Raw genomic sequence first — 113,574 nt, forward strand, 5'->3', positions numbered from 1 at the left:
GCCAGGCAAATCCAGCCATCAAAAAAATGGCGTCGATCAAACATGGCACGCTATTGAGTTCTCAAACAACAGGCCCCCCGAGTACATCCACCAGGCCGATCGGCTTGGTCTATCTCCTCGAAGCAACTTCTCAACCTTACCAGCTCTTCGCTTCGGGCTCAAATTCCCTTTTCGGAATTCATATGCCTGGCAATTCACTGTCACCCTCCGCAGAGCGCGCAGCATGGCTGCGATTCTGGTTCACGAGGTGGGGTTGGCCGCCGCGGTTCTCGCGCTGTCCGCGCTCTCCGCTGGCGACTCGGAATACATTACCGGCACAGGCTGGCACCGGCAAATCCGCGGGGTGTGGGCTCCACCACAGCGAAAGGCGAGCCGCGCCGTCGTCGCTCGTTGCATGGGGGCGATGCGCGGCGCATACCCCCCAGGGGTACTTGACGCATACCCTGCGGGGGTATAGGTTCGACGCATGGAAACGGCCGAAGCACTCCCCACCACCGACGCAACGGTCCACGGCTACACCTCGAACAAGGCCGCCTACCTGCGTCGGCTCAAGCGCATCGAAGGCCAGGTCCGCGGGATCGCGCGCATGGTCGATGACGACAAGTACTGCATCGACATCCTGACGCAGGTCTCCGCGGTCACGAAGGCCCTGCACGCCGTGAGCCTCGGGCTGCTCGAAGAGCACATCGGGCACTGCGTCGTCGGCGCAGCAAACGAACCTGATCCCGCGCTGCGGGCCGAAGGGATCGACGCGAAGGTCAAGGAAGCGTCCGACGCGATCGGGCGCCTCCTGCGCTGACCGCGCCGCGAGCCATCCGACCCACCCCCACGCACCACCTCACGAAGGAGCCATCATGACGAACTTCAGCACGACCGTTCACGTCGACGGCATGACCTGCAATCACTGCGTCTCGTCCGTCACCGAAGAGCTCGAAGCGCTCGAAGGCGTCGACGGCGTCGCGGTGGACCTCAACGCGGGCGGAATCTCGGAGGTCACGATCACGTCGAACCGCCGCCTCAAGCACGAGGCGATCAGCGAGGCCATCGCCGAGGCCGGTTACCTCGTCGTCGACAACAACGCGTAGCGGGCCCTGTGGGCCGAGACCCGCGGGGCGGGTCCGAAGATCGAAAAGGGGGAGCCCATGACCGCACCGTCCCACGACGTCGCGCGCGTCGTCGAGCTCGACATCCAGGGCATGACGTGCGCCTCATGCGTCAGCCGTGTCGAGCGCAAGCTCGGCGCGATCGACGGCGTCCACGCCACCGTGAACCTCCCCCTCGAATCCGCGCGCGTCCTCGCACCCGCGGGAGTCACCGACCAGGACCTCCTCGACCGCGTCGCCGCGGCCGGCTACAGCGCGACCCTCAAGGGGCACGGCGCAGCCGAGCGCGCCGAGGACGGCCAGCGCGAGCCAGGAGGGGAACTCCTCCCCCGCCTCGTCGTCGCCGCAGCGCTCACCGTGCCCGTGTTCGTCATCTCGATGGTGCCGCAGCTCCAGTTCGCGAACTGGGGCTGGTGGGTCGCGGCCCTCGCGTTTCCCGTCGTCACGTGGTCGGCGTGGCCGTTCCACCGTGCGGCGGCCATCAACGCGCGGCACGGGTCGTCGACGATGGACACGCTCGTCTCGCTCGGCATCATCGCCGCGTACGCCTACTCTGCGGCCCAGCTGCTCGCGCATCCGGAGATGACCGCGCGCGGCACGGAGATGGGCGAGGGCGGGCTCTACTTCGAGGTCGCGGCCGTCGTCGCGACGTTCCTGCTCCTCGGCCGCTTCCTCGAAGCACGGGCCAAGTCGCGCGCCGGAAGCGCCCTGCGAGCGCTCCTCGACCTCGGCGCGAAGGACGCGACGCTCCTCAAGGACGGCGTCGAGTACCGCATCCCCGCAGACCGCCTCGAACGCGGCGACGTCTTCCTCGTGCGCCCCGGCGAGAAGATCGCGGCAGACGGCGTCGTCGTCGAGGGCCTCTCCGCCGTCGACACATCCCTGCTCACCGGCGAATCCGCGCCCGTCGAAGTCGGGCCCGGAGACAAGGTGACCGGCGCCACCGTCAATGCGTCGGGCCGGCTCATCGTCAAGGCCACGCGCGTCGGCGCCGAGACGACACTCGCCGCGATGGGGCGCCTCGTCTCCGAGGCCCAGACCGCCAAGGCGCCGATTGCGCGCCTCGCGGACCGCATCAGCGCCGTCTTCGTCCCCGTGGTCCTCGGAGTCGCCGTCGTCACTTTCGGGGTGTGGCTCGCGCTCGGCGGCGGCCTCGAGGCCGCGGTCGCCGCCGCGGTCTCGGTTCTCGTCATCGCCTGCCCGTGCGCGCTCGGGCTCGCGACGCCGGTCGGGCTCCTCGCCGGCACGGGCCGGGGCGCGCAGCTCGGCATCCTCATCCGCGGCCCGCAGGCACTCGAGGACACGCGCGCCGTCACCGCGATAGTGCTCGACAAGACCGGCACCGTGACGACGGGCCGGCTCTCACTCGACGCCGTCGACCCGGCCCCGGGTCGCCACGCGGGCGACCTCCTGCGGCTCGCGGGCGCCGTCGAGGCGGCGAGCGAACACCCCCTCGCCCGCGCGATCGCCGCGGCCGCCCTCGAGAAAGCAACAGCGGACGACGGCGGGCGCCTCCCGAGCGTCGACGCGTTCCGTTCCGCCCCGGGCGGCGGGGTCGTGGGTCGCGTCGAGGGCCGAACGGTCGCCGTGGGGCGGGAAGCGTGGCTGCACGAGAACGGGATCGACGTGCCGCCGGAGCTGCGCGGCCAGTTCGAGGCGCGCGAGGAGGCAGGGGCGACGGCAGTTTGGGTCGCCGTCGACGGTTCAGCGGCCGGATCCATCAGCCTGAGGGACGCCGTGAAGCCAGGCTCACGCGCCGCCGTCGAACGCCTCCGCGCCCTCGGCCTCATGCCGCTCCTCGTCACGGGGGACAATGCGGCCGTCGCGGCGCGGGTGGCCGCGGAGGTGGGGATCGCGCCGTCGGACGTCTTCGCCGGCGTGACCCCCGAGGGGAAGGTCGACGCCGTGCGGCGGCTTCAGGCCGAAGGCGCGACCGTCGCGATGGCGGGCGACGGCGTCAACGACGCCGCGGCGCTCGCGCAGGCAGATCTCGGCGTCGCGATGGGCTCGGGCACGGATGTCGCGAGGGAGGCCGCGGATCTCACGGTCATGGGCGACGACCTCGCGCACGTCGCCCAGGCCATCGAGCTCTCGCGTGCGACGCTCCGCACCATCAAGGCGAACCTGTTCTGGGCGTTCGCCTACAACGCGATCGGCATCCCGATCGCAGCGCTCGGGCTGCTCAATCCCATGATCGGTGGCGCGGCGATGGCCGCGAGCTCCGTGCTCGTGGTTGCGAACTCGCTGCGGCTCACGCGCTTCGGCCGCTGAGCCCGCTCCCCAGTGCATGGGGGTTAGGACGCCGGGAGGGGCTCCGGCGAAGCCTCTTCGACGGCCTTCTCGGGAACCGGCGAGCGCAGCTCGTCGATCCGGACCAGCACCACTCCTCCGACGATGAGCACGCCGCCCAGGGCCTGGATCGGCGCGGGCACGTCCCCGATCATGAGCCACGACGCGAGCACCGAGAACAGGACCTCCGTGAGCGAGACGAAGCTCGCGACCTTCGAGCCGAGCCGCTGCGTGCCGATGATGCCGAGCAAGTAAGCGACGACCGCGGCGACGAGCGTGATGCCGAGAACCGGCACGATCCAGCTGAGTTCGAGCCCCGCGAGGTGGACCGTGCCGAACGTCGCGGCGAGGGGCAGGACGCCGACGAGGGCGAGAGCGCCGATGGCCACCGCGCCGAACACCATGCCGCCGCCCACGACGGCGAAGGGCGGCAGGACGCCGTCGGCCTTGACCGAGAGCACGAAATACACGGCGAGGCACGCCGCAGCGCCGAGGCCCCACAGGACGCCGATCGGATCGACGCGCGTTGCGCTGAAGAGATTGAGGACGAGCACGAGGCCGGCCATCGCGACGACGGTTCCGCCGATCGTGAGGAGCCCGGGGCGGCGCCGCGTGCGGAGCCACAGCCAGCCGACGATGATGATGGGCGCGAGGTATTCGAGCATGAGCGCGACCGGCGGGCTCATGCGCGCGACCGCGTTGAAGTAGCAGAACTGGCACAGGGCGACGGCGACGACGCCGTACCCGGCCATGATCCCGATGCCGCCGCGGAGCCTGGCCCAGTGGCCGCGCATCACGAGGATCGTCGGAACGAGCATGACGAGGGCCGCCAGGCCGATACGCGTGCCGACCGCGGCCCCCGGGCTCCACCCGGCCTCGAGGAGGGACTTCCCCAGCGGGCCGCTGATGCCGAAGGTCGCGGCGGAGAGCAGCGCGTAGACGAGGCCGGACGTCGAGCCGTTCGCGGGCGGCAAGGGACACCTCCTCGGGAGAATGGCCTGAGGAACCAGCAGCGGATCGAATGTCAGGACCAAAACGAGTGTATGGTGATGACAGTAGACCCTCGGAGAGTCAGGAGTCAAAGTGTTGTTCGCCTATGACACGGAAGTCGCGCTGCGCACGGCCGTGAACCTCGTCAACACCGTCGACTCAGAGGGCGTCGAGGGCCTGCGGACCACGGGCGATCTGGACCGCTTCCTTGAACAAGAGGAGTTTTCCGGCTCGAGGACGCACGACGACGACGAACTCGCCTCGGTGCGCACCCTGCGGTCCCGGCTGCGGACACTGTGGGACGCCTCGGAGGATGACGCGGTCGCGCTCGTCAACGGCCTCCTGCGCGAGTCGCAGGCGCTGCCGCAGCTCGTCAAGCACGACCACTGGGACTGGCATCTCCACGCGACGACCCCCGAGGCCCCCCTCGCCGAACGCATGGGCACCGAGGCAGCGATGGCGTTCGTCGACGTCATCCGGTCGAAGGAGCTCGACCGGCTTCGGATCTGCGCCGCTGAGGACTGCGACGCCGTCCTCATCGACCTCTCGAAGAACCGCTCGAAGCGCTACTGCGACACCGGCAACTGCGCCAATCGCGCCCACGTGCGCGCCTACCGCGAGCGGAAGGCCGCGAGCTAGAGGGCGCCCCCGCTCACTCCCCGTCACAACCGGTGCTCGAAGCTCGCCCCATTGTGACCTCCTGCTTGGTACTCTTCGGGAAGGTCCGCGGATTCGCTGGGGTTGACGCGGGACTGGCAGGCCCGCCGTCGTCGGACGAAGCGGTCGGCTGGACAGCCAACCCCGACGTTCTCACCATGGGGGTGATACGCGTGCCGATCGCGTCAACTCTGCGGGCCCGTTCCTTCGACGAGCTCAAGGCCAAGGCCGAGGGCTACGGGCCGAGCGCGTGGCTCGTGAGCGCGCGGAAGATCGGCTCACGCAACCTGTGGGCACTCATCCGCGGAGATCGCTACGAAGGGCTCGTCGTCGTGCCGGACCCGAGCGAACCCGGGGAATGGTCGCTCAGAATCGCGCAGGAGATGGGACTCGAGACAATCTTCCAGACTGCCGAGGCCGAGGACGCGCTGGATACCCTGCCCGAGCTCGGGCCCCGAGTGGCCGCCGAGGACTTCGCCGCGATGCTGCAGCATCTGGGCGCCCCCGTCGTCATGGAGGACCGGGGCGAGCCCGCCCCCCTCGCCGCGCCCGGAACGCTCATCCTCGTGGCCGCCCCGCACGACGCGGCGCTCGGCCCGGCGATGGCCCTCGCCGAGGCGATCCACGGCGAGCTGCGCACCGCGGGGCTCCTCGAGGCGTACGGCGTTGCGTCGATCGGGAATCGCCGGCAGGCCGCGGCGGCCCGGGAAGAGGGCGCCGTCAACGGCAGGCCGATCGTCGTGGCCTTCGGGCTCGGGCGGCCCGGCTCGACGGCCGCCAACGCGTCCGCCGCCGAGCGGCTCGGGGCAGACCAGGTGTGGCTCGTCGTCGACGCGCGCACGAAGCACTCCGACACCGCGTCCTGGGTCGCCGCCGCGCAGACGCACCTCGTCGTCAACGCCCTCGCCGTCGTCGGGACCGCGGAGACTTCGACGCCGCGCACGGTCGAGAGGCTCGGGATTCCCGTTGGCTGGACTGACCAGAATCCGCTCTGGCGCTGACGGCGGGCGCCCGACGCGCGGTCAGCGCAGTTCGCGGCCGGCTGCGTCCGTGCGGAAAGGCTGCGCGCCGAGCACGATGAGGATGCCCTCGATCATGCCCCACAGGAAAATCGCCCCGTAGGTCGTCTTCGCGAGCGCGATCGCGGTGATCACCTGGATCACGCCGATCGCCGTGTAGCCGAGATAGAACCGATGCACGCCGAAGGCACCCAGATAGATGCCAAGCAGGCCAGCGATCGCGCGACGGCGCGGCGACAGGCCTGGCGATTCGAGATACATGGTCACGCGACGCTCACTGGGGACTCGGAAGGGACTCTCAGACTACCCGAACGCGGGCGCGGGACCGGACGGTCGATCGGCTCTACGAGAACTTGACCATCCTGGCCTTGACCTGCGCGAGATACGCCTTCGTGTCCGAATACATTCCGTAGGCCTCCACCCCGTAGAGGCCCTGGTAGTACCCCGCGATGGCGATGTCCTGCGTCGGTGCGTGGCGCAAGAGCCACTTGAGCATGGCGACGCCGGCCGTGATGTTGTCCTGCGTCTTGCGCAGATCGAGCTGCCGGCCCGCAAGGCCCGAGACCCAGCTCGCGTTCGCGGGCATGATCTGCATGACGCCGATGGCCCCTGCGGGCGAGGTCACGTTCTGCCGGAAGCCGGATTCCTGCTCGGCGATCGCCAGGGCCAGGGGCACGGGCACGCCCATGCTCGCCGCCGTCGACCGCACCATGGACTGGATCTGCGCCGGAGTCTCGGTCGCGGTGGGCGCGGGGGCAGGTGCCGGTGCGGGCTGAGCCATGGGCGCCACGGCTGGCGCGGGCTTCGCGGCCGGCGCAGGAGCGGGGGCAGGCGCGGCAGCAGGCTTCGCAGCCGACGCCGCGGCAGGAGCCGGAGCGGGTGCAGGGGCAGGAGCCGGCGCGGGGGCAGGGGCAGGAGCAGGTGCGGGTGCCGGTGCCGAGAGGCGCAGAACCTGGCCCGGATGGATGATCGACGACGGCCCGAGCCCGTTGAGCGAGAACAGCGTGGCGAGCGGAACCCTCGTGCGCTGGGCGATGGCCCAGAGGGAGTCGCCGGACCGGATCGTGTACGTTGGGCCAGACGCAGAGGGGCTCGGCGCGGGGGCTGCGGCGACGGGCAGACTCACCGAGCGCGGCGCCGTCGGCGTGGGTGCTGGCGCTCCGGTCACGCGGATCTGCTGGCCGGGGTAGATGATCGAGGTCCAGCCAAGGCCATTGAGTCGGAACAGCTCGCTCAGCGAAACTCCGTGGCGGGCCGCGATTCCGCTGAGGGTGTCGCCGGGGCGGACGGTGTACGTATCGGCAGCGGCGGCGGCCGGGGAGGCGATGGCCGCAGTGAGGGCCGCAGCGGATGCCGCAACCGTCGCGGCGCGATGGCGGTTCTTGTTGTGGCTCATACCGCCACTCTAAGCGGTCGGGAGCCCATTCATGGACATGTCCAATGGACGTGCCGCGCAGGCGTCAGGCGCGGCTCTCGCCGTCGTCCGTCTCTTCGCCCCCCGCATCGCCGGGTGCAGCGCCGGCGCCGCCATCCGCGCGCGCACCCTCGTGCCCCGCACCGTGGCCCTTGCGATCGGCCGAACGGAGGTTGACTCCCGAGCCCTTCCCGAGGTGCTCGGCGTTTTCCTTGTATGTCATCGACAGCATCGCCGCGACGACGAGGCACACGATGAACGCGATCCCGCCCGCGGTGAACGCAAGGTCGAAGCGAAGGCCATGGCCCGTTCCGCCCGACGCGAAGATGAGGACGCCGAAGAACGCGACCACGCCGAAGAAGGCCGAGAACGTGAGGGGACCCTTGATGCCGACGCGCGGTCCGCGCGGGGATTCTTCAGTCATGGGCCCTCCTTGCGCGGCCCGCGATGGCGCGGCGCCGCGATGGATCTTCGGTGCAGGTGGAACGTTCGCGTGGGAGTGTTCTACGTGAAGTAGAACGAGTCAATTCTAGGCCACTCGGGCGGACGCAGCGGCATCGTGCCTGAGGCTCAGCCCTGCGATCACGAACAGGACCCCCGCGATGACAGCCGCGCCGCCCGCGACTCCGAGCAGTGCATGCGGCCCGAGGCCTGCGAAGAACGGCAGCAGGACCCCCGCGCCGGCCGTCACGATCCCCACGATGAGCAGGTCCCGCGCGAGCGGGGCGACTCCCGACGACGGGGCACGCCGGGCGATGATGCCGCGGGCGACGTCGGAGGCCCCCACGAGCACGAGCGCCGCCGCACCAGCTCCGCCCAGCACCCCGTCTGTGGGGGCGACAAGAGGCACGACGGCGGCGAGCGCCCCGAGCGCGAAGGCGACCAGCCCCGCGAGGGCGGACACGCGCGACGGCGCAGGGCGTTCCGAGCGCACGAGCCACACCTCGGCGGCGAGCAGAAGCCAGACGTAGGCGGCGAAGACCCACGCGGCCCCCGCCGTCGTCGGCTGACCCCAGAAGACCGTGGCGCCGCCGAAGGCCAGCGCGACCGCGGCGCGCAGCAGCACGGGCCGCGAGAGTCGGGCGCGATCGGGCTGGGGGGATTCGGAGGGCACGCAGACAGTGTAGTCGCGGCGCCCGAGGGCGCCGCCCGCGGACCCATCAGGTCAGCCTTCGGCCGCGAAGGCCCGGCGACACGTGCTCCGCAAGGGGATCCCTAACGGGGAACTGGCCAGAACCAAGCCGAGTGAGGCACCGGATGCCGGTTCAAGAATGGCTCTGGCAGTTGACAAGTCCTGCACCCGGCCTTACTAATAAAGCAATCACTTAATTAAGGACATGCCGAAATGACTGCATCGGATCCACTGAGCCTCGTGTTCGCGGCCCTCGCCGATCCGACGCGACGCGAGATCCTGTCCCGCCTTTCCCGAGGGTCTGCGACGGTCGGCGAGGTCGCCGCACCTTTAGCGATGAGCGCCCCTGCAGTCTCCCAGCACCTGAAGGTACTCGAACGCGCGGGACTCATAACCCGGACGGCGCACGCGCAATGGCGCACCCTGTCGATGCAGGCGGAACCCCTCGACCAGGCTTCGGCCTGGGTTGAGAAGCATCGCCGCGAGTGGAACCTGCGCCTCGACGCCCTCGAAGACCACCTCAGAACCATGAGAACAACACACAGAACTCAGGAGGCAGAATCATGAACGTGCCAGACGCAACACCCCAAGAAGGTCCCCAGTTCACGATCACCCGAACCTTCGATGCACCTCGAGAACTCGTGTGGCGGGCCTGGACCGAGGAAACCGAGTTCGCGCAGTGGTTACGCCAGTTCGGAGTCTCCACAGACAGCGTTTCCCTCGACGTCCGTGTGGGTGGCCGATACCGATACACGATGACAAACAATGAAACAGGGGAGGAGTTCCCGACCGGAGGCGAGTACCTCGAAGTGAAGCCGATCGAACGGCTCGTCTTCACCTGGGGCGAACCCGACGCGCCCGTCGACGGGACTCCGGTCATAACGCTGACCCTCATCTCACGAGGAGAGCAGACAGAACTCGTATTCCATATGCTCGGATACGAAGGCGCACCCGGAGACGGTTTCGTCTACGACGGCTGGGATGAGGCACTCCTAAACTTTGGGCGCCATCTTGCCCGTGAACTGCAGGGCTGAGCACATGACCATCAAGATGGACAACATGGGCATCGTCGTCGAGGACCTCACCGCGGTGGTTGAGTTCTTCACGGAACTCGGGCTCGAGCTTGAGGGCCGAGCCATGGCAGAGGGTGAATGGGCAGGACGCGTCACGGGCCTCGGCGATCAGCGCGTCGAAGTCGCCATGATGCGAACGCCAGACGGCCACGGCCGCCTTGAGCTCTCACGCTTCCTGACACCGGACGTCATCGCCGACAACCGGAGGGCTCCGGTGAACTCACTGGGATACCTCCGCGTCATGTTCGAGGTGGACGACCTCGATGACACACTCAGCCGGCTCTTACGGCGCGGCGCAGAGCTCGTCAGCGACGAGGTGGTTCAGTACCAGGATATATACCGGCTCTGCTACATCCGCGGCCCCGAGGGGATACTCATCGGACTCGCACAAAGCCTGCGCTGACCGCGACCAAAGAGATCAGCATGATGAGCTCACGACGTTTTGGCGCATGACGCGTGCCCGTAAGCCGGCCGCTGACCGGACGCCCAGTCGCTGGCCCGTAGCGCTCTCCGAATGTCAGTTTCCGAAGTCAACCGCACAGATGATCGAAGTCAGCATCACAGACGCCCGCCAACCGACGGGGCACCGGCTTTGCTCGGACAGTGACGTCATGCCGGTCTGGCACGTCCTCAGGGGATCTCGAGCTCCATGATCGGTGTGAAGCGCACACCAGGGTCAGGCTTTCCAAGCCTTCCCCCGCCAAGACCGAGCACAACCTTCTGCGGGACGGGCCTGGCGAACGACGAGGACAACGCACTAGAACGTTCCGCGCCGCCACTGTTGCCCTGTACCAGACGAGCGTACGTTCCGCTTGCGGGCGGCCAGGAAGCTACCGCCTGCGCCGAACGATGATGAAGACCACCACCAGGACAACGAACAGAGTAGTGAGGACCCCCACTAAGGCTCCGGTACTGATCCCCATCCAGTCCTCCTCGCGGAATGTCGTGACACGACCGTATCAGCGTTCATACGTCAGCGGGGGCTGCACGATGGCGATCGGCTCAGCGGATAAGGCCCTCGATCGAGTAGCGTCGTTCGACGCCAGCCGTGGCCCGGCCCCACTCACTGCTCGCGACTCGTTGCTGATGAGAGTCGAACACGTCCTGATCTTCAAACCGCTCCTCGACTGACCAGACCATTGGATCGTCGGTTGGGATGACCTCGAAGGAGGTGCAGCCGACTTCGGCCCGCGTGAGCCTGACATGATCCGGCAGGTGAAGGCGCACGACTCGTGCCTCTTCCTCCGTCGAGCATACGAGCTGGCCAGTGATGTGAATCTCGGTCATGCACCCACGGTACGGTGAGGTTCGCGGTCCGATAGCCGATCCTTCACCGAGACATGCCCCCAACGGAGCGACGATCCTCGATTGGACTTAGCGGAGGGACGGATCCGTTTGCCGCTAGAAGTTGATGGCTAGCTCGCAGGCCCACAGGTTCTTGGTCGCGAGCTCGAGCTCGTTGGGCCAATCGGCGTGGCAAGATCGCGCAAGCTGGTATGCCCTCCTGAGGTAGTCTGCGACGATCGCTTTCTGCGCCTGGAGCAAGGATGCATCGCTAACCCCGATGGCGGGCAGGGAGCGAAGACAGTCCTTCTGTTCGGCGTTCAAATGCCTGGTGGTCCTCTTGGCTCCAGCCTCGGCCTCGATCCCGTTCTCTGCAAGCATCAACTGAATCAGGAGTCGATCTCGCATCATCGCAGTTACATGCAGGAGGGCGATCAGGTCGCCGCGGTGGTGGGCGGCGACGGCCGTCCCCATGAAGTACAGGAATATCCGCACTTGCTGATCGGGGAAGTAGGGCTGGCCTGGTCTGGGTGGGTTGACGATTGTGCTCGCTACCCGGCCGTCCCGGTCCAAGAGCACCTCACGCTGGCTATCTGGCAGGCTCTCGGCGGTCGAGTGCAGCACAAGGTCAATGTGGATCCAGTCGGGCGTGAGGTATATCAGCGCTCCGGGCACTCCGGGGATCGAGTCGGCGAGCACGAGCGGAACGATGGCGCATATCCAGCCATGTGCATCGAACTCTTCCGGCGACTCAACCAGCAGGTGCAGGTCAATGTCGCTCCACTCATCGGCCACACCTTGGGCAATCGAGCCCTCGAGCCATGCCGAGCGCACCCTATTGTCGTCCCGGCACGCGGATGCCAAGGCAGCAAGCGTCGGTCGGAGCCGGGCAGGAATCGTATCACCAGGCTTTGTCATGGTCGAATTCTTCCATTCGAACCGACAAGGTTCTGCGTCCGCAAGCCGGCCGCTGACCGGACGCCGCCCGCTGGCTCAGCGGCAGGGTCAGACGCCCACCAGTGCCGCGACCTGCGGATTCGCAGATACCCCGCCCGCAAGAATGCCCGGTGAAGGTACGACAACTGCGACACCCAAGATCTCCGATGCAGTCCCGCCCCGGAGTCAGTCCGTCATCTCTTGCACTGGCCAGCCGGATCTCTTGCACTGGCCAGCCGGCTGAGTTGCGCGCGTCCAACCGCGGCGACGAAATCATGGTTTCGAGGTTGGACCGACTCGGGCGCAACACCCGCAACCCTAGTGCGCGCCGAGGACCATCCACGCACCAGTGCGGGCGCGCAGCCCCAGAGTCAGGGCGCGCGCGAGCATGTAGCCCCCGGCGAAGGCCGCCCACAGCCACGCGAGGCCCGCGGGCCCGCCGAGCCCTGAGAGCCCGACCCAGACGAGGAGCGGCGCGTAGACAACGAGATTCAGGACGCCCGCGAGGGCGAGGTAGCGGGCGTCGCCTGCGCCGATGAGCACTCCGTCGAGCACGAAGACGAAGCCGCACACCGGCTGGCTCGCGGCGAGGACCAGGAGCGCGGGGGTAAGGGCCGCGTGGACGGCGGGATCGCTCGTGAAGAGCCATCCGACCCACGGGGCACATGCGGCAAGGACGGCGCCCGCCACGAGGCCAAAGCCGAGCGACCACCGGACCATAGTGCCCGTGAGCTCCCGAGCCCGCGCAGCGTTCGAGGCACCGAGCTCCTTGCCGATGAGCGATTGCGCCGCGATGGCGAGCGCGTCGAGCGCGAAGGCGAGGAAGCTGAACATCGTCATGGCGAGCTGGTGGGCAGCGAGGTTCCCGGCGCCCTGGGCCGTCGCGACGACGACGGTCGCGAAGATCGCCGCGCGCAGCGTGAGCGTGCGGAGCATGAGCCACGAGCCGACATGTGCTGCGCCGAGGATTCCTCGCCATTCGGGGGCCAGACGGACCCCCTCCCGCCGCATGCGCGGGACCACCATCGCGAGGTAGACCCCGGCCATCCCGAGCTGCGCGATGCTCGTGCCGATGGCCGAGCCCGCGATCCCCCACCGGAATCCGTACACGAAGACGAAGTTGAGGGCCGCGTTGACGGCGAAGCCGACGGTCGCGACGACCAGAGGGGTACGCGTGTCCTGGAGCCCGCGCAGGACGCCCGTTCCGGCGAAGACCAGCAGCATGCCGACGAGGCCCGGCATGGACCACGCGAGGTAGTCGACCGCGTATCCCTGGACGGCGGGCAGCCCGCCCACGGCCCGGATCACAGCGGGAGCGGAGGCCCAGCCGGCCACCGCGAGCAGCAGGCCGAGCAGGAGTGCGAGCCAGACGCCGTCGCGCGCCGCCGCCATGGCCCGCTGCGCGTGCCCCGCGCCGAGGAAGCGGGCCACAGCCGGTCCCGTGCCATAGGCGAGGAAGACCATGAGCCCCACGACCGTGCCGAGCACCGTCGTCGCGAGGCCGAGCCCCGCGAGCTCGTCCACTCCGAGGTGGCCCACGATCGCCGAGTCCGCGAGGAGGAACAGCGGCTCGGCAATGAGCGAGCCGAGTGCTGGGAGCGCCAGGCGCAGGACCTCACGTCCCGTCGACCGTGATCCGCCCCGCCCGGCCGCGCCCACGCCAACATCGGCCTGTCCGGCTCCCGCTTGCTCCATGGCTCCCACTCTAGGACGGGCCACCGACAGTTTTGATTCTGGAATGGCCAACCTCTTGACGGCCACACATATCTGAGAGCTACTCTCAATTCATGGCAACTTCCAAGATCCCGTCTGTCGGGACGTCTTCGACGGCGTCCGCTGAGGCCGAGGCGGGGCACCCCCGCCGGTGGTGGATCCTCGCGGCGCTCGCCCTCTCGCTGCTCGTCGTCGGCCTCGACGCGACGGTGCTCAACGTCGCCCTGAGCGACATCTCGCGCGCCCTCGGCGCGAGCACCACGGAACTCCAGTGGATCGTCAACGGCTACGGGCTCACCTCCGCCGTCCTGCTCATCCCTGCGGGCCTGCTCGGGGACAGGATCGGTCGACGGCGCGTCCTCGCGGTCGGCCTCGCGATCTTCGTCGTCGCGAGCGCAGTGGGATCGCTCGCGCAGAATCCCGCGGAACTCATCGCAGCGCGGACTGTCATGGGGGTCGGGGCCGCAGCCGTCTTCCCGCTCGCGCTCTCGATCATCCCGACCGTGTTCGCCCCTCGCGAGCGGCCCAAGGCCGTCGCCGTCATGACGGCCGCGATGGGGCTCGGCATGCCGCTCGGGCCGCTCGTGGGAGGCTGGCTGCTCGACAACTTCTGGTGGGGCGCGACGCTCCTGTTCAACGTCCCGACGGTCGCGGTCGCGCTCGGCGCCGGTCTGGCCTTCATCCCGAACACGCGGGATCCCCGCCCGCGGCGCGTGAACCCGCTCGGCCTCCTGCTGACCGTCGCAGGCCTCACCGGGATCGTCTACGGGATCACGCAAGTGCCGATCGACGGGTGGGGCGCCGGGTCCACGCTCGTTCCGCTCGTCGGCGGATTCGCCCTGCTCGTCGCGTTCGGCTTCCTTGAATCGCGCACCTCCGCGCCGCTTCTCGATCGACGGCTCATCCGCTCAAGGCTCTTCGTGTGGCCGACGGCTGCGACCGCGCTGACCTCGTTCGTCATGATGGGCCTCCTCTTCGCGATCCCGCTGTACCTCCAGGCGTACCTCGGCGATTCGGCGCTCACCACCGGCCTCAAGCTCATGCCCATGATGCTCACGCTCGTCCTCGGCTCGGGGCTCTCCTCGCGACTCGGGCCGCGCCTCGGGCTCAAGGTGATCGTCCCGGCCGGCCTCCTCGTCTCCTCGGCGGGGTTCCTCGCACTCCTGGGGATCACGCCGTCGTCCGACTACTGGCCGCTCCTCGCGACGCTCGCCATCACCGGCCTCGGGTTCGGCCTCGCGATGCCTCCCGCCATGGCGGCCATGCTCGACTCCCTCCCGGATGGCGTCCAGAGCACCGGCACCGGACTCAACCTCTCGGTCCGGCAGACGGTCGGCGCACTCGGCGTCGCCGTGCTCGGAAGCATCCTGGCGGCCGCCTATCGGGCTGGCATGGACGCTCCGACAGCGCACCTTCCGGGAGCAGCCGCAAGCGCGGCGCGGGACTCGCTCGGCGGGGCCGTCGCCGTCGCTGGCCGCCTCGGGCCGGCGGGCGCCGCGCTCCGGAACGCGGCCGGATCTGCTTACCTCGACGGGCTCCACAGCGTGGGCCTCGTATGCTTCGGGGCCGCGCTCGTCATCGCGGCAGCGATGGCGATCGTGCTCCCCCGCCACGCGCAGACCCCGCGGACGACGGCGGCTGGCAAGATGGGTTCATGACGGAACCAGGGCTGCGCGAACGCAAGAAGGCGAAGACGCGGCGCCTCCTCCAAGACGTCGCGCTTCGCCTCTTTGCCGAACAGGGCTACGACGAGACGACGGTCGACCAGATCGCGGCCGAGGCCGAGGTCTCGCCGAGCACGTTCTTCCGGTATTACCCGACGAAGGAGGACGTGGTCCTCCAGGACGAGTACGATCCGTTCCTGCTCGAGGCCCTCGAAAGCGTTCCTCCCGGAACCCCCCTCGTCGAAGCGTTCCGTCTCGCCGTGCACACGGCGTTCGAGGAGTTCTACGCGAGCGAGCGGGACCGCATCTACGAGCGCATGCGGTTGACGTTCACGACGCCGGCGCTCCGGATCCGGGCTCTCGCCGCGAACCACGACGTGGGCAGGATGTATTCGGGAATCGTGGCCAAGACCCTCGGGGTCCCCCCGGACGATCCGCGGATCTCACTCGCGGCCGGAGCCCTCACTGGGGTCCTCATCGTCGTCTTCGAGCGGTGGATCGAGGACGAGGGCCGCAGCGATCTGCCGACGATGATGGACGATGCGCTCAGGCTGCTCGGCTCAGGATTCCGGCTCGAGGGCTAACCGGGCCGTCCGGGTTCGGAACGACACAACTCAGGCCCGATCCGCGCCTGAAGCGGCCGAATCGGGCCTGAGTTGTGGCGAATTTGACTTTGGCACTCAGTGCACCGACTGCTGGAAGCACGCGACGTCGTACTGGGACATCTCGTTGTAGTTCTGGCCGCCGATACCGCCGGGGCTCGTAGAGGTCGGCTCGTTGAACGGCGAGCCGGGGCTGCCCGCGGCGTTGCCCGGCGTCGTCAGCCCGAGGTCCTGACACGATTGGCTGGGCGGGCCGGGAGGCCCCGGAGGGTTGTCCGCCGCGGCGGGTGCCGCGAAGGCGAGCCCCAGGAGCGCAGTCAGCCCGAGGATACGCAGGATCCTTCTCATGGCAATCTCCTCTTCCGACAGGGCCGTGCAGCCTACAGCACGGCTGTACGTACCTAAGACGACATCGGGGCGCAGGCGGTTCAGCCGTCACACCCTGACGAGCGACTGTGCCGCGAGGAACTCCTCCCACGTCCGACGCCCGACCGCGCGGTCCGGGGCGAGGTTTGCCCCGCCGCGGATGGCCCGGGCGGCGCGCCCGGCCATGGGCACCGGGAGGAGCGCGCGGCGCAGCCCCGCCGCTGCGAGATAGGAACGGATGAGGTCCCCCATCGGGTACACCGTCGGTCCCGCGAGGTCCGGCACGAGGCCCTGCGGGGCGCCGAGCGCGAGCTCCACGAGCCGGTCCGCGACCTCGCCCGAATCGACCGGCTGGAACCGGAAGCCGGACGGCGCGGGGATGACGGGCAGCTTGGCCATGGCCTTCGCGGTCATCAAGGTCAGCTCGTGGAACTGGGTTGCGCGGAGGGTCGTCCACGGGATGCCGGACGTCTCGATGACCTGCTCGGCGTCGCGCTTCGACGCGAAGTAGGCGAACGCGGCGCGATCGATGCCGCTCACCACGGGGATTGTGTCCGCGCCGACCACCGAGATGAAGACGATGTGCCCCACCCCAGCACGCTGGGCCGCATCGACAAGATGCCGCGCCTTGTCGCCGTCGCCCTTCTGGGTTCCCGCGCAGTGCACGATCGTCCCAATACCGGCGACCGCGGTCTCGATCCCCTCGCCCGTGGCGAGATCGCCCGCGACGTACTCCACGCCGTGGTCCGCTGCGCCGCCGTGCCGGCTCAGAACCCGCACAGACCGGCCGGCGTCGCGCAGCCGCGTCACGACCTGCCGTCCGAGGGTTCCGGTACCGCCCGTGACCAGGATTGTCGCTGTCATCTCTTCTCCCTTGTCGCGGGGCCCTCGCGGCCCCTTCACTTGCATGACACGCGAGCGTGCTGGAGTGTGACAGCGTGGATGCCGACGAACTCCTGACCACCCGATTCGAGTCCGAGCGCGGGCGCCTCCGCGCGGTCGCGTACCGCATGCTCGGGTCGCTTCCCGAGGCGGACGACGCCGTGCAGGAGGCGTGGCTGCGGCTCGCCCGGACCGAGGCGGGCGCGATCGAGAACCTCGGCGCGTGGCTCACCACGGTCGTCGCGCGGATCTGCCTCAACGCCCTCCGGGCCCGCGGCACGCGCCGAGAGGAACCGCTCGAGGGGCTCGACGGCGAATTCGCGGCCCCCGCGGGCGGCCCCGAGGAGGAGGCCGTCATGGCGGATGAGGTCGGGCTCGCGCTCCTCGTCGTGCTCGATGCGCTGCAGCCCGCGGAACGGCTCGCGTTCGTGCTCCACGACATGTTCGACGTTCCGTTCGACCGCATCGCCCCGGTCCTCGGCAAGTCCTCAGACGCGACACGCCAGCTCGCGAGCCGCGCGCGGCGGCGGGTCCGCGGCTCCGAGACGCCGGATCCCGACCGGCCCCGCCAGCGCCGCGCCGTCGAGGCCTACCTCGCGGCCGTCCGCACGGGAGACTTCGCCGCGCTCGTCGCTCTGCTTGCCCCGGACGTGCTGATCGAGGCGGATGCAGCGTCGACGCCGTCGCACGTCGCCGTTTCGTTCCGGGGCGCCGAGCAGGTTGCGCACGCGGCCGTCGCGTCGGCTGCGCGGGCGCCGTTCGCTCGCCTCGCCGTCGTCAATGGCGCGGTGGCCGTCGTCGTGGCGCCCAAGGGGCGCGTGCGCATCGCGCTCACGTTTGCGGTCGACGGCGAGCGCATCACGCATATCGACGTCATCGCCGACCCGGCGCGGCTGCGCACGCTCGACGTCGCGGTGCTCGACTGAGCGAGCGCACGACGGCGGGCCGTCCAGACACGCGGCCGGGCGAGTTCGCGGGCCTATTCCGGAATGAGCCCGCGGCGGCGCAGCTCTCCCCACAGCTCGTGGGGCACCGTCTGCCGCATGCGGGCCACGTTCTGCTCGATCTGGTCCGCGTTCGAGGCTCCGACGACGACGGTGCGCACGGCCGGGTGGCGCAGGCTGAAGTGGAGCGCCGCCGTCGGCAGCTTGACGCCGAATTCCGCGCAGCAGCGTGCGAGCCGACGGGCGCGGTCGAGGATGTCGGGGGGCGCGGGGGCGTAGTTGTAGTTCGCGCCATCAGGCACCGTCGCGCGGGCGAGCAGGCCTGAGTTGTAGACCCCGACGTTCACGACCCCGACGCCGCGTTCGAGGCACGCGGGCAGGAGGTCATGGAGCGCGGGCTGCTCGAGGAGCGTGTAGCGGCCGGCCAGCATGACGACGTCGAGCTCGGATCGATCGACGCACTCGGCCAGCGCCTTGCTCGAGTTCGCGCCGACTCCGACGGCGCGCACGAGGCCTTCGTCGCGGAGCCTCAGCATGGCAGGGAGGGCCTGCGTGATGCCGGCCTCGAGGTCGAAGACGTCCGGGTCATGCAGATAGAGGATGTCGACGTGGTCAAGGCCAAGCCTCGCGAGCGAGTCCTCGAGACTGCGCCGGATGCCGGACTCGGACGGATCCCACACGCGGCGAAAGGCCGCGGGGACGTCGAAGCCCTCGTCGTCCCGCGCGTCGTCCGGGTTCGCCCTCGGAACAAGGAGTCGCCCGACCTTCGTCGAGACGAGGAACTCGCCGCGCGGCTTGCCCCGCAGGAACGCGCCGAGACGCCGCTCCGAGAGGCCAAGGCCGTAGTGCGGGGCCGTGTCGAAGTACCGGATGCCGCCCTGCCACGCGGCGTCGATCGTCGCGGCCGCCGCGTCGTCGTCGACCGCCCTATAGAGGTTGCCGATGCCCGCGGCGCCGAAGCCCAGCGAGCCGAAATCCAGTGCGGGAGCACTCACGGGAGCCTCCAGACCTGCTCGATCCCGCGATCGTTCCCGGAGTAGTCGTCCTCGACGGCGAGGAGCGCCGACATGCGCTCCTGCCAGACGACGTTGACGGGGTCGTCCGCGAGGGCGTGGCGCATGGTCTGATAGTCCTCGACCTCGACGAGGTGGAACAGTTCGTCGCCGCTGCGCCAGATGCGCCAATCCGACACCCCGGCGGCCCGCAGGGCGGCCACCAGCTCAGTGGGGATGTTGGCGTGCGCCTCGGCGTACTCGGCGGCCGCGCCTGGCTTGAGACGCGTGTGGAGGGCGATCGTCTCCGTCACCTATACCCCCGCCTTGAGGAAGAGTTCGACGACGGGCACCGCGACATCCGGCCGTTGGACCGGGAGCTTGAGCGTGAGCGTCCCCTCGGGCTGTGCGCCCTGAGCCGTGGTCACCGCCTGCCGGTTCCCGGTGAGCTCGAGGACGGCCACCTCGGATGCGTCGTTGAGCAGCTGGGCGTACTCGACCTTCCCCGCGAGCTCGGGCAGATGGACGTATTCGAACGGCCACGCAAACAAGTGCAGGTAGAGGCGGTCGCCGCGGCGCGTGTAGCGGGCGTCGGCCGGCGGGGTCCACGGCGCCTCGCCAGCCCCGTAGATCGACCGCGAGTGCAGCTTCATCCAGTCGCCGATCCCGCGAAGGGACTCAACGGCGCGCGGATCGAAGTTCCCGCGCCCCGTCGGCCCGACGTTCAGGAGCAGGTTACCGCCCTTGGCCACGCCGTCGACGAGCATCCGCACGAGAAGGTCCACCGACTTGTAGTCGAGGTTGTCGCGGTCGTAGCCCCAGCTCCCATTGAGCGTCTGGCACGCCTCCCACGGCACCTCGACCCCGTCGACCACCATGGGACCCGAAGGCTGGTACTGCTCAGGCGTCGCGAAGTCCCCGGGGATGTCGAGCCGGTCATTGACCGCGATCCCGGGCTGGAGCTCGCGAACCATCGCGAGGAGCTCCTCGGATCCCCACGCCTCCCGGCCCTTCGCGCCCCAGATGCCCTTGTGGTTTTCACTGCCGTCCGCATAGGAGAAGTCGAAGAAGAGGTAGTCGATCGTGCCGTAGTTCGTGAGGAGCTCGCGGACCTGGCCGTGCAGGTACTCGCGGTAGCGGGCCATGTCGCGGCCCTCGTTGAGCCGCTGAGCCTCGGGGTTGTCCCGTTCAGGGTGGAAGCCGTCGATCGTGAAGTCTGGGTGATGCCAGTCGATGAGCGAGTGGTAGAACCCGACCTTGAGCCCCTCTTCGCGCAGGGCCTCGACGTACGCGGCGACGAGGTCTTGACCGCACGGGGTCTTCGTGGACTTGTAGTCGGTCAGCGCCGAGTCCCAGAGGCAGAAGCCCTCATGGTGCTTCGTCGTCAGCACGACGTATTTCATCCCCGCGCCCTTCGCGGCGCGGGCCCATTCGCGGGGATCGTAGAGGTCGGGGTCGAAGTACTCGAAGTACTTCTCGTACTCGGGCGCGCTGATGCGCTCACGGTTCATGACCCATTCGTGGCGGGCGGGCAGGGCGTAGAGCCCCCAGTGGACGAACATGCCGAAGCGGGACTCGGTGAACCACGGTGCGTGCGGGATCATGCGGAACTCCTTGCGGGTGGTGGATGGCGTGAAGGTGAACGAACGAGGGCTAGCGGCCGCCGAGGCCGCTCGTGACGATGCCCTTGATGAGGTGGCGCTGGAGGAGGATGAGCAGGACGAGGGTCGGCACCATCGAGATGACCGAGGCGGCCATGACGAGATGCCACTGCTCTCCCTGCTGCCCGAAGAACATCCCGAGTCCGAGCGGGATGGTGCCGAGGGTGCTGACGTCGTTGATCACGACGAGCGGCCAGAGGAACGAATTCCAGTAGCTGATGAAGCTGAACACGGCCAGGACCGCGAGCGTGGGCCTCGCGAGCGGGAGCATGACGAGCAGGAACGTGCGCACGGTTCCTGCGCCGTCCACGCGGGCGGCGTCGTCGAGCTCCTGGGGCACACCGAGGAAGAACTGCCGCAGCATGAACGCCCCGAACGCCGTGAAGGCCCACGGAACGATGAGCGCCTGAAAGGTATTGACCCATTTCACCTGCTGCATCATGACGAACATCGGCACGATGAGGACTTCCTGCGGGATCATGAGCGTGGCGAGGAACACCATGAACGTGAGGTTCCTGCCGCGCCAGCGCAGCCGCGAGAACGCGTAGCCCGAGAGCGACGAAACCACGAGGGAGAGCGCGGTCCCGGCCGCCGAGACGAGCACCCCGTTCCCCATGAAGCGCAGGAACGGCATGTAGTCCAGCGCCTCTTGGTAGTTCTGCCAGCGGAATTCGCTCCCGAACAGGCTCGGCGGGATGCTGAAGATGTCCGCGGGCGGCTTGAACGACGTCGCGAGCATATAGATGAGCGGGGAGAGGAACGCGAGGGCCACGAGGCACAGGAGCGCGTAGCCGACGGCGCTGCGAACCCGAGCCGTCCACGGCCGGCCCCTGCGCGGGGCGGGCTCGAGCGTGCTCGTGGCCCGCACGGCGGAATCAAGCATCGTAGTGCACCCACTTCTTCTGCCCGATGAACTGGACGGCCGTGACGCCGAGGATGATCACGAAGAGGACCCACGCGGCGGCCGAGGCGAGGCCGAGCTGGTGGAACTGGAAGCCCTGGTTGTAGATGTACAGGACGATCGTGGCCGTCGTGGAGCCCGGGCCTCCCTTCGTGAGGATGAACGGCTGCGCGAAGACCTGGAACGAGGTGATGAGCGTCATCATCGTGGCAAAGAAGATCGACGGCGAGATGAGCTTGAGCTTGATCCGCCAGAAGACCGTCCACGCGTTCGCGCCGTCGATCGCCGCCGCCTCGGCGAGGTTCTCGGGCACGGCGTCGAGCGCAGCCGAGAACACGAGCATGTTGTACCCGAATCCCTGCCACACGCTCATCGCGACGATCGCGAGCATCGCCCAGTGCTCGTCGCCGAGGAAGTTCGGGGCGTGGATTCCCGTCGCGGCCTGGGAGATGCCGTCGATGAAGCCGCTGGGCTGGTACAGCATGCGCCAGACCACGACGTTGGCCACGATCGGCGTGATCGACGGGATGAAGAAGATCACCCGGAAGATATGCCGGCCCTTGATCCGCGGCGTGAGCCACGCGGCAAGCCCGAGCGAGACCACGAGGTTGAGCGGGACGTACAGGACAACGAACAGAACCGTGTTCCACACGACCTGGCCGAAGATCGGGTCGCCGAACAGCCTCTGGTAGTTGCCGAGGCCCAAGAACGTCGGCGTGCCGAGGAGCGGCCACCGGTAGAGGCTGATGGCGAGGGAGAACACGATGGGCGCGAGGGTGAAGATCGCGAGGCCCACCCCGTGCGGGGCGGCGAAGGCGGGACCCCAGAAGGTCTTCCGGGCCCGCGCGGGCGCGGCGGAGGACGACGACGGCGCCGTCCCCGCCGCGCTGCGCGGCGTCGTCGCTCCTGGGGAGCTCTTAACCAAGGTCATCTCAGGATCCTCAGTGCGGAAGCTGTGCGGCGACGTCCTTCATGACGCTGGCCGCGCTCTGCTGCCCGTTGAGGGCCTTCGGGAGGTACTGGCTGAAGAGCGTGCCGAGCTGGTCGCTGTTCGTGTTGGACGGCATGGGCACCGCGTTCGCCGAAGCTGCCTTGAGCGCCTCCTCGACACCAGGGATCCCGGCATTGTCGATCCAGACCTTCTGGTCCGCGGTCCGCGCAGGGAGCGCACGTCCGGCGGCCCCCAGTTCACTCAGGACCTTGTCTCCAGTCATCTCCTTGAGGGCCGCGAACGCCTTGTCCGGCGTGGGGCACTGCTTCGAGATGCCCCAGCCCGAGCCGGCGCTGAACGTCTTCCCGCCGCCCGGTCCGGCCGGGAGCGTCGTGACGCCGACCTTGAACTTGGCCTTGGACTTCGTGTCGATGAGCGACCAGGGGCCGTCGATGGACATGGCCGTGGTGCCCGAGAGGAACTGGTTGCTCGCGAAGGAGCTATCGCTGCCAGGCAGCTGCGGCGCGATCTTCTCCCTGCCGGTGAGGTCTGCGACCCACTGGAGGCCATCGGCGAAGGTTGAGTTTGCGGCGTCGAGGCTCCCATCTTCCTGGGTCACGCGGCCCCCGTTGTACGCGAGAACCTGCGACTCGACGGAGAGGTCCCAGATCGGCGTCGCGAAGGCGGGCTTGCCGCTCGAGGCGGTGATCTTCTTCGCCGTCGCGACGAATTCGTCCGCGGTCCAGCCCGCCTTGGGCTCGGAAACCCCCGCCGCCGCGAACTTGTCCTTGTTGTAGAACATCATGAGCGGGCCGACGTCGTACGGGAGCGCGTACAGCTTGCCGTCAGCGCTGAGGCCCTTGATCATCGACTGGTCGAAGGCCCCCAGGTCCATCCCGTCCTGCTTCACGAGATCGTCGAGCGGGAGCATGCCGTCCTTGAGCTGGGCGGTGCGCAGGCTCTGCACGGCCACAAGGCACGGGGCCGTGTTGGAGCTGAGCTGCGTGCTCATCTTCGTGAAGTAGTCGCTGAAGGTCGAGCCCTGCAGCGTGATCTTGACGTCGCCGAGCTTGGCGCTGACCTCGTCGGCTACCTTCTGCCAGCCGTTCTGGTCTTCGGTGCCGCCTACCCACATGGCCCACGTCATGGCGGTCTTGCCGTCCGCCGTCGTCGGTGACGAGCCGCCGCCGCACCCTGCGAGTCCTAGGAGGCCGAGCGCCAGGGCACCCGCTACAAACGCTTCTTTGCGCATCACTTCTACCTTGTGCTTTCCGTTGGGGATGGTTGCTGTCAGTGCTGTGAGGTGAGAGGCAACGGGGAAGGGGCCCACACGGGGCCGTCGGGGAAGCTGTAGTCGGCCAATGTTTCGCGGGCCATCTCGCTGCCGGCGCCGGGGGCCGACGGGGGCCAGTACCGGCCGCCGTGGACGTCGACGGGGGTCACGAAATGCTCGTGCAGGTGGTCGACGAACTCGATCATTCGCCCTTCGATGGCGCCGGAGACCGCCACGAAGTCGAACATCGAGAGGTGTTGCACGGCCTCGCACAGGCCCACGCCGCCCGCGTGCGGGCACACGCGGACGCCGAATGCGGCGGCGAGGAGCAGGATCGCGATGTTCTCGTTGATTCCGGCAACCCGCGTCGCGTCGAGTTGGAGGACCTCGATCGCCCCGGCCTGCAGGAGCTGCTTGAACATGATGCGGTTGTGCACGTGTTCGCCTGTCGCGACGGGAAGTGGCGCGAGCCTCCGTGCGATTTCGGCGTGGCCCAGGATGTCGTCTGGGCTTGTGGGCTCCTCGATCCACGCGATGTCGAACGGAGCGAGCTGGCCCATCCACGCAACCGCCTGCCCCACGTCCCAGCGCTGATTCGCGTCGACGGCGATCCTGACGTCCGGTCCCACGGTCTCGCGGGCGAGGCGTACTCGCCGGATGTCGTCTTCGAGCGAGGCCCCGACCTTGAGCTTGATCTGCGTGTAGCCGTCGGCAACGGCTTCCTTCGCGAGGAGCGCGAGCTTCTCGTCACTGTAGCCGAGCCATCCGGGCGTGGTCGTGTAGGCGGGATAGCCCTCGGCGAGGAGCCGGGCGCGCCGTTCGGCGCGACCAGGTTCCGCGCGCCGCAGGATCTCGAGCGCCTGGTCCGGCGTGAGGGCGTCCGTGAGGTAGCGGAAGTCGACGAGCGAGACGATCTCCTCGGGGCCCATGCGGGAGAGGAGATCCCACAGCGGGAGCCCCGCGCGTTTGGCCTTGAGGTCCCACAGCGCGTTGACGACGGCGCCGATCGCCATGTGCATGACGCCCTTCTCGGGCCCCAGCCAGCGGAGCTGCGAATCGTGCACGAGCATCTTCCAGGTCGCCCCCATGTCGTCGAGCAGCTCTTCGGCGTCCCGGCCGACGATCTGGCGGCGGAGGGCATCGATTGCGGCGGCCTCGACCTCGTTGCCCCGCCCGATCGTGAAGACGAAGCCGTGGCCCTCGTGGCCGTCCGCCGCGTCGGTCCGGACGATGAGGTACGCGGCCGAGTAGTCGGGATCGGGGTTCATGGCATCCGAGCCGTCGAGTTCGAGCGAGGTCGGAAAGCGGATGTCAAACGTATCGAGCGCGGTGATGGTGCTCATGGGTGCTCCTTGCGGTTGCCTCCGCGGGGCCGCATCCTTCGCTGCGAGCGGCGGCGGGATCGTGACGTGAAGTCTGGCTTGACCCTATACATCGGATGTTTAGCTTGTCAATGGGGTTTCGGGCCGGAATATTGCCCAGTTCGTCGCCCAAAGCTCTGATGTCATGGCCCTAATCTGCGCCTCCTGCGAACGACGGCGGAGCTCGCCAAAGGTGCGCCGCCGCCGTCGTCCGCTGTTGCCCCGGCAAGCCCTGCGATGACGCGACGCTGCGCGCGTCCGCCGATTCATCCGATGTATTAGGATGTGGACACTTCATGCCTGAAACTCTGGGAGCCTGCCGTGGCGCTGACCGATGACGCGATCGACAAGATCAAGGAGATGCTCCTCGCCGGCGAGCTCCGGCCGGGGGACAGGCTCCCGCCCGAGAAGGATCTCGCGGACCGCCTGGGCCTCTCCCGCAGTTCCCTGCGCGAAGCCGTCAAGGCGCTCGAGCTCATCCGCGTCCTCGACGTGCGGCGCGGCGACGGCACGTATGTGACCTCCCTCGAGCCGAAGCTGCTCAACGAGGCCCTCGGATTCATCGTCGAGCTCCATCAGGCGCGCGGCGTCGTCGAGCTGCTCGAGGTACGCCGCATGCTCGAACCGGCGGCCGCGGCCGCGGCGGCGCACCGCATCGACCTCGCGGGGCTCACCGAGCTTCGGGCCTCGATGGCAGGCATCACCGAGGAAACGAGTGTCGAGGAGCTCGTGGAGCACGACGCCGAGTTCCATCGGATCATCGCGGCCCAGGCTGGCAACAGCTACCTCTCGAGCCTCCTCGAAGCGCTCTCTTCACAGACCCTGCGCGCGCGCATCTGGCGCGGGCTCACGGAAGAGCAGGCCGTCGCGAGGACGCTCGCCGAGCACGACGCCATCGCCGATGCGCTCGAGCAACGCGATGCCGAGCTCGTGCGGGCCCTTGTGACCGTGCACGTGAGCGGCGTCGAAGCCTGGCTCCGCCGAGCCATGAAGGATTCGCCCACGGGGGACGTCGATCTCTCCGCGCCGCCCGTTCGTCACCGCGGCAGGTAGGCGGACAACCCATAGGCGGCGGCTGCCGATCTCCCGTCGAGCCACGCCTGTTCGTCGGGCGAGAGCTCGCTCGCGAGCGTCTCGAGCACGCCGAGGGTTTCGCCGTACGGTCCCCCGAGCGTGCTCACGGGCCAGTCGCTCCCGAGCATGAGCCGCTCCGGCCCAAACGCGTCGAGCGCCTCGTGCCAGACGCCGCGCAGCGCGTCCACCGTATAGGACGCGCCAGCGAGCCTGAGGCCAGAGACCTTTGCCACGGCGTTGGGGAGCTCGCCGAGGGCGCGCAGCTCGCGACGCCACGCCGCCAGCGCGCCTTCGCCGCCCTGGAGCGGCGGCTTGCCGAGGTGGTCGAGGACGAGGGTGAGTTCGGGGAGTTCCCGCGCGAGCCCTATGGTCGCCGTGAGGTGGCGTGGCCACGCATCAGGGACGTCGAACGCAAGACCCGCCCGCGCCGCCATCATGAGAGAGGACCGGACGGACGGGAGCGCGAGGAAGTCGTCGCGGGGATCGTCGTGGACGAGGTGCCTCAGGCCGCATACGAGCGGATCGGCGGCGGCGCGCTCGATCTCCTGTGCGGCACACTCGGGCCGGTCTAGCGGAACCCAGCCGACGATCCCGACGACCCACGGATTCTCGCGGGCGACGGCGAGCATCGACTCTGTGTCCTCGCGCGAATCGTCGGCCTGGACCAGAATCGCGCCGTCGATGCCCGCCGCGACGAGTTCGGCGCGCGCCTCTTCCGCCCCGAACGAGCGGAACAGCCCTCCATGCTCGGGCCCAAGCCAGCTGTAGCCACCGCGGGAGAGGTCCCACAGGTGCAGATGGGCGTCGATACGAATCACTGTCCGACGGTAAACATCCGATGTATTGCTTGTCAATGACTCCGGATTGGCCAATACTGGGGACCAATTCAACTAAACCTCAGATGACAGGACACCCATGAAGTTCATCAGACTCGACGAACCCGGCGCGGAACACCCGGCCGTGCTCGCGACCGGAAAAGACGGCGTCGAACGCTGCTACCGCCTCGAATCCCTCACCCCGGACATCGACGGCGAGTTCCTCGCGGGCGGCGGCATCGCACGGACACGTGCCGCGCTCGAGGCCGGGCGGCTCGAGGAGTTCCCGCACGCCGCGGGACGCCGCGTCGGAGCGCCGATAGCGCGTCCGGCATCCGTGGTGTGCATCGGCATGAACTATGCGCTGCACGCCGCCGAATCCGGCGCCGAGCCTCCCACGGTTCCGGTCGTCTTCCTGAAGCCCTCGAACACCGTGGTCGGCCCGTATGACGCGGCGCCCATTCCGCCCCGCAGCGAGAAGTACGACTGGGAGGTGGAACTCGGGATCGTGATCGGGCGGTCCGCCAGCTACCTCGAAACGCTCGACGACGCTCGGGCGTGCATCGCGGGCTTCGTCGCCGCCAACGACCTTTCCGAGCGGGAGTACCAGCTGCCCGGCGCCGCGGGACAGTGGACCAAGGGCAAATCCCTTCCTTCCTCGACCCCTCTCGGACCGTGGCTCGTGCCGGCGGACGAGCTCGACGCCGGGCGGCTCAGGCTGCGCAGCTGGGTCAACGGCGAAGCACGGCAGGATTCCTCCACCGCAGACCTCATCTTCGATCCGGCCACGATCGTGCACCACTGCAGCCAGTACATGCTGCTCGAACCGGGGGATGTCATCCTCACCGGAACACCCGAGGGCGTTGCCCTGTCCGGACGATTCGCCTACCTCACGGAGGGCGACGTGGTCGAGGTCGAGATCGAGGGGCTCGGCCGTCAGCGCCAGGAGTTCTTCCGGGCGGCGCCCGCGCGAGAGGCGGTCAAGGCATGACCCGGGAATTCGCAGGCTTCAAGGCCATCGTGACCGGCGGCGCCTCGGGAATCGGCGATGCCACGGTGCGGCGGCTCCAGTCGCTCGGGGCCAGCGTCGCCGTCCTCGACCTGAACCCGGCGGGCGCAGCGGAGGGGGCGGTCGCGGTCCGTTGCGATGTGTCCGACGGCGCCTCCGTCACCGAGGCTGTGCGGGCCGCCGCCGACCGCCTGGGCGGGATCGACGTCGTCGTCAACAACGCCGGCATCGGCGCGCGCGGCACCATCGAGGCCAACCCGGACGAGGAATGGCGCCGCGTGCTCGAGATCAACGTCCTCGGCATCGTGCGGGTGTCGCGCGCCGCGCTCCCCCACCTGCGGCGATCCTCCTCGGCAGCCATCGTGAACACGTGCTCGATCGCTGCGACGGCGGGACTGCCCGAACGTGCCCTCTACTCAGCCTCGAAAGGCGCAGTGCTCTCGCTCACGCTCGCCATGGCGGCCGATCACGTGCGCGAAGGGATCCGGGTGAACTGCGTCAATCCGGGCACTGTCGACACGCCATGGGTCGGCCGGCTGCTCGATGCAGCCGCCGATCCCGCGGCGGAGCGCAGCGCGCTCAAGGCACGGCAGCCGCACGGCCGGCTCGTCAGCGCTGAGGAAGTCGCCGCGGCGATCGCGTACCTCGCGAGCCCGCTTTCGGGCTCGACGACGGGAACCTCGCTCGCGGTCGACGGCGGCATGCAGGGCCTTCGCGTGAGGCCCCCGGCGTGAGGCCCTAGAACCCGCCGCCGCCTTCGCCGTCACCCGCGTCCGCGGCCATGTTCGCGAAGCGCGAGTAGTGGCCCTGGAAGGCGACGACAATGTCCTTGGTCGGGCCGTTGCGGTGCTTCGCGACGAGGATGTCCGCCTCGCCCGCGCGCGGCGACTCCTTGTTGTAGACGTCCTCGCGGTGGAGCAGGATCACCATGTCGGCATCCTGCTCGATCGAGTTGTGTACTGCGATTCCATTGGCGATGAAGTTGTGGTTGCCAAGAACCGTTGCGTCGTAGACCTCCTCAACCCCATCGGGCTCGATGCTGACAACCGCGTCCCAGAAAACATCGTTGAGGGCATGGATCTCGAGTTCCGCCGAACCCAGAATCTCGGCTACGCGGGAGAGCCGCTGACGGGACGGCGCAGACTTGAACAAGGCCGATCCACAGTATTGGGTTCCCAATGCAGACTGGAATTCTCGATGGGTCATGTCCTTCTCCGCCAGGACGGTGCGGACGTCGTCCCAAACTTCCAGCGGAACCGTGTCGACATTCGTGTTGGCCGTCGTGGCCTGCACTATCTCCAGCAGACGCTCGCAGTTGGCGTTCCGCGCACCGGCCACGCCAACCTCCTGGAGGAAGCGGCGCTGATCGTCCGCGCCGGAAACGTCCAGCGTGTAGCCGGGACGGTACGTCCCCTTCTGCGTCGCCGTCTTGATACGCGCCGTGATACCGAAGCGGAGCAAGAGCACCGCGACTCCGTCGAGGAGCCGGCGAGATGTCGACGCGTAGCAGATCCGCCCTCCCGTGCCCGCCTTGTTGACGGTGACGGAACCATCCGTCGCCCACAGGTGGCGGAGGAACAGCGCGATCTGACGCTTAGGCAGGGCAAAGACCGACTCGGGAACCGTTCGAAGGATCTGCGAAACATGACCATCGTCAGTTCGCAAGGACGTCGCAAGACCTTCCGGCTCCGCAAGGAGGTGCGCGAGCATCGTCACCTGACGGTCGTCCCACTCGGTCCTGAGTGCTGGTCCGTTCACGTGACGAGGAATGCCCAGACGGTCGCCTGTCGCCAGCGAGCTGAGCGGACGCCAACCCTCGTACGTGAAGAAGGGGTGATTGCCCGTCGCGCGAATGCTCCGCCCGGACGCGAGCTTCAGGCGATAGACAGGCTTGACCCCTGTCGAAAAGACGTGCGTCAGATGCCGTTCAACGTAACGGAGGCTCTCGTCCAGCGACCAGACCGGGACATCCTTCTCACCGGAAGCAAAAAGCTCACCCATCGTGGTTTCGGCACCTGTATCTGATCGAAGGACACGAGTATCCGACGTCAGGCAGCCCGACTCGCGGAGGTCGGATACCATCGGCCGCTTGTCCTGACGCTGTTCAGAGCCACGGTTGAGCTGCGAGAGCGCGATGACGGGAACCTCGAGCTCCTTCGCGAGGAGCTTGAGGGCGCGCGAGAACTCGGAGACCTCCTGCTGGCGGCTCTCCACCTTCTTGCCCGAGCTCATGAGCTGGAGGTAGTCGAGCACCACGAGCCGCAGCCCGTGCTGCTGCTTGAGGCGGCGGCACTTCGCGCGGATCTCCATGAGGGACATGTTCGGCGAGTCATCGATGAAGAGCGGCGATTCGTTGAGCGGCCCCATGACCTTCGCGATCTTGGCCCACTGTTCGTCGCGGAGCGTGCCGCGCCGAAGGTCCTGGAGCTGAATCGTGGCCTCCGCGCTCATGAGGCGCATCGCGATCTCATTGCGGCTCATTTCGAGGGAGAAGAAGACCGTGGGGAGCTTGTGCTTGATCGCGGCCGACCGGGCGAAGTCCAGCGCGAAGGTCGACTTGCCGACGGCGGGGCGCGCCGCGATGACGATCATCTGGCCCGCGTGGAGCCCGTGTGTGAGTTCATCGAGCTCGTAGAACCCGGTCGGGACGCCCGTGATGCCCTCGCCGCGGTGGCCGGCCGCCTCGATCTCATCCATGGCCGACTCCATGACCTCGGAGAGCGCCACGTAGTCCTCGCCTTGGCGGCGCTCGGCCACGGCATACACCTCGGCCTGCGCCTGGTTGACGAGGTCTTCCACCTCGCCGTCCTGGCCGTAGCCGAGCTGGACGATCTTCGTCCCCGCGCTCACGAGGCGGCGGAGGACGGCGCGCTCCGCAACGATCTCTGCGTAGTAGCCGGCGTTGGCCGCGGTGGGGACGGACTGGATGAGCTCGTGAAGGTAGGCGGGACCGCCGACCCGGTTGATCTCGCCCCGCTTGGTCAGCTCGTCGGAGACGGTCACCGCGTCCGCAGGCTCGCCTCGGCTGTAGAGATCCGTGATGGCATCGAAGATCGTCTCGTGCGCGGGGCGGTAGAAGTCGACCGAGCGGAGCACTTCGACAACGTCGGCGATCGCGTCCTTCGAGAGCATCATGCCGCCGAGCACGGACTGTTCGGCGACGATGTCCTGGGGAGGCGTTCGCCCCGCATCCGAGTCCCGATAGGACGGAGCGGACTCGATCTGGGATGCAGACACCGGCGACACCTCACCTCGCATGTGACGCCCGGATCGGGGCAGGGGCCTCTTCCGGATGGTTGCAGCAAAGGTATCCGGGGCCTCCGACATTCTCCAGCTGGCCGTCCACCCCTCCTGTGGACAAGCTTGTGGAATATTCCCCTGAAGTTGTTCCCGGACCTGTGGAAAGGTGTGGAAAACTCTCGCGCCTCGCGAATAACCCGCCTCTGACGTGGGAAGACTTGGTCTACATGGTGTGGATTAAAGATTTTTTTCCACATTCGAAATCCACAACGGCGAACCCCTGTTTTGGACAAGCGTTTGTGATTTCACGTGCCGCTTGGCGAATATGTGATTTTCGACACATTCCCCTCAGCGACTTCGCCCCACATGTATGCCGCACGAGTCACATTCGGGCCGCCATCCAGACGACGCCGAGGGAGCCACGGCAGCAAGCCAGAAAGCGAGCCCTGCCGCGTGCCCCACCTCGCCGCCACGTACTACTCTGGAAGTGCCCAGGGCAGGGGCCGCTGGCACCTACCCGCACCGATCCGGAAGCCCCGATGGAAAACCTGCTCCCTCCCCTCATCATCCTGCTGTGCGTCATCGTCATCGTGGCCCTGGTGCTGCGGCGAGGGGCGAAGCGCGCGCAGTCCTCTGCAGAGACAGCACTCGCGAGCGGGCCTGATGCCGCGGCGGCAGCCTCTGCGAGGCTCACGGAGGAGCAGCACCGCATCATCTACTCGCTCATCGCTCAGGGGCTCATGGTCCAGGCGATCGCGGGCTACCGGGAGGCGACCGGGACCAAGCTCATCGAGGCTCGCAACGCCGTCCTCCTCATGGAGCGCTATCCGCAGGCCTATGGGCCCCAGCCGTCCACGCAGGACGAGGAGACCGCCGAGTCGGATTCCGCGGCACCAACCGCCGTACAGGCCTCGCCCGAGGTTGCATCGCCCCGCTCCGCCGCGTCGCCTCAGCTGGGAGGCAAGGACTCGCCGTCCCAGCAGTCGCCGGCCGAGGCCATGGCCAGCCCCACGCCTGCGGCCGCCGTCGCCCCCGGGACCGGTACGGAAGGACGTTCGACGACGCGATTCCCCTACCGCTACCGAGCGATCGTGAGCAACGGCCGGCAGACCCTCGAAGTGGCGAGCAACCTGCTCAATGACGAGATCTACGAGGAGATCAAGGCGCTCGCCCAGATCGGGGACGCCGAGGACGCAGCGCAGATGCTCTGGAAGCACTCGGACATCAGCATGGAAGAGGCCCGGGCGTTCGTCGAACTCCTCTGACCCGAGGCCCTAGGTCCCGGCGGCCTTCTCCGTCTCCTCAAGGACCCGCAGGGCGTTCTCCCAGCACAGCGCCTCGAGATCGCCGCGCGACCAGCCGCGCTCCGCAAGCGCCTCGAGGAGCGGCGCATACCCTTCGACGCCGTTCATGCCCACTGGAAGCTCGGGCGTCCCATCGAAGTCTCCTCCCAGCCCGAGATGGCGCGTGCCGACGACGTCGCGCGCGTGCTCGAGGTGACGGACGACGTCGTCGACCGTCGCCACCGGGGTCGGGTGTCCGGCGAGCCAAGCGGCGAACTCCGCGGCCGCCTCGGGATCCTCGGCGGGGGCCACATCGTGGAATCCGACGGGGAGGCCGAGCTCGAGGCGACGATCATGGACAGCCTCGGCATGCTCGCGGCAGGCCTCGGAGACGAACTTGGGCACGAAGGTGACCATGAGCACGCCTCCGTTGTCGGGAAGCTGCTCGAGAATCGTGTCCGGCACATTCCGTGGATGATCGCAGACCGCCCGCGCCGATGAATGCGAGAAGATCACCGGCGCGTTCGTCCACACAAGGGCATCAGCCATCGTCCGCTCGGACACGTGCGAGAGGTCCACTATCATCCCGAGGCGATTCATCTCGGCAATCACCTCGCGGCCGAACTCGGAGAGTCCGAGATCCTCGCCGGCGCCGGTCGCCGAGGAGGCCCATGGCGTGCTGTCGTTGTGCGTCAGGGTCATGTACCGCACGCCGAGCTCAGCCATCATGCGGAGCACGGCAAGGGAGCCCGCGATGCTGTGGCCGCCCTCCATGCCCATGAGGGACGCGATCTTGCCGCGGTCGACGGCGTCGCGCGCACCTGCCGCGGTACGGGCCAGCTCGAACGTGTCCGGGTAGGCCCCTGCAATCCGGCGGACGCAGTCGATCTGCTCGAGCGTCGCGACGACAGACTGCTCGGGCGTGAGCGTCGACGGCACGAAGACTGACCAGAACTGGGCACCGACTCCCCCCCGCCGCAGCCTCGGGATATCCGTGTGGAGGCGCGGCTGCCCTACGTCGAGTCCGGCCCCCACGACGTCATAGGCGAAGTCCTGGCGGAGGGCCCAGGGGAGGTCGTTGTGGCCGTCGATGATCGGGGGCCAGGCGATTGCTGCGCGCACCCGGTCATCGTACGCCGCGCATCCTCAGGCGGGTCAGCGGCCGCTGGTCAGGTCGGCGAGGAGCTCCTCGAAGCTCTTCTCCTCGGGCCGTGTCGCAACCTTTGGCGCCGCGGAGGCGCCGCCGTCCTGCGCGAGCTCGGTGGCGAGCTCCGTCGCCGCGCGCTCGACGCGCGAGGTGAGGTCTCCCGTCCCCGCGGGGTCGCCGTCGACGCTCTGGCCCCAGTCCATGGGGGCCGCGAAGACCGCGGTCGGCATGATGCGCGCACGGAGGTAGCTGAAGAGCGGGCGCATCGCGAAATCGATCACCATGCTGTGCCGCTGGGATCCGCCGGTGGCACCGAGCAGAACGGGCGTGCCCTCGAGCGCCTTGTTGTCGATGAGGTCGAAGAACGACTTGAACAGGCCGCTGTAGGAGGCGCTGAACACGGGCGAGACGACGATGAGCGCGTCGGCTCCCTCGACGGCCGTGATCGCCTCGGCGAGCTTCGGCGCGGCGAAGCCGGTCACGAAGTTGTTCGCGATGTCCACGGCGAGGTCGCGCAGCTCGTACGTCGTGACGCGGGCCTCGATCCCGAGGCCGGCCGCTCGCCTCGCCGTCGCGTCGCCGAGCTGGTCGGCAAGGAGCCGGCTCGACGACGGCGTGCCGAGCCCCGCCGAGATGACCACGATCTTCTGGACGTCCATGATGTTCGAGCTCCATTCTCCGAGCTTCGTCGGGGTTTCATGCATTTGCATCAATCGCTCCAACGGACGGCACGCCGAACCTATTCCCGCCCCTCCAATCATCGATTGCTCCGTAACTGTCGTTCTGAGGGCCTAAAACGACAGTTACGGAGCAGTCGATGCGAGGAGGGGACGAAAAAGGGGCCCCGCCACCTGGCGGAGCCCCTCTTCCGTACCTTGAAGGACTACTTCGCGGCAACAACCTGGAGGTTGATCGTCGCGGTGACGTCGTCGTGCAGGCGCACGGAGACACTGTAGTTGCCCGTCGACTTGATGTGGCCCGGCAGCACGACCTTGCGCTTGTCGATGACGCCAAGGCCAGCGGCCTCGACGGCGGAAGCGACGGCCTCGGTGCGGACGGTGCCGAAGAGGCGACCCTCCTTGCCGGCCTTCACCTCAAGACGCACAGGCGTCTTGGCCAGGACAGCAGCCTGCTCCTGAGCGGCCTCAAGCGTCTTGTGGGCCTTCGCGGCGCGAGCCGCGTTGACCGCCTCGACGTGAGCCTCGCCACCACGCGTCCAGCGCAGCGCGTAGCCGCGCGGGTAGAGGTAGTTGCGGGCGTAGCCGTCCTTGACCTCAACAACGTCGCCAGGCGTGCCGAGTCCGGTCACTTCCTGGGTCAGGATGATCTTTGCCATGGTTTTCTAGCTTCCCTTCTCAGCCGCGGCCAGCGCCGGAGTAGGGGAGCAGGGCAACCTCGCGGGCGTTCTTGATCGCCTGGGCGATCTTCCGCTGCTCCTGCACGGTCACGCCGGTCACCCGGCGAGCGCGGATCTTGCCGCGGTCCGAGATGAACTTGCGCAGCAGGGCGACGTCCTTGTAGTCGATGACGGTGATGTCAGCGGCCTTCAAGGGGTTGGACTTTGGTTTGGGCTTGCGGATTTCAGCCTTAGCCATCGTGGAGCTCCTTTTGTCTCGCGGAGCCCGTGGTCAATCCACGGGATGGTAATTGATGTGATGATCAGAAAGGCGGCTCGGAGTCGGGGCCACCGCCCCAACCGCCCGAGTTGCTGACGCCCGGGGTTGCCCACGGATCGTCATTCTGCGCGCCGCCGCTCCAGCCGCCGGAGTTGCCACCCTGGTTCTGAGAACCCTGGTTGCCACCCCAGTTGCCGCCGGAGCCGCCGCCGAAGTTGCCCCCGGCATTCCCGCCGCCGAAGTTGCCTCCGCCGCCGCCGAAGTTCCCGCCCTGGCCGCCGGAGCGCTGGGTGCGGTTCACCTTGGCGGATGCGTAGCGCAGGCTCGGGCCGATCTCGTCGACCTCGAGCTCGATGACGGTGCGCTTCTCGCCTTCCTTGGTCTCGTAAGAACGGCTCTTGAGCCGGCCGCTGACGATCACACGCATGCCCTTGGTCAGGGACTCTGCGACGTTCTCGGCAGCCTCACGCCAGATCGATGCGCGAAGGAAGAGGGTCTCTCCGTCCTTCCACTCGTTCGCCTGGCGATCGAAGGTGCGCGGAGTGGAAGCCACCGTGAAGTTGGCCACGGCGGATCCCGAGGGCGTGAACCGGAGTTCCGGGTCGTTCGTCAGATTGCCGATGACCGTAATCGTGGTTTCGCCTGCCATGCTGCCTCCTGGTCCGTGCCTTAGCGACGTTCTTGCGGGTAAGCGAAGGGGTTGACGCCAAGACTACTTGGCGGACACCTTCTGGTCTTCGGGACGGATGATCTTGGTGCGCATGATCGTCTCGTTGAGGTTCAGCTGACGGTCAAGCTCCTGCGCCGTGGCCGGCTCAGCAGTGAAGTTGACGACAGCGTAGATCGCCTCGTTCTTCTTCTTGATGTCGTAGGCCAGACGACGACGGCCCCAGATGTCCACCTTGTCGACGGTTCCACCGTCGGTGGTGATCACACTGAGGAACTTGTCGAGCGACGGCTGAACGGTGCGCTCGTCGACCTCGGGGTCGATGAGGACCATCAGTTCGTAAGCACGCATGTGTGAACCCACCTCCTTTGGGCTAAGCGGTTGCGGTCTTTCCGCAACAGGAGGTTCAATTGCGTTCGTCCGTGCCGCCCAAAGCCGCCATGACGACGGCCCGGCCGCAGCACAGACTTCACTATGCTACCGGATTCACAGCCCCGGACCCAGCCGAGGCACCCCCTCGCTCCCACACGTTCGACGCTACGCCGGCCGCGCGCCGTCGTCATGCGCCCTTCCTCGCATGTGGACGACACGCCGCGGCGGAAACTGTGGACGGGAATATCAGCCCCCACCAAGCCCCCGGTGCAACGATCGTGGCATGGCCCAGCAAACGCCCAGCCCGATCACCGCCCGCGCGAGAACCGCCCGCCGACGCTTCTGGATCATGGTGGCCGTCGGCATCGTCGTCGCGCTCATCACCGGGTTCTCCAACTCGTGGTGGCACGCCCCCGCCGCGGGCTGGGGAGCCGCTGCGCTCCTCTACGACGTGTGGGTCTGGGCCCGGATCAGCCGCATGGACGCCGCCCAGACGCGCGTGCACGCGCGTGAAGAGGATCCGCGCCGCACCACACGCGACTTCCTCATCCTGTGCGCGAACGCGGCGGCGATCGTCGCAGTCCTCATCGTCATGGTGTCCGGCAATCAGGCGGAGAAGCCACTCAAGATCGCGATCGCCCTCCTCGCGCTGCTCGTCGTCGGGGCGTCATGGCTCATGCTGCACACGCTCTTCACGCTCCGCTACGCCGAGCTCTACTACACCTCGAACCCCGAGGGCGGGATCGAGTTCAACCAGGGCGAGCCTCCGCAGTACACCGACATCGCGTACATGGCGTTCAGCCTCGGCATGACCTACCAAGTCTCGGACACCGCAATCACGAGCCACGCCGTCCGCGCCGAGGCGCTCAAGCACAGCCTCCTCGCCTACGTCTTCGCGACGCTCATCCTCGCGGCGACGATCAACCTTGTCATCGGGCTCGCGAGCTAGGCTCGCCCGCCGGTCAGCCCGCGAAAAAGCGCTCCGCAACCAGCGCGAGCCGCCACGGGTCCAGGACCCCCGCGAGCTCGCGCGCGGAGTGCATCGAGAGCAGCGGAACACCGACGTCGACAGTGCGGATCCCGAGACGGGTCGCCGTGAGCGGGCCGATCGTCGAGCCGCAGGGCACGTCGTTGTTCGAGACGAACTCCTGGTAAGGCACCTCGGCCTCGGCGCACAGGCGCGCCCAGAGTGCGGCGCCCGCGGCGTCCGTCGCGTAGCGCTGCTGGGCGTTGATCTTGAGCAGCGGCCCGCCGTTGAGGACGGGCCGGTTGGCCGGATCGTGCTTCTCGGGGTAGTTCGGGTGGATCGCATGGCCTGCATCCGCGGACACGTGCCACGAGGCGGCAAACGCACGACGGCGCTCGGTCGCCGTTGCGCCGAGACCGTCGCCGATGCGGGCCAGGACATCCTCGAGGAACGGCCCGCACGCACCCGAACGGGTCGAGGAGCCGACCTCCTCGTGGTCGAAGGCCGCGAGCACGGGGATCGCGTCGCCTCCCGAAACCTCGTAGGCCCGGACGAGGGCCGCGAGGCCCGCGTGCACCGACGAGAGGTTGTCCAGCCGCCCCGACGCGAAGAACTCGCCTTCCGCGCCGAACACGGCAGGCTCCTGAGCGTCAGCGACCACGAGGTCATAGCCGCCGACGTCAGCGGGCTTGACGCCCGCAAGCCCCGACAGGAGCCCGAGGAGATCGGCCTCGACGGGGTTCCCGAGCCCCCACACGGGATTCATGTGGCGCTGCCTGTCGAGCGTGAGGCCCTCGTTGACCGCGCGGTCAAGATGGATGGCGAGCTGGGGGAACCGCAGGAGCGGGCCCGTCGCGACGAGGTGCTCGGCGCCGTCGAGCGTGACGAGGCGACCCGCGAGCCGCAGCTCGCGGTCCAGCCACGAATTCAGCATGGGCCCGCCGTAAACCTCTACGCCTGCCTGGAGCCAGCCATGGGCGCCCGTCGTCGGCTTGGGCTTGAGCTTGAACGACGGCGAGTCCGTGTGCGCGCCGAGGATCCGGAACGCCGTGAGCGGCCCAGCGCCGTCGGGAATGACCCACGCGATGAGCGCCCCGTCGCGGATCACCGCGTAGCCGCCAGGCGCCGTCGGCCATTCCCCAGCCTCGGACAGCACGCGGAAGCCGGCCCCCTCGAGCCGCCGGGCGCCTTCGTGCGCCGCGTGGAAGCTCGAGGGCGAGGCCATGACGAAACGGCCGAGGTCGAGGGCATGGCGATGCGCGGCGGTAGGCATGGTCCCGAGTCTAGCCAGCGGCGGCGAACAGCAGCCGGAGCCTCAGCGGCCGTAGCGCTCGACGAAGTTCCGCAGGATCCGCTGCGGCTCGTGCACCTGGGCGCCCCGCGCACGGTCCTTGACGGCCTCGGCCTCCTCGGGCGGGAAATAGCCCGAGTGCCGGTACGCCTCGACGCGGTGCTCGATCCCGCGGAGGTCGAGCTCGGGGTGGAACTGCGTGGCATAGAGGTTGCGGCGGAAGCGGAACATCTGAACGGGGCACGTCGAGGACGCCGCGAGCAGCGCCGCGCTCGAGGGCAGCGTCCGCACGGCCTCCTTGTGGCCCACGTACGCCTCGAACACCGGCTCGAGCCCCTCGCACAGGGGGTCGACGAGCCCCGCAGGCGTCAAGCGGACCTTGACGGCGCCGATCGCCTCGCCGAAACGGCGGTCGACGGCGGCGCCCTCGTGCCGTCCCAGCAGCCCGACCCCGTAGCACGCGCCGAAGAAGGGGAAGTCAGCCGCGACGATCCCGTCGAGGAGCAGGCCGATCTCCGCCTCGACGCGCCGCTGGACCTCAGTCTTCTGCTCCTCCGGGTCCGACGCCGTGAAGGGGCTGCCGCCGAGGATCACCCCCGAATACTCTTCAAGGCGCACCTCGGGAATCGGCCCGGCTTCGGCCCGGAGCCGGTGCAGTTCGCGGGGGGCGAGCCCTCCGTACTCGCAGAAGGCGCGGTACTCGTCATCCGCCACGACGTCATGGTCGCGCGAGGCCAACAGCAGAAACGGCCGCATGCGGCCATTGTGCGCTGGGGCGGGCCAACGCGGTAGGGGCCCGGCGGCGTGCGCTCCAGCCCGTTCGTTCTGCGTCATACGGACTTGGAGATCGTCACGTACTGGCTCAGCCAATACCCCTCGTGGAGCATGCTCCAGTAGAAGAGGGCGCGAGCGGTCCGCCCGTTGCCGTCGGCGAAGTAGTGATCGTAGCCCGCCATGAAATGGATCACGACGGCGCGCACCACCGGGGGCAGGTACACGTCGGGCGCGAGCTTGCCATTGGCGAAATCGCACAGTCGGACGATTATTGATTCCTGTCCGACGGCCCGAGGACGTCCTCTGGAAGTCCCAGGCGTCCGCCGGTCTCACGCGCGATCTGCTCGGAGGCCTTGAGGATCCGGTCAGTGAGGACAAGCCCGAAGGGTTCGCCATCAGACTGAAGGAGACGGAGGTTGCGGCGGCGTGGCTGGCGAGACCACGTCAGAACGGCCCACCAGAGTTCGTGGTCGGCACGTGGTCCCAGAATCTTTCTCCAAGTTTGCTCCAAATAGGATTTGTACTTGGAGAACCCGCCGTCAGTAGTCCGGATTGCTCGGGATCACGAGGCCCGTCTCGTAGCCGTAGACGACGGCCTGCACCCGGTCGCGCAGGTGCAGCTTCGAGAGGATCCTGCGGACGTGGCTCTTGACCGTCGCCTCCGAGAGGTACAGGCGGTGCGCGATCTCGGCGTTGCTGAGCCCCTCGCAGATCGCGCGGAGCACCTCGAGCTCGCGCGGCGTGAGGTCCTGCAGCAGCGGGTCCTGTTGGGCTTCGTGGCGTCCGACGGCGGCGCCCTCCGCCCGCACGTACGTTTCCAGGAGGCGCTGGGTCACCCGCGGGCTTACGACCGCGTCGCCGCTCGCGACGAGCCGCACGGCATGCACGAGTTCGGCGGGCGCAACGTCTTTCAGCAGGAACGCCGACGCCCCGGCCTGAAGCCCCGCGAACGCATACTCGTCGAGGTCGAACGTGGTCAGGATGATGATCCGTGCGGCGGACGGCGAGGCCGCGATGCGGCGAGTGGCCTCGATGCCGTCCATGACCGGCATGCGCACGTCCATGAGGACGACGTCCGGATCGAGGTCTCGGGTGAGCCGGACGGCCTCGACGCCGTCGCCGGCCTCGCCAACCACTTCGATCCCGTCCTCGGATTCGAGGACCATCCGGAACCCGACGCGCAGGAGAGGCTGGTCATCAACGAGCAGAAGCCTCAGCCCCTGATGCTCCGCGCCGTCCGCCATGCCCGATCGTGCCTCCGCGCCCATCAGTCCCCCTCGTTCCAGTGCAGTTCGGCGTCGACGCGCCATCCTCCCCCGGGGCGCGGCCCTGCGTTCAGGACGCCGCCGAAGATCGCGGCCCGCTCCCGCATCCCCGCGATCCCCCCTCCCGTGCCCAGATGGGCGTCGGGACCCTCCGGCGCGGTCCCGCCGTCGTTCTCGACCCGCACGCGCACGGTCCCTCCGTCGCGCGCCACGAGCACCTCCACCCGCCCGACCCCGCGCGCATATCTCAGCACATTCGTGAGCGACTCCTGAATAATCCGATACACGGCGAGACGGAACGCGGCGTCATCCGGGAGGGACTCGCCCTCCTGCGTGAGGATCACCGCGAGGCCCGCGGCCCTGAACCCGTCGACGAGGGTTTGGAGCCCGCCGAGCGCGGGCTCGCGCGTCGCCGTGCCCGCGTCGGCGCGGAGCACGCCGAGCACGCGGCGCATATCCGTAAGCGCTGCACGACCGGTGCTCGAAAGCTCTCCGAGGACGGCCCTTGCGGTCTCGGGATCGCGGTCGAGCGCGCGAGCAGCTCCGTCGCTCAATGCGACCATGACCGTGAGCGAGTGCGCGACGACGTCATGCATCTCGCGTGCGATCCGGTTGCGCTCCTGCACGGACGCGAATTGGGCACGACGCATGGCCCACGCGCGGATCTCGGCCTGATGGACCCGGTTGCCGCGAACGACGATGCCGACGCCAACCGCGACGAGATTGGAGAGGAGTACCGAGACGGACGCGACGAGGCCAATGAAAGGACCGTTGTGTTCGATGAGCGTCTCGGTCGGCCGGTAGGCGAAGGCGAAGTACAGCGTGACGGGCAGGCTCGCCACAACGGCCGCGAGGACCGACCACCCCGTGCGGATCTGCACGGCGACGGCGTAGAGCGCGAACAGGATGGCCGCGCTCGTGCTCCCCAAACTCGGTGTCGCGAAGAGGAACAGCGCGTCCGCAACCGCGATGCCGCCCAGCAGGGCCCACGGCGCCTTGCGCCGCAGCATGAGGGCGAGCTGTTCGACGACAACCAGCGCGAACTGCCACCAATGGGCGCCGCCGGCCGTTTCGATGAACGCGCCGATCGAAAGGATCGAACTCGCGAGGACGACCACTCCGTCCATCGCGACGGGATGCTCGTAGAGATACTGGCGAATGCGTCCGCGTCGGACGGGCGGAACGTAGGCGGCGGATCCGGGCTGTTCCGCCGGGGCCGGGTGCGGGCCTGAGACGACGCGAGGGCCCACCGGCACGGGGCTCGGCGCGGGCGCGGGGCCGGGGCTGGTCTCGGGCGCGCCGACGGGGGACGCGCCGTCCGTTCTCGGCGCACCCCCCGTCGGAGTCAGTGGTGCCATGGCGTCCATTGTGGACCGAGCGTCACACGTCCCGCTGCCTGAGCGTGGTGAACGCGGCACCCAGGAGGACGACGACGTACGCGGCCAGCACGAGCGCGCCCTGCCACGGCTCGAGGTAGCTCGTGTCCAGCGGAGCGCTCGAACCTGCCTGGAATATGGCGTCCGCGGCGTTGGCCGGGACGTACTTGCGCGCCTCCTTGAAGAAGTCGCCCGGGATGAGCTGGAAGATGATCGGCAGGACGAACTGCAACGCCACGAGCGTGACGATCGCCCCAGCCGAGTTCCTCAGGAGGGCCCCCAGGGCGAGGCCCATGAGGGCGACAGCGGCCACGTAGGCGGCGTTGAGCAGCATGAACCGCTGGACGTCCCAGCTGGCCATGTCGAGGTGCAGGCCGTCGTAGTTGCCGAGGATCGGCTGGGCCACGAGGCCGCCGAGGTAGCCGCCCACATAGGTGAGCACAAAGCCGATCACGATCGTGTACACGGCCTTCGCGGTGAGGACCGGCCAGCGCGTCGGCACCGCGGCGAACGTCGCGCGGGACATCCCGGTCGTGAACTCGCCGCTGATCATGAGCACGGCGAGCGACCCGATGATGAGCTGGGAGAACGTCACACCGGCGACAGGCAGGTGCGGGAGGAGCTGCCCGATATTGACTGCCTCCCGGGGGCCGGCGCCACCGCTCTTGAGCGACTGGCTCAGCTGCCCCACACCCCAAGCCTGGAGCGACGCGAATCCGACCATGAGCGCGATCGCGCACAGCAGGAGCACGCGGGTCGAAAGGAGCGAGAGGATCTTGATGCGCTCCGAGTTGAGGACCCGGAAGAAGCTGGGGCCGGGGACGCGTTCCGCCTGAACGGAAGCGTGGCGGTGCGGCTGGACGGCGGTGCTCATCGGGATACCTCCTGGGCCTCGGCGGGGGCGGGCTCGGCGGCGTGCGCGCCACCCGGGTGCCCGGACGCGGCGCCCTCGTCGGAGCGGTACTCGACCTCGTCCTTGGTGAGCTGCATGTACGCCTCCTCAAGAGACGCCTGAAGTGGGGTGAGCTCGTAGACGAGGACGCGGTTGTCGAGCGCGATCTGGGCAATCGAGCGCGAATCGAGGCCGCTCACCTCGAGCACCTCGTGCTCGGGGGCCTGGATCGTCACGCCGGAGCGGGCGAGGAGCCTCGAAAGGTCCTCGGGGCGATCCGTCCGGACGCGTGCGCGCGCCTTGCCCTGGCTCTCGATGACGTCCTGGATCGGCGCGTCCGCGAGGATCTTCCCACGCCCGATCACGATGAGATGGTCTGCGGTCTGTGCCATCTCACTCATGAGGTGGCTCGAGAGGAACACCGTGCGTCCCGTGCTCGCGAGATACTTCACGAGATTCCGCACCCAGACGACGCCCTCGGGATCGAGGCCGTTGACGGGCTCGTCGAGGACCACGACCTGCGGGTCGCCGAGCAGGGCCGCCGCGATGCCGAGCCGCTGCCCCATGCCGAGCGAGAAGCCCTTGACCTTCTTCTTCGCGACGGCACCGAGACCCGTCATCTCGATGACCTCGTGCACACGATTCGCGGGGATCCCGTGGGTCGCCGCGAGGGCGGACAGATGGCTGAATGCCGTTCGGCCCGGATGCACTGCCTTGGCCTCGAGGAGGGCGCCGATCTCACGCAGTGGGGCCTTGTGCTTCGCGTAGGGCGCGCCGTTGACCGTAACGGTCCCCCGGGTGGGAGCGTCGAGGCCCATGATCATGCGCATCGTGGTCGATTTGCCCGCGCCATTCGGGCCGAGGAAGCCCGTGACGCGGCCGGGTTCCACAGTGAATGTGACGCCGTCGACGGCGGTCTTGTCGCCGTAGACCTTGGCCAGGTCGATTGCCTGGATCATGTCGCCTCCTGGGGTAGCTGACGCTTCCACGCTAGGACGGCCGGTGCTCCCGCGCGACGCTCCGCAGGATGATCCTCTGGGGGCGGCATCGTCCTCAAGGACGAGTTGCCTGCCTGAATCTATATATATAGTGTCAGCATGGGAACCTTCCTTCGCCTCACCCCGACCCTGCGGGACGTGCTGCAAGTCCTGCTGGAGGCCGGGGACGAAGTCTGGGGCCTCATGGTCTCCAACCGGGTCGGAAGACCAACCGGCACTATCTATCCGCTGCTTGAGCGCCTCGAGAGGGCAGGCTTGCTCGGATCTCGGTGGGAGAACGCCCCGGAGCGGCCGGGGCCACGCCGTCGCTTGTACGCGCTTCTGCCAGAAGGGCGCGAATGGGCGGAATCCAAACTCGGCCGCACAGGGGCCGACAGTTCTGAGGGGGCACTGTGATGGACAAGAATGAGCGACGGCTCCAGAGGGCAATCCGCCGTTTGCCGCGAGCCGACCGGACCCGCTACGAGGAGGAATGGCGAGCCGATTTAGCCGTCGCAGGGCCCGAGGAGGCCGATCAGGTCAGCCGCGGGGCGCTGGCGATGGCCACCCACCTTCGACTCCGACAAGGAGGCCAATCGCTTCTCGGACAGCTTGGCGCAGGGCCTGCCCTGCTCGGGTGGGGCATCGTCGGGGTCACGGGTACGGCGGCGTTCCTGCTAGGCGGCCCAGTGCTGACGTTCGGCTTGCTGCTGCCGTGTGGAGTCGCGGCGGTCCTCACGCGATCGGGAGTGCACACGCACTGGAGCCATGCCGTCATGGTCGTCAGCCTCCTTGTCGGATCAGCGGCAGCCGCGTTCGTATGGTGGGCCTGGGGGGTTGCGTTCGAGGCAGCTGACGCCTCCCAAGATCCGCCGGCCATCACGAGATGGCAGGGCCTAGGTCTCCTCGTCGTCGTACTGAGTGTCATAAGTTCATCGCGTCGACGGTGTTCGCGGGAATACGCGAGCGACGCCTTCGGCGCAGATGACCTTGCTACGCGGAGAATCGGGCGGTCCAGCCTGAGCCGGGCCGCCCGATCCCTCGCACGCGGGCAGAACCCGTGTCAGTCAAACCATCTTGCGCCGCCCGGATTGCATTGCTGAGCAACGGTCTGGAAGTAACCCACGGATGGCCGCCATTCGTCGAGATTCCATGTCGCCTTCCGCGGGGCACGGACGGCGACAACCTGCTGATGGCAGATGTACTGATCCCGCATCCCAGCAAGATTCGTATCCAGGCCCCGGTATCGGTACTTGCTATAGAGCTCATCCCAGCCGTAGACGCCGACGAGGAAACTACCGGCGTTCCATCGGGCCCAGCCGGTCGGTGCCACTTCCAGGGTCCACCCCTCGGCATGGGACACCCACCGAGCGCTCTGAATGAGGTCGAAACCAAAATAGGGATCCGCCACCACTGGGTACGCTACGTTCGCGCCTCGATGCTCAATGATTTGGGCAAGCCCGTCGGAGCGCACTTCGTAGTGGGTGGCCACCTTCGCCCCGTTGGCGTCTTTCGCCCAAGGGGCACTGAAGCCGCCCAAGACCTTTCCATCGGCTGCAACCACATAGACGGCATCGTGAGATTGGTTCCCAGCGGAAGGCTTGCGCTTTCGGGCATCGCACGCTCGGCGACCAGCTTCGCACCCGTCGGCAGCGTCACACTGTGCTCCACCTTCGTCGGGGCAGACGCGTCTGCAATCACAGTGTGAATACGGAAGCCATCTTCGGTGGGCTGGACGGTTTGGTCAGTGTTCCCGGCCTGGTTGTAGACCACGCTTCCGTTGGGCGCCAGCTTTCCCTTGACCGAATGGTCAGCGCCGGTTCCCACCGCCACAGTGATCAGACCCTTGTCGGTGCGAGTCGTGGCAGCAACCCTGGCGGTTGAATCCCCTGGAATGGACACAGCGACCTCGCCTTGTTTCACAAAAGCGCCATCTCCAATTGGCGTTGCACGCTTCTCGCTGCCCTTTAGCTCGGGCGGAGTTGCCTTCTCGACCTCCCCTGCCACCTTCTGAACGGCTTGATCAGCGCCAACACCAGGTGCAGCAAATGCCGCGGTCGCTGGTATTAACGACACCGCGATAGATAAACTCGCCGACACTGCCAGCTTTATCGATTTCATTCCTTCGACTCCCCCTCAGGTGCGTCATTGGGGCCCACGGCCCCAATAGGCTGGGTTGTCCGCTAGAGGCAGGACTTTCGCAACTTACGGCCCGCTGAGGGCACTCAAGCGCCCAATCCGGCCAAGATCCGTGCCGCTGGGGTGTCTAACAGGTCCCAATCCGTGGCGACGAGGCCCCACACGCCAGTTACTCAGAGGCCCAGTGAGGCAGAGCCTCAGTGCGCCGCGCCCGGCGCGCGGGCGGAATCGCACGTTCAGAGTCACGCGGCGTCATCCATGGCCTAGACTCCGCGGCCGCACAGCGAACGCATAGGATCCACCCCTACATTCCTGTCGTGAACCGAAAGACCCTCGTCATCAACTCCGCCCTTGGGGCCGCCGCGCTCCTGTTGGCAGGGGGCACGTACGTGACCATCACGGCCACGGCAAGGCCGGCGAGCACCGTCACGGCGAGGACCTTCGCCGTGAGCCGGGCGAGCCTGCAGGCCACCGCCACCGCGTCTGGAAATGTCTCGTCCGCGACGACGACGGCCGTCGGTCCCGGGAACTGCTCGGGGCCCGTCACCGCGGTCAAAGTGAGCCTCGGGCAGCCCGTCAAGGCGGGCCAGGAACTCGTGGACATCGATCCGACCAACCAGCAGAACGCGGTCGACTCGGCACAGGCCGCCCTGGATTCCGCCGTCGCCCAGGCGGGGCAGCAGGCCGCCCAGTCAGCCAACTCGGTTTCACAGGCCCAGCAGCAGCTCACGAACGCCCAGCAGACCCAGGCCCTCGACGCCCAGCAGCAGGCGAACGCCGTCTCAACCGCCCAGAAGCAGGTCGATGCCGACCAGGCCACGGTCAATTCCGCCCAGGCGACCGCGAACGCGAACCCCAGCAACACCCAGGACGCGAACGCCCTGACCGCCGCGCAGGCCCAGCTCGCAAAGGACCAGCAGGGGCTCACCCAGGCCCAGAACCAGCAGCAGTCCTCCGCGCTCAAGGACCAGCAGCAGCTCTCGTCCGCACAGGTCTCGCTCAACTCCGCGCAGAATTCGCAGGCGAACGCCGCGCCGAGCAACACGACGTCCGCGAAGATCACCCTTCAGACGGCCCAGAAGAACCTCGCCGACTGCACGGTCAAGGCACCGGCTGACGGCACCGTGACGGCGATCGGCGCGGTCGTCGGCGCAAACGCAGGAAGCACAGGAAGCACGGGGTCGTCGTCGAGCGGCTCAAGCGGCTCCGGCGCAGCCGGGGGGAGCTCGAACTCCTCGGCGAGCTCTTCGTCGTCGTCCTCCGGGCTCGTGACGCTCACGGACACAGCGCACCTGCAGGTCGTCGCGGGCTTCTCCGAGTCGGACGTCGCGTCGATGAAGGTGGGCCAGGCCGCGACGTTCGCGTTCCCGGCCGTCAAGGCTGACGCCAACGCCGCGGCCATCACCGGCACGGTGACCTCCATCGCGGCAACCTCGACGACGACCAACGGCGTCGTGACATACTCCGTCACCGTGTCGATCGCGAACCCGCCCGCGGCCGTGCGCCTCGGCGAGAGCGCGAACATCGCGGTCACGACGTCCACCGCGGACAACGCGCTCATTGTCCCGACCCTCGCCATCACGACGGCGGGCAGCCGCCAGACCGTGACGGTCCAGCGGAACGGCGCCCAGCAGGCCGTCGTGATCACGACCGGCATCACGGCCAACGGCCGCACCGAGGTCCTCACGGGCCTGAGCGACGGCGACCAGGTGGTGCTCCCGAGCGTCACGACGAGCACCGACACGAGCACGCAGAACACGCGCGGCCTCCTCGGCGGGGGCGGCGGGGGCGGCGGGGGCGGCTTCGGAGGTGGCGGTTTTGGCGGCGGTGGCGCTGGCAACAACGGCTCCGGCACGCGAGGGGGCTAGGGTGGCAGCGCCAACACCCGCTCCGGCACCTGAGTACTGGGCCGCACCGCCAGCCCCGCATCGGCGGCCCCGGCCCGTCATCGCCCTCAACGCCATCCACAAGGTCTACGGGCAGGGCGAGGCCGAGGTCCGCGCGCTCGACGGCGTGAGCCTCACCATCGAGCGCGGCGAGTTCGTCGCGATCGTCGGGGCCTCCGGCTCGGGCAAGTCCACGATGATGAACATCATCGGCTGCCTCGACGCCCCGACCTCGGGCCGCTACTTCATGGACGGCATCGAAACCGGCGAGCTCGACGAATTCCAGCTCGCCCAGATCCGCAACCGCAAGATCGGCTTCGTGTTCCAGTCCTTCAACCTCATCCCTAGGACGCGCGCCGTCGACAACGTGGCGATGCCCCTCGCGTACCGCAAGGTGCACCGCCGCGAGCGGCACACCCTCGCGCTCGAGGCGCTCGACGCCGTCGGCCTCTCGACGCGCGCCGGGCACCTGCCCTCGCAGCTGTCGGGGGGCCAGCAGCAGCGCGTCGCGATCGCGCGGGCGCTCGTCACCGAGCCTGTGCTCCTTCTCGCGGACGAGCCCACGGGCGCGCTCGACACGCATTCGTCCGAGGAGATCCTCGACCTTTTCGAGGCGCTGCACGCGCGCGGGCGCACGATCGTCATGATCACGCACGAGCCCGAGGTTGCGGCCCGCGCCGAGCGGGTGGTGCGCATGCAGGACGGCCACATCGTCTCCGACACCGCGCAGACCGCCTACCACCACTTGGCGGGAGGAGCGCGATGATCGTCGAGGCGGTCCGCTTCGCCCTCTCGGGCATCTCCGCGAACAAAATGCGATCGGTCCTCACGACCCTCGGCATCGTGATCGGCATCAGCGCCGTCATCACGCTCCTCGCCGTGGGCGCAGGGACGTCGAACATGATCAAGGACCAGATCGGCAAGCTCGGAACGAACGTCCTGACGGTGAACCGCGCGATCGGGACCGGCGGCCGGACAACCGGCGGGAGCGCGACGGGCACCCGCACGCAGTCCACGAACCTCACGCTCGCCGACCAGCACTCGCTCGAGGATCCCATCCTCGCCCCGGACATCGCCACGACCGCGCCCGTCGTCCAGACCCAGTCCGTGACGGCGACGCTCGGCTCGTCCACGCACTCGATCACGTCCACGCTCGGCACCTCGCCCTCGTACTTCGGGATCACGAACTTCACGATCGCCGTCGGGCGGCTCCTCGACGACGCGGACGCCGGCCAGCCCGTCGTCGTCCTCGGCAACAGCGTGGCCATCGATCTCGCATCGAATGTCTCAACGCTCGTGGGTCAGACGGTCTCGCTCAACGGGCAGAACTTCACGGTCGCAGGGGTCCTTGCGCCCAAGGGGACGAGCGGCCTCAACGACCCGGACGACGTCGCGATGGTCTCGTACGCGACCGCCCAGGACAAGTTCACGGGCTACTCGCCGAGCCTCTCCTCGATCCAGGTGCAGGCGAAGAGCGCGGACGTCATGACGCAGGCCCAGAACGAGATCCAGCAGATCCTCGACGCGCGCCACAACGTCACGAGCGCGAACCGGGACTACCAGGTCCGCAACCAGGCCCAGGTCCTCTCGACAGCGACGACCACGACGCAGACGCTCACGATCCTGTTGAGCGCCGTCGCCGGGATCAGCCTCCTCGTCGGCGGAATCGGCGTCATGAACATCATGCTCGTGACGGTGACCGAGCGGACCCGCGAGATCGGCATCCGCAAGGCCATCGGCGCGACGCGGGGGAACATCGTGATGCAGTTCCTCATCGAGTCGCTCATCATCTCGATCCTCGGCGGCATCGTGGGGATCGTGATCGGCTTCGGCGCCTCGAGCTTCACGATTGCCGGGATCCACCCCGAGGTGCAGTGGTGGACGGTGTGGCTGAGCGTGCTGGTCTCGGCGGGCATCGGCCTCGTCTTCGGCATCTATCCGGCCAACAAGGCCGCGAAACTCCGTCCCATCGACGCCCTCCGCTACGAATAGGCCCACCCATGAGAGAGCCGCACATGCCTGACCGCACCGAATTGGAGCGCACCTCTGAATCGGAACGCACCGCCGTCTACGCCCGCGGCGCCGCGCCGACCGAGTCCTTCGAGGCCGCCTCCGCAGCCGAACCCGCTGCACCCGGGTGGGGCGCACCCGCCTGGGGTGCGCCTCAGCCGACCGCAGCGAACGACGGCGACGCTCCGGCCGCCGTCGGCCATCCTGCCGCGGTGCCCGCCGAGGAGTATGCCGCACAGGGGTACGGCGCACCGGAGGACGACGAGCCCTTCGTCCCCGCGCCCCGGTACCGCATGACGCGGTTCACCAAGTTGCTCGTCTGCGCATGCCTGGTCCTCGCGGGCGCCTTGGGCGGCGCCGCGATCCAGAAGGTCGTCGACACGGGCAACGGAACGCGCGGGAATGTCTCCCAGTTCGTGCCGGGCACGGGAACCGGCGGCACAGGTGGCGCTGGAGGCACCGGCGGGTTCGGCAGGAACCGCGCGAGCCAGAGCCCCGGGGCGACGGCTCCGGCCTCGCCCGGCGCTTCTGCGCCCGCGGCGGGCGGTAACTGACACCGCAGATCCCAGTCAGGCCCGACGCCGGATTCCCGTCGGCGCCGCTTCACTACGTACAGTAGAACTCGGATCGGCGGCTCCAGATCCCGGGCGAAGCGACGGAAGGCGGTGCGGGCATGCGTGCACTCTTCAGGCTCTCGCGCGCCGTAGCCGTCGGGGGCATGACCGTGTTCCTCGCCGCGTGCGCCCACGTCGCCGCGGGCGGAACGCTGCCGCACCCGCTTCTGATCGCTGGAATCCTCGCCCTCGTACTCGTGCCGGTCATCGCCCTTTCGCGGAGGAAGATCTCGGCTCCCGCGATGCTAGGGGTCCTCGCGACGGGCCAGATCGCCCTGCATGAGGCGTTCGGCGCGCTGTCCGTCTCCGCGTCGAGCCTTCCGGTGCTCTCGCCGGCCGCGGGGCACGTGCATGTTCTCGGGATCGCGCAGGCCGGCGCCGCGAGCACGGCCGCAAGCCATGTCCACGCCGACGGCATCCTCATGCTGTCCGCCCACGCGCTCGCGACGCTCCTGACGGGGATCGTGCTCGCGCGGGGCGAGGCCGCACTGTGGGCCCTGCTCGCGTGGCTCCGCCCCCTCGTCAGGGTCCTCGCCGACGTCGTCCCTCACCCCCTCCCCGTTCTGCCGGCCCTCGTCGTCGAGGTTCTCCCGCGGTCGCCCGCCGGCATCAGGACTCCCGCGCGGCGCGGACCGCCGCAGGCCTTCACCGCCGTCTGAGACGGCATCCGCCACCCCGCACCCGCGGGTTCCCCCCACCCTGCGACCGGGCCCTCGCCCGGCAACCCAGAAGGCCTTCATCATGACTGCAACCCTCCGCCGTACCCTCATGTCCCTTGGCACCGCTGCCGCGACCGCTGCCCTCGTCGCGCTCGGCGCCACCGCCGCTTCCGCGCACGTCACCGTGAATCCGGATGACACCGGCGCCAACGGCTACACGCACCTCACGTTCAACATGCCGAGCGAGTCGGCGACCGCGAAGACCGTCAAGCTCGAGGTCAAGCTACCCACTGACACGCCGTTCACGTCAGTTTCGGTCAAGCCCGTCGAGGGCTGGACCGCGCAGGTCGTGACGGGACCGCTGCCCCAGCCCGTCACGATGGGCGGCTCGACCGTCACCAAGGCGCCGCTCGAGGTCGTGTGGACGGCGAACGACGAGGCTCACCAGATCGGGCCGAACCAGTACCAGTCGTTCTCGCTCTCGGTCGGCAGGCTCCCGGCCGCGGGCACCAAGGTGGTCCTTCCGGCGACCCAGACGTACACGGACGGCGCCGTCGTCGAATGGAACGAAACCGCCGAAGAGGGCCAGCCCGAGCCCAAGCACCCCGCGCCGTCGTTCACGACGACGGCGGCCGACGACGCCGCGCCCGCGACGGCGAGGCCAAGCGGGACCCCGGCCACGACGGCCGCCGCCGCTCCGGCGGCGCAGACAACCGACGCGACCGGCGTGTGGGGCATCGTCCTCGGCGCGATCGGGGCCGCGCTCGCCGCGACGGCGCTCGGCCTGGTCCTGACACGTCGCGACAAGGCCGCCAAGTAAGCATCATGGAGGTGGCCGGGCGCACCCCCGGCCACCTCTCCAGAGAAAAGTGATCATGCGAATTCTGAGGATCCTTGCCCGCGCCGCGGCGGCCGCCGCCGCGGCTGCCGCCCTCGCGATGCCGGGCCCCGCTGCCCTGGCCCACGACGTCATCGAATCGACCAGCCCGGCGAACGGCTCGACCGTCGCGGCCGTGCCCGCTGCCGTGGAGCTCACGTTCGACCACACTCCCATCGCGATCGGCACGAAGGTCGTCGTCAAGGACCCCTCGGGCACTGACGTGGCATCGGGCGAGGCAAACGTCGTCGACAACACCGTGACCCAGGCCATCAAGCCCGGCGCCCCGGCCGGCCTCTATACCGTCACGTGGCGCGTCGTATCCTCGGACTCCCACCCGATCGAGGGCACCTTCACGTTCACCGCGCAGGCTGTGGGCGGGGGGTCCGGCAGCGGCGGCACGACGGGAGGTGCCGCCCCGCCGTCGTCCGCCTCGGCACTGGCGACGGCCGACGGCGACCACGAGTCAGTCAGTGCGGGCGTGCCCTGGTGGGTCGTTGCGGGAGGCGCGGCCGTGGTGCTCGCGATCGCCGCGCTGGCTTGGGGCGTGCGGCGCGCGGTGACGCGCGCGCAGACGGAAGACTGAACCGAAGCTGGGAATGAACTGGTAATCCTGAATGCCATCTTGCGCCTCGCCGCTGTTGTCTGCGACCCTCTGAAAGCTGTCTAATAACATAACCTGTCAACTTTGTTAAACAGCTGCGAGCCGAGGAGACATCACTTGAAACGCAAATTCTTTGCGCTGGCGGGCTCGACCCTCCTGCTCTCAACGGGCCTCGCGGCCATGTCGACGCCGTCGTGGGCCTCGTCTCTCGACGTCTCCGTGAACGTCGGGCAGTCGGTCGCCGTCAAGGCGGGCCATCTTACGGACGTCACGATCGGCAGCTCGATCAAGGTGTGCACGGACCTCGTCCCCGGCGAGGCCGCGTGCACGGCACGCCAAGCGGCCGACCTCAATGGCCACCCGGTCTCGAACGCCGTCTCTCCCCCCAGCACGGCGCTCACCCCGAGCCAGCTCCGCGCCGCCTACAATCTCACGGGGTCCTCGTCCGGCGGGCGCACGGTCGCGATCGTCGACGCGTACGGCTACCCGAACCTCGCGAGCGATCTGGCGACGTTCCGCTCCCAGTTCGGCCTCCCCGCCTGCACCGTCGCGAGCGGCTGCCTGCGCATCATCAACCAGACCGGCGGCACCAAGCTGCCCAGGTTCAGCCTCGGCTGGGCGCAGGAGCAGGCGCTCGACGTCGACGCCGTCTCCGCCGCATGTCCGGACTGCAAGATCGTGGTCGTCCAGGCGAACACGGCTTCGTTCACGGATCTCGGCACGGCGGTGCAGACAGCGGCGAAGCAGGCCGGCGTCGTCGCGATCTCGAACAGCTACGGCGGCTCAGACGCCTCCGACGCGACGTACGGGAAGTACTACAACTTCCCGGGCATCGCCGTCACCGCGAGCGCTGGCGACAGCGGCTACAAGGGCGGCTCGTACCCGGCCGATTCGAGCTACGTGACGGCCGTGGGCGGCACGTCGCTCGTGAGTGCCCCGGGCACCCCGCGCGGATGGTCCGAGTCCGTCTGGAGCGGCACGGGCTCCGGATGCTCGGCCTACAACACGGCCCTCGCGGCCGCGAGCACGTACAACACGGGCTGCACGAAGCGCGCGATGAACGACGTCTCCGCCGCCTCGGACCCAAACAACGGCGGGCTGGCCGTCTACTACCCGACGTCGAGCTCGTCCTCGACGTGGGGCCAGTTCGGCGGCACGAGCGAGGCCTCGCCGATCATCGCGTCCGTCTACGCACTGAGCGGCAACACGGGCTCGAAGGGAATCAACGGAACCGGCGTCGTGTACGCCAACTCGCTTCCGTACCTCACGCCGGCGGGGCTGAACGACGTGACGTCCGGGAGCAACGGCTCATGCCCGACTGCCCAGTGGTGCAGCGCCGAGATCGGGTGGGACGGGCCGACGGGCCTCGGAACGCCGAACGGTACCCTCTCGTTCTGAGCGGCTAGGTTCAAGGGTCAGGTTCCGCGGGTGAGAACCCCGCGGAACCTGACCCTTTGACGTTACGGCTTCCGCGTGGCGCCCGCGAGGATGAGCGCGACGACGATCGGCACGAGAATCGCGAGGAGCGCCGGGCGCAGCCCCACGTGGTCGCCGAGGAAGCCGAGGAAGGGCGGACCCGCGAGGAACGCGATGTACCCGATCGTCGAGACCACAGAAACGCGGGCGGCGGCGTGTCGCGGATCGTCCGACGCGGCGGACATGCCCATGGGGAACGCGAGCGCCGCGCCGAGGCCCCAGAACACCGCGCCGACGAACGAGAGCCAATAGGTTCCCGCGAGTGCATACACGGTAAGGCCCACGAGCGCCGAGACCATGCTGAGCCTGAGCGCCGTCACCCGCCCGATGCGGTCGATGATCGCCCCGCCGAACCAGCGTGCCGCGGTCATGGCACCCACGAACACCGCGAACAGGGCCGCCCCCGCGGCTTCGCTCGTCTGGAGCCCGTCGACGACGCCCTTCGAGATCCAGTCGTTGCCGGCGCCTTCCGTGAGCGTCGCCCCGAGCACGACGACGCCGATGAGCAGCGTGCGCGGGTGCGTCCAGGCGGCGAGCGCCCCGCCGGGCTCGCGGTCCGCGTGAGCCGGGGAGACGCCGTCGTCCGCCGCACCGCTCACGGCGGCCTCGTGCATGGAAAGCGGGAGGAAGTGCCGCGGAACGACCGCCATGATGACGAGGACGGCCACCATGATCGCCGCGAGGTGCAGCGGAAGCGGCACTCCAAGCGCGCTCAGGGCCGCGCCGACGAGCGCGCCGAGCACGGCCCCGCCGCTGAAGCCCGCGTGGAACTGCGGCATGATCGTGCGGCCAAGGCGATGCTCGACGTCCGCACCCTCGATGTTCTGCCCGACGTCCCAAAGGGCGATTCCGACGCCGAACACGGCGAGCCCCGCGGCGACGACCACGACCGACTCCACGAGCAGGCCAACGGCCAGGGTTCCACCAGCGGCCACCGCGAGAAGACCCCCGAGCCGCACCGTACGGACGATCCCGATGCGCCCCGAGATGGGCCCGACGAGGGGCATCGAGCACAGCGAGCCGATCGCGCCGACGAGCAGCACAAGCCCCATCTCTCCGGTCGAGAGGCCGAGCGTCCCCGTGACCGCCGGAATGCGCGCAGCCCAGCTCGCGAAGATGAATCCGTTCGTCGCGAAGATGACGAACGTCGCGATCGCGGCCCGGCGGACGACGGCGCGCGGCGGCGCGGTCTCGGTCCCTGCCGTGTCCGAGGGGTCCTGAGGCAGGGTCATTGGGCTGCCTTCGTGAGGAAGGTCGTGAGGAGCGGGCCCGAGACCGTGGCGCCGAGGCCGCCCTCATCGACGAAGACGGCGACCGCGAGGTCACCGTGGATCCCGATGATCCACGCGTGGGTCTTGGGCGGGTTGTCGCTCCCGAACTCGGCCGTTCCGGTCTTCGCACCGACCGGCGCGCCGGGCACCGAGAGCAGGAAGCCCGCGTGCCCGCTCGTGACGACGGCGCGCATCATGTCCTGCAAGGTGCTCGCCTCGGCCTGGGAGATCGGTTTGCCGACGGGCTCCTTGGCGGTCGGGGAGGCCGTCGCGCCCGGGGTGGCGGAGCTGCCCGCGGCGGGCTCATCGTGCTCGCCCACGCTCAGCACGAGCCGGGGGGAGACCCGGTCTCCCTTCGCGACCGACGCCGCCATGACCGCAGCCGCCAGCGGAGAGAAGAGGACCTTGCCCTGACCGATCATCGAGGCGGCGTGCTCGGTCGATCCCGCCTGGTCCGGGACTGATCCGAGGAAGGCGTCCGCCCCGAGGAGCGGCGCGTCGACGCCGACGCCGAGGGACGTCGCGGTCGCGGCCAGCTGCTCCTGCGAGACCTTGTCGCGCTGCGAGATGAACGCCGTGTTGCACGAGTGCGCGTAGGCGTCGCGGAGCGGGATCGTGCCGAGGTGGGCCGCGGGGTAGCCCGTCGCGTTCTGGAACGTCTTGCCGTCCACCGTGAGCGTCGGGGTGCACTCGACGGGCAGCTCGGGCGTTGCGCCCTGGCGCAGGAGCGCGAGGGAGTCGACCGTCTTGAAGATCGAGCCGGGGGCGTACTGCCCGAGCATCGCCGTGTTGTAGCCCTTGCTTCCGGGGCCGCTCGCGGCCGCGAGCACCGCGCCGTCGGACGGGCGGATCGCGACGATCGCCGAGGCCGGGCCGACGGCTGCGAGCGTATCGTCGGCGAGCTGCTGGAGCCGCGGGTCGATCGTGGTCCGAACGGGAGTACCCGGCTCGGGGGCCGCCTCGAAGACGGAGCGCTTGGCGGAGCCCGAGGGAGAGGGCGACGGCGCCGCCTTCCCCGCGCTCGGAGCTGCGGATGCGCTGGGCTGCCCCGAGCCGCCAGAGCGGACGGCGAAGACGGTCACGCCCTCCTTGCCGCGCAGCTCGTTGTCGTATTTCTCCTCGAGTCCGCCCGTTCCCGTGAGATCGCCTGCGCTGAGCTCGCCACCGGACTTCTGGATCTGCTCGGCCGTGGCCTGGCCGACGGTTCCGAGCACGGCCCGGCCGAACGCCTTCGTGGGGGCGAGCGGGAGGGTGTCGGCGATCGCCACCGCACCTGGCACAGCCGTGATCTGGGCGCTCGTGGGCGTGCGGTCGGGGGTGTCGCGCAGCACGATGGCCTCGACGAACGCCTTCTCGCCCGCGGCCGCGACCTGTTTGGCGTAGTCGGAAGGGTCGAGGCCCACGAGGGCTGCGAGGGCACGGGCCGAGGAGTCCTGGAGATCCTTGGTGACCTTCGTCTTGTCGATGCCCACGCGCACCACCGGACGCTCCGTCACGAGCTTCGCGTCGCCCGCCCCGATGATGTCGCCGCGCGCCGGGGTTGTCGTCTGCGCCACGAGGACTTCGCCGTCCTGGAGCCCCGGGGCGAGCAGGCCAGGCGCCCAGCGCACGGCCCAGTGCCCACCGTCCTGGGCGACCTGCGCCGTCGTCGTGTATTTCCACTCGCGGCCCGCGAGTTCCCAGCGGAAGTCGAGCGGCACGGTCGTCGTGCCGCTGGAGGTCGCCGCGTGCCCGGCCGTCACCGCGGGCCTGACGTCTCCGAGGCCCTCGACCACGGCCTTGAGCTGGGTCTGGGCGGCACCCGGATCCGATCCGGTGATCGGCGCCTGGCTCACGTCGAGCGCGGAGAGCGCCTTCGAGAGCTGATCGGCGGCCTGCTGAGCCGCGGCCTGCGATCCATCGTCACAGGCCGCGAGAGCGGCACCCAAGAGCGCGGCGGAGAGGACAAAAGTGACAGTACGGAGGTTCCCCACTGCCCCAGCCTACGCATTTCCAGTACTGCGACCTAGGCGGCCGCGTGGAGTCGAGGCAATTACTCCGGTCGATGGCCTAAGACCCGCGCGCAGGCTACCCGGGATCACAGGGCTGCCTCCGTGATCGCTCGGGCCTACCCCGTGATGAGGTTCCGCGGGGGCGCCTCGAAGTCCCCGCGGTCGAAGAGCGGCGCGGCCTTCTGCATGTACTGGGCCCACTGCGGACCCGCGATGAAGGCCCCGTCGACGCTGCGATAGTGCCTCCCGTTGACCCACACGTCCCGACCGTTCCGCAGACTCGGATCATTGAGCGCCTCGCCGAAGAAGGACGCCGTCGCGACCCCGCGCGTGTAGCCGACAACCCACGTCTGGCTGTTGTACTGGTTCGTTCCCGTCTTGGCCGCCGCGGGAACGCCCACCTTGATCGGCCCGCCGCCCGCGTCCTTGATGTTGAGACCCGAACCTTTCGTGAGCACGTCCTGGAGCACGTTCGTGACGGCTTTCGCGACCTCGGGCTTCACGGCGTTCTCGGTGCAGCGTGGTTCCTGGCCGCCGATCCGCCTTCCCTGCGAGTCGATGACCTCGCTGATCGACACCGGCTCGCAATACGCCCCGTTCGCCGCGAACGTCGCGAACGCGTTCGCCATTGTCATGGGGGCGACATTCTCGCCGCCGAGCAAGTTGCCGAGCGTCGAGAGGTCGAGCTTCTTGCCCTGGCCTTCGCCCTTGTGGATGCCGAGGGAATCGGCGGCCCGCTGAATGTTGCAGAAGTCGCCGAGTCCGGCAGCCGAGGCGAACGTCGCGGTGTTGATCGACTGGTACACGCCCTCGCGGACGGTCATGCGCCGGTACCACGTGGACTCATCGTTCTGGAGGTCGAGGGACCCCTGGAGGGAACTGTCGTAGAACCCGCTCACGGGGCTGCACGTCGTCTTCCACGGGTAATTGAGGCCGTAGCGCCGCCGCGACGCGTCGACGTACTGGTTCGTAGGCTTTCCCTCACCGAGCCATGCGGCGAGCGTCACGGGCTTCATGGTCGATCCCGGCTGGAAGCCGCCAGCCCCGCTCAGGTCATTGCCATTGGCATCTCGGGCATCCACGTTGAAGTTGTACGCCGTGACGAAGTCGAGGCCCTGGCCTGCGAGCATGCGCGAGTTCTGCGCCATGGCGAGGATCTTGCCCGTCCCCGGCTGGACGGTGACGAGCGAGGCGCCCCACTTGTCCGGGTTGGCGCCGGCGGTTGCATCGACCTGCTCCTGGGCAGGCCCCTGAAGCCGCGGATCGAGGGTGGTCTTGATCGTGAGACCTCCGCGCGAGAGCGTCCGCTCGCGCTCGGCGGCCGTCGCGCCGTACGCCGGGTCGTGGAGGATCTGGTTCACCACGAAGTCGCAGAAGTAGGGCGCCTGCGCCGCGTACGCGCATCCCTGCTTGGGCAGGCTCGGCTTTGTCTCGAGCGGCGACGCGACGGCCTCGTCGTGCTCAAGCCGGTTGATGTGACCGTGTTCGAGCATCGCCGCGAGCACGAGGTTGCGGCGCTTCACCGATGCCTCGGGAGCGTCGATCGGGTCGAAGAACGCAGGGCCGTTGACGAGTCCCGCGAGCGTGGCCGCCTGCGGGAGGCTGAGGTCCTTCGCGTCGACGGAGAAGTAGTACTGGCTCGCGGCCTGGATCCCGTAGGCGTTGCGGTTGAAGAAGACGATATTGAGATAGCCCTCGAGGATCTGCTCCTTCGTGTACTGCTTTTCGAGGGCGATCGCGAGCTTGATCTCGCGGAGCTTGTCCCCGTACCCCTTCTGCTGGCCGTTGACGACGACTTCGTGATGCCGCCCTTGGGCGACGCGGGCATCGTTGAGAACGTTCGTCACGTACTGCTGGGTGATCGTGGACGCACCCTGGCGCCCGCCGCGCAGGTTCGCGACCGAGGCCCTCAGGATGCCTGCGAGATCGACGCCGCCATGCTCGTAGAACCGGTAGTCCTCGACGGCGACGATCGCGTTCTTGACGTTCGGGGACATCTCGTCGAGCCGCACAGGAGTCCGGTTCTCGCTGAACAGGGTCGCGATCTGTGCGCCGTCGGCCGCGACGACTTTCGTGATCTGCCCGGGCGGCGCGACGGTGAGTTCGCTCGGGAGCCGGTCGAGGAGCTGGGCCGTGCCGCCTGCGGCGCCTCCGACCACGGCGGCCGCCGGCACCATGAGTCCCGCGACCAGCACGCCGCACAGGACACTGACGCAGAGGAAAGACAGGATCCTGCCGATGGTGTCCGATACAGAAAACGGCCAGACGACAAACTTCTTGCGCACTGCAACCCCCATTGCACCCGACCGGGCTAAACCGGGCCAGGCTATTCCCCCTTATTGGAAGGGAATACTACCCAAGGACTCCGACATCCGTGGCCAGTCCGCAGGAGCTCGCCTACGCCCCGCCCTCGAGGCGCCTCTTCGTCGCCCCGGTCGCGACAGCCGCCCAGGGGTCTTCCGGCCATGGGTGCTTGGGGTACCTCCCGCGCATCTCGGCCCGCACCTGCGCGTAGGGTCCCGACCAGAACGAAGCGAGATCGTCCGTGACGGCAAGGGGTCGGCCTGCCGGCGAGAGGAGATGGAAGAGGATCCGCACGCGCCCATCGACGATGCTGGGCGTCTCGGCCCAGCCGAAGCACTCCTGGAGCTTGACCGCGACAATCGGCCGCCCGCCGTCGTCCGCGCCGCCCGGCCCAAGGGCCGGGTAGTCGATCCGCACGCGCGAACCGCTCGGAACCTCGAGCCTCTCCGGGGCCAGCTCGTCGAGGCGGGCAGCCTCGGGCCACGGGAGGAGGCGGCGGAGCGGCGCGGCGAGATCGACCGAGCGCACGGAGGCTCCCGCCGCGAGCGCCTCGATCTCGGGGGCGAGCCATTCGTCGAGGCGCGCGAGGAGCGCGGCCTCGGCCATGTCCGGCCAGGGGTCGCCCATTTCCCTGCGCACAAGGGAGAGGCGGCGGCGGAGCGCATCCGCGGCCGCCGACCAGCCGATGACGCCGAGCCCGCTCTCGGCGAGGGCCCGCCTCACCGCCACGCGCCCTTCCGCGGGCGAGGCACGCACGGGTGCGGAGGAGAGCACGATCGCGCCAAGGCGCCGCTCGCGGCGCGCCGCAACGCGTCCATCGACGAATTCCGCCCGGACGTCATCGGTCACAATGTGGCTCGCCGCAAATTCCGCAATGTCTTGGCTGATCGCCACAGCTGCCCGGATCACGGCGCCCGTGCCAGCCGCGTCGCGCCCCTGCGATCGCTCGGCATCGGCGATCGCTAGCCACTCCTGACCCGCGAGCGGGCTGCCCGCCGGCAGCCCCGCGCGGGTTCCGGACGCGAGCAGGTACTGCCCGTCGGCGCCAGGGACGCGGCGCGCGACGGTACGGGGAAACGCGAGGGCGACGACGAGGCCAGCCTTCTCGGCGTCCGTCCTGATCGTCAGGGCCGCGATACTCTCGTCCGCCCGGGCCGCCGCGTACTCCCGGGCGATGCGCTCGAACCGCCGAGCGTCGTCCTCCCACGAACCCACCGACGGCTCGCGGCCCGCCCGCACGGAGGCGAGGAACCTTCCGAGATCGGCCCCGGGTGCACGTGGATCGCGCGCAACAAGCGCAACGGCCTCCGCCGCGGCCCGGGGTCCGATGACGGCCGCGGCGTCGAGCAGTGCGCGGCCGAGTCGCGGGTCCGCGGGGATGCGGGCGAGGACGCGGCCGAGCTCGGTCGCGAGACCGCCGTCCCCGATCGCGCCGATGCCCTCGAGCGTGCGCTCGGCGTCGGCCAGAGCGGACGACGGCGGCCGATCCGGCAGCGCGAGTCCGCGCCCGCCCGGAGCGCCCCAGCACGCGAGGAGGAGGGTCGCCTCCGTGAGGTCGGCGACGGCGATTTCGGGCGTCACCTGAGCCGGTGCCGACGCATAAGCGCGCTCGTCGTAGCAGCGCACTACACGGCCCGGTCCCTGCCGCGCCGCGCGACCAGCCCGCTGCTCGGCGGATGCCCGCGAGCATGACACCGTCACGAGCCCCGACATGCCACGCGCCGCATCCCGCCGCGGCTCGCGCGCCAGCCCCGAATCGACCACGAGGCGCACGCCCGGAACAGTGAGCGACGACTCCGCAAGCGACGTCGAGACAACGATCCGCGGCGACGCCCCGGGCGCCCGCCCCGACACAGCACGGTCCTGCTCGGAGGGCGGAGCCTGCCCGTGGAGCTCGAGGACGTCGACCCCCGTGAGCCTCGCGCGCAGCCGGTCCGCGACGTGGCGCACCTCGCGGGCACCAGGGGCGAAGACGAGCGCGTCGACGTCGCGTCCCGCGGCGAGCGCCGCCGAATGCTCGGCGGCGGCCGTGTCCGCGACGTGGTCGAGGAACGCGCGCGTCACCCCACGTTCGTCGAGCCTCGCAGCGGACGACGGCGCCCACCGCATTTCGAGCGGAAAAAGCGCCGACGGACAGTCGACGACGGCGGCCGGCGCACCGTCGTCGTCGTCCGCGAGGAGGGTCGCAAACCGGGGCGCGTCCACGGTCGCCGACATCGCGACGAGCACGAGGTCGTCCCGGAGCTGCCGCACTTCGGCGAGCATTCCGAGTGCGAGGTCGGTTTCGAGGCCGCGCTCGTGGACCTCGTCGAGGATCACCGCCGCGGCTCCGTCGAGCGCGGGGTCCGCGAGAAGGCGCCGCACAAGGACCCCAGGGGTCACGAATTCGACGACCAGATCCCGCCCGCCTCGGCGTTCGCCGCGCACCGAATACCCGACGCGACTGCCGAGCGGGGTGCCGTCGAGCGCCGCGAGGCGGTGGGCGGCCGCCCGCACGGCGACTCGCCGCGGCTGCGTGACGACGACGCGCTGGGCCCTCCTGCCGTCGTGCCTGGCCCGGCGCGAGGCGAAGTTAGCGACGAGCGGCGGAACCAGCGTCGTCTTGCCCGTGCCAGGCGGGGCCTGCACGACGGCGGTGCCCCGGGCGGCGAGCACGGTCTCGAGCTCGCCGAGGGCGCGAGCGAACACGAGCCCCGCGCCGATGCGTTCGAGGTCGAAGCCGCTCGGCTCGCCCGCGGCGTTGGGGGGCTTCATGGCAAGTGCGAGGCGTCCCCGTCGGCGCGGAGCGGACGCTGAAGGGTCACCACGTCCGGCGCGCCGTCGAACTCGCCGCCCTGCGGATCGTCGAGGCCGCTCCTCCGGATCGGGTCCGTCGATGGACCGTATATGTCCGCAATGACATGTACGCAGAGATATGCCAATACCGCCATATGCACGAGGACGGCCGTCGCATAGTAGGGGGAGTCGATGTTGTTCTGGACCGGCCCGTTGCTCGTCGTGAAGCCGAGATACATCCACACCGCGGTCCAATGCAGCGCCTCGGCGGCCATCCAGACCAGGAAATCCCGCCACCTGGGCCGTGCGAGGGCCAGGAGGGGGATGAGCCACACAACGTACTGAGGCGAGTAGACCTTGCCCGTGAGTGTGAACGCCGCGACGACGAGGAATGCCAGCTGGGCGAGGCGCGGCCGGCGCGGCGCATGCAGGGCGATGAAGGCGATGCCGAGGCAGCACAGGCCGAAGCCCGTGAGGAAGAGGGTATTGGCGCCGGGCGCAGAGATCTTGACCCAATGAAGCCGATCCGCGACGACGTTCCACGCGTAGTAGGCCGAGGAAAAGCCGGGCTCGCGCGAGGCCGAATACTCGAAGAAGAACGACCAGCCGCGAGGGTCGCCGATCATGGCCGGGAGGTCGACGACGATCCAGGCCGCGGCGGCCGACCCCACCGCGAGAAGGGTCTGCCGCCACCGCCCCGTGCGGATCGCGAGGAGCACGAGCACGCCGAGGACGAGCACGGGGTAGAACTTCGTCGCGGTTCCGAGACCGATCGCGATCCCCGCGAGGACGGGGCGCCCGCGGGACAGCGCGAGGATGCCGAGGGAGAGGAACGCGACTGCCCACAGGTCCCAGTTGATGAACCCCGCGAGGATCACGCCCGGGGCGATCGCGAAAAGGGCGGCGTCCCAGGGGCGACGGGGATTCGAGCGGGCAGTCGCAACCACGGCGATCATCCACATGAGCGCGGCGAGGGCGGCGTTGACGTCGAAGTAGGCGGTGGCCCGCGCGTCGCTCGCACCGTGCCCCGGCACGAGGAGCGCCGTGACGCCCGCGATCAACGACGTAATGACCGGATATTCGAAGCGGCTACCCGGCGCGAACAGCGGGAGGACGTCATCAGCGAAGCCGCGCTCTTTGAAGAGCGTCGGGAAGTCGGAATAGCACGTCGCATAGAACTCGGTGGGCGAGCTCCACCCGTTGACCCGGCAGTACCCCTTGATGAGCACGCCGACGATCGCCGCGGCGGCTGCGAGCAGCAGCAGGATGAGCTCGGGCGTCCACATGCCCCGGCGAATGATCCCCGGCGCGGCGTGCGAACCGACCGGCCCGCCCGCGACCTCGGAGAGCGTGCGCACGAGGGGGTCATTGCGGCTCGGCGACATGACGGCGCGCGGCGCGCGTCCGCCGTCGTCCGCGGTCGAGTCCATGCCACCGAGCATACCGGCAGACGTCCCGACGTCGGGCGGCCCTCCACCCGCGGCCAGCAGGCCTACGGCGTCACGCCGAAGCCCGCGAGCCAGGCCTGCACGGGCGCGATGTCGACTCGCTGCAATCCGTCATGCGCGAGGCAGTCCGGCTGCCCGAAGCTCGTCACGGCAACGATCACTCCGCCCGCGAAGACCGGCCCGCCCGAATCGCCCGAGCAGATCCCGCCCGTGTCCCGGCCGGGGTTCACGTTCGCGTGGGTCGTGAGGATCTGCGCCGCGACGCTCTGGACGCGCATGTCCACGGAGCGTCGGATCATCGGGTAGGCCACGGGCACGCGGCGCTGCGGGCCGGAGGCCGGCTGGCCGAGCTCGACGCCGTAGCCGACGGCGGTCACCGTGGTCTTCGGGACGTCCCCCGGCGCGAGCGCGTCGAGCGTCCCCGATGCCGCGAGCGCGTATGTCGGCAGCGAGACGGCCTCGTCGAGCACGACGACCCCGACGTCGTTCCAGTTGGCCTGGTCCGTGAAGTGCGAGTACTGGGGGTCGGTATACGCTGTGCCCGAGATCCGCCCCGCGAGGTCGGCGGCCGAGTACCCGGCCCGGGGATCCGACGCGGCAGGGAGACCCGACGGCGGCTGCTCGGCAATCACGGAATCGAACGTCACGAACGTCTTGCCGAGCACGCCGTCCGTGCAATGGGCCGCCGTGAGCAGCACGGTGGGCGAAACGAGCGACGCGGAGCAGCGGAACCGCCCCTCGGCCGAGTAGAACACGATCATCGCGACGCCCGGGTGAGCGCCGCCGTCGGCCATCCCGCCAGTGCTCGCCTGAGCGGGACCGGCCGCGACCGCGAGCCCGAACACCATGGCCACAGCCGCAAAGACGGCAAGGATACTCTTGCGCATGCTCCCCTTCTCCCCCGCGCACGCCCTGTGCGCCCGAGAAGGGATTCTTCACGAAAAACCGTGGTTGTGGCCAGAGTTACCGAAGCGGCATGGTGAGTGCGATCTCACGGTGTACCGCCTCGCGGTGCGCTTCGATGCGCTCGGCGTCGATGCCGACGGAGAGCACGCGGCGGAGTCGTTGGATCATGGTGGTCACCTCCTCGGGTGATTCGCTGTCAGGGGACGACGGCGGGTGGCCGCCCTGAGGGCTCTGGGCGGCGTTCGGCTCGTCGACGATCGAGTCCGGCGAGGTCTGCGCGAAGCGCGAAGACATGGGTTCTCCTCGGTGCGTGAGTGGTGCAGCCGCGCGAAATGGGCACGGTTGAATAAGGGCATGCAGAATTAAGCAGGAGCCAATTCAGCGAAAGCAGGCCGCAGTCATCGAGGGCATATTTGCGCGTCGAAAAACTGCACGCCGAAAGCCGAAATCAGTGAGACGGAATCCCGGAATGCCGCAGGCGAAGAAGGACCCCGGAACGATGACTTCGGGGTGCGGGCATAGCCCGGCCTACGGTGTCAGTGAGGGCTTCGCGAGGGCCCGAAGGCAGACTTCAGCCTCGCGGTGAGCCAAAAACGGGCAGCAGTCCGCGGACCCCCGCCGCCATCAATGCGGCCCGGCCACGGTTGAGAACCTTGGTTGCCATCATGAGTCCACCCTCCCCCTGCTGCCGATATGTGCTCGTGCTGGGCGCCTGAGCCGCCGACAGGGCGGAAGCCTCAAAGCACAGAGTAAAGCTAACCCACTTCATCAAAGAATTGCAAGCTAAACCGAAAAGAAAATTCGGGAACAGGGACGGGGAATGCCTGAACGGATCCTCAGAGACCCCACGCCTCGACCGCGGGGGTCTTCTTGTCCCACCCCAGACGACAGACTTTCGCCGTTCCGAGGATGAAATGCCGTCCCTCGGCGGGCGCCAGCCCGAGCCAGCGCGCGGTGAGGATCCGGCAGAAGTGACCGTGGGCGACGACGAGCACATTCTCCACCCCGGAGCTCAGGGCGCGCGCCACGATCTGGTCCGCGCGCCCCGCAACCTCGTCGAGCGTCTCGCCGTGGGGGACGCCGTGCGTCCAGATGAGGTAGTCGGGGTTCTCCCTGCGGAGGTCGGCGGAGCGGATGCCCTCGTAGTCGCCGTAGTTCCATTCGACGGCGTTCGGCTCCACGATCGCTTCGGGGAAGCCGGCGAGCGTCGCCGTCGCCCGCGCCCGCTGGAGCGGCGACGTCAGGACAAGTCCGAAGTCGATGGCGCCCAGCGTCGATTTCGCGTCGCGCGCCTGCTGCTCGCCCTCCTCGGTGAGCGGGAGATCCGTGAGCCCCGTGTACTGGCCGCTCCTCGACCACTCAGTCTCGCCGTGCCGCAGGAGCCACAGCTTGGGCAGACCGAATTCCTCGACGCTCACTCGTTCCCCTTCTCGCCTGCCTCGTCCTCCGCCAGACGGGCAGAGCCGGCCCCTTCGGCGGATTCCGGCTGGGCCGCCCACCATTCAAGCAGCTTTGCGCGCGCCTCGCCTTCTGAGGCCGGACCGCTCTCCATGCGCTCGTCGAGAAGGAACCGGTACGCACGGCCGACGACGGGCCCCGGCTTGATCCCGAGGATCTCCATGATCTGCTGGCCGTCGAGGTCCGGCCGGATTGCCGCGAGCTCCTCCTGGGCCGCGAGCTCGGCGATGCGGTTCTCGAGATCGTCGTAGGCGAAGGAGAGGCGATCGGCCTTGCGCTGGTTCCGCGTCGTCACGTCGGAGCGGGTGAGCCGGTGGAGGCGATCAAGCAGCGGCCCCGCGTCGGTCACGTAGCGGCGGACGGCAGAATCCGTCCAGCCCGCATCGCCGTACCCGTAGAAGCGCATGTGCAGTTCGACGAGGCGCGCAACGGCCTTGATCGTGTCATTGTCGAAGCGGAGCTCGCGCATCCGCTTCTTCGTGAGCTTCGCGCCGACCACGTCGTGGTGGCGGAAGGAAACGGCGCCGCCCGGCTCGAAGCGCCGCGTGGCGGGCTTGCCGATGTCATGGAGGAGCGCCGCGAAGCGCAGCACGAAGTCAGGGCCCGGCACAGGCCCGTCGGGTCCCGTCTCGAGGGCCACGGCCTGGTCGAGGACCGTGAGGGAATGCTGGTAGACGTCCTTGTGGCGATGGTGCTCGTCGACCTCGAGCCGCAGGGCACTCACCTCGGGCAGGACGATGTCCGCGATCCCCGTCTCAACCAGGAGGTCGACGCCGACGCGAGGGGACGCACCGTTGACGAGCTTGACGAGCTCGTCGCGGACCCGCTCGGCCGAGACGATCGAGATCCGGCCCGCCATCGCGGCCATCGCCTCGCGGACCTCAGGGTCGACGTCGACCTTGAGCTGGGAGGCGAAGCGCGCCGCGCGCATCATGCGCAGGGGGTCATCGGAGAAGGAGTCCTCGGGCGTTCCCGGGGTCCGGAGGACGCCCGCGTGGAGGTCCTGGACGCCGCCGAACGGATCCACGAGCTCGAGGGAGGGCAGGCGGAGGGCCATCGCGTTCATGCTGAAGTCACGACGCTCGAGGTCTCCGACGAGCGAGCGTCCGAACGCCACGACGGGCTTGCGGGACTCTGGGTCGTACGCCTCGGCCCGATAGGTCGTCACTTCGAGCTGGAAGCCGTCCTTGCGCAGCCCGATAGTGCCGAAGGCGCGGCCTATCTCCCAGTGGGCGTCGGCCCAGCCCTTGATGACGCCGAGCGTTTCGTCGGGGGTCGCGTTGGTCGTGAAGTCGAGGTCCGGCGAGCGTCGGCCGAGGAAGAGGTCGCGCACCGGGCCGCCGACGAGGGAAAGCTCGAAGCCCGCATCGACGAATCGGCGACCAAGCTCGAGCACCACGGGCTCAAGCGTGAATCCAACGGACGGCGACTCGGGCGACGCCATGCGTGCTCCCTGCGTGTCTTCTCGTGCCATAGTCCTTAAAGCTTGGCAGATCCTGCGGCGCACCCCGTGCACGGTCCTGACCGGGACTCTCTTGGTTAGAGTGGACTGCATGGTTATCCCGCTGCCGAGCGATCCTCAGAAGAGGAGGAGTGCGCCGCTGCCGTCCGCCATCGGACCGCACGTCGCGCCGGCCGGGCAGACCTACATCCACTCGCTTCCCACGGTGGAGGAGATTTCGGCGGGCGGCGTCATCGTCGATACGACCGATCCGAACCTTCCCGTGGCGATCATCGCCCGTCTCAATCGCGGGGGCCGCCTTGAGTGGTGCCTCCCCAAGGGCCACCCCGAGGGCAAGGAATCCAACGAGATCGCCGCGGTGCGGGAGATCAGCGAGGAGACCGGAATCGACGGCCGCATCCTCGCGCCGCTCGGCAGCATCGACTACTGGTTCACCGTCACGGGCCACCGGGTGCACAAGACCGTGCATCATTATCTTCTCCAGGCGGTGGGCGGCGAGCTCACGATCGAGAACGATCCCGATCAGGAAGCCGTCGACGTCGCGTGGGTCCCCATCTCGGAGCTTTCGCGGCGGCTCTCGTTCCCCAATGAGCGCCGCATCGCCGATCTGGCCCGGGAAGTGCTCCCCGAGCACCTCCTGAAATGACAGGCCGGTGATGGCAGCAAAGGCCCCCGCCTCCGAGGCACGGTCCAGCGCGATCATGGCCGTCGGCACGCTGCTTTCGCGCGTGCTCGGCTTCCTTCGCCAGCTTCTCCTCGTCTACGCCCTGGGCCTCGGCTCGACGGTCACCGACACGTTCGTCAACGCCAACAACCTGCCGAACCTCATCTTCCTGCTCGTCGCGGGCGGCGTCTTCAATACGGTCCTCGTCCCCCAGATCATCAAGGCGAGCCGCGCCGCGGACCGAGGCGCCGACTACATCAGCCGGCTTCTCACGCTCGGCGTCATCGTCACGTTCGTCCTGACGGCGCTCGTGACGATCGGGGCGCCGATCGTCATGCAGCTCACGACGTCGGGCTACAGCGGAACGCAGCTCGCCCTCGCGACGGTCTTCGCATATTGGTGCCTTCCGCAGATCTTCTTCTACGGCCTGTACGCGCTGCTCACCCAGGTGCTCAACGCCCATGGGGCGTTCGGTCCGGCTATGTGGGCGCCGCTCGTGAACAACATCGTGGCCATCGGCGGCCTCGGGATGTTCATCTGGATCTTCGGCACGAACGACGTCCACCAACACACTCTCGACACGTGGGGGACGCCGCAGACGCTGCTCGTCGCCGGCGCCTCGACCGTCGGCGTCGTCATCCAGACCGCGATGCTCTTCATCCCCGTGGGCCGGCTCGGTCTCGGGCTGCGGCCCAAGTTTGGCTGGCGTGGCGTGGGACTGGGAGCCGCCGCCCGCATCGGCGTCTGGACGCTCGCGACGACGGCGGTCGGCCAGCTCACGTTCCTCTACCTCATGAGGGTCGCGTCGATGCCGGGCGCTGTGCGCGAACAGCTGCGCGAGAACGGCGATCCCTCGTGGCACTTCATTCCCGGCAACACAGTGCTCGAGATGGCGAGCCAGCTCTACCTACTGCCGCATTCGATCATCGCGCTGTCCCTGGCGACCGTCCTCTTCAACCGCATGACGCAGGCGTCGCAGACCGGTGATCGGAGGGGTGTTCGGATAGCGCTTTCCCACGGCCTCCGCACCATGGCCGTCGCGACCGTGTTCAGCGCCCTCGCCCTGTTCGCCCTCGCCGCACCGCTCGGAAGGTTCTTCTCCGGAGGCAGCGCCTCGGACGGCGTCATGCTCGCGCAGACGCTGAGCATCCTCGCGCTGAGCACGCCGTTCCTGAGCGCGAACTTCATGATGTCCCGCGTCTTCTACTCCTACGAGGACGCGAAGACGCCGTTCAAGATCCAGATGTGGCTGGCCGTCCTCAACGTCGTGGGCGCCACCGGGATCCAGTTCCTGCCCGCGCGCTACATCATCTTCGCCATCGCCGCCCTCTACACGGTCGGCAATATCCTCTCGGTCGTGCTGAGCGGCGCCTATCTGAGGCGCAAGCTCGGCCACCTCGACGGCGCGGTCGTGGCCCGCTCCTACATCCGCATGGGCTACGCCGCGTCCGGCGCCGCCCTCGCGGGCGGGCTCGCGGTGTGGCTCCTCGGCGGGCTTTCTCCCGAGGGCTTCATCTGGAGCTCAAGCTTCGCGGCTCTCGTATCGATCGCCGTGATCGGCGTCGCGATGCTCTTCGTGTACCTCGTCCTGCTGCGGATCTTCCGGGTCCACGAGCTCCGGGACCTCCTCCGCCCCCTGCTCGGGCGGCTGGGCGCGCGGACGGGTGCGGCGCCGTCGTCCGCCCCGGAGCGCGCGGCGACGGACGACGGCGGTGCTGCCGCCGGCCAGGTGCGCGAGGCGGACGAGGCCTTCGCACTTCACGGCGGGTTGCCGACCCTCTCGGACGATACCGGGATCATCCCGCGGATCTCGGGGCAGTTCGACCCGGGCGTCTACCGTGCGCGGGAGCCCTCTTCGGGCCCAGGCGCCCTGCCCGGACGGCGGACCTACCAGGGCCGGCCGGGGCGGAATCCCCACTTCCCGCACATCTGACGCGCCCCGACCAAAAAGGGGTGTCAAGCCCCGGTCCGCTAGGATCAAGTCTTAGGAAGAGGCCCGGCTCGTCCGGGCTGGCCGGGCGGATTAGCCAGGGAGGTACCCGTGTCCCAGTCGATCGACGTCGGCACCGTGCTGGGCGGGCGGTATAAAGTCACGTCCTCGATCGTGGCGTCGCACGACGGTGACCTGGTTCTCGACGGAGTGGACCAGATCCTCAACCGTCCCGTGAGCATCCTCGTCTCCGCGCCGGGCAACGCAGAGCAGCTCGCCCAGAGCGCGCGGGAAGTCGCTGTTGGCGAGCGGCACGTCGGCATCCAGGTGCTGGATCTCGGCGTGAGCCATGGGGCAACGTATCTCATCACGAACCATGCCGAGGCCGCCGACCTGCTCGACCTCATCGTCGCCCAGGAGGCTCCCTACGTCGAGCCGTTCTTCACCGACACGCTCGGCAGCGAGATCTTCGGCGAGTCGCGCTCGCGCGAGCCCGAGACGTACAACGGGCTGTACGACCAGGGCCAGCACGATTACATCCAGTACCCGGACGCGGAGGAAGACAAGCCAACTGGCCCACTTCCGCAGAGCAACGGTTCGCTCGGTCCCCGCACGCAGGCTACGCCCCCGCCGGTTTCTCCGGCTGCCGCTCCGCCCCCTCCGGCCGCGCCGCCGCGCTCCGCGGGTGGCCAGGACACCGGGGCCCCTGCCGGCTCGCCGAGCCCTCAGCCCAAGGTCACCCCGTGGCACGAGCCCCCGGTGAGCGGGCCTCAGGGTTCGGGCGCCTCGCCCACCCAAGCCACTCCGGCGGCGCCGGTTCCTACCGAAGCGCCGCGCTATGTCCCCCAGCCGCCCGCCCAGAAGCCCGCGGCCCCCGCCTCGCCGTCGGGCCAGGGCCGCGGAACAACCTTCCCCAACGCCGCACGGCAAGCGGGCTGGACGAACGCCCCGGAGCGTGTCTTCGATCGTGACGACGACCTCGAAGAGGACGACGAATCGACGCGCCCGAAGTCGGTTCCGTGGCTCGTCGGCGGTGTGCTCGCGGTCATCCTTGTCGCCGCACTCATCTTCGCGTTCACGACCCTCGGCGGTCTCTTCCAGCCACAGGCCGGTGGGACCAAGGGAGCCTCGACGAGTGGATCGACGCAGTCTCAGGGGCCCGGCCAGAGCCAGCCGCCCGCACCCGTCACTCCGGTCGTCGATTCGGTGACCCGCCTCAATCCTGGCGAGTTCACTTTCGCGGCCGCATTCGATGCGAAGCTTCCCCTGGCCATTGACGGCAACCCCGCCACGTACTGGTCTGATATGGAGTTCGGCTCCGAGAGCTGGGGCGGGATCGTCAAGAGCGTGGCACTTGCCGTCAAGCTCAAGGAGGTCTCGGACATCAAGCAGGTCGAGCTCGACCAGCTCGGTGGAACCGGCGGCAGCGTGAGCGTCTACACCAACGCGCAGCCGGACCTCTCTGGCGCAACGCTGGCGAGTACCACGTCGTTCAACAGCGAGAAGCTCGTCGTCCCACTGCCCAACACGGTCAAGGCTCAGTACGTGATCATCCAGATCAACGCACTCCCCAAGCTTGCCGCGCCGAAGACGCAGTACCCGTACGGTCTGCGGCTTGCCGAGATCAAGGTCCAGTAGCGCCGTCCAGTGGCGCTCTGAGGGTCGACGGCGTCGCTCGCCTTCTGCGGAAGCCGCCCCGGGATTCCCGGGGCGGCTTTTCTTCATATCGGCTCGGGCAGTGAGCGCCTTTCGGTACCCTTGTAGGGCGACGGCGCGGCGGAATACCAGCGCTCGTCGACACGTTGTGAGCTGTGGACAGCCGAGTCCAGCACGTCAGAAGAAGAGGTTATTCGCCCGTGAGCACTGCCGACAGCAACGCCACCGAGGTCCGCGACGTCATCGTCGTCGGCTCCGGTCCCGCCGGATACACCGCAGCGATCTATACCGCACGAGCCAACCTCAACCCGTTGGTTTTCGCCGGCTCCGTGACCGCTGGTGGCGAGCTCATGAACACGACCGAGGTCGAGAACTTCCCTGGTTTTCCCGAGGGTATTCAGGGACCCGAGCTCATGGACAAGCTGGAGCAGCAGGCCGCCAAGTTCGGTGCTCAGATCGAGTTCGAAGATGTTGAGACGCTCGACCTCGAGGGTGAGGTCAAGCGAGTGGTTCTCGCGAACGGCGAGGAGCACTTCGCGCGCGCCGTCATCATCGCGACCGGCTCGGCTTACCGCGAGCTCGGCCTTCCCAACGAGAAGCGTCTTTCGGGTCACGGCGTGAGCTGGTGCGCGACGTGTGACGGTTTCTTCTTCAAGGACCAGGACATCGCCGTGATCGGCGGTGGCGATTCGGCGATGGAGGAGGCACTGTTCCTTACCAAGTTCGCCCGCTCCGTCACCGTGGTGCACCGTCGCGACTCGCTTCGTGCATCGAAGATCATGGCCGACCGCGCTCTCGCACACGAGAAGATCTCGTTTGCCTGGAACAGCGAAGTGGCCGACGTTCTCGGCGGTGACAAGGTCACCGGTCTTGGTCTCCGCAGCACTGTGGACGGATCCGAGTCGGTGCTCGCGGTCACCGGGATCTTCGTCGCGATCGGCAACGACCCGCGTACCGAGCTCGTCAAGGATGTGCTCGAGCTGACGGCTGCGGGCACGATCGCCGTCGACGGCCGCTCGTCCCGCACGAATGTCCCTGGCGTGTTCGCCGCGGGCGACGTCGTCGATCCCACCTACCGCCAAGCCATCACCGCAGCCGGATCCGGTTGCGTCGCGGCTCTCGATGTCGAGCACTACCTTGCAGACCTCGAGGCACGGACCCTCGCCACTCAGCAGGCCTAATTCACACCACAGATCGGAAGGCAGACATGAGCAACGCCAGAGACGTCACCGACGCCCAGTTCACCGACGAGGTTCTCCTCTCGGAGAAGCCCGTCATCGTTGATTTCTGGGCCGAATGGTGCGGGCCGTGCCGTAAGGTCGGCCCTATCCTCGACGACATCTCGGTCGAATACTCGGACCAGGTCGACGTTGTGAAGGTCAACGTGGACGACAACCCGAACATCGCCGCTGAGTATGGAATCACCTCGATTCCTGCTGTTTACCTTTTCGAGAAGGGCAAGGTGACGGGAACCGTGATCGGTGCCCGCCCGAAGCAGTACTTCGAGAAGGAATGGTCCGAGGTTCTCGCGAAGTAGATCATCCGCTTTCTACGGACATTGAGGGCGCAGCCACTTGGCTGCGCCCTCAATGTTTCACGTGAAACCTAGGCGACTTCGGCTCGGACGGCAACGAGATTCGGCTTTAGCTCCTGCTGCGTGTCGACCGTTGGTGTCAATGGCCCACCAGGAGCCCGTCTAAGCTCTGCACAGTCTTTCCTCAGGACTGAGGCAGCTGAGGCCATCTCTTGCGGCAGAGGGCCTCACAGCCCCGCTGAGCATAGGCGGTGTTCGCGTCACCCAGATTTGTCGCCCGGTAATCCGAACAGATGGACACCTCACCACGCAGCGTCAGTACCCCAACCAGTACCGAGCGGCCAGCTGAAACCCTACTGTCTGACAGATGCCACCTCCATCTCGCATCGGGCCTTAGCGGCGAAGAGACAGGAACTACGGTGCATCACCGCAAGATCGCCAACTGCCAACGAATGCCCGCTCCGAAAGGGCACGCCCGACAACACGACATGGGACTCATCAGGTAGGCGAACGGTGCAATCAGCTCCTAGCGATGACTTCTCCTGAAGCGTCGGGCCTGTCCAGCAATATTCGTCCGCCCCAGCGCGCACCACGGATCGCACTGGTGGCCGCCTACCTCCCAACTCGCCCAATGGCACGCGACGCAATGAGCACCACCACGAACACGCCGCCCCCGGTACAGCCTCAGCCAGCCATTTCATGGGCCCGCATGGACACTACCCACAAGAAGCCCATGCACCGCGCCCACAGCTCCACCGACAACGCCCGGCCATTCCAACACCACCGTCAGCACCGAAGGGTCTCTGCTGGATCCGCCGAGCCTCCCGCATCGGTCATCACCACCTCACGACAATCGGCGAAATGCACCAGTCGTCAGCGTCCCGCGCGAGCTGTCATCACCCCACAGCAATCGGCGAAACACACGAAGGCACAGCCGACCTGGGCCGTCCCACCTGTTTCGCTCCGCTAGTCGCACCCCGCACCGGCACGGCCCGGACCACTCCGTCCCATTGGGGCACCGCGTATATCACCCGCGACCTCAGGTTCGAGGTCGCAGCATATGGATTCAGGCGTCACTTGTCCGCCACACGACACGGGCGGACGTCACGTACACAATCGAGCGACCTGCCGACGGCTTCCTTCGGCGACCGCAGAGCGTTCCCTTTGGACTGTCTCCGGAAGCGCGGAGACCAGGCCTTCCTGAAGCCTCGATGAAGACGCCGACAGAACCTGCCGTCCTCCGCCTATCGATAGCGAGGTGTACCGAATTCCGATATCGCATTTCAAGATTGTGCCGAGCCCGCCTATAAGTGCACGATCGACACGAGATCACCCGTGGCTTCCGCGGCCATTGCTCCCCGTCTCGGGTCCTCACCCCCGACCCTGATATCACCGTTTCAGTGTCAAACCTCCGCGATGCTTTCGTGATAGCGCCGAACAACGGCGAGGAAGACCGAGCATGCACCGGACGCCACCAACCAAGACACGCAAGCGGACACCGCGACCACCGAATCAACCTTTCTCGTCGCCTCGGAGCTCCCAGCCCCCACTGGGCGATGTTTCACGTGAAACAGTAACGGGCACCCCTGCCGCAGCCGAGTTTCAGAATATTGATCATGACACCGCAATATGGGGCCGAGCACCCTTCTCTGGCCCTGCCGGCTCACAGTTCTCACCGCCGACCTCCGCAGTCTGAGTGCCAATTCGCATTGCCTGGCGCTACGTCCGACTGGGCGGTGCCCATATGAGGGGCCTCCTCGCAAGCGGCATCCCGCGCTTGCGCTGAGCGAACGTCTCCAATCCCCCGCATGGGAGCTCGCCTCCACCGCGCAGGAACGCGAGCAGAGCACGACTCATGTCGCCCCCATCCATATCCGATCATTCCTCCCCGGCAGCCAATTCCCCCGAAAGCGCGCCGTCCACAGACGGGGCTCGGTCGCCCTACACACGGATGGTCGCAGGCCTGGGTGATCCGGCCCGGCGCAAAGGTTCTTGATTCACCAGTTCCTCATTGACATTCATGACGGAGAAGGGACACCTTTTGTGACAGTTGTCCACACGGATATCCACAGCACTTATCCACAGCCATAGGAAGATTCATGTGGATAGCGTGACGCCGATCAGCACCCCAATCGCGCGAGGAGTTCGCTCCAACGTGAACCCCATGCTGGTGGAAGCAGTCGACTGTTGTGCGCGTGGCGAACGGTTTGCTGATCAGGCATCGCCGTCGTTGGACAAACGCGCATTTCCAGGGTCGAAATGCTCACTAGGCTGTGACCATGCGACCTGATGGAGGGATCGACATCGCGGAATTCGGACCGCAGTGGCCGGCGATGCGCCGAAGACGACCCACCGGACAAGAGTCCGCACTACGCATACCTAGCATCCAGCGGGCAGTTTATCCACAGACGGCGCGCGGACTCTGGAGAAGGTGAGACCGAGTTATCCACACCGAAATCCACATGCGTTGGCCGAATCACTTTGGCGGGAAGCCGGCCTGCGTGTCTCGGTGCGAGCCCTTGCGCGACGGCAGCTACCCGAATTGGATCCTGCCGGATCAGACCGCGGGCACGCGGTCATTGCTGAGCCTTCGGCTCGATGCCGGCCGCCGCCGATGTTTCACGTGAAACATCGACCCACGGAGGCCGTCCCAAACGACCGCGTTGCCTGACACTGCAACCGTGACATGACAGGCCATGCGGGACGCGCCCGGTGGAGGTCCACACCCTTCCACAACTCCGAACTTCTCACCGGTGGCCGAGGGGACGGCGGTCCGGCGCGAGAGTCCGGAAGCAACGTGGTCGACAGCCCGAGACCCAGGAACTCACGAGACACTGGAACTCCTGCATTCACGCCGCACTCACACCTGCGGCCCTCGCTCGTCATCCCTACGGGCGGCGCCCGTCAACGGGGCCAGTCAATGCCACTCGACTTAACGCCAACCACGGGCCAATCCGGACAGCCGGGGCCGTGCTCAGCCAGCCGGGCCCATCCCAGCCAGCTGGGGCCGAGCCCAGCCGGCCGCCGTACCTCACCGACACTGTTCAAACCGATACCGCGGTGCCCGTCGTAGACGGGCAACCTGCCATCCACGCACCTCACGAGTTCGCTGGATTCACTATCCGCTATCCGCTGCACACAGACGATTGACATCCTTCATCTCCAGCGCCAAGTCATGGGCTCCATCCGGCCTCCAACCACCGCCGTACGGCGATCTCAATCCGAGTGTCGTCGATCCGGACTCACCAAAGCAGTCACCATGGCCAGCTGCAGAATGAGAGAGGGTCGTTCGTGCTCCTGCCACTACTTGGGGCGGTCCGATGCCCTATTGCCGCGAGACGCGACCGCTATTCACGCCTTGCCAGTGCCGCCACACCGCTTCTGCCCAGAACCTAGCTCACTTCACGACCACACCTGTTGTCCGTCCATCGCCTGCATGCGCGCCACCACTGCTCAGCTACCCAGTGCTTGCCCATCACACAGGCCCGACCAAGACTGCTTGAGCTTCACGCAGGTGCGACTACTCCAGCTTGCGCAAGATCCAGACCCCCCACCCGCCTGGCGCCGCGCCGCACAGTTCCGACTGGCGCATCCTTTCGCAGCGCCAAGTCCCATCTCCCTCCTTCTGGTGCACGACCTACGCCTACTGCCTCCAACTTCCGCACCACTGTGTTTGCCAAGCCCCGCCGCACCAAACCGCTGTGTGCAATCCCCCATGTCGCTCACTGTCGCACCTCACTACCCAACCGCTGCTGTGGATAATGGCCGCGGCTGCTTCAGAACAAAATGCGCGGCAGACTTCCAACGATTTTCACGGCACTGTCAGCCTGAACGAGCAACGCCACTTCCCGGCTCAGGGGATTCGCTCGCCCACATCAAGAACACGATGCTCGATCGTCGCATGTTCTTCAAATGCATATGTTGGAACCACTTCTCGACGGCAGCCAATGATTCGGGCCGTCAACGCGAGGCACGTGAACCCACCAGGCGGCAGGCATGGAATGAATGGCGCACTGGGGGCCCGGCTCGGTTCAAAGGTGTAGCACCAAGATGCCGACTAGCTGGAACGTACAAACAGGCGGGAGGGCCGATCGCAAGCCTCACAGAATCCCACCGTGAACAACCGCAGGGCAATCCCGGGTCTCAGCATTGGAACCCGCCCCCATTGGTTGGAAGGTCGTCGAACACCACATCGGTCCGCCCCATGGGTTCCCAGGTGCACCAGAAGCCGTCGCGGTGGTAAGAGAGCTAAAACAAGTAGCGTTTTGGCGCCGAACATCCTTGAGTGGTCACCGGTCATCGGTTCGACGGCAGGTCGTCACCAGTGCAAGCTATCTAGCGGAATTCCACCTCTAGAGAGGTGACGTACAGCTGGGGCTCTCGGAAATGTCGCCAAACGACGACGGCGACGTACGCCCAGCGAGTAGGCAAGCGCTGCGTGCTCGGTTTCACGTGAAACATTGGCGGCGAAACTGTGCGCCCCGCACTTCCGGACCCCAATCAACCATTCCGGCGTAGCAAGGAATACCAACCACTCGGCGCCGCTCAGGGAGCCGAAGTGACAGAGCAATCGCCAGAGACCGGACCTCGATAAACCTAGCCATGCACGACAATGGCCTCGCCCACTAGGACGAGGCCATTGTTCAGTAAGGAGAACGAGAACTACTCAGCCCCGGGATTCAGCACACCCATAATGCGGTTGAGATCCTCGACGCTCGCGAACTCGATGCTCACGCGGCCCTTGCGGGCGCCCAGCGTGATCTTCACATTGGTATCGAGACGATCCGCAAGCGTAGATGCCAAGAAATCGAGACGCTCGTGGCGCGCATTCGGCTTGGGAATGTTGTTTCGTCGAGGCTCGTCCGGCTCCTGGTACAGCGCAACCGCCTCTTCGGTCGCACGGACCGAAAGGCCCTCAGCCACGATGCGCTGCGCCACCCGCTCCATGGCACCCGCATCGGGTAGGGAAAGCAGGGCCCGAGCATGACCCGCCGTCAGGACCCCGGCCGCAACGCGTCGTTGGACAAGAGGGGGAAGCCGAAGGAGGCGAATCGTGTTCGAGATCTGCGGACGCGAACGACCGATCCGATCGGCGAGCTCCTCGTGGGTCGTCCCGAAGTCCTCGAGAAGCTGCTGGTACGCCGCCGCCTCTTCGAGCGGATTGAGCTGACTGCGGTGAAGGTTCTCGAGGAGAGCATCACGCAGGAGGTCGTCATCACTCGTGTCGCGAATGATGGCAGGGATTGTCCCAAGCCCGGCCTGCTGAACCGCGCGCCAACGACGCTCGCCCATGACAAGCTCGTACGTTTCACTACCGGATTCGGTTGATCGACGAACAACGATCGGCTGGAGAATGCCGATCTCGCGCACGGAGTGGACGAGTTCCGCCATCTCGTCCTCATCGAAGACGCTGCGCGGCTGCTTGCGGTTCGGATGGATGTCGTCGACGCGAAGCTCGGCGAACTGCGCGCCGGGGACCTCAACGAGATCAAGCTCATCCTCGCCCGCATCGACAGCCGACGATGCAGACTTGGCCGGCGCACCCTTGCGTCGGGCGGTCGAACCGTTACGGCCGCCCGAGCCCTTCGAAGCAGATGGAGAGGGTTCCGCCGTCGGACGCTCCGAGTCCTCCGCAGCGGCCGCGACATCCGCCGCCGTCGTCCGCCCTTCGCCGGATGGAACGGAGACAGCGCCAGCCACGGTCTCCGAGCCCGTGGGAGGGGTCTCGTCCGCAGGCTCGCGTGTCCCACCCGGTGTGCGCGACTCGGGGAAGAAGAGGTCAACCGGACGCGACGGTGCCGCAGTCCCACCCACGGCAGTGGCGGAACTCGGAATCAGAGCCCCCAGGCCACGGCCCAGGCCTCGGCGCTTCTCGCTCATGCGCGGACTTCCTCCCTCGAACCCTCGTCACCGGAGGGTGTGACCTATGTGTAAGAACTAACGCTCGGCGATTTCGGCCGCGGCTTCCAAATAGGAAAGTGCCCCGGTCGACGACGGGTCATACGTCATGACCGTCTGCTGGTAGCTTGGCGCCTCCGAGATGCGGACGGAACGGGGCACGACTGCCTCGAGAACTTGGTCCGGGAAATGCTCGCGCACTTCGGCGGCAACCTGGGCGGCGAGATTCGTGCGGCCGTCGTACATCGTCAGCAAGATCGTGGAGACGCGCAGATCCCCATTGAGGTGCTTCTGGATCATCCCGATGTTGTTGAGGAGCTGGCTGAGGCCCTCGAGCGCGTAGTACTCGCACTGGATGGGGATGAGCACCTCCGTGGCAGCGCAGAAGGCGTTGACGGTGAGAAGGCCGAGGCTCGGCGGGCAGTCGATGAAGATATAGTCGAGCCGCTCGAGGCCCTGGTCGGCGCGTTCCTTCGCATAGTTGTCGATCGCACGCCGCAGCCGCTGCTCACGGGCAACGAGCGAGACGAGCTCGATTTCGGCGCCGGCGAGGTGGATCGTGGCCGGCGCGCATTCGAGCCGCTCGACATCCGGGCACGGACGCACGACGTCGGCAAGAGCCAGATCATTGATGAGCACGTCGTAGATGCTTTCGACATCCGCGTGGTGCTCGATCCCGAGGGCAGTCGACGCGTTGCCCTGGGGATCGATGTCGATCACGAGGACGTTGAGGCCCGAGGCCGCAAGCGCCGCGGCGATGTTGACCGTGGTCGTGGTCTTCCCGACGCCGCCCTTCTGGTTCGACACCGTGAAGACCCTCGTGGCACTCGGCTTGCGGAGCGCCCGCTGGCTGAGCCGCTCGCGCCGCTTGGTCTCGTTCGCGAGCTGGCTCCCGATGGGACTCGCCTCGTCGATGCTGATTCCTGACGACGAAGCATCGGCGGGACCGCGCAGAGGCTTGGAATCAACCTCAGCCGCTTGAGAGGAGGGAGAAGGTGCGACCGTTGACGAGCGTGCTGGCCCCAGCGATACGAAGGGCGGAATCCGCTGAGCCGATGACTCGTCTCTGCTCACTGTTCACTCACTCCCGGTTCGCGTACGTCTCCTCACTCTAGCCTAGCGGGTAGGCTCTGCCCTTCCCCGGATCAGAGTGCGCCGACGTCGATCCGCACGACCGTCGTCGGCTCCTCGAGAAGCCCTTCCCCCAGCACGCGCACGTGGGGATTGCGGCCGCGATGCTTCTTGATCGCTTTGGCCGCCTTCTCGATTTCCTCGGCGGCGCTGCGGCCCTTGATGGCGACGAGAGTGCCCGAACCGCCCAGGAGCGGCAGTGTGATGGGAATGAGTGTGGCAAGCGCCGAGACCGCACGCGCGGTCACGTAATCGGCGTTGACGAGGTCGACGGCCTGTTCGGCCCGCATGCGGAAGACGCGGACGTTGGTCAGGCCGAGATCGTCAACGACCTCTTCGAGCCAGACAACCCTGCGCTCGAGCGGCTCGATGAGGATGAGCGTGAGATCCGGGCGGGCGAGCGCGAGACACAGGCCCGGGAGGCCGGCTCCACTCCCGACGTCGGCCACGAGGGCTCCGTGCGTGAACTCGGATTCGATCACCGCGCAGTTGAGCACGTGGCGGCTCCAGAGCCGCGGCACCTCGCGCGGTCCGATCAGGCCCCGCTCAAGGCCCGACGTCGCGAGGTGCTCGACGTAGCGTCGCGCAAGCCCGAGCCGCTCACCGAAGAGCTTCTCCGCGGCCGCGAGCTCGGCCCCCGTCAACTCCGGAAGACCGCCGTCGTCCGTTCCCTCGGCGCCCCCCGCGGCGGGAGCCGTTCGTTCCTCCCCCACGTCAGTCGGTCGAGACGACGATGTGGCGCTTGGCGCCTTCGCCTTCGGACTCGCTCGCGTAGCCGAGATCGGCCACGACATCGTGGACGATCTTGCGCTCGTACGAGCTCATCGGCTCGAGATGTACAGCGGCCCCATCGGCCTTGACCTTCGCGACGGCATCCTCGGCGATCGAGTGGAGGTACTTGGTCCGCTCGCCGCGGTAGCCATTGATGTCGAGGACGAGGCGCGAACGCGTGCCGGTCTGCGAGAGCACAGCGAGCCGGGTCAGCTCCTGAAGGGCTTCGAGCACCTCGCCGCCGCTGCCCACGAGGGTCTCAAGGCCTTCGGCGCTCTCGTCGCCGATGACCGAGAGATAGGTCCGGCCGCCGCGCACCTCGATGTCGATGTCGCCATCGATATCCGCGATGTCGAGGAGCTCCTCGAGATAGTCGGCAGCGACGTCGCCCTCTTCTTCAAGGCGGCTCACGGGAGTCTCGTCGGCCTCCTCGTCGGCGCCGCCGTCAGCGGCCGTCTCCTCGGCATCCTCTGCGGCACCGTCTTCGTGGGCGTTCTCCCACTCGAGGCTGTCGTCTGTTCCATTCACTGCGGTGGTCTCGGCGGGGGTCACTTCTTCCTCCGGTTCTTGCGCTGCGGCTGCTGACGCTGGCCCTTGGGTTCAGGGGGTGGCGGGATGTCCTCAGGCTTCATCGCCTTTCCCGTCGTCACGTCGATCGGTGCGAGGCCCCTCGCGGCGCGGCGCTCGTTGAGCGCCTTCGCAGCGGGCGAGCCGGGCGCGGGCATGCGCCGGATCACGTAGAACTGCTGCCCCATCGTCCAGAGGTTGCTGATGGTCCAGTAGATGAGGACGCCGATGGGGAAGTTGATCCCGCCGATGCCGAAGACGAGCGGGAGGATGTAAAGGAGGATCTTCTGCTGGCGCATGAACGGGCTCGCCATCGCGGCCTCGGACATGTTCTTCGCCATGATCTGCTTCTGCGTGATGAACTGCGAGGCGGTCATCGCCACGATCATGAGGATCGAGAGCACCGCGACGACGACGGCGTCCCCGCCGCCGCCGTGCAGAAGCGACGCGGAGAGCGGCGCCCCGAAGATGCTCGAGTTGTGGAACTGGTTGACCTGGTCCGGGGTCAGGGCGCCGATGCCGGGGTTGTTGGCCTGAGCGCCGCTGACGTTGGAAAGCACGCGGAAGAGGCCGAAGAAGAACGGCATCTGGATGATCAGCGGCAGGCAGGCCGAGAACGGGTTGGTGCCGTGCTTCTTGTACAGCGCCATCTGCTCTTGGGCCATGGCCTGCCGCGAAAGCTGGTCCGTCTTGCCCTTGTACTTGGCCTGGAGCTTCTGCAGGTCCGGCTGGAGCAGCTGCATGCCGCGCTGGGCCTTGATCTGCCGGACGAAGACCGGGATGAGGGCGCCGCGGATCACGAGCACGAGGCCGATGATCGAGAAGGTCCACGTCCAGCCGCTTCCAGGCGGCAGGCCGATGAACGAAAACGCCTCGTGGAAGGCCACCATGACGAAGGAGACCAGCCATTCAAAGGGCAGGAGTATTGTCCCCAGAGGGTCCATGTTGTTTCCCTAATCCTCGTGTCTCAAGCTGGCAGGGCCGCCGGTGGCGGGCTCGTCCTTCCAGTAGCGGTCCGGGTGATTGAGCACCACGATCCGCGGCGTGCGGCCGGCAGGCCAGTGCCGATGCCCGTCGGGCACCGGATCCAGACCGCCGGAATTCCAGGGGTGGCAGCGCGCAAGCCGACGCACCGCCAGATACGATCCTCGCACAGCCCCGTGAACTGTGACGGCTTCGAGCGCATATGCGGAGCAGGACGGGAAGAACCGGCAGACCTGCCCGTACAGGGGCGAGACGAGCAGCCGATAGGCCTTGAGCAGCAGGATCAGCACGTTGCGTGGGAGATTCCACACAAGGCGTCCGACGACGGCGACCCAGCCCAGCGGGGCAACTCCCCGCGGGGCGTCACTCACCGCTGCCATTGACTTCCTCCTGTCGCGACCCTGTAGCGAGCTTCCGCACCGCTCCCCGCAGAGCCGAGACGTAGTCGCTTCGAAGGGAGGACCAGTCGGCGGACGCCGCGGCGGGAAGAGCCCGTACGACGATGTCGACGCCCGTCGGCCTCTCCCGGAGCGTCTCCGCACCGGCTTCCCTCAGCCTCCTCTTAACGAGGTTGCGGGTGACGGCGTTCCCCACGGCCTTCGAGACGATGAACCCGAACCGCGACGGCGCGCCGTCGTCGTCCGAAAGAGCCGCATACAACACGACGTTCCGGCGCCCTTGGCGGACGCCGGAACGTACGGTGTGCGAAAAGTCGACGCTAGTGCGCAGCCGGTTGCGGGCGGGAAGCACGGGAGCTCCTTTAAGGCTGCATCACCCGCAGACCGGGGTTAGGCCAGTCTCAGGCCGAAAGCTCTGCGCGGCCCTTGGAGCGACGGGCAGCCAGGATGGCGCGGCCGGCGCGGGTGCGCATGCGAAGGCGGAAGCCGTGCTTCTTGGCACGACGGCGGTTGTTCGGCTGAAAAGTCCGCTTGCTCACGGTGGTCACTCCAGTGGGTTCCGGCGCCTCACCCGGATGGCACGGTTGAGCCAGGCGGACGCGTATATGCGGTGCCTGCCGCCCCGCCGCGCCTCATGCCGGCCGCCGCGCGCCAGCTTTCAGGGCTGAGCCGAGGCGTCCGAGGGCATGCGACAGGACCAGTAGGCAGACACAAAGGACTTAACGACGTTAGGGCAAAGACGGCGCAGCCGTCAAACTCGCACGTCAAACCGAGGGGTCGCCAAAATACGGCAGGAGCCGACTCTCAGTTCGTTGTCCCCAGCTGTGGCGAACTGCACTCCGAGCCTGTGGACAGCGAGCTTGCACGGTTCGCAGGGCGAACTCCATCAGTGTAATTCACAGCAGGGCCGTTCCCAGTTCTCATCTGGTTTCTCCGTCCTCTAGGCTTGCTCAATGCACCCCACGCTCATGTGTGGATAGCCGTGTGGACAACGGTGGTTGCGCAGCAACAGAGAGAGCACGGGCATCGAGGGGCAAGAAGGGCACATGGGAACTGACGAGGCGAACGAAGCCAACACCGTTGGCAGTTCGTGGCGGCGCGTCGTGCGCCTGCTCGAGGAGGACGATCGGGTCAGCCCGAGGCAGCGCGGATTCGTAGTCCTCGCGCAGGCTCAGGGCCTCATCGGCTCGACGCTCTTGGTCGCCGTCCCCAACGAGCTCACGCGCGAAGTTCTCCAGTCCCAGCTCAAAGAACCGCTTGACACCGCGCTCCGCTCGGTCTTCTCGGAGGACATCCGGTGCGCGATCGACGTCGACACCGAGCTCGTGCCCGTGCGCGAAGAGGTATTCGAGCCCATCAAGCGCCCCGAGCCGGTCCCGGACGTCCGCCCCGCGCCGACGCCGCCCAGCACGTCGCAGGAGTTCGGCCGTCTCAACCCCAAGTACACGTTCGACACGTTTGTCATCGGCGCCTCGAACCGCTTCGCTCACGCGGCCGCTGTCGCCGTCGCCGAAGCTCCCGCGAAGGCGTACAACCCGCTCTTCATCTACGGCGACTCAGGGCTCGGCAAGACGCACCTCCTGCACGCGATCGGCCACTATGCTCGCCGGCTCTACACGGGCATCCGCGTCCGCTATGTGAACTCCGAGGAGTTCACGAACGACTTCATCAACTCGATCCGCGACGACGAGGGCACGAGCTTCAAGACCACTTACCGCAACGTGGATCTCCTGCTCATCGACGACATCCAGTTCCTCGCGGGCCGCACGGGAACGATGGAAGAGTTCTTCCACACGTTCAACGCGCTGCACAACAGCAACAAGCAGGTGGTCATCACCTCGGACCAGCCGCCGAAGGCGCTGCACGGCTTCGAGGACCGCATGAAGTCTCGCTTCGAGTGGGGCCTCCTGACCGACATCCAGCCGCCGGACCTCGAGACGCGTATCGCGATCCTCCGCAAGAAGGCCAACAGCGAGGGCCTCTACGCGCCGGACGACGTGCTCGAGTACATCGCGTCGCGCATCGCATCGAACATCCGCGAACTCGAGGGCGCGCTCATCCGCGTCACGGCGTTCGCGAGCCTCAACAAGCAGCCCGTCGACGTCGCCCTGGCCGAGATGGTGCTCAAGGACCTCATCACGGACGACTCGGCGCTCGAGATCACGGCCGACCAGATCCTCCAGGAGACGGCGGCGTACTTCAAGCTCACGGTCGAGGAGCTCAACTCGAAGTCGCGCACGCGGACGCTCGTAACGGCCCGCCAGATCGCGATGTACCTGTGCCGGGAGCTCACGGACATGTCCCTGCCCAAGATCGGACAGGTGCTCGGCGGCCGCGACCACACGACGGTCATCCACGCGGACCGGAAGATCCGCGAGCTCATGGCCGAACGCCGGGCGATCTTCAACCAGGTCACCGAGCTCACGAACAAGATCAAGCAGGCCCAGCGCGGGGCGTGAGCCGAGGCCGGCCGGCCACGCTCGCGCTTCTTGTCATTCCTTATTAACAGCACCCTGTGGACAACCCTGTGGGCAGTTAAGTGCACATGTCTCCCGCATGGGCTTAAAACTCACACGCGTCCTGTGGAGGAGTTGAATGACAAGAATCCGGAGATCCACAGCGTCACGTGCGTTCGTCCGCACTGGGTCAACAACTCGTGAACACCCTGAACCCGCCATCCATCAGCTCGGAAAGCGCTTTTCCACAGTTTCCACAGCAGTTATTAACACCACAAATCCCAAAAATTCCGTGAACAGCTAGACAACAGGAACCCGTCCTCCTCACGCCCACCCCGCGCTGTCCCAGCAAATCGCCAGCCCGTTGAACGCCCCGAGGAACTTGCGGCTAAGCTGTGGGCAGTGCGCGCTGGGACGCACGAATCGTTGAAAGGCGGGAACCCTTCCGTGAAGTTCCGAGTCGAGCGGGATGTCCTCACCGAGGCTGTGAGCTGGGCGGCACGGTCGCTCTCCCCCAGGCCGCCGGTGCCTGTCCTGTCCGGTCTCCTGCTTAGGGCGCACGACGGCGTCGTGAGCCTCAGCAGCTTCGACTACGAGACTTCAGCCCGGCTTGAGATCCCCGCCGAAATCGGCGCCGAAGGAACGATCCTCGTCTCCGGCCGCCTCCTGGCAGACATCTGCCGAAGCCTTCCCGCCGCACCGGTCGACGTCGAGACCGACGGCTCCAAGGTGACGCTCACGTGCCGTCGGAGCTCGTTCCACCTCGCCACCATGCCCGAAGGCGAATACCCGCCGCTTCCCGAGCTTCCGACCATCACGGGCGCCGTGTCCGGGGACTCGTTCGCAAAGGGCGTCTCCCAGGTGATCATCGCGGCGAGCAAGGACGACACGCTGCCGATCCTCACGGGCGTCCGCATGGAGTTCGAGGACGGCCTCATCACGCTCCTCGCAACCGACCGCTACCGGCTCGCCCTGCGGGAAATCGCGTGGAAGCCCGTCACCCCAAGCGTCTCGACCAGCGCGCTCGTCAAGGCGAAGACCCTCAACGAAGTGGCCAAGACCCTCGGCGGATCGGGCGAGCTCAACATCGCCCTCGCCCAGGACGACTCGCGCCTCATCGGCTTCGAAAGCGGCGGCCGCACCACGACGTCGCTCCTCGTCGACGGCGACTACCCCAAGATCCGCTCGCTCTTCCCGGACAGCACCCCGATCCACGCGATCGTCGCGACGCAAGAGCTCGTCGAGGCCGTCCGTCGCGTCTCGCTCGTTGCCGAGCGCAACACCCCAGTGCGCCTCGCGTTCAGCGAAGGGCTCGTCATGCTCGATGCCGGCACGGGCGAGGACGCCCAGGCCTCCGAAGAGCTCGAAGCCCAGCTGACCGGTGAGGAGATCACCGTCGCGTTCAACCCGCATTACCTCATCGAGGGGCTCAGCGTCATCGAGACCCCGTTCGTGAGGTTCTCCTTCACGAGCGCCCCGAAGCCGGCGATGATCACGGCGCAGAAGGAGCTCGACGGCGACGACGAGACGGACTACCGCTACCTCGTCATGCCCGTGCGCCTCCCCAACTGACCCGGCTGAGCCCTCAATCGTCGAAAGGACGAGCATGCACTTCGGATTGATCGGCCTTGGCAAGATGGGCTTCAACATGCGCGAGCGCGCGCGGCGTGGCGGCCTCGACGTGACGGGATTCGACCGCAATCTGGATGTCTCGGACGTTGCCACGATCGACGAGCTCATCGGCACGCTGCCGGCTCCGCGCGTCGTCTGGGTCATGGTCCCCGCGGGCGAGGTCACCGACAAGGTCGTCGCGGAGCTCGGCGAGAAGCTCTCCCCCGGCGATCTCGTGATCGACGGCGGGAACTCGCGCTTCACGGAGGACCAGCGCCACGCCGCGCAGCTTGCCGAGGAGGGAATCCGCTTCGTCGACTGCGGCGTGTCCGGTGGCGTGTGGGGCCTCCAGAACGGCTACGGGCTCATGGCCGGCGGCGCGGCGGAGGATGTCGAGACTGCCATGCCGATCTTCGATGCGCTCCGACCCAAGGGCGAGCGCGCGGACAGCTTCGTCCACGTGGGCGGCATCGGCGCGGGCCACTATGCGAAAATGGTCCACAACGGCATCGAGTACGGGCTCATGCAGTCCTATGCCGAGGGGTATCAGCTCCTCGCTGCGAAGGACATCATCACGGATCTCCCCGGTACGTTCCGCGCGTGGCAGAAGGGCACCGTCGTGCGGTCGTGGCTGCTCGACCTCCTGGTGAAGGCGCTCGAGGAGGACCCGGGCCTCGAGAACATCGACGACTACGTCGAGGACTCGGGCGAAGGGCGCTGGACCGTGGAGGAGGCGATCGCCAACGCGGTCCCCGCGCCAGCCATCACGGCCGCTCTCTTCGCGCGTTTCGAGTCCCGCGAGGACAGCTCCCCTGCCATGAAGATGGTCTCGGCCCTGCGCCACCAGTTCGGCGGGCACGCCACGCGTCCCGCCAAGTAGCGCAGGGGAAGGGGCTCTAGTTCCGCGTGTACGTCGAACGACTCTCGCTCACGGACTTCCGGAGCTACCCCCAGCTCGAGCTCGACCTCGAACCGGGCCCGACCGTGCTCGTCGGGCCGAATGGCGTGGGGAAGACCAACGTCGTCGAGGCCCTCGGACTCATGTCGACGCTCTCCTCGCATCGGGTTTCCTCTGACGCGCCCCTCGTGCGCTTCGGCTCGACGCAGGCTTTCGTGCGGGCGGGCTTCGTCCGCGGCGTGCAGCGCTCCCAGCTCGAGCTTGAGATCAATCCCGGGAAGGCGAACCGCGCCCGGATCAACCGCGGCGCCCCCCGGCGCGCGCGCGAGATCCTCGGAATCGCGCGGACCGTCCTCTTCGCGCCCGAGGACCTCGCGCTCGTCAAGGGCGATCCGTCCGCGCGGCGCCGCTTCCTCGATGAGCTCCTCACGGTCCTTGCTCCGCGGCATGCCGGGACGCGGGCGGACTACGAGCGCGTCCTCAAGCAGCGCAACGCCCTCCTCAAATCGGCCCGCACGTCGCGTTCGCGGGGCGCGCGGGTCCCCGATGGCCACGGTGCGACTGTCGATTCGACGCTCGACGTGTGGGACCAGCACCTCGCCCGGATCGGGGCGCAGCTCCTCGCGGCTCGCCTCGAGCTCGTCGAGCGGCTGCGGCCCCACGTCGCGAAGGCCTACGAGCAGCTCACGGACGGCTCGAAGCCCGCGGAGCTCGCCTATCGCTCGTCGATCACCGGCTTCGTGCCGGACGACGACGGATCGCCCCCCTTCGACGGCCGGACGCCCTCCGAAGGCGAGTCCGCCACCGCCGGCGACGCGGCGCCGTCGTCCGCTCCTGCCGGGAGCGCACCCGCCGGCGGCGCGCTCGAAACCCTCTCGGTCGACGAGCTCGCGGAGCTCTACCTCTCGGCGCTTGCGGCAGCGCGGCCGGCTGAGCTCGAGCGCGGGCTCTCGCTCGTGGGCCCGCATCGCGACGAGCTCGAGCTGCTCCTCGGCCATGCGCCCGCGAAGGGCTTTGCGTCGCACGGCGAGACATGGTCGTTCGCGCTCGCGCTCCGGCTCGCGTCCTACTACGTCATGCTCGACGACTCCGCGGTCGAGGGCGACGAGCCCATCCTCATCCTCGACGACGTGTTCGCCGAACTGGACACGGCCCGCCGCGCGCGGCTTGCGGCGATCGTCGCGCACGCCGAGCAGGTCATCGTCACGGCAGCCGTCGACGGCGACATCCCGGCCGAGCTTGCGGGCCGCCGCATCAGGGTGGTGCCGGGCGGAATCGACGAAGGAACCGGCGCAGGCCCGGCGGGTGGATGATGGCCGACGAGCCGCGCGAGGAAGTCGACGCAGCCCAGGCCGCGCTCAACCGGGTCCGTCAGGCGGCCGAGGCACGCGGCGAGGTCCGCACGCGGACGTCCGGTTCGCTCGTGGGGCCGGCTTCGGGCGGGAGCGGCGCGAGGCAGGGAGGGCGACGCCGGGGCGCTGGCGCCGCGGAGGGGTACAGCGGCCGGGACCCGCAGGGCCTCGGCAGCGTCATGAGCCGCATGGTCGCCGATCGCGGATGGTCCTCCCCCGTCGCGGTCGGATCGGTCATCGCGCGGTGGCCCGAGCTCGTGGGGCCCGAGGTCGCGGCCCATTGCACGCCGGAGAGCTTCGAGGACACGACGCTTCGCGTGAGGTGCGATTCGACGGCGTGGGCCACGCAGCTCCGCTTGCTCAGCACGGCGCTCCTCGACCGCTTCGCGCGTGAACTGGGTCCCGACGTCGTCCGCTCGCTTCACGTGCTCGGGCCGGCCGCGCCGAGCTGGCGCAAGGGCGCGCGGCATGTGCGCGGCCGGGGGCCGCGCGACACTTACGGCTGACGCGACCCCCGGAGAGCGCGGCCCAGCGGGGACTGGCGCAACGGCCGAGTGACTGGTATGGGGCCGAAGCCGGGAATGCGCTGTCTGGGCCGTTCGCGGGGCGGGAGCCACACTCCCCCTTGGTCGGGGTCCCCATGAGCCGCCATTCGGGCCGTTGCGGGCCTCCCATGGGCACCCACTGGCGCGCTGACCGGGATTCCGCGAACCAACCGGTAGAATTGACGCGATAAGCCTGTCTACTGAAGAGGGGTAGAGACCGCCTGTGTCTGACGAGAGCGGAGCGAACGTGTCGAACGGGGACGGTGCCACAGCATCCGAACCGACGCCCGAGGCGATGGCACCCAAGGAATATGGGGCGAGCAGCATCACCGTGCTCGAGGGCCTCGAAGCCGTCCGCAAACGCCCCGGCATGTACATCGGATCCACGGGTCCACGCGGCCTGCACCACCTGGTCTATGAGGTTGTGGACAACTCGGTCGACGAGGCCCTCGCCGGCTATTGCGATCACATCAAGGTGACGCTCCAGCGCGACGGGGCAGTGCGCGTCGAGGACAATGGCCGCGGCATCCCCGTGGACATCCATCCGACTGAGGGCAAGCCCACGGTCGAGGTCGTCATGACGATCCTGCACGCGGGCGGCAAGTTCGGCGGCGGCGGGTACACGGTCTCGGGCGGCCTGCACGGCGTCGGGATCTCAGTGGTCAACGCCCTTTCGACGCGAGTCGACACCGAAGTCCTCCGCCAGGGCCACGTGTGGCGTATGTCCTTCCGCGACGGCGGGCAGCCGGTGGGCAGCCTCGAGCAGGGCGAGGCCACCGACGCGACCGGCACGATCCAGACGTTCTACCCGGATCCGGCGATCTTCGAGAGCACCGAGTTCGACTTCGAGACGCTCCGCGCGCGCTTCCAGCAGATGGCCTTCCTCAACAAGGGCCTGCGGATCACCCTGACGGACGAGCGCTCGGACCAGGTCGACGAAGAGGAGATCGCGGGCGACGACGGCGAGCACGCGCCCGAGCCGCGCACAGTCGACTACAAGTACGACGACGGCCTCCTCGACTACGTCAAGCACCTCAACTCCTCGAAGAAGATCGAGGTCATCCACGAGGAAGTCATCGCGTTCGACACCGTCGACGACGAGAAGAAGATGGCCCTCGAGATCGCGATGCAGTGGACCACCGCCTACGCCGAGTCGGTGCACACGTACGCGAACACGATCAACACGCATGAGGGCGGCACCCACGAGGAGGGCTTCCGCGCCGCGATGACTTCACTCGTCAACCGCTACGCGCGCGAGAAGGGCATCCTCAAAGAGAAGGAAGAGAACCTCACCGGCGACGACGTCCGCGAAGGGCTCACCGCCGTCGTCAGCATCAAGCTCGCCGAGCCGCAGTTCGAAGGCCAGACGAAGACCAAGCTCGGCAACTCGGACGCGAAGGGCTTCGTCCAGCGCGTCGTGACCGATCAGCTCGGCGACTGGTTCGAGCGCAACCCGGGGCCGGCCCGCGACGTCATCCGCAAGGCGATCCAGGCGTCCCAGGCACGCATGGCGGCGCGCAAGGCGCGCGATAACGCCCGGCGGAAGAGCCCGCTCGAGTCCTTCGGCATGCCGGGCAAGCTCTCGGACTGCTCTTCCAAGGATCCGTCCGAGTGTGAGGTGTACCTCGTCGAGGGCGACTCCGCAGGCGGCTCTGCCAAGCGCGGCCGCAACCCCAAGACGCAGGCGATCCTGCCGCTGCGCGGGAAGATCCTCAACGTCGAGCGGGCCCGCCTCGACAAGGCGCTCGGCAACGCCGAGATCCAGTCGATGATCACGGCATTCGGCACGGGCATCGGCGAGGACTTCGACATCGCGAAGCTGCGGTACCACAAGATCGTGCTCATGGCCGATGCCGACGTTGACGGCCAGCACATCACGACGTTGCTCATGACGCTCCTTTTCCGCTACATGCGCCCGCTCATCGAGAACGGCTATGTGTACCTCGCGCAGCCGCCGCTCTATCGCATCAAGTGGTCCAACCACGCGCACGACTACGTCTACAGCGACCGGGAGCGGGACGAGACGATCCGCCTCGGCGTGGCCAACGGGCAGCGCCTGCCCAAGGAGAACGGGATCCAGCGTTACAAGGGTCTCGGCGAGATGGACTACACCGAGCTGTGGGACACGACGATGGACCCAGACCACCGCACGCTCCTGCAGGTCACGATGGAGGACGCCGCGGCCGCGGACCAGACGTTCTCCGTGCTCATGGGCGACGACGTCGAGTCCCGCCGGCACTTCATCCAGCAGAACGCCAAGGACGTCCGCTTCCTGGACATCTGAGCCGGCCCTCCGGCAACGACGATCCAGAGCAACTAGAGGAGACTTTCTGTGAGCGACGAGACCCCCGAGAACCCCGGCGTCGGCCCCGACGGCGAGCTCATGGCCGAGGGGACGGTGATCGACCGCGTTGAGCAGGTGGACCTGCAGACGGAGATGCAGCGCTCCTACCTCGACTACGCGATGGCCGTCATCGTCGGCCGCGCGCTGCCGGACGTGCGCGACGGCCTCAAGCCGGTTCACCGCCGCGTCCTGTACGCGATGTTCGACGGCGGCTACCGCCCTGACCGTGGCTTCAACAAATGCGCGCGCGTCGTCGGCGACGTCATGGGCACGTACCACCCGCACGGTGACATGGCGATCTACGACGCCCTCGTGCGGCTCATCCAGGACTGGGTCATGCGGTATCCGCTCGCGCTTGGCCAGGGGAACTTCGGCTCCCCCGGCAACGACGGCGCCGCCGCCCCTCGGTACACCGAGACCAAGATGGCGCCGCTCGCCATGGAGATGGTCCGGGATATCGACGAGGAGACCGTCGACTTCCAGGACAACTACGACGGCAAGAACCAGGAGCCGACGATCCTGCCGGCGCGGTTCCCGAACCTGCTCGTCAACGGCTCCTCGGGCATCGCCGTCGGCATGGCCACCAACATCCCGCCGCACAACCTGCGCGAAGTGGCCGACGGCGTCCAGTGGTACCTCCAGAACCCCGAGGCGACGCGCGAGGAACTCCTCGACGCGCTCCTCGCGCGCATCAAGGGCCCCGACTTCCCCACGGGGGCGACGATCCTGGGCCACCGCGGCATCGAAGACGCGTACCGGACCGGTCGTGGCTCGATCACGATGCGCGCCGTCGTCAACGTCGAGGAGATCCAGGGCCGCACGTGCCTCGTGGTCACGGAACTCCCCTACATGGCGAACCCGGACAACCTCGCGATGAAGATCGCAGAGCTCGTCAAGGACGGCAAGCTGGCCGGCATCGCCGATCTGCGCGATGAGACCTCAGGCCGCACAGGCCAGCGCCTCGTGATCGTCCTCAAGCGGGACGCCGTCGCGAAGGTCGTGCTCAACAACCTGTACAAGCACACGCAGCTCCAGGACAACTTCGCGGCGAACATGCTCGCGATCGTCGACGGGGTGCCGCGCACCCTTTCGCTCGACGCGTTCGTGCGCCACTGGGTCACGCACCAGATCGATGTCATCGTCCGCCGCACGCGGTTCCGGCTCCGCAAGGCCGAGGAGGAGATCCACATCCTCCGCGGCCTGCTCAAGGCCCTCGACATGCTCGACGAGGTCATCGCCCTCATCCGCCGCTCCCCCACCGCCGAGGAGGCCCGCGACGGCCTCATGGGGCTCCTCGACATCGACGAACTTCAGGCCCGAGCGATCCTCGACATGCAGCTCCGCCGGCTCGCGGCCCTCGAGCGGCAGAAGATCCAGGACCGCAACGACGAGCTTGAGGCCCAGATCCGCGAGTACAACGCGATCCTCCTCGACCCTGCGCGCCAGCGCACAATCATCTCCGAGGAGCTCGCCGCGATCGTCGAGAAGTACGGCGACGACCGCCGCACGCGCATCCTTGCGGGCTTCGACGGCGAGATGAGCGTCGAAGACCTCATCCCCGAAGAGGAAATGGTCGTCACCATCACGCGCGGCGGCTACGTCAAGCGCACGCGCAGCGACCAGTACCGGCAGCAGAACCGCGGCGGCAAGGGCGTCCGCGGGGCGCAGCTGCGCGGGGACGACGTCGTCGAGCACTTCTTCGTCACGACGACGCACCATTGGCTCCTGTTCTTCACGAACCTCGGGCGCGTCTACCGGGCCAAGGCGTACGAGCTCGCCGAGGGCGGCCGCGACGCGAAGGGCCAGCATGTCGCGAACGTCCTCGCGTTCCAGCCCGACGAGCGGATTGCCCAGGTCCTCGACCTGCGCGACTACCAGCAGGCCCCGTACCTCGTGCTCGCCACGAAGAGCGGTCTCGTCAAGAAGACCCGCCTCGAGGACTACGACACGAACCGCACGGCCGGCGTCATCGCGATCAACCTGCGCGACGGCGACGAGCTCGTCTCGGCTCAGCTCGTCTCCGAGACCGACGACCTCATGCTCGTCTCTCGCCACGGGCAGTCCGTGCGCTTCACGGCTGACGACGACGCACTACGCCCCATGGGCCGTGCGACGAGCGGCGTGACCGGCATGAAGTTCAGGGACGACGACGAGCTCCTCACCGCGGACGTCGTGACCGACGACTCGTACGTCTTCATCGTCACCGAAGCCGGGTATGCCAAGAAGACGGCTGTCGAGGAGTACCGGCGGCAGGGCCGTGGCGGCCTGGGCATCAAGGTCGGCAAGTACCAGGAGGGCCGCGGTCACCTCATGGGCGGGCTCATCGTGCATGACGAGGACGAGGTGCTCGTCGTCATGGAGGGCGGCAAGGTGGTCCGCTCCGCCGTGTCCGGAGTGCCGGCCACCGGACGCGACACGATGGGCGTCATTTTCGCGAAGCCGGACAGGGGCGACCGCATCATCGCGGTCGCGAAGAACACCGAGCGCGGGCTCGCCGACGATCCGGACGAGGACGGCGGTGAGGGCGGTGCCGGAGCCGACGGCCCCAGCACGGAAGCGCCGGATGCCGTAACGTTGACCGGAGACTCTGTCGAGAACCCCGGAGGTAACGAGTGAGCACGCCCGAGAATGAGGCCCGTGGCGGGTACCCTCAGGTGACCCCACCGGCTCGGCCCCCTCAGCGGCCGGGTGCGGCGCCGTCGTCGTCCGTCAACTCCCAGCCGCGTGGCGCCCAAGGTCCGACGACGACGCAGCAGCGTCCGGCTCCTCGGCCCACCCAGCAGCGGGCTCCCCTGGGCGGCGCCCCGACGCAGGGCCTGGTGCGCCCGGCCCCGAAGGCCAAGCAGCGGCGCGCCCGGCTCCTTGTGAGCAAGGTCGACCCGTGGTCCGTGCTCAAGATGTCCTTCCTGCTCTCCGTTGCGCTCGGCATCGTCACGGTTGTCGCGGCCATCGTGCTCTGGATGGTCCTCGACGTGACCGGCATCTTCGACAAGATCAATGGCCTCCTCGGCGAGGTTGCCGGTTCCGAGAGCGGGGGCTTCGACCTCAAGAAGATCGCCTCCCTCGGGCAGGTCGCCTCGTTCGCGACGATCATCGCCGTCGTCAACGTCGTGCTGCTCACGGCGCTCTCGATGCTCACGGCGGTCCTGTACAACATCTCGGCCGCCCTCGTCGGCGGCATCGGAGTGACCCTCACGGACGACTGATCCCGATTTGGCCGGTGGCCCCGCGGTGCTGTAAAGTCATATCTCGGCCCAAGGCCACAAGGGCGTATAGCTCAGGCGGTTAGAGCGCTTCGCTGATAACGAAGAGGTCCCAGGTTCAAGTCCTGGTACGCCCACGGAAACCTGTTTTCCGATAGGAGGTGCCCGTGAAGAAGCTGATTGCTGTGGCAATTGCAGCTCTCGCGGGTGCCTTTCTTGTCCGGAAGATCCAGGAATCCGAAGCCCAGAAGAAGGTCTGGAGCTCGACGACGGACTCCGTCGACTAGCTTCCCCGGATTCTCGGGGGCATGGCGCAATTGGTAGCGCACCTGCTTTGCAAGCAGGGGGTTAGGGGTTCGAGTCCCCTTGCCTCCACGACAGGGTCCCAGCACCGGAAGGTGCTGGGACCCTTTTTCGTTCCTGCCCCGCAGGTGGGTTTCAGTACGTCAGCCCATGGCCGAACGGGAACAGCGGGTCCGCGGTGTCCGACGGCACGTCGGGGCGGGAGGCCTCGACGGCGGCCATGCTCGACGGGAGCTCGATCGGGAGGCGCCCGCGGGGCGGCACGACGCCGAAGAGCACGTCGAGGAGCGCCTCGCCGGACGCCCCGAAGTCGGCGACGAGCGCGGCGGCGGACTCGACGAAGGGCGTGAGGATCGCTGGCCGCTCGAGGAACACGTCAAGGACCGTCGGGACCGCCCGGGCGATCGCGAGGATGCGTTCGGCCTCGTCCGCGGGGAACTCGAGCGAGCCGGCGTGGAAGAAGTTCTCGAACGTCGTGGCGCGCTTCTCGAACGGGGCGGCGACGCGGAGGATCGCGACGTCGGCGTCCTCCGGAGTCTCGACCTGCACGCCGTACGCAGCGAGAGCCCCCGGCTGGAACCCTTCGGCGTAGATCCGGAGCCCGCGCGCGAGCGGCAGCGTTGCGCCGTCGTCGTTCGCCTGATTGGTGAGGATGGTCACCGAGGCGCGCTGGGCGGCGTTGCCTGCCGCGCGGAAACCCGCGCTGCCGACGGTCCGTTCCGCGCGGTCCGGGTCCACGTACGGGCTGTCGAAGAGGCCGAGCACGAACTTCTCCCGCAGGAGGCGGCGCGCCGAGACGTCGAGGCGATCCTCCGTGACGGCGCCCGACCGCACGAGCTCGACGAGAAGGCTCGGATCGGCTTCGCCGCCGAACTGATCGACGCCCGCCTCGAGGGCCTTGATCATGCGCTCGCCCGGCGTGAGGTGTTCGACGCCCCACGCACGGGCCGGGAACGGATCCCCCGCGATGACCGAATCGGTGATGAGGCCCCAGTCGGTGCACACGATGCCGTCGAAGCCGTACCGCTCGCGCAGGAGCGCCGTGATGACGGACTTGTTGAAGCCGAACCCGACCTCCTCGAACTCAGTGCCCACCGGCATGCCGTAGTACGGCATCATCTGGCTCGCGCCGGCCTCGATGACCGCTTCGAAGGGCTTGAGGTGGTAGTCGAAGTTGTTGCCCGGGTAGACCTGCTCGCGCCCGTACGCGAAGTGCGGATCCTCGCCGTCCTTCTGCGGCCCGCCGCCCGGGAAGTGCTTGACCATCGCGGCGACCGACTCGGGTCCGAGCGCCTGCCCCTGAAGACCCCGGATGTAGGCGACGCCGAGCCGCGCCGTGAGGTCGGCGTCCTGGCCGAAGGTCCCGACCTGGCGGGCCCAGCGCGGTTCGGTGGCGAGGTCGATCTGCGGGTGCAGGGCCACGCGGAGGCCGACGGCGGTGTACTCCTGCCGGATGGTGTCGCCGAAGCAGAGGGCCATCTCGGCGTCCCCCGCGGCGGCGAGCCCGAGGGGCTCGGGCCACTGGGAGAAGGGACCGGCGAGCATCGCGGTCCCTGGGTTGTCGGTGAACGAGTGGCGCGGGTCGGTGGAGAGGGTCACGGGGATGCCGAGACGGGTTGATGCCGTGAGCTCCTGAACGCGGTTCTGCCACTCGGCGATCGTCCGCGCGTCGGGTGCGGCACCGAAGAGGTTGAAATGCGTCATGTGGCGGCCGACGACGTAGTCCTCGGTCGAGGGGAGGCTGAACTCGGGGCTCCCCTCGGCGAGGGCACCGCCGTCGCCCATGGCGATCATGTTCTGGAAGAAGAGGCCGGCCTTCTCCTCGAGCGTCATCTGCGCGAGCAGGATGTCGACGCGCTGCGCCGTCGGAAGCGCTGCGTCGCGATACCGGGTGTCGATCGTCATGGAATTCTCTCTCAGTCGGTCGGCCTCCCCGTGAGGAGACCGAGTGCGTAGCGGATGTGGTCGACCATGTCGACGCTCGGGTCGATGAGCCATTGGAGCTGCATGCCGTCCGCGACGGCGATCGCGATGCGCCCGAAGCGCTCGGCGTCGAGGTCCGGGGAAATGGTCCCCGCGGCCTGCTGGGCGCGGATATCGTCGGCGAACGCCTGGCCGAATTTCGCGAACCGGTTGGCGAAGAACTGCCGGGCGGCGTGCTCGGGATCGGTCGCTTCGGCGCTGAGCTGGGCGTAGAGCTGGGAGAGGCCCGGGACTTCGGTGCCGTGCTGCATGACCTGGAGCATGGTCTCGAGCCAGTGGCCGGGGACGTCGTTCACATAGGCGGCCGTGTCGACTTCGTCGCGCTTGCGGAGGATCTCGGCGAAAAGCTCTTCCTTCGAGCTGAAGTAGTACAGGATTCCCGCCTGGCTGATGCCCGCGGCTTCAGCAATCTCCCGGACCGAGGCTCCTCGGTACCCCTTCTCGGCGATGACGTGCAGCGCAGCGGTCAGGATTTCCTCACGCTTCGCGACGCCCTTTGTGTACGATCCCGGTCGACGGCTCATGCGTCTATTCTTGCCGCTCCCGGCGATGCCTCAGCGGACGGAGTGGACCGGTGCGGGTCCACCCCGTCCGCTGTGACTCAGTTGTGGCCTTCGGCGTGCCGGCGGGTGACGCTGCGAACCGGGAGGATCGTGACGGCGCCGAGGAATGCGACGATGCCGGCTCCCCAAAACAGCGCGCTGTAGTTCTCGGTGCCGCCGCCCATCGCGAGGAGGATCGCGCCGACGCTTCCCGCGAGGGACTGCGGCAGGGCGTTGGCGATGTTGAGGACGCCGAGGTCCTTGGCCGAATCGTCCGGGTTGGGGAGGACGTCGACGACGAGTGCGGTATCGACGGCGGTGTAGACGCCGTAGCCGATGCCCATGACGGCCTCGACAACGTAGAACATCCCGATGTCATGAGTCACCGCGAGGAGCGCTGTGCCGAGCGCGAACACGGCGGTCGCCGCGATGACGAAGCCCTTGCGGTTCGACGTCCTGTCCGAGAGCCACCCGCCGATCTTGGCGAAGACCACGAGGGCGATCGTGTTGATGAGCACGCCCGTCGTGAGTGCCTGGACCGCGGGCCCCGTCTCGAGGTGGACCTCCTTCTGGAGGAAGAAGAGGCGGAACGTGATGAAGAGGAACATCGCGAGCACCACGAGGAAGCGCGAGATCCAGACCCACGCGAAGTCCGGGTGCTTGAGCGGGTTCACCCAGAAGGTCATGACGAAGACCTTCCAGCCGCCCGTGGCGGGGCGCTTCGTGATCGGCTTGTCCGGCAGCACGAAGCAGTAGAGCGCCACGGTGAGGAACGCGAAGGCCGCGGGCAGGACGAACAGCAGGAGCATGTTGCTCACGAACCAGCTCGCGACGTAGGCGGCGGCGAGGATGCCGAGGTTCTGCATGACGCCGACGTTGGCCGAGACGCTTGCGCGCTGCTCTTCCGGGACCTGGTCCGCGATCGTCGTGAGGAGTGGAGCGAGGATCATGTTGCCCGTGAGCTGGGCGAGGGCCCAGCCCGCGAGGACAACTGGAACGCTCGGCGCGAGGGCGACGATCGCGAGGGCGACGACGAAGCCGACGGCACCGCCGAACATCCACGGGCGACGGCGGCCCCAGCGCGAGAGTGTGAGGTCCGAGAGGCGTCCGATCACCGGGTTGGCCAGAAGCGCGACGAACGCGGCCGCCGACAGCACGCCTCCCGTCGCTGCGGCCGCGTCGGCTGCGGGCATGAGGGTCTGGACCTTGAGCGCGAGGCTCACGGTCACGGGCGCGAGCAGCGCGACGAACAGGCCGAACTGCGCGAGCGCCATGCTGTAGACCACGGACCGCGGTGCCCGCTGCCGGGGCCCTTCCGTGCCGGTGACGAGAGTGACGAAGGGTCCGCCGGAGCCACGTTGGCCGACGAGGGGTGTCTGCTCTGACATTGCTTGATCTCCATTGATGAACCACGGCTCCGGCCGCGCCATCGCGTGCCGATGCCCCATGGATACAAGACGTTAAGGTAACGGCGTGTGGTAGACAAGGGTTTTCAGGGAAAAAACTGAACATTAATCAGTTTTTAGCGTGAGACACGACCCCTGCGTTCAACAGATGAAGACAATGTTCCGCCTCGCTTCAGCTGCCTTGAACCGCTTCTCCGTGCGAGGTTCCCCACGGAGAAGCGGCTTAGGGCAGCAGAAGCCAGGCGGGTTAGGCGGAGCGCTGGTAGGCGCGGAACGCCGCCGTCGCGAGCCCTCCCATGACGGCGGCGAGGGCCGCCAGGAGCCCGAGGTGACCCCACACGCTTGCCCAGTCCGGCGAGGACTCGAGCGCGCCGCGACCCGCCGCGACCGCCCACTCGAACGGATTGAATCGAGCCACGTCCCGCACCCATTGCGGTGAGAGCCGGGTGTCCATGATCGCTGAGCTCAGGAACATGAGCGGGAACGAGAGCAGCTGCGAGATGCCGATGAGCGCGGTCTGCTCTCGGGCGAGCAGAGCCACCGCGTTGGAGAGGGCCGAGAACACGAAGGTCAGGAGCACCGCCGCGGCGAAGAGCACGACTAGTCCCGGCCAGCCGCCGTCATACGTGGCCCCGGTGAGCCCCGCGATCGGCAGGACGACCGCCGTCTGGATCACTGTGAGCACGGCTTGGAACAGCATCGTCGACACCATGAGTCCACCGCGGCTCGTGGGCGACGTCAGGAAGCGGTCCATGACGCCGCGGTCCATGTCCTGGATGTAGGTTGTGCCGGCCCACGCGCTGCCGAAGAGGGCCATCATCATGACGATCCCAGGGGTCATGAAGTTCACGTAGCTCCCGTTCGAGAAGCCCGGGATGTCCGCGACGGACTTGAACAGCTGCCCGAAGAGCAGGAGCCAGATCATGGGCTGGACCAGGTTCATGACGAGGTACATCGGCATGCGCCAGAAGCCGCGGAGCAGCCGGGCCGTGAGGAAGGCCGTATGAGTGAGGGCGAGGCTCATGCCGCCACCTCCTGAGCGTCTGCGGCCGAGTAGGCGCGGCCGGTGTGGCGTAGGTAGACGTCGTCGAGGCTCGGGCGGGCGAGGGTCGCCGATGCGACCGCGACTCCCGCGGCGTCAAGCGCCGCGAGGGCCTGTGGGAGCGCGGCGGCGCCGTCGTCCGTGCGCGCTCGGATGATCCGCGCGTCGCACGAGACCTCCCAGATGGAGGGAATCCGCTCGAGGACGCCCCTGGCTCGGGCAGGGTCGGCGTCGAGCGCGACCCCGATGATGACGGCATCGCCGCGCAGCTCGCGCTTGAGCTCGTCGGGGCTTCCGCTCGCGAGGATGCGGCCGCCGTCGAGGATCGCGACCTCGGCGGCCAGGCGATCGGCCTCGTCGAGGTAATGGGTCGTGAGGAGCACGGTCATGCTCTCCGCGGACGCCATCGACTCGATCTCGTCCCACATGTCCGCGCGCGCCTCGGGATCGAGGCCCGTGGTCGGCTCGTCGAGGAACAGGACGGCGGGGCGGTGCACGAGGCCGACGGCGACGTCGAGTCTGCGGGCCATCCCGCCCGAATAGGTCTTGACGAGACGGTCTTTCGCCTCTGTGAGTGCGGACCGGGCGAGGAGCTCGCGGGCTCTGGTCTTTGCCTCGCTCCCGGCAAGGCCCTGGAGGCGCCCGGCGAGGACGAGGTTCTCGTAGCCCGTGTCCATCGGATCGCACACCGACTTCTGTGCCACGAAGCCGATCGAGGCGCGCACTTTCTCTGGGTGGCGCGCGACGTCGATGCCCGCGACTTCGGCGATTCCCGAATCCGCGCGGGAGAGCGTCGAGAGGATCTTGACGGCGGTGGACTTGCCGGCCCCGTTGGGGCCGAGGAGACCGAAGACCGAGCCCGCGGCGGCGCCGAAGCTCAGACCATCGAGGGCTTTGACCGGCGGCTTGCCGCGTCGACCCGGATAGGTCTTGACGAGGTCGACGGCGGTGATCGCCGGGGTGCTTCCCGGCACGGAGTGTCGTGACATGGGTGGGTTCCTTGACTCGAAGGTCCTCCCACGGGGCGGCACTACAATGGCCATACCCCGGGCGAATGCAGCGCTCACGCGTTGCGTCAGGTGACTCTGGAGGACTGGGGTGGTGGCGGCTCGGATGTTGGCGCATCCGGGCCGCTTTTATGGGCTGTTCGAGCGGGCTTGTGGCCAGCTAGGCGTGGTGTGGGGTCGATTCCTCCTCTCCCAGTCGGGCCGCGAGCTGGGCGGCGATCTCTTCGCGTGAGGTCCCGGCGGCGAGGGCGGCATGAAGGCCTTCCCAGATGTCGATCCCGCCGAACGTCTTTCGATTGATGCGTTCGAGCAGGCTGGCCACGAAAGCCCGCTCCGCTTCGAGCATCGCGCGACGGTACGAGGATTCGATGAGGAAAAGTTCCGGGAGACCACGTTCGCCGGTCTGTTCCATCTCGCTTCGGGCCGTGATCTCTGCGTCGAGCCGTTCGAGCCGTTGGGCGAGGCACGCCTTCGCCTCGTCCGGGGACAGCATGGGCAGGAGCGAAAGGCCAGCCTCGAAGTCGGGATACTCCTTGACTGGTCGCGAGATGAGGTCCCGCATCCAGTCGAGGGCCTCCGTCATGCCGGCCTGGGTGATCTCGTACACGATGCGCTCGGGGCGATTGCCTTCGCGCTCGGTGCGCGCGGCACGCACGAAGCCGTGGGATTCGAGCGAGCGGATCACGGCGTAGAGCGAGCCGAAGTTGAGACGGATGCTGTCCTGCTTGCCGCGCTCGCGGAGGGTCGTCGTGATCTCGTAGGGATACATCGGCCGTTCCCAGACACACGCAAGCACGGCGAGTGCCAAGGGGTTGGAAACAGACCGCTTCGCCATGGTGCACCCTCTTTGTTCGCAATATCCGATGGAGAATACTTTATTCAGAGTATTAGCGATGGAGTATGCGGTCAAGGGGCCTAGAGTGAGGCGATGAACCTCGTGATCGCGGCCTTCGGGGTCCTCGGCGTCTCCGCCTCCGGGCCGCTCATCGCCGCCACGCTCGCGGGGAGCTCCGTCACGGCCCTCGCGATCGCGTTCTGGCGCAACGCCCTCGCGGCCGTGATCCTCGCCGCCCCGGTGGCGGTGCGGAGCCCCGAGCAGTTCCGGCGGCTCGGACGCCGAGAGTATGCGTGGTCGGGCGTCGCGGGGCTCGCGCTCGCGTTCCATTTCGTGTGCTTCATCCTTTCGCTCACCCTTACTTCCGTCGCGGCGTCGACGGCGCTCGTGTGCCTCCAGTCCGGGTGGATCGCGGTCTTCGGGCTGCTTCGCGGGCGCAGGCTGCCGGCCGCCGTCGTCCTCGGCCTGGGCGCCTCGTTCGCCGGCGTCGTCGCGATCACGGGGTTCGACCTCGGGGGCTCGCGTGGGGCCGTCCTCGGCGACGTGCTCGCCGTCGCGGGCGGCATCCTCGCCGCGCTCTACACGATGGCGGGCAGCAAGGCCCGCGAGACGATGGGCACGGGCACCTACACGGCCCTCTGCTATGGGGTCTGTGCCGCGATCGTGGCCGCCCTCGCGCTCGTCTCCGGGCAGCGGCTCGCCGGGTTCGAGCCGATCGGCTGGGCGGGAATCGCCGCGATCACGCTTGCGGCACAGCTTGTGGGGCACACGGCGTTCAACTACCTCGTCGCGACGTTCAGCCCGCTCGTCGTCTCGATGATCATCCTGCTCGAGATCCCCGGGGCGGCGATCCTCGCCGCCGGGTTCCTGCACCAGATGGTCCCCGCAGGCACGTACGTGGGGCTCGCGCTCATCCTCGCCGGGCTCGCCGTCGTCGTCCTCGGCCAGCGCCGCTCACGACGCGAGCCGCAGGCCCAGCCCGAGCTCGGCACGGACTGAGGCTACGTGGTGTCCTGAGCCTCCCGCTCGGCCCGGTCCGCATAGGCGACGGCGCGCTTCGCGCGGTCCGCGACGTGGGCGGACGCGGCCGCGTTGCTCGCGGCCCGTGCAGCAGAGCGCGCGGCTTCCCCCGTCGCCTCCTTGGCGGCAGCCTCGGCGTCGGCCGACGCCGCACGCGCCTCGGCCGCGCCGACTTCGCCCCTGATCCACGCAAGCGCTGCCTCGACCGCGAGCCGCGGCCGCGCGTCGTCGGGACGCTCACGCTCGAACAGCCGAAGCACGCGGCCAGCGGCCTCGGCCGCCCTGAGCGTGTGCGCGCGGTGCTCCGCCTCGCTCTCCCCGCCAGCCGCCACGGCGCGCCTCAGATTCCGCCGCGCTTGACCGAGGACGTATTCGCCGTGTGGATCGCGCGGAGGAGCTTCGCGGGGAAGTACAGCGAGAAGAACACGACCATGGGGGCCTTGAGGGCCATCTTCGTGACGTTGTGCGCCTTGTAGGTGCGGTCGAAGCGCGTCACGTAGTAGCGGTAGTCCCGCGGCGAATCCTCGAGCCGGCGCGCCGACATCCCCGAGATCATGTTGGGCCAGTACTGGACCCTCAGCTGGTGCTCGGCAAGGTGCAGCGAGAGGTCGATGTCCTCGTGCATCTCGTCCTTCTCATCGCGGCAGACCTCGCCGCGGATCGTGTCCCACGCGCCCCGGCGCAGCGCCATGTTGGACCCGAAGAGAAAGTGATACTGGTGCTTGGCGAGCTTGAGCAAGAGCTGACGCGTCTTGTCGTCGGCCTTGAGGCCAAAGCGGCGCATAGGCATGTCGTAATACACGACCGGTCCCGTCGCCGCCTGCACCGACGGATCGGCGAACGCCCTGATGACCTCCTCGACCCAATCCGGCTCGAGGAGCGAATCCGCATCGATGCGGCCGAGGATGTCCCCGCGTGCCGCGTCGAGCCCGAAATTGCGGGTCGGGATGAGGCCCTGCTCGGTGTCCTGGCTCAGGAGACGGATGCCCGCCTCCGGGTACTCCGCCTGCATCTGGCGGACGATCGACGCCGTCGAATCCTTCGACATGTTGTCCACGACGATGATCTCGAGCGCGGGCACCGATTGGTAGATGGCCGCCGTGACGCACTGGCGGATGACGCTCTCTTCGTTGTATGCGGGGACGACGATCGACACGCTCGGGCGGCCGGTCGTGTAGGACGGCGACGAAGAGGCGGATTCAGGAGCCATCAGGCCCCAATCTAGCAAAGGCTGGGACGTGGCTACTGCGGGTCCCATCGGAACCAGCGGATGCCAATCCCGGCGAAGACCACGATGTACCCAAAGGAGGCGATGAGGGCCGCCGTCTCATCGGAGCCCCACGGAGCGACGTGCAGGACAGCCGAGAAGAGGTTGATGAGCGCACCAACGGGCGTCCACGCCGCGACGTTCTTGAAATCCTCGCCCAGGACTCCGGTCGAGCCGAGGAGGCCCGTGAGAATCAGGGCGATGAAGAGGATCCGGCCGACGGCGTTGATCGCCGTGACCGACTTGATGAGTCCCACGAGCGCCTGGCCGATGCTCAGGAACACGGCGGCGCCCAGCAGCGAGACGACGAGCATGAGCAGGTATTCGCCAGCTGTGAACGATGTGCCGTGCATGATGCTGCCCACGATCATGACGACGATGGACACCGCCAGATTCGCTGCAAGCTGTACCGCGAGCCGGCTCACCATGATCGCCCAGGCGGGCGTCGGCGTGACGCGGAGCCGCTGGAAGACGCCGGCCTCGCGATCGCGTGCCACCGTCGTCGAATAGCCGATAAGCGCCGAGGAGACGAGTCCATACGTGATCGCCATTCCGATGAGGAAGCCCGGGTCTCCGAGCCGCCCCCCTCTGTTGGTCACGAAGAGGATGATGAGCGGCAGCAGCAGGGTGAGGACGAGTGCCTGCCGGCTGCGGAACAGCACGGCCGTGTCCGCCCGCAGGAGCGATCGCAGGGTGAGGCTGATGGATGGCATGGCCGGGGCGCTGATCTCAGTCACGGATGGCACTTCCTGTCAGCCCGATGAAGACATCTTCGAGAGTCACGTCGCCGCGGGCGACGGCGAGCACGCGCGGATCGTCGCGGTGCATGGCCACGAGCTCGCGCGGCGCGCCGAGTGCTTGAAGTCGCCCGTGGTCGATGATGGCGACCCTGTCACAGACCGCCTGGGCCTCTTCCATCGAGTGCGTGGTGAGCAGAATGCTCCCACCCTTCCCCCGCGATCCCTCAATGCGGTCCCAGAGCTGACGGCGCGACTGCGGATCGAGTCCTGAGGTGGGTTCGTCGAGGAGCAGGATGGGAGGGTCGTGGATGGTGGCAACCATGAGCGAGAACCGCTGCTGCTGGCCGCCCGACAGCTTCTTGAACGGCTTGTCGGCCTCCTGCCCGAGACCGACGTCCGCGAGGCGCTCCCGGAGGGCACGGCGCGGGAGGTCCAGTCCGTACAGGCCCGCATAGAGGCGCGTGAGCTGCTCGATGGTCAGCTCCGACTGGAAGCTCGAGGCCTGAAGCTGCACGCCAAGCTTCGCCCTGACCGCAAGAGAGGCGTGCGCGAACTTGGCGCCGTCGACCGAAACGCTTCCGCTGTCGGGCTTCCTCAGGCCCTCGATGACGCTGAGCGTCGTGGTCTTTCCCGCTCCGTTCGGGCCCAAGAGGCCGAAGATCTCGCCGCGTTGGATTGAGAAGCTCAAGCCGTCCACTGCTGTCTGCGAGCCGTACCGGACCACGAGGTCGCGCACCTCGAGAATCGGCTGACCTGCATCGACCACCGAGCTACCTCCGTGCCGTCGGAACCCCATCATGAGGATAGGCCCAGAATGCGCGCTCATCCTGAGTCCACGTCGGCCCCGATCCTGAGAGTGTCCTGTGGACGTATGAACTCAGAGAAATGGCCGGCCCTTCGTGCGAAGAGCCGGCCATATCCCGGGCGATGAGTGCTAGGACTCCGCGCCTGACTTGTCCGTTTCGTCCGCTTCGCCGCGGCTCGCGTTGTGGATGTTCTTCATGGCCGTAGGCCCGTCCGTCGCGACGTGCTTGGCCTCGGCTTTGGCCTCGCCGTCGCCTTCCGGCTCCTCCGCCTCGCCTTCGGCCTCGGCACTCTCGGGGCCCATCGCGACGTCGCTCGCGGGAACCGGGGCCGGCTCGATGACGTCGGACGACGGCGCCTCCTCGGCCTTCGCTTCGCCGTCGCCTTCCGCGGAAGTGTCCTCGGGCGCGGCCGGCTCGGCGCTCGGCGGCGGCGTCACGGCCACCGGCTTGACGGGAACCGGGGTCTTCCACGGGTCTTCGACGGGCTTGGCGGCGCGCCATGCCGCGACGCCGGCGGCTGCGGCGGCCGCGATGACGCCGAAGATGAGGAGGCCGCGACGCTTCTTGGCCGGCTTCTGCGTGGCCTGCTGGACCACTTCCTGCGCGGCCCCGATGGCTTCGCGCGCCGCGGCGTCCGCCTGCCGCACGACGCCGGACTCAGCGAGGCGCTGGGCGACGGCGTCGACCTGGCCCGGAGCGGCAGCGAGGCCGCGGTTGACCGTCTCCGCTGCGGTGGCGAGGCCCTCGGAGATGCGGGGGAGCACCTGATCGGCCGCTTCCTTGATGGCCGGGCCCGCCTTGTCGACCGCCTCGTGGAGGCGCGGCGCCGTCGTGTCCACGATCTCGGTGATCTTCGGCGCGAGGTGGGAGAGCCCCTCCTGGATCTTGGGCGTGACGGTGGCGACGCCCTCGGCCAAGTTGTGCGCCGCCGTCTTGAGGCCCTCTTGGACTTTCGGGGAGGCGGCATCGAGACCCTGCTGGATCTTCGGGACGGCCCATTCCACGGCGGCGTCGACGCGGGGCTGGGCCCATTCGCGCGCGTTCTCGACGCTTTCCGCGACCGTCTTCTCGATTGATTTCTTCACGGCTACCTCCAGAGATCTGCTAGGTCCACTCGTCAGCCTACGAGAGCCTGCCGCCGGATTCCACGGATCGGCGCGATTCGGCCAGTCTTGGCCGGGCGATTTCACCGACCGCAGAACGCCCGACCCCGTCCGGGTGGCCTCTGAGGCCGCATGGAACAATGAGCCCATGAGCGCTATCGCAACCGCCAAGGCAACCATCCACACGAACCACGGCGACATCGTGGTCAACCTTTTCGGCAACCACGCGCCGAAGACCGTGAAGAACTTCGTGGGGCTCGCGACGGGCGAGCAGTCCTGGACGCACCCCGAGACGGGCGAGGACAAGACCGGGACGCCCCTCTACAACGGCACGATCTTCCACCGCATCATCAAGGACTTCATGATTCAGGGCGGCGACCCGCTCGGCAAGGGCGTGGGCGGCCCCGGCTACCGCTTCGACGACGAGATCCACCCCGAGCTCAACTTCAAGGATCCGTACAAGCTCGCGATGGCGAACGCCGGCGTCCAGGGCGGCCGCGGCACGAACGGCTCGCAGTTCTTCATCACGACGGTGGACACGAGCTGGCTCTACGGCAAGCACACGATCTTCGGCGAAGTGGCCGACGAGGCCTCGAAGAAGGTCGTCGACGAGATCGAGGCCGTCCGCACGGGCATGCAGGATCGCCCTGTCGAGGACGTTGTCATCACGTCGATCGACGTCGAGCAGGCGTGACCTCTTTCGCATGAGCTATGGAATGCCGCCCGCGGAGCCGGCCGCCGCGCCCGTGTGCCCCCGCCATCCCGATCGCATCTCCTATGTGAGATGCCAGCGGTGCGGGCGCCCCACGTGCACGGAATGCCAGCGGCCGGCCGCGGTCGGCATCCATTGCGTCGACTGCGTGCGGGAGCTCGCGGCACCGCCGGCCCGCACGCGCTACGGCGCTCGGGCCGGCACATCCGGCCAGCCGATCATCACGTGGTCGATCATCGCGGCATGCGGCATCGTCTACGCGCTGCAGTGGCTCATCCCGAATGACGAGGTCTATCAGGACTTCGCGTACGCGACCGCGCTGACCGCGACCGAGCCGTGGCGTATGCTCACGAGCGCGTTCCTGCACTCCCAGGGGTTCGTGCTCCATATTGCGCTCAACATGTACACGCTGTGGATCTTCGGGCGCATCCTCGAGCCCGCGCTCGGACGGATCCGGTATCTCGCGGTCTACCTCATCTCCGCCGTCGGCGGGTCCGTGGGCTTCTTCGTGCTCACGCCCGTGTCGATGAACGGCGTGATCGGCGCCTCGGGAGCGATCTTCGGGCTCTTCGGCGCGCTCTTCGTCGTCGTGCGCCAGCGCGGCGGCGACGTGAGCCAGCTACTCATCCTCATCGGCATCAATGCCGTGCTCGGCTTCGTCATCCAGGGCATCGCGTGGCAGGCCCACCTCGGCGGGTTCATCACGGGAGGATTGGCGACGGCGGTGATCGCCTATGCGCCGCGCGGCCGCTTCCAGCTCGCCGTCCAGATCGGCGGCCTCGCGCTCGTCGCAATCCTGCTCGTGGTCCTTGCCTTCGCGCGCGCGGGGACGCTCGGGGGGTCGCTTCCGACGACGGCGGTCTGACCGCCCGGGCGACGTCGCCGCTCAGGACGCGAGCAGCCCGTCGGCCACGATCTCGAGCATGCCTTTCACCGAGTCCGCTGGAAGTTCGCTGCTGTCCGCGACCGCGGCAACTCCGCCGACGATCCGGCACACCTGCATGGGCTCGACTTCGGAGCGCAGCGCCGGGCCCAGCCCTTCGATCATGCGCCGATTCGCGCTGAGATAGGTCTCGCATTTCGCGGCGAACGGCGAGCCGGGGTCACCGAGGGACGCGGTGATCCGCGCGGCCGCTCCCTTGTGCGCCGTGAGCATGGTTGCGTACTCGGTGAGCCACGAGATGAGCTGCTCGCGCGCGGGCGCCTTGAGCGCGAGCGCGGCGTCGACGGCGGCGTTGACCTTGTCCGCCCACGCTTCGAGGACGGCGTCGTAGAGCGTCTCCTTCGTCGGGAAGTGACGGTAGAGCGTCCCGGTGCCCACCTCCGAGGCCTTGGCGACCTCATCCATGGAGACGGCGTCGAAGCCCTTGGTGCGGAAGAGGGCGCGGGCAACGTCGACGATGCGATCGCGGTTGCGGCGGGCGTCAGCGCGCACTGGAACCAAACCCTTCTGAGAAAGCCATTGCAAAGCGGAGACAGTCTCCGTATAGTTCTAACCGGAGCTTCTCTCCTCTTAGTGTACGTCAGCTCTCTCCGGCTAGAACAGGACACAATCCCTATGGCACCCTCAGTGGCTCTGAGCGCACCCGCCCAAACGGCGCGCTCCGGCCGGCAGACCGGAAACACCGGCCTTTGGCTCGTCATGCTGGCCCAGCTCATGCTCGTCCTCGACGCGACGGTGGTTAACGTCGCGCTCCCGCACATCGCGGCGGACCTCAACTTCTCCCGCGCCGAACTCAGCTGGGTTCTCAACGGCTACGCCCTCGCGTTCGGCGGACTCCTGCTGCTCGGCGGGCGCGTCGGCGACGTCCTCGGGCGCCGCCGCACGTTCCTCGTCGGCGTCGCCGCCTTCACGGTGTTCTCGCTGCTCGGCGGCCTGGCCACCTCGCCGCTCCTGCTCGTCGTCGCCCGCGCGCTCCAAGGCCTCGGGGCGGCCTTCGCCGCCCCGAGCGTGCTCGCACTCATCACGACGAACGCGCGTGACGACGGCGCCCGCAATCGGGCCCTCGCGCTCTTCTCGGCAATCGCCTCCATGGGCGGCGCCCTCGGGCTCATCCTCGGAGGCGTCCTCACCGACACGACGAGCTGGCGCTGGACGCTCTTCATCAACGTTCCGATCGGCATCGTCGTGCTCGTCGCCGTGCCGCGCCTCGTCGACGAAACCCCGCGACGCCCCGGGCGGTTCGACGTGCTCGGTGCGATTACGGCGACGGGGGGCGCCGTCGCGATCGTGTGGGCGCTCCTCCAGGCCCCCGAGTACGGATGGCTGGGCGCCCGCACCCTCGGCGGGTTCGCTGTGGGCGCCGTGCTGCTCGCGGTGCTCGCCGTGACGGAGCGCCGCGTCACCCACCCGCTCCTGCAGCCGCGGCTGCTGCGGAGCCCGAGCCGCGTCGCCGCGCTGGCCGCGATGGCCGCGACGTACGGCGGAATGCTCGCGATGTTCTTCCTCATGGTCCAGTACCTCGAGGACGACCTCCACCTCACCCCGATCGTGACCGGGCTCGCATTTCTGCCGATGCCCTTGAGCATCTTCGCGATGTCCCGCGTCATTCCGCGCCTTGTGGAGCGCGTGGGTGCTGTGCGGCTCGTAGTCCTCGGGGCTGCGCTGCGCGTCGTGGCGTTCGTGCCGCTCACGCAGCTCGGGCCTGGCACCAGCTTTGTGACGGTGGCCCTCGCGCTCGTCGGCACGGGCATCTCGGCCGGCATCACGTTCATGCCGCTCACGACGCTCGCGCTGCGCGACGTCGAGCCCGAGCACGCAGGCTCCGCATCGGGGCTCTTCCAGACCATGCAGCAGCTCGGCGGCGCCGTGGGGCTGGCGATCGTGGCGTCGACCTTCGCCGCGTTCGCGGTGCCGGGCGACTTCTTCACCGGCGGGCGGGCCGGCTTCTGGTCCGCGACCGTGCTCTCGGTCCTCGCGCTCGCGGCAGTGGCGGCGCTGGGGATGAGGCGCCGCAAGGTCGCGTGAGACGGCTATCCACAGCAGTTGTCCACAGTGTGTACAACTTACAGGGGTGTAGTTACTGATCGGTTAGCCCATATTCCGGGCGGGAGGACGCCTCGAGGCGAGAGTGGGTCTTGCGGGTCTGTCCCCAGCTGTGGAGAAATAGATCGAACGAAATGTGGAAACTGTGCACGGGCCCGTTGGCCCGTGCACAGTTTCGTGTTCGGCGCTGGGGTGAGCTGGCAGCTTCAGCCGCGGGCCAGCACCTCGTCGAGCCGCTCATACCCCTCGCTCATGCCGTCGGACATCCCGGCCTGGAGCATCGCGTCGCGGGCCTCGACCGACTGGAACGTCGAGTGGACTGTGAGGCGGCACCGGCCGCCGTCGAGCGGCTCGATGTCGGCGGCGTCGAGCGAGACGTGGCCGGGAGCGCCCTCGTACTCGAACGTCTGGACCATGCGCCGCGGGGCGGTGAGCTCGTGGAACGAGCCGTGGAACCCGAAGGATTCGCCCTCGTCGCCGGTCTGCACGAACCGATAGGAGCCGCCGCTGCGCGGCTCGAAGCGGTCGAGCGTCGTCGTGTACCGGCGCGGCCCGATCCATTGGACGAAGAGCGCGGGGTCGACGTGGGCCTCGTAGACGCGCTCGGCCGGTGCGTCGAACTCGCGGACGACCGTGATGAACGGAAGGCCGGGCTCGGCGGAGACTTCGGTGGTCTTGGTCGTGGTCATGATGGATCCTCCTGGGATGCGAGAAGGGCGTCGAGGCGCTCGTAGCGCTCCTCGGCGGCGTGGCGGTAGCCCTCGAGCCACGCCGTGAGGCGGGCCAGAGCCTGGGTGTCGAGGTGGCAGGGGCGGCGCTGCGCGTCGCGGCTGCGGGTGATGAGGCCGGCGTCTTCGAGGACCTTGATGTGCTTGGAGACGGCCTGGAGCGTCACGGAGAAGGGCTCGGCGAGCTCGTTCACTGTGGCGTCCCCCTGGGCGAGGCGGGCCACGAGCCGCCGGCGCAGGGGGTCCGAGAGGGCGGCGAAGGCGCGGTTGAGCCGGTCCTCCTCGGCCGTTTCGGGGTCAGCTGCGACGGTGCTCATGGCATCCTCCCGGAATAGTCAACCCGTATGTTGATCAACTGATTGGTTGATAATTCGAGACTAGGCGCCCGCCGCGGCCACGTCAAGGGCTACAGGCAGAAATGGCGGTGCCCCGCCCGAATGCGATGATTCGGGCGGGGCACCGCCGTGCCGAGTTGGTGTGGCTGCGGGGCGCCTACTTCTTGTGGACGAGGTAGATGGCGCCCGTCGTGACGTCCTCCTCGAGGGCCTCGAGGGTGCGGCCGCGGCTTTCGGGCACCTGGGTGACGACGAAGATGAGGGCCAGGGCGCCGACGGCGGCGAAGAGGAAGAACGTCCCCGTGATTCCCATCGCCGCCACCATCGACGGGAAGTAGAGCGAGAGGAACCCGTTGGCTACCCAGAGGGCGAACACGGCGACGCCGATGCCGAAGCCGCGCATGTGCAGCGGGAAGATCTCCGAGAGGTAGACCCACACAGCGATGTTGAGGAACGTCTGCATGGAGCCGACGAAGGCGACGACGAGGAACAGGATCACGAATGGGCGGATGGGGTTGCCCACGGGCAGCGCCATCGACGCGATGCCGATGAGCACGTGGCACGTCGTGGTGAGCGAGAGGCCCGTGATGAACGTCCTGCGACGGTCGAGGCGGTCCATCATCTTCAGCGCAATGATGCCGCCGACGACGGCGATCACGCCGGGGGCGATGTTTGCGAGGAGCGCGCCGTCCTTGCTGAAGCCGGACTCCGTGAGCACCGTCTGGCCGTAGTACATGATCGAGTTGATGCCGGTCAGCTGTTGCGCGACCCCGAGGCCGATCGCGACGAGCAGGATGCGGAAGAGGTTCTTGTTCGAGAAGATCGCGCGCCAGCCGATCTGGTGGCCCTCCCGCTCCTCCTGGGCGACGTGCTCGACGTCGGCGAGCTCGGCGACGGCTCGGTCGCCGCTGCGCACCGTCTTGAGGACGTCGAGGGCCTCCTGGTGTCGCCCCTTCTCGACGAGCCAGCGGGGAGACTCGGGCAT

General features: G+C 68.0%; 108 protein-coding genes and 2 tRNA genes (1 of these 110 only partly in view). 45 read left to right on the top strand and 65 right to left on the bottom strand.

Going from position 1 to position 113,574, the window contains the following annotated elements; all coding sequences use genetic code 11:
- Positions 1 to 466 precede the first annotated feature (466 nt).
- Genes SPF06_RS12145 through SPF06_RS12155 form a run of 3 tightly spaced genes read left to right on the top strand, consistent with a single transcriptional unit; the run spans position 467 to position 3,374 of the window.
- Complete coding sequence (locus tag SPF06_RS12145; protein ID WP_323279336.1) at positions 467 to 799, top strand: metal-sensitive transcriptional regulator; 333 nt, start codon at positions 467 to 469, stop codon at positions 797 to 799.
- A gap of 55 nt (positions 800 to 854) precedes the next feature.
- Positions 855 to 1,085 carry a heavy-metal-associated domain-containing protein gene (locus tag SPF06_RS12150; protein ID WP_323279337.1) on the top strand — a complete coding sequence of 77 codons (231 nt, stop codon included), beginning with the start codon at positions 855 to 857 and terminating at the stop codon, positions 1,083 to 1,085.
- Between the two features lie 57 nt (positions 1,086 to 1,142).
- Complete coding sequence (locus tag SPF06_RS12155) at positions 1,143 to 3,374, top strand: heavy metal translocating P-type ATPase (protein ID WP_323279338.1); 2,232 nt, start codon at positions 1,143 to 1,145, stop codon at positions 3,372 to 3,374.
- Positions 3,375 to 3,397: 23 nt separating this feature from the next.
- On the opposite strand, the gene SPF06_RS12160 is transcribed toward SPF06_RS12155, so the two are convergent.
- Entirely contained in the window at positions 3,398 to 4,366 is a 969-nt protein-coding gene (locus SPF06_RS12160) for an EamA family transporter (protein WP_323279339.1), read from the bottom strand.
- A gap of 109 nt (positions 4,367 to 4,475) precedes the next feature.
- On the opposite strand from SPF06_RS12160, the gene SPF06_RS12165 reads away from it, so the two are divergent.
- Positions 4,476 to 5,021, top strand: a complete 546-nt coding sequence (locus SPF06_RS12165) for a CGNR zinc finger domain-containing protein (RefSeq protein ID WP_323279340.1) — start codon at positions 4,476 to 4,478, stop codon at positions 5,019 to 5,021.
- Between the two features lie 176 nt (positions 5,022 to 5,197).
- Entirely contained in the window at positions 5,198 to 6,040 is an 843-nt protein-coding gene (locus tag SPF06_RS12170) for a hypothetical protein (RefSeq protein WP_323279341.1), read from the top strand.
- 21 nt (positions 6,041 to 6,061) lie between these two features.
- On the opposite strand, the gene SPF06_RS12175 is transcribed toward SPF06_RS12170, so the two are convergent.
- The 4 genes from SPF06_RS12175 to SPF06_RS12190 form a co-directional block, all read right to left on the bottom strand.
- Positions 6,062 to 6,319: a TM2 domain-containing protein gene (locus SPF06_RS12175; protein ID WP_323279517.1), complete on the bottom strand. Its 258-nt coding sequence runs from the start codon at positions 6,317 to 6,319 to the stop codon at positions 6,062 to 6,064.
- An 82-nt stretch (positions 6,320 to 6,401) separates the two neighbouring features.
- Complete coding sequence (locus SPF06_RS12180; RefSeq protein ID WP_323279342.1) at positions 6,402 to 7,454, bottom strand: lytic transglycosylase domain-containing protein; 1,053 nt, start codon at positions 7,452 to 7,454, stop codon at positions 6,402 to 6,404.
- A 64-nt stretch (positions 7,455 to 7,518) separates the two neighbouring features.
- Positions 7,519 to 7,896, bottom strand: coding sequence for a hypothetical protein (locus SPF06_RS12185; RefSeq protein ID WP_323279343.1), 378 nt, complete (start codon positions 7,894 to 7,896; stop codon positions 7,519 to 7,521).
- 105 nt (positions 7,897 to 8,001) lie between these two features.
- The gene (locus SPF06_RS12190; protein ID WP_323279344.1) at positions 8,002 to 8,586 is read right to left on the bottom strand and encodes a hypothetical protein; all 585 of its coding nucleotides are present in this window, start codon (positions 8,584 to 8,586) and stop codon (positions 8,002 to 8,004) included.
- 231 nt (positions 8,587 to 8,817) lie between these two features.
- On the opposite strand from SPF06_RS12190, the gene SPF06_RS12195 reads away from it, so the two are divergent.
- The 3 genes from SPF06_RS12195 to SPF06_RS12205 are packed head-to-tail and all read left to right on the top strand — an operon-like array spanning position 8,818 to position 10,080.
- On the top strand, positions 8,818 to 9,171 hold the full coding sequence (locus tag SPF06_RS12195) for an ArsR/SmtB family transcription factor (protein ID WP_323279346.1): 354 nt from the start codon (positions 8,818 to 8,820) through the stop codon (positions 9,169 to 9,171).
- Positions 9,168 to 9,638 (top strand): SRPBCC family protein, encoded by a 471-nt coding sequence (locus SPF06_RS12200; RefSeq protein WP_323279347.1) that lies wholly within the window; start codon positions 9,168 to 9,170, stop codon positions 9,636 to 9,638. Before SPF06_RS12195 ends, SPF06_RS12200 begins: the two co-directional genes overlap by 4 nt.
- Before the next feature lie 4 nt (positions 9,639 to 9,642).
- Positions 9,643 to 10,080: a VOC family protein gene (locus SPF06_RS12205; protein WP_323279348.1), complete on the top strand. Its 438-nt coding sequence runs from the start codon at positions 9,643 to 9,645 to the stop codon at positions 10,078 to 10,080.
- Between the two features lie 599 nt (positions 10,081 to 10,679).
- Here the strand turns inward: SPF06_RS12205 and SPF06_RS12210 are convergent.
- The 3 genes from SPF06_RS12210 to SPF06_RS12220 form a co-directional block, all read right to left on the bottom strand.
- Positions 10,680 to 10,964, bottom strand: coding sequence for a putative quinol monooxygenase (locus SPF06_RS12210; protein ID WP_323279349.1), 285 nt, complete (start codon positions 10,962 to 10,964; stop codon positions 10,680 to 10,682).
- Positions 10,965 to 11,078: 114 nt separating this feature from the next.
- A complete protein-coding gene (locus tag SPF06_RS12215; RefSeq protein ID WP_323279350.1) occupies positions 11,079 to 11,879 on the bottom strand; it encodes an aminoglycoside 6-adenylyltransferase in 801 nt (266 codons plus the stop codon).
- Positions 11,880 to 12,215: 336 nt separating this feature from the next.
- The gene (locus SPF06_RS12220; RefSeq protein ID WP_323279351.1) at positions 12,216 to 13,592 is read right to left on the bottom strand and encodes an MATE family efflux transporter; all 1,377 of its coding nucleotides are present in this window, start codon (positions 13,590 to 13,592) and stop codon (positions 12,216 to 12,218) included.
- 92 nt (positions 13,593 to 13,684) lie between these two features.
- On the opposite strand from SPF06_RS12220, the gene SPF06_RS12225 reads away from it, so the two are divergent.
- The gene (locus tag SPF06_RS12225; protein WP_323279352.1) at positions 13,685 to 15,268 is read left to right on the top strand and encodes an MFS transporter; all 1,584 of its coding nucleotides are present in this window, start codon (positions 13,685 to 13,687) and stop codon (positions 15,266 to 15,268) included.
- Positions 15,265 to 15,858 (top strand): acyl-CoA-like ligand-binding transcription factor, encoded by a 594-nt coding sequence (locus SPF06_RS12230; RefSeq protein WP_323279353.1) that lies wholly within the window; start codon positions 15,265 to 15,267, stop codon positions 15,856 to 15,858. The genes SPF06_RS12225 and SPF06_RS12230 overlap by 4 nt, the downstream gene beginning before the upstream one ends.
- Before the next feature lie 96 nt (positions 15,859 to 15,954).
- Here SPF06_RS12230 and SPF06_RS12235 read toward each other — a convergent pair whose 3' ends face one another.
- Entirely contained in the window at positions 15,955 to 16,224 is a 270-nt protein-coding gene (locus SPF06_RS12235; protein WP_323279354.1) for a hypothetical protein, read from the bottom strand.
- 87 nt (positions 16,225 to 16,311) lie between these two features.
- Positions 16,312 to 17,106 (bottom strand): SDR family oxidoreductase, encoded by a 795-nt coding sequence (locus tag SPF06_RS12240; RefSeq protein WP_323279355.1) that lies wholly within the window; start codon positions 17,104 to 17,106, stop codon positions 16,312 to 16,314.
- 74 nt (positions 17,107 to 17,180) lie between these two features.
- On the opposite strand from SPF06_RS12240, the gene SPF06_RS12245 reads away from it, so the two are divergent.
- Positions 17,181 to 18,050 (top strand): sigma-70 family RNA polymerase sigma factor, encoded by an 870-nt coding sequence (locus tag SPF06_RS12245; protein ID WP_323279356.1) that lies wholly within the window; start codon positions 17,181 to 17,183, stop codon positions 18,048 to 18,050.
- 53 nt (positions 18,051 to 18,103) lie between these two features.
- Here the strand turns inward: SPF06_RS12245 and SPF06_RS12250 are convergent, their stop codons facing one another.
- The 7 genes from SPF06_RS12250 to SPF06_RS12280 are packed head-to-tail and all read right to left on the bottom strand — an operon-like array spanning position 18,104 to position 25,169.
- Positions 18,104 to 19,063 (bottom strand): aldo/keto reductase, encoded by a 960-nt coding sequence (locus SPF06_RS12250; protein ID WP_323279357.1) that lies wholly within the window; start codon positions 19,061 to 19,063, stop codon positions 18,104 to 18,106.
- Complete coding sequence (locus tag SPF06_RS12255) at positions 19,060 to 19,374, bottom strand: L-rhamnose mutarotase (RefSeq protein WP_323279358.1); 315 nt, start codon at positions 19,372 to 19,374, stop codon at positions 19,060 to 19,062. Before SPF06_RS12255 ends, SPF06_RS12250 begins: the two co-directional genes overlap by 4 nt.
- Positions 19,375 to 20,826, bottom strand: coding sequence for an alpha-L-fucosidase (locus tag SPF06_RS12260; RefSeq protein WP_323279518.1), 1,452 nt, complete (start codon positions 20,824 to 20,826; stop codon positions 19,375 to 19,377).
- Positions 20,714 to 21,604 carry a carbohydrate ABC transporter permease gene (locus SPF06_RS12265; protein ID WP_323279359.1) on the bottom strand — a complete coding sequence of 297 codons (891 nt, stop codon included), beginning with the start codon at positions 21,602 to 21,604 and terminating at the stop codon, positions 20,714 to 20,716. The genes SPF06_RS12260 and SPF06_RS12265 overlap by 113 nt, the downstream gene beginning before the upstream one ends.
- Positions 21,597 to 22,553, bottom strand: a complete 957-nt coding sequence (locus SPF06_RS12270; RefSeq protein ID WP_323279360.1) for a carbohydrate ABC transporter permease — start codon at positions 22,551 to 22,553, stop codon at positions 21,597 to 21,599. The genes SPF06_RS12265 and SPF06_RS12270 overlap by 8 nt, the downstream gene beginning before the upstream one ends.
- A gap of 10 nt (positions 22,554 to 22,563) precedes the next feature.
- Complete coding sequence (locus SPF06_RS12275) at positions 22,564 to 23,805, bottom strand: ABC transporter substrate-binding protein (protein WP_323279361.1); 1,242 nt, start codon at positions 23,803 to 23,805, stop codon at positions 22,564 to 22,566.
- Positions 23,806 to 23,843: 38 nt separating this feature from the next.
- Positions 23,844 to 25,169, bottom strand: coding sequence for an L-fuconate dehydratase (locus SPF06_RS12280; RefSeq protein WP_323279362.1), 1,326 nt, complete (start codon positions 25,167 to 25,169; stop codon positions 23,844 to 23,846).
- A gap of 339 nt (positions 25,170 to 25,508) precedes the next feature.
- Between SPF06_RS12280 and SPF06_RS12285 the strand changes: the two genes are divergently transcribed.
- Positions 25,509 to 26,240, top strand: coding sequence for a FadR/GntR family transcriptional regulator (locus SPF06_RS12285; protein WP_323279363.1), 732 nt, complete (start codon positions 25,509 to 25,511; stop codon positions 26,238 to 26,240).
- On the opposite strand, the gene SPF06_RS12290 is transcribed toward SPF06_RS12285, so the two are convergent.
- The gene (locus tag SPF06_RS12290; protein ID WP_323279364.1) at positions 26,225 to 27,079 is read right to left on the bottom strand and encodes an amidohydrolase family protein; all 855 of its coding nucleotides are present in this window, start codon (positions 27,077 to 27,079) and stop codon (positions 26,225 to 26,227) included. The genes SPF06_RS12285 and SPF06_RS12290 overlap by 16 nt on opposite strands.
- A 97-nt stretch (positions 27,080 to 27,176) precedes the next feature.
- Here SPF06_RS12290 and SPF06_RS12295 point away from each other — a divergent pair, with 97 nt between their 5' ends.
- Both SPF06_RS12295 and SPF06_RS12300 read left to right on the top strand, forming a co-directional pair.
- The gene (locus SPF06_RS12295; protein ID WP_323279365.1) at positions 27,177 to 28,067 is read left to right on the top strand and encodes a fumarylacetoacetate hydrolase family protein; all 891 of its coding nucleotides are present in this window, start codon (positions 27,177 to 27,179) and stop codon (positions 28,065 to 28,067) included.
- Positions 28,064 to 28,819 carry an SDR family NAD(P)-dependent oxidoreductase gene (locus tag SPF06_RS12300; RefSeq protein ID WP_323279366.1) on the top strand — a complete coding sequence of 252 codons (756 nt, stop codon included), beginning with the start codon at positions 28,064 to 28,066 and terminating at the stop codon, positions 28,817 to 28,819. Before SPF06_RS12295 ends, SPF06_RS12300 begins: the two co-directional genes overlap by 4 nt.
- A gap of 4 nt (positions 28,820 to 28,823) precedes the next feature.
- Here the strand turns inward: SPF06_RS12300 and dnaB are convergent, their stop codons facing one another.
- Positions 28,824 to 31,322, bottom strand: a complete 2,499-nt coding sequence (dnaB, locus tag SPF06_RS12305; protein WP_487399476.1) for a replicative DNA helicase — start codon at positions 31,320 to 31,322, stop codon at positions 28,824 to 28,826.
- Positions 31,323 to 31,864: 542 nt separating this feature from the next.
- On the opposite strand from dnaB, the gene SPF06_RS12310 reads away from it, so the two are divergent.
- The gene (locus tag SPF06_RS12310; RefSeq protein WP_323279368.1) at positions 31,865 to 32,590 is read left to right on the top strand and encodes a hypothetical protein; all 726 of its coding nucleotides are present in this window, start codon (positions 31,865 to 31,867) and stop codon (positions 32,588 to 32,590) included.
- Between the two features lie 9 nt (positions 32,591 to 32,599).
- Here the strand turns inward: SPF06_RS12310 and SPF06_RS12315 are convergent, their stop codons facing one another.
- The 6 genes from SPF06_RS12315 to rpsF form a co-directional block, all read right to left on the bottom strand.
- Entirely contained in the window at positions 32,600 to 33,730 is a 1,131-nt protein-coding gene (locus SPF06_RS12315; protein ID WP_323279369.1) for a dipeptidase, read from the bottom strand.
- A 33-nt stretch (positions 33,731 to 33,763) separates the two neighbouring features.
- Positions 33,764 to 34,465: an FMN reductase gene (locus tag SPF06_RS12320; RefSeq protein WP_428985758.1), complete on the bottom strand. Its 702-nt coding sequence runs from the start codon at positions 34,463 to 34,465 to the stop codon at positions 33,764 to 33,766.
- Positions 34,466 to 34,638: 173 nt separating this feature from the next.
- Positions 34,639 to 35,091: a 50S ribosomal protein L9 gene (rplI, locus tag SPF06_RS12325; RefSeq protein ID WP_323279370.1), complete on the bottom strand. Its 453-nt coding sequence runs from the start codon at positions 35,089 to 35,091 to the stop codon at positions 34,639 to 34,641.
- Positions 35,092 to 35,110: 19 nt separating this feature from the next.
- On the bottom strand, positions 35,111 to 35,350 hold the full coding sequence (gene rpsR / locus SPF06_RS12330; RefSeq protein WP_010144869.1) for a 30S ribosomal protein S18: 240 nt from the start codon (positions 35,348 to 35,350) through the stop codon (positions 35,111 to 35,113).
- 64 nt (positions 35,351 to 35,414) lie between these two features.
- Positions 35,415 to 36,020, bottom strand: a complete 606-nt coding sequence (locus SPF06_RS12335; RefSeq protein ID WP_323279371.1) for a single-stranded DNA-binding protein — start codon at positions 36,018 to 36,020, stop codon at positions 35,415 to 35,417.
- Between the two features lie 63 nt (positions 36,021 to 36,083).
- Positions 36,084 to 36,389 carry a 30S ribosomal protein S6 gene (gene rpsF / locus SPF06_RS12340; RefSeq protein WP_323279372.1) on the bottom strand — a complete coding sequence of 102 codons (306 nt, stop codon included), beginning with the start codon at positions 36,387 to 36,389 and terminating at the stop codon, positions 36,084 to 36,086.
- A gap of 304 nt (positions 36,390 to 36,693) precedes the next feature.
- Here rpsF and SPF06_RS12345 point away from each other — a divergent pair, with 304 nt between their 5' ends.
- On the top strand, positions 36,694 to 37,359 hold the full coding sequence (locus SPF06_RS12345; protein WP_323279373.1) for a DUF1345 domain-containing protein: 666 nt from the start codon (positions 36,694 to 36,696) through the stop codon (positions 37,357 to 37,359).
- A gap of 13 nt (positions 37,360 to 37,372) precedes the next feature.
- Here SPF06_RS12345 and SPF06_RS12350 read toward each other — a convergent pair whose 3' ends face one another.
- The 7 genes from SPF06_RS12350 to SPF06_RS12380 all read right to left on the bottom strand — a co-directional run bounded on the left by SPF06_RS12350 (position 37,373) and on the right by SPF06_RS12380 (position 43,934).
- Positions 37,373 to 38,650, bottom strand: coding sequence for a M18 family aminopeptidase (locus SPF06_RS12350; protein ID WP_323279374.1), 1,278 nt, complete (start codon positions 38,648 to 38,650; stop codon positions 37,373 to 37,375).
- Positions 38,651 to 38,692: 42 nt separating this feature from the next.
- On the bottom strand, positions 38,693 to 39,424 hold the full coding sequence (locus SPF06_RS12355) for a glutamine amidotransferase (RefSeq protein WP_323279375.1): 732 nt from the start codon (positions 39,422 to 39,424) through the stop codon (positions 38,693 to 38,695).
- A gap of 74 nt (positions 39,425 to 39,498) precedes the next feature.
- Complete coding sequence (locus tag SPF06_RS12360) at positions 39,499 to 39,666, bottom strand: Fic family protein (protein WP_323279376.1); 168 nt, start codon at positions 39,664 to 39,666, stop codon at positions 39,499 to 39,501.
- A 315-nt stretch (positions 39,667 to 39,981) separates the two neighbouring features.
- On the bottom strand, positions 39,982 to 40,710 hold the full coding sequence (locus SPF06_RS12365; protein WP_323279377.1) for a response regulator transcription factor: 729 nt from the start codon (positions 40,708 to 40,710) through the stop codon (positions 39,982 to 39,984).
- Entirely contained in the window at positions 40,710 to 42,065 is a 1,356-nt protein-coding gene (locus SPF06_RS12370; RefSeq protein ID WP_323279378.1) for a histidine kinase, read from the bottom strand. The genes SPF06_RS12365 and SPF06_RS12370 overlap by 1 nt, the downstream gene beginning before the upstream one ends.
- A 22-nt stretch (positions 42,066 to 42,087) precedes the next feature.
- On the bottom strand, positions 42,088 to 42,957 hold the full coding sequence (locus tag SPF06_RS12375) for an ABC transporter permease subunit (RefSeq protein ID WP_323279379.1): 870 nt from the start codon (positions 42,955 to 42,957) through the stop codon (positions 42,088 to 42,090).
- On the bottom strand, positions 42,954 to 43,934 hold the full coding sequence (locus tag SPF06_RS12380) for an ABC transporter ATP-binding protein (RefSeq protein WP_323279380.1): 981 nt from the start codon (positions 43,932 to 43,934) through the stop codon (positions 42,954 to 42,956). Before SPF06_RS12380 ends, SPF06_RS12375 begins: the two co-directional genes overlap by 4 nt.
- A 222-nt stretch (positions 43,935 to 44,156) precedes the next feature.
- Here SPF06_RS12380 and SPF06_RS12385 point away from each other — a divergent pair, with 222 nt between their 5' ends.
- Positions 44,157 to 44,369, top strand: coding sequence for a PadR family transcriptional regulator (locus SPF06_RS12385; RefSeq protein WP_323279521.1), 213 nt, complete (start codon positions 44,157 to 44,159; stop codon positions 44,367 to 44,369).
- A 646-nt stretch (positions 44,370 to 45,015) separates the two neighbouring features.
- On the opposite strand, the gene SPF06_RS12390 is transcribed toward SPF06_RS12385, so the two are convergent.
- On the bottom strand, positions 45,016 to 45,492 hold the full coding sequence (locus SPF06_RS12390; RefSeq protein WP_323279381.1) for a DUF2599 domain-containing protein: 477 nt from the start codon (positions 45,490 to 45,492) through the stop codon (positions 45,016 to 45,018).
- A gap of 916 nt (positions 45,493 to 46,408) precedes the next feature.
- Here SPF06_RS12390 and SPF06_RS12395 point away from each other — a divergent pair.
- The 8 genes from SPF06_RS12395 to SPF06_RS12430 all read left to right on the top strand — a co-directional run bounded on the left by SPF06_RS12395 (position 46,409) and on the right by SPF06_RS12430 (position 54,139).
- Positions 46,409 to 47,959 carry an efflux RND transporter periplasmic adaptor subunit gene (locus SPF06_RS12395; protein ID WP_323279382.1) on the top strand — a complete coding sequence of 517 codons (1,551 nt, stop codon included), beginning with the start codon at positions 46,409 to 46,411 and terminating at the stop codon, positions 47,957 to 47,959.
- Between the two features lies 1 nt (position 47,960).
- Complete coding sequence (locus SPF06_RS12400) at positions 47,961 to 48,743, top strand: ABC transporter ATP-binding protein (RefSeq protein WP_323279383.1); 783 nt, start codon at positions 47,961 to 47,963, stop codon at positions 48,741 to 48,743.
- A complete protein-coding gene (locus SPF06_RS12405) occupies positions 48,740 to 49,969 on the top strand; it encodes an ABC transporter permease (RefSeq protein ID WP_323279384.1) in 1,230 nt (409 codons plus the stop codon). Before SPF06_RS12400 ends, SPF06_RS12405 begins: the two co-directional genes overlap by 4 nt.
- A gap of 23 nt (positions 49,970 to 49,992) precedes the next feature.
- Positions 49,993 to 50,541 carry a hypothetical protein gene (locus SPF06_RS12410; RefSeq protein WP_323279385.1) on the top strand — a complete coding sequence of 183 codons (549 nt, stop codon included), beginning with the start codon at positions 49,993 to 49,995 and terminating at the stop codon, positions 50,539 to 50,541.
- A 119-nt stretch (positions 50,542 to 50,660) separates the two neighbouring features.
- On the top strand, positions 50,661 to 51,260 hold the full coding sequence (locus SPF06_RS12415) for a hypothetical protein (protein ID WP_323279386.1): 600 nt from the start codon (positions 50,661 to 50,663) through the stop codon (positions 51,258 to 51,260).
- Between the two features lie 82 nt (positions 51,261 to 51,342).
- Positions 51,343 to 52,080, top strand: coding sequence for a YcnI family copper-binding membrane protein (locus tag SPF06_RS12420; RefSeq protein WP_323279387.1), 738 nt, complete (start codon positions 51,343 to 51,345; stop codon positions 52,078 to 52,080).
- Between the two features lie 55 nt (positions 52,081 to 52,135).
- Positions 52,136 to 52,723, top strand: coding sequence for a copper resistance CopC family protein (locus tag SPF06_RS12425; protein ID WP_323279388.1), 588 nt, complete (start codon positions 52,136 to 52,138; stop codon positions 52,721 to 52,723).
- Between the two features lie 135 nt (positions 52,724 to 52,858).
- Complete coding sequence (locus SPF06_RS12430; protein ID WP_323279389.1) at positions 52,859 to 54,139, top strand: S53 family peptidase; 1,281 nt, start codon at positions 52,859 to 52,861, stop codon at positions 54,137 to 54,139.
- 62 nt (positions 54,140 to 54,201) lie between these two features.
- Here SPF06_RS12430 and SPF06_RS12435 read toward each other — a convergent pair whose 3' ends face one another.
- The 9 genes from SPF06_RS12435 to SPF06_RS12475 form a co-directional block, all read right to left on the bottom strand.
- Positions 54,202 to 55,449, bottom strand: a complete 1,248-nt coding sequence (locus tag SPF06_RS12435) for an MFS transporter (protein ID WP_323279390.1) — start codon at positions 55,447 to 55,449, stop codon at positions 54,202 to 54,204.
- Positions 55,446 to 57,461 carry a penicillin-binding transpeptidase domain-containing protein gene (locus SPF06_RS12440; RefSeq protein ID WP_323279391.1) on the bottom strand — a complete coding sequence of 672 codons (2,016 nt, stop codon included), beginning with the start codon at positions 57,459 to 57,461 and terminating at the stop codon, positions 55,446 to 55,448. Before SPF06_RS12440 ends, SPF06_RS12435 begins: the two co-directional genes overlap by 4 nt.
- Positions 57,462 to 57,595: 134 nt before the next feature.
- Positions 57,596 to 59,674, bottom strand: coding sequence for a transglycosylase domain-containing protein (locus tag SPF06_RS12445; protein WP_323279392.1), 2,079 nt, complete (start codon positions 59,672 to 59,674; stop codon positions 57,596 to 57,598).
- A gap of 202 nt (positions 59,675 to 59,876) precedes the next feature.
- Positions 59,877 to 62,537 carry an ATP-dependent helicase HrpB gene (hrpB, locus tag SPF06_RS12450; RefSeq protein ID WP_323279393.1) on the bottom strand — a complete coding sequence of 887 codons (2,661 nt, stop codon included), beginning with the start codon at positions 62,535 to 62,537 and terminating at the stop codon, positions 59,877 to 59,879.
- Positions 62,534 to 63,988, bottom strand: a complete 1,455-nt coding sequence (locus tag SPF06_RS12455) for a glycosyltransferase family 87 protein (RefSeq protein ID WP_323279394.1) — start codon at positions 63,986 to 63,988, stop codon at positions 62,534 to 62,536. Before SPF06_RS12455 ends, hrpB begins: the two co-directional genes overlap by 4 nt.
- Before the next feature lie 62 nt (positions 63,989 to 64,050).
- On the bottom strand, positions 64,051 to 64,893 hold the full coding sequence (locus tag SPF06_RS12460) for a trypsin-like serine protease (protein ID WP_323279395.1): 843 nt from the start codon (positions 64,891 to 64,893) through the stop codon (positions 64,051 to 64,053).
- A 76-nt stretch (positions 64,894 to 64,969) separates the two neighbouring features.
- Entirely contained in the window at positions 64,970 to 65,206 is a 237-nt protein-coding gene (locus SPF06_RS12465) for a hypothetical protein (protein WP_323279396.1), read from the bottom strand.
- Positions 65,207 to 65,748: 542 nt separating this feature from the next.
- Positions 65,749 to 66,330, bottom strand: a complete 582-nt coding sequence (locus tag SPF06_RS12470) for a histidine phosphatase family protein (protein ID WP_323279397.1) — start codon at positions 66,328 to 66,330, stop codon at positions 65,749 to 65,751.
- Positions 66,327 to 67,814: a CCA tRNA nucleotidyltransferase gene (locus tag SPF06_RS12475; protein WP_323279398.1), complete on the bottom strand. Its 1,488-nt coding sequence runs from the start codon at positions 67,812 to 67,814 to the stop codon at positions 66,327 to 66,329. Before SPF06_RS12475 ends, SPF06_RS12470 begins: the two co-directional genes overlap by 4 nt.
- A gap of 157 nt (positions 67,815 to 67,971) precedes the next feature.
- Between SPF06_RS12475 and SPF06_RS12480 the strand changes: the two genes are divergently transcribed.
- The 5 genes from SPF06_RS12480 to trxA all read left to right on the top strand — a co-directional run bounded on the left by SPF06_RS12480 (position 67,972) and on the right by trxA (position 73,619).
- Positions 67,972 to 68,478: an NUDIX hydrolase gene (locus SPF06_RS12480; RefSeq protein WP_428985762.1), complete on the top strand. Its 507-nt coding sequence runs from the start codon at positions 67,972 to 67,974 to the stop codon at positions 68,476 to 68,478.
- 10 nt (positions 68,479 to 68,488) lie between these two features.
- Positions 68,489 to 70,429, top strand: coding sequence for a murein biosynthesis integral membrane protein MurJ (gene murJ, locus SPF06_RS12485; protein ID WP_323279400.1), 1,941 nt, complete (start codon positions 68,489 to 68,491; stop codon positions 70,427 to 70,429).
- Between the two features lie 108 nt (positions 70,430 to 70,537).
- A complete protein-coding gene (locus SPF06_RS12490) occupies positions 70,538 to 72,064 on the top strand; it encodes an ABC transporter substrate-binding protein (RefSeq protein WP_323279401.1) in 1,527 nt (508 codons plus the stop codon).
- Between the two features lie 218 nt (positions 72,065 to 72,282).
- Positions 72,283 to 73,263: a thioredoxin-disulfide reductase gene (gene trxB, locus SPF06_RS12495; RefSeq protein ID WP_323279402.1), complete on the top strand. Its 981-nt coding sequence runs from the start codon at positions 72,283 to 72,285 to the stop codon at positions 73,261 to 73,263.
- Positions 73,264 to 73,289: 26 nt separating this feature from the next.
- Positions 73,290 to 73,619 carry a thioredoxin gene (gene trxA, locus SPF06_RS12500; protein ID WP_323279403.1) on the top strand — a complete coding sequence of 110 codons (330 nt, stop codon included), beginning with the start codon at positions 73,290 to 73,292 and terminating at the stop codon, positions 73,617 to 73,619.
- Positions 73,620 to 78,278: 4,659 nt separating this feature from the next.
- Here trxA and SPF06_RS12505 read toward each other — a convergent pair.
- From SPF06_RS12505 to rpmH, 8 genes are all read right to left on the bottom strand, one after another.
- Positions 78,279 to 79,496: a ParB/RepB/Spo0J family partition protein gene (locus tag SPF06_RS12505; protein ID WP_323279404.1), complete on the bottom strand. Its 1,218-nt coding sequence runs from the start codon at positions 79,494 to 79,496 to the stop codon at positions 78,279 to 78,281.
- A gap of 57 nt (positions 79,497 to 79,553) precedes the next feature.
- Positions 79,554 to 80,468, bottom strand: coding sequence for a ParA family protein (locus tag SPF06_RS12510; protein ID WP_428985763.1), 915 nt, complete (start codon positions 80,466 to 80,468; stop codon positions 79,554 to 79,556).
- 191 nt (positions 80,469 to 80,659) lie between these two features.
- Positions 80,660 to 81,358, bottom strand: a complete 699-nt coding sequence (rsmG, locus tag SPF06_RS12515) for a 16S rRNA (guanine(527)-N(7))-methyltransferase RsmG (RefSeq protein ID WP_428985759.1) — start codon at positions 81,356 to 81,358, stop codon at positions 80,660 to 80,662.
- Position 81,359: 1 nt separating this feature from the next.
- A complete protein-coding gene (locus SPF06_RS12520) occupies positions 81,360 to 81,944 on the bottom strand; it encodes a Jag family protein (protein WP_428985764.1) in 585 nt (194 codons plus the stop codon).
- Between the two features lie 20 nt (positions 81,945 to 81,964).
- The gene (gene yidC / locus SPF06_RS12525) at positions 81,965 to 82,927 is read right to left on the bottom strand and encodes a membrane protein insertase YidC (RefSeq protein ID WP_323279407.1); all 963 of its coding nucleotides are present in this window, start codon (positions 82,925 to 82,927) and stop codon (positions 81,965 to 81,967) included.
- 9 nt (positions 82,928 to 82,936) lie between these two features.
- Positions 82,937 to 83,347: a membrane protein insertion efficiency factor YidD gene (gene yidD, locus SPF06_RS12530; RefSeq protein ID WP_323279408.1), complete on the bottom strand. Its 411-nt coding sequence runs from the start codon at positions 83,345 to 83,347 to the stop codon at positions 82,937 to 82,939.
- Positions 83,331 to 83,717, bottom strand: a complete 387-nt coding sequence (gene rnpA / locus SPF06_RS12535; RefSeq protein ID WP_323279409.1) for a ribonuclease P protein component — start codon at positions 83,715 to 83,717, stop codon at positions 83,331 to 83,333. The genes yidD and rnpA overlap by 17 nt, the downstream gene beginning before the upstream one ends.
- Positions 83,718 to 83,766: 49 nt before the next feature.
- The gene (gene rpmH, locus SPF06_RS12540; RefSeq protein ID WP_084249685.1) at positions 83,767 to 83,904 is read right to left on the bottom strand and encodes a 50S ribosomal protein L34; all 138 of its coding nucleotides are present in this window, start codon (positions 83,902 to 83,904) and stop codon (positions 83,767 to 83,769) included.
- Between the two features lie 507 nt (positions 83,905 to 84,411).
- Here rpmH and dnaA point away from each other — a divergent pair.
- From dnaA to SPF06_RS12595, 11 genes are all read left to right on the top strand, one after another.
- Positions 84,412 to 85,824 carry a chromosomal replication initiator protein DnaA gene (dnaA, locus tag SPF06_RS12545; protein WP_323279411.1) on the top strand — a complete coding sequence of 471 codons (1,413 nt, stop codon included), beginning with the start codon at positions 84,412 to 84,414 and terminating at the stop codon, positions 85,822 to 85,824.
- Positions 85,825 to 86,268: 444 nt separating this feature from the next.
- Positions 86,269 to 87,393, top strand: a complete 1,125-nt coding sequence (gene dnaN, locus SPF06_RS12550) for a DNA polymerase III subunit beta (RefSeq protein WP_323279412.1) — start codon at positions 86,269 to 86,271, stop codon at positions 87,391 to 87,393.
- Between the two features lie 34 nt (positions 87,394 to 87,427).
- A complete protein-coding gene (gene gnd, locus SPF06_RS12555; protein ID WP_323279413.1) occupies positions 87,428 to 88,312 on the top strand; it encodes a phosphogluconate dehydrogenase (NAD(+)-dependent, decarboxylating) in 885 nt (294 codons plus the stop codon).
- A 26-nt stretch (positions 88,313 to 88,338) separates the two neighbouring features.
- Positions 88,339 to 89,643, top strand: coding sequence for a DNA replication/repair protein RecF (recF, locus tag SPF06_RS12560; protein WP_323279414.1), 1,305 nt, complete (start codon positions 88,339 to 88,341; stop codon positions 89,641 to 89,643).
- Entirely contained in the window at positions 89,643 to 90,188 is a 546-nt protein-coding gene (locus tag SPF06_RS12565; RefSeq protein WP_323279415.1) for a DciA family protein, read from the top strand. The genes recF and SPF06_RS12565 overlap by 1 nt, the downstream gene beginning before the upstream one ends.
- 334 nt (positions 90,189 to 90,522) lie before the next feature.
- A complete protein-coding gene (gene gyrB / locus SPF06_RS12570; protein ID WP_323279524.1) occupies positions 90,523 to 92,511 on the top strand; it encodes a DNA topoisomerase (ATP-hydrolyzing) subunit B in 1,989 nt (662 codons plus the stop codon).
- Positions 92,512 to 92,559: 48 nt separating this feature from the next.
- Positions 92,560 to 95,187, top strand: a complete 2,628-nt coding sequence (gene gyrA / locus SPF06_RS12575) for a DNA gyrase subunit A (RefSeq protein WP_428985760.1) — start codon at positions 92,560 to 92,562, stop codon at positions 95,185 to 95,187.
- Positions 95,184 to 95,777: a DUF3566 domain-containing protein gene (locus SPF06_RS12580; protein WP_428985761.1), complete on the top strand. Its 594-nt coding sequence runs from the start codon at positions 95,184 to 95,186 to the stop codon at positions 95,775 to 95,777. Before gyrA ends, SPF06_RS12580 begins: the two co-directional genes overlap by 4 nt.
- 60 nt (positions 95,778 to 95,837) lie before the next feature.
- Positions 95,838 to 95,911 (top strand) — tRNA-Ile (locus SPF06_RS12585).
- A gap of 30 nt (positions 95,912 to 95,941) precedes the next feature.
- The gene (locus tag SPF06_RS12590; protein WP_323279417.1) at positions 95,942 to 96,061 is read left to right on the top strand and encodes a DLW-39 family protein; all 120 of its coding nucleotides are present in this window, start codon (positions 95,942 to 95,944) and stop codon (positions 96,059 to 96,061) included.
- 15 nt (positions 96,062 to 96,076) lie between these two features.
- Positions 96,077 to 96,149 (top strand) — tRNA-Ala (locus SPF06_RS12595).
- Between the two features lie 63 nt (positions 96,150 to 96,212).
- Here SPF06_RS12595 and SPF06_RS12600 read toward each other — a convergent pair.
- The 6 genes from SPF06_RS12600 to SPF06_RS12625 form a co-directional block, all read right to left on the bottom strand.
- Positions 96,213 to 97,982 carry a glycoside hydrolase family 3 protein gene (locus tag SPF06_RS12600; RefSeq protein ID WP_323279418.1) on the bottom strand — a complete coding sequence of 590 codons (1,770 nt, stop codon included), beginning with the start codon at positions 97,980 to 97,982 and terminating at the stop codon, positions 96,213 to 96,215.
- Positions 97,983 to 97,993: 11 nt separating this feature from the next.
- Positions 97,994 to 98,584 (bottom strand): TetR/AcrR family transcriptional regulator, encoded by a 591-nt coding sequence (locus SPF06_RS12605; protein WP_323279419.1) that lies wholly within the window; start codon positions 98,582 to 98,584, stop codon positions 97,994 to 97,996.
- Between the two features lie 77 nt (positions 98,585 to 98,661).
- Positions 98,662 to 99,990, bottom strand: coding sequence for an MFS transporter (locus tag SPF06_RS12610; protein ID WP_323279421.1), 1,329 nt, complete (start codon positions 99,988 to 99,990; stop codon positions 98,662 to 98,664).
- Between the two features lie 265 nt (positions 99,991 to 100,255).
- Entirely contained in the window at positions 100,256 to 101,032 is a 777-nt protein-coding gene (locus SPF06_RS12615) for an ABC transporter permease (protein ID WP_323279422.1), read from the bottom strand.
- Positions 101,029 to 102,039: an ATP-binding cassette domain-containing protein gene (locus SPF06_RS12620; RefSeq protein WP_323279423.1), complete on the bottom strand. Its 1,011-nt coding sequence runs from the start codon at positions 102,037 to 102,039 to the stop codon at positions 101,029 to 101,031. Before SPF06_RS12620 ends, SPF06_RS12615 begins: the two co-directional genes overlap by 4 nt.
- 178 nt (positions 102,040 to 102,217) lie before the next feature.
- The gene (locus SPF06_RS12625; RefSeq protein WP_323279424.1) at positions 102,218 to 102,892 is read right to left on the bottom strand and encodes a PadR family transcriptional regulator; all 675 of its coding nucleotides are present in this window, start codon (positions 102,890 to 102,892) and stop codon (positions 102,218 to 102,220) included.
- 93 nt (positions 102,893 to 102,985) lie between these two features.
- Between SPF06_RS12625 and SPF06_RS12630 the strand changes: the two genes are divergently transcribed.
- Positions 102,986 to 103,891, top strand: a complete 906-nt coding sequence (locus SPF06_RS12630) for a DMT family transporter (RefSeq protein ID WP_323279425.1) — start codon at positions 102,986 to 102,988, stop codon at positions 103,889 to 103,891.
- A gap of 2 nt (positions 103,892 to 103,893) precedes the next feature.
- On the opposite strand, the gene SPF06_RS12635 is transcribed toward SPF06_RS12630, so the two are convergent.
- The 5 genes from SPF06_RS12635 to SPF06_RS12655 form a co-directional block, all read right to left on the bottom strand.
- Positions 103,894 to 104,244: a putative immunity protein gene (locus SPF06_RS12635; RefSeq protein WP_323279426.1), complete on the bottom strand. Its 351-nt coding sequence runs from the start codon at positions 104,242 to 104,244 to the stop codon at positions 103,894 to 103,896.
- Between the two features lie 8 nt (positions 104,245 to 104,252).
- Positions 104,253 to 105,122 (bottom strand): glycosyltransferase family 2 protein, encoded by an 870-nt coding sequence (locus SPF06_RS12640; protein ID WP_323279427.1) that lies wholly within the window; start codon positions 105,120 to 105,122, stop codon positions 104,253 to 104,255.
- 32 nt (positions 105,123 to 105,154) lie between these two features.
- Positions 105,155 to 105,916, bottom strand: a complete 762-nt coding sequence (locus SPF06_RS12645; RefSeq protein ID WP_323279428.1) for an ABC transporter permease — start codon at positions 105,914 to 105,916, stop codon at positions 105,155 to 105,157.
- Positions 105,909 to 106,745: an ABC transporter ATP-binding protein gene (locus SPF06_RS12650; protein WP_323279429.1), complete on the bottom strand. Its 837-nt coding sequence runs from the start codon at positions 106,743 to 106,745 to the stop codon at positions 105,909 to 105,911. The genes SPF06_RS12645 and SPF06_RS12650 overlap by 8 nt, the downstream gene beginning before the upstream one ends.
- A 108-nt stretch (positions 106,746 to 106,853) precedes the next feature.
- Positions 106,854 to 107,810, bottom strand: a complete 957-nt coding sequence (locus tag SPF06_RS12655) for a hypothetical protein (RefSeq protein ID WP_323279430.1) — start codon at positions 107,808 to 107,810, stop codon at positions 106,854 to 106,856.
- A gap of 166 nt (positions 107,811 to 107,976) precedes the next feature.
- On the opposite strand from SPF06_RS12655, the gene SPF06_RS12660 reads away from it, so the two are divergent.
- Positions 107,977 to 108,522 carry a peptidylprolyl isomerase gene (locus tag SPF06_RS12660; protein WP_323279431.1) on the top strand — a complete coding sequence of 182 codons (546 nt, stop codon included), beginning with the start codon at positions 107,977 to 107,979 and terminating at the stop codon, positions 108,520 to 108,522.
- 10 nt (positions 108,523 to 108,532) lie between these two features.
- Entirely contained in the window at positions 108,533 to 109,405 is an 873-nt protein-coding gene (locus SPF06_RS12665; RefSeq protein ID WP_323279432.1) for a rhomboid family intramembrane serine protease, read from the top strand.
- A gap of 21 nt (positions 109,406 to 109,426) precedes the next feature.
- On the opposite strand, the gene SPF06_RS12670 is transcribed toward SPF06_RS12665, so the two are convergent.
- Positions 109,427 to 109,975 carry a TetR/AcrR family transcriptional regulator gene (locus tag SPF06_RS12670; RefSeq protein ID WP_323279433.1) on the bottom strand — a complete coding sequence of 183 codons (549 nt, stop codon included), beginning with the start codon at positions 109,973 to 109,975 and terminating at the stop codon, positions 109,427 to 109,429.
- Between the two features lie 123 nt (positions 109,976 to 110,098).
- Between SPF06_RS12670 and SPF06_RS12675 the strand changes: the two genes are divergently transcribed.
- Positions 110,099 to 111,508 carry an MFS transporter gene (locus SPF06_RS12675; protein ID WP_323279434.1) on the top strand — a complete coding sequence of 470 codons (1,410 nt, stop codon included), beginning with the start codon at positions 110,099 to 110,101 and terminating at the stop codon, positions 111,506 to 111,508.
- Between the two features lie 224 nt (positions 111,509 to 111,732).
- Here the strand turns inward: SPF06_RS12675 and SPF06_RS12680 are convergent, their stop codons facing one another.
- From SPF06_RS12680 to SPF06_RS12690, 3 genes are all read right to left on the bottom strand, one after another.
- A complete protein-coding gene (locus tag SPF06_RS12680) occupies positions 111,733 to 112,215 on the bottom strand; it encodes an SRPBCC family protein (RefSeq protein ID WP_323279436.1) in 483 nt (160 codons plus the stop codon).
- Entirely contained in the window at positions 112,212 to 112,571 is a 360-nt protein-coding gene (locus tag SPF06_RS12685) for an ArsR/SmtB family transcription factor (RefSeq protein ID WP_323279437.1), read from the bottom strand. Before SPF06_RS12685 ends, SPF06_RS12680 begins: the two co-directional genes overlap by 4 nt.
- Before the next feature lie 175 nt (positions 112,572 to 112,746).
- Positions 112,747 to 113,574 carry the 3' portion of a sugar porter family MFS transporter gene (locus SPF06_RS12690; RefSeq protein WP_323279438.1) on the bottom strand. The gene runs 621 nt beyond the window's last position, so 828 of the gene's 1,449 nt are visible here — the last part of the coding sequence; the start codon falls outside the window, past its right edge; its stop codon occupies positions 112,747 to 112,749.

Source organism: Sinomonas terricola (genome assembly GCF_034931225.1).
GTDB classification, from domain to species: domain Bacteria; phylum Actinomycetota; class Actinomycetes; order Actinomycetales; family Micrococcaceae; genus Sinomonas; species Sinomonas terricola.

What these genes read in the sequence shown, in the direction of transcription:
- SPF06_RS12145 (WP_323279336.1), top strand. Translation starts at nt 467, where the DNA reads ATGGAAACGGCCGAAGCACTCCCCACCACCGACGCAACGGTCCACGGC.
- SPF06_RS12150 (WP_323279337.1), top strand. Translation starts at nt 855, where the DNA reads ATGACGAACTTCAGCACGACCGTTCACGTCGACGGCATGACCTGCAAT.
- SPF06_RS12155 (WP_323279338.1), top strand. Translation starts at nt 1,143, where the DNA reads ATGACCGCACCGTCCCACGACGTCGCGCGCGTCGTCGAGCTCGACATC.
- SPF06_RS12170 (WP_323279341.1), top strand. Translation starts at nt 5,198, where the DNA reads ATGGGGGTGATACGCGTGCCGATCGCGTCAACTCTGCGGGCCCGTTCC.
- SPF06_RS12175 (WP_323279517.1), bottom strand. Translation starts at nt 6,319, where the DNA reads ATGTATCTCGAATCGCCAGGCCTGTCGCCGCGCCGTCGCGCGATCGCT.
- SPF06_RS12180 (WP_323279342.1), bottom strand. Translation starts at nt 7,454, where the DNA reads ATGAGCCACAACAAGAACCGCCATCGCGCCGCGACGGTTGCGGCATCC.
- SPF06_RS12185 (WP_323279343.1), bottom strand. Translation starts at nt 7,896, where the DNA reads ATGACTGAAGAATCCCCGCGCGGACCGCGCGTCGGCATCAAGGGTCCC.
- SPF06_RS12195 (WP_323279346.1), top strand. Translation starts at nt 8,818, where the DNA reads ATGACTGCATCGGATCCACTGAGCCTCGTGTTCGCGGCCCTCGCCGAT.
- SPF06_RS12200 (WP_323279347.1), top strand. Translation starts at nt 9,168, where the DNA reads ATGAACGTGCCAGACGCAACACCCCAAGAAGGTCCCCAGTTCACGATC.
- SPF06_RS12205 (WP_323279348.1), top strand. Translation starts at nt 9,643, where the DNA reads ATGACCATCAAGATGGACAACATGGGCATCGTCGTCGAGGACCTCACC.
- SPF06_RS12210 (WP_323279349.1), bottom strand. Translation starts at nt 10,964, where the DNA reads ATGACCGAGATTCACATCACTGGCCAGCTCGTATGCTCGACGGAGGAA.
- SPF06_RS12215 (WP_323279350.1), bottom strand. Translation starts at nt 11,879, where the DNA reads ATGACAAAGCCTGGTGATACGATTCCTGCCCGGCTCCGACCGACGCTT.
- SPF06_RS12220 (WP_323279351.1), bottom strand. Translation starts at nt 13,592, where the DNA reads ATGGAGCAAGCGGGAGCCGGACAGGCCGATGTTGGCGTGGGCGCGGCC.
- SPF06_RS12225 (WP_323279352.1), top strand. Translation starts at nt 13,685, where the DNA reads ATGGCAACTTCCAAGATCCCGTCTGTCGGGACGTCTTCGACGGCGTCC.
- SPF06_RS12230 (WP_323279353.1), top strand. Translation starts at nt 15,265, where the DNA reads ATGACGGAACCAGGGCTGCGCGAACGCAAGAAGGCGAAGACGCGGCGC.
- SPF06_RS12235 (WP_323279354.1), bottom strand. Translation starts at nt 16,224, where the DNA reads ATGAGAAGGATCCTGCGTATCCTCGGGCTGACTGCGCTCCTGGGGCTC.
- SPF06_RS12240 (WP_323279355.1), bottom strand. Translation starts at nt 17,106, where the DNA reads ATGACAGCGACAATCCTGGTCACGGGCGGTACCGGAACCCTCGGACGG.
- SPF06_RS12265 (WP_323279359.1), bottom strand. Translation starts at nt 21,604, where the DNA reads ATGCTTGATTCCGCCGTGCGGGCCACGAGCACGCTCGAGCCCGCCCCG.
- SPF06_RS12270 (WP_323279360.1), bottom strand. Translation starts at nt 22,553, where the DNA reads ATGACCTTGGTTAAGAGCTCCCCAGGAGCGACGACGCCGCGCAGCGCG.
- SPF06_RS12275 (WP_323279361.1), bottom strand. Translation starts at nt 23,805, where the DNA reads ATGCGCAAAGAAGCGTTTGTAGCGGGTGCCCTGGCGCTCGGCCTCCTA.
- SPF06_RS12280 (WP_323279362.1), bottom strand. Translation starts at nt 25,169, where the DNA reads ATGAGCACCATCACCGCGCTCGATACGTTTGACATCCGCTTTCCGACC.
- SPF06_RS12295 (WP_323279365.1), top strand. Translation starts at nt 27,177, where the DNA reads ATGAAGTTCATCAGACTCGACGAACCCGGCGCGGAACACCCGGCCGTG.
- SPF06_RS12300 (WP_323279366.1), top strand. Translation starts at nt 28,064, where the DNA reads ATGACCCGGGAATTCGCAGGCTTCAAGGCCATCGTGACCGGCGGCGCC.
- SPF06_RS12310 (WP_323279368.1), top strand. Translation starts at nt 31,865, where the DNA reads ATGGAAAACCTGCTCCCTCCCCTCATCATCCTGCTGTGCGTCATCGTC.
- SPF06_RS12320 (WP_428985758.1), bottom strand. Translation starts at nt 34,465, where the DNA reads ATGCAAATGCATGAAACCCCGACGAAGCTCGGAGAATGGAGCTCGAAC.
- rplI (WP_323279370.1), bottom strand. Translation starts at nt 35,091, where the DNA reads ATGGCAAAGATCATCCTGACCCAGGAAGTGACCGGACTCGGCACGCCT.
- rpsR (WP_010144869.1), bottom strand. Translation starts at nt 35,350, where the DNA reads ATGGCTAAGGCTGAAATCCGCAAGCCCAAACCAAAGTCCAACCCCTTG.
- SPF06_RS12335 (WP_323279371.1), bottom strand. Translation starts at nt 36,020, where the DNA reads ATGGCAGGCGAAACCACGATTACGGTCATCGGCAATCTGACGAACGAC.
- rpsF (WP_323279372.1), bottom strand. Translation starts at nt 36,389, where the DNA reads ATGCGTGCTTACGAACTGATGGTCCTCATCGACCCCGAGGTCGACGAG.
- SPF06_RS12345 (WP_323279373.1), top strand. Translation starts at nt 36,694, where the DNA reads ATGGCCCAGCAAACGCCCAGCCCGATCACCGCCCGCGCGAGAACCGCC.
- SPF06_RS12350 (WP_323279374.1), bottom strand. Translation starts at nt 38,650, where the DNA reads ATGCCTACCGCCGCGCATCGCCATGCCCTCGACCTCGGCCGTTTCGTC.
- SPF06_RS12355 (WP_323279375.1), bottom strand. Translation starts at nt 39,424, where the DNA reads ATGCGGCCGTTTCTGCTGTTGGCCTCGCGCGACCATGACGTCGTGGCG.
- SPF06_RS12365 (WP_323279377.1), bottom strand. Translation starts at nt 40,710, where the DNA reads ATGGGCGCGGAGGCACGATCGGGCATGGCGGACGGCGCGGAGCATCAG.
- SPF06_RS12370 (WP_323279378.1), bottom strand. Translation starts at nt 42,065, where the DNA reads ATGGCACCACTGACTCCGACGGGGGGTGCGCCGAGAACGGACGGCGCG.
- SPF06_RS12375 (WP_323279379.1), bottom strand. Translation starts at nt 42,957, where the DNA reads ATGAGCACCGCCGTCCAGCCGCACCGCCACGCTTCCGTTCAGGCGGAA.
- SPF06_RS12380 (WP_323279380.1), bottom strand. Translation starts at nt 43,934, where the DNA reads ATGATCCAGGCAATCGACCTGGCCAAGGTCTACGGCGACAAGACCGCC.
- SPF06_RS12385 (WP_323279521.1), top strand. Translation starts at nt 44,157, where the DNA reads ATGGTCTCCAACCGGGTCGGAAGACCAACCGGCACTATCTATCCGCTG.
- SPF06_RS12405 (WP_323279384.1), top strand. Translation starts at nt 48,740, where the DNA reads ATGATCGTCGAGGCGGTCCGCTTCGCCCTCTCGGGCATCTCCGCGAAC.
- SPF06_RS12410 (WP_323279385.1), top strand. Translation starts at nt 49,993, where the DNA reads ATGCCTGACCGCACCGAATTGGAGCGCACCTCTGAATCGGAACGCACC.
- SPF06_RS12415 (WP_323279386.1), top strand. Translation starts at nt 50,661, where the DNA reads ATGCGTGCACTCTTCAGGCTCTCGCGCGCCGTAGCCGTCGGGGGCATG.
- SPF06_RS12420 (WP_323279387.1), top strand. Translation starts at nt 51,343, where the DNA reads ATGACTGCAACCCTCCGCCGTACCCTCATGTCCCTTGGCACCGCTGCC.
- SPF06_RS12425 (WP_323279388.1), top strand. Translation starts at nt 52,136, where the DNA reads ATGCGAATTCTGAGGATCCTTGCCCGCGCCGCGGCGGCCGCCGCCGCG.
- SPF06_RS12435 (WP_323279390.1), bottom strand. Translation starts at nt 55,449, where the DNA reads ATGACCCTGCCTCAGGACCCCTCGGACACGGCAGGGACCGAGACCGCG.
- hrpB (WP_323279393.1), bottom strand. Translation starts at nt 62,537, where the DNA reads ATGAAGCCCCCCAACGCCGCGGGCGAGCCGAGCGGCTTCGACCTCGAA.
- SPF06_RS12455 (WP_323279394.1), bottom strand. Translation starts at nt 63,988, where the DNA reads ATGGACTCGACCGCGGACGACGGCGGACGCGCGCCGCGCGCCGTCATG.
- SPF06_RS12460 (WP_323279395.1), bottom strand. Translation starts at nt 64,893, where the DNA reads ATGCGCAAGAGTATCCTTGCCGTCTTTGCGGCTGTGGCCATGGTGTTC.
- SPF06_RS12465 (WP_323279396.1), bottom strand. Translation starts at nt 65,206, where the DNA reads ATGTCTTCGCGCTTCGCGCAGACCTCGCCGGACTCGATCGTCGACGAG.
- SPF06_RS12475 (WP_323279398.1), bottom strand. Translation starts at nt 67,814, where the DNA reads ATGGCGTCGCCCGAGTCGCCGTCCGTTGGATTCACGCTTGAGCCCGTG.
- murJ (WP_323279400.1), top strand. Translation starts at nt 68,489, where the DNA reads ATGGCAGCAAAGGCCCCCGCCTCCGAGGCACGGTCCAGCGCGATCATG.
- trxA (WP_323279403.1), top strand. Translation starts at nt 73,290, where the DNA reads ATGAGCAACGCCAGAGACGTCACCGACGCCCAGTTCACCGACGAGGTT.
- SPF06_RS12505 (WP_323279404.1), bottom strand. Translation starts at nt 79,496, where the DNA reads ATGAGCGAGAAGCGCCGAGGCCTGGGCCGTGGCCTGGGGGCTCTGATT.
- yidC (WP_323279407.1), bottom strand. Translation starts at nt 82,927, where the DNA reads ATGGACCCTCTGGGGACAATACTCCTGCCCTTTGAATGGCTGGTCTCC.
- yidD (WP_323279408.1), bottom strand. Translation starts at nt 83,347, where the DNA reads ATGGCAGCGGTGAGTGACGCCCCGCGGGGAGTTGCCCCGCTGGGCTGG.
- dnaA (WP_323279411.1), top strand. Translation starts at nt 84,412, where the DNA reads ATGGGAACTGACGAGGCGAACGAAGCCAACACCGTTGGCAGTTCGTGG.
- gnd (WP_323279413.1), top strand. Translation starts at nt 87,428, where the DNA reads ATGCACTTCGGATTGATCGGCCTTGGCAAGATGGGCTTCAACATGCGC.
- SPF06_RS12565 (WP_323279415.1), top strand. Translation starts at nt 89,643, where the DNA reads ATGGCCGACGAGCCGCGCGAGGAAGTCGACGCAGCCCAGGCCGCGCTC.
- gyrB (WP_323279524.1), top strand. Translation starts at nt 90,523, where the DNA reads ATGGCACCCAAGGAATATGGGGCGAGCAGCATCACCGTGCTCGAGGGC.
- SPF06_RS12600 (WP_323279418.1), bottom strand. Translation starts at nt 97,982, where the DNA reads ATGACGATCGACACCCGGTATCGCGACGCAGCGCTTCCGACGGCGCAG.
- SPF06_RS12605 (WP_323279419.1), bottom strand. Translation starts at nt 98,584, where the DNA reads ATGAGCCGTCGACCGGGATCGTACACAAAGGGCGTCGCGAAGCGTGAG.
- SPF06_RS12610 (WP_323279421.1), bottom strand. Translation starts at nt 99,990, where the DNA reads ATGTCAGAGCAGACACCCCTCGTCGGCCAACGTGGCTCCGGCGGACCC.
- SPF06_RS12615 (WP_323279422.1), bottom strand. Translation starts at nt 101,032, where the DNA reads ATGAGCCTCGCCCTCACTCATACGGCCTTCCTCACGGCCCGGCTGCTC.
- SPF06_RS12620 (WP_323279423.1), bottom strand. Translation starts at nt 102,039, where the DNA reads ATGTCACGACACTCCGTGCCGGGAAGCACCCCGGCGATCACCGCCGTC.
- SPF06_RS12625 (WP_323279424.1), bottom strand. Translation starts at nt 102,892, where the DNA reads ATGGCGAAGCGGTCTGTTTCCAACCCCTTGGCACTCGCCGTGCTTGCG.
- SPF06_RS12630 (WP_323279425.1), top strand. Translation starts at nt 102,986, where the DNA reads ATGAACCTCGTGATCGCGGCCTTCGGGGTCCTCGGCGTCTCCGCCTCC.
- SPF06_RS12640 (WP_323279427.1), bottom strand. Translation starts at nt 105,122, where the DNA reads ATGGCTCCTGAATCCGCCTCTTCGTCGCCGTCCTACACGACCGGCCGC.
- SPF06_RS12650 (WP_323279429.1), bottom strand. Translation starts at nt 106,745, where the DNA reads ATGAGCGCGCATTCTGGGCCTATCCTCATGATGGGGTTCCGACGGCAC.
- SPF06_RS12660 (WP_323279431.1), top strand. Translation starts at nt 107,977, where the DNA reads ATGAGCGCTATCGCAACCGCCAAGGCAACCATCCACACGAACCACGGC.
- SPF06_RS12665 (WP_323279432.1), top strand. Translation starts at nt 108,533, where the DNA reads ATGAGCTATGGAATGCCGCCCGCGGAGCCGGCCGCCGCGCCCGTGTGC.
- SPF06_RS12675 (WP_323279434.1), top strand. Translation starts at nt 110,099, where the DNA reads ATGGCACCCTCAGTGGCTCTGAGCGCACCCGCCCAAACGGCGCGCTCC.
- SPF06_RS12680 (WP_323279436.1), bottom strand. Translation starts at nt 112,215, where the DNA reads ATGACCACGACCAAGACCACCGAAGTCTCCGCCGAGCCCGGCCTTCCG.
- SPF06_RS12685 (WP_323279437.1), bottom strand. Translation starts at nt 112,571, where the DNA reads ATGAGCACCGTCGCAGCTGACCCCGAAACGGCCGAGGAGGACCGGCTC.